The organism is Rhodococcus sp. IEGM 1379 (genome assembly GCF_030056815.1).
Lineage (GTDB): Bacteria > Actinomycetota > Actinomycetes > Mycobacteriales > Mycobacteriaceae > Rhodococcus_F.
In genome coordinates this window covers 1-115,343 of the sequence record NZ_JASHKR010000011.1, presented here as the reverse complement: position 1 = coordinate 115,343, position 115,343 = coordinate 1, and the positions used below count along the sequence as shown (strand labels likewise).

At 61.4% G+C, this 115,343-nt stretch carries 110 protein-coding genes, 7 pseudogenes and 1 riboswitch (1 of these 118 running past the window's edge); of the genes and pseudogenes, 59 read left to right on the top strand and 58 right to left on the bottom strand.

The window, feature by feature from the left end; genetic code table 11:
* Positions 1-8: the beginning of a hypothetical protein gene (locus QM600_RS09430; RefSeq protein ID WP_283261194.1), read on the bottom strand. The gene continues 175 nt to the left of window position 1, outside the view; only the first 8 of its 183 coding nucleotides appear in the window; the start codon lies at positions 6-8; its stop codon lies off the left edge, out of view.
* 229 nt (positions 9-237) lie between these two features.
* On the opposite strand from QM600_RS09430, the gene QM600_RS09425 reads away from it, so the two are divergent.
* Entirely contained in the window at positions 238-555 is a 318-nt protein-coding gene (locus QM600_RS09425) for an antibiotic biosynthesis monooxygenase (RefSeq protein ID WP_283261193.1), read from the top strand.
* Between the two features lie 316 nt (positions 556-871).
* Here QM600_RS09425 and QM600_RS29805 read toward each other — a convergent pair whose 3' ends face one another.
* Entirely contained in the window at positions 872-1,234 is a 363-nt protein-coding gene (locus QM600_RS29805; protein WP_502942922.1) for an ATP-binding protein, read from the bottom strand.
* 36 nt (positions 1,235-1,270) lie between these two features.
* Here QM600_RS29805 and QM600_RS09415 point away from each other — a divergent pair, with 36 nt between their 5' ends.
* Entirely contained in the window at positions 1,271-1,435 is a 165-nt protein-coding gene (locus tag QM600_RS09415) for a hypothetical protein (RefSeq protein WP_283261191.1), read from the top strand.
* Positions 1,432-1,743 (top strand): hypothetical protein, encoded by a 312-nt coding sequence (locus QM600_RS09410; RefSeq protein ID WP_283261190.1) that lies wholly within the window; start codon positions 1,432-1,434, stop codon positions 1,741-1,743. The genes QM600_RS09415 and QM600_RS09410 overlap by 4 nt, the downstream gene beginning before the upstream one ends.
* Here QM600_RS09410 and QM600_RS09405 read toward each other — a convergent pair.
* Entirely contained in the window at positions 1,740-2,006 is a 267-nt protein-coding gene (locus QM600_RS09405) for a hypothetical protein (protein WP_283261189.1), read from the bottom strand. The two genes, QM600_RS09410 and QM600_RS09405, sit on opposite strands and share 4 nt — an antisense overlap.
* 270 nt (positions 2,007-2,276) lie before the next feature.
* A riboswitch (ZMP/ZTP riboswitch) is annotated at positions 2,277-2,355 on the top strand.
* On the opposite strand from QM600_RS09405, the gene QM600_RS09400 reads away from it, so the two are divergent.
* On the top strand, positions 2,347-3,528 hold the full coding sequence (locus tag QM600_RS09400; protein ID WP_283261188.1) for a phosphoribosylaminoimidazolecarboxamide formyltransferase: 1,182 nt from the start codon (positions 2,347-2,349) through the stop codon (positions 3,526-3,528). It overlaps the preceding riboswitch by 9 nt.
* Positions 3,529-3,606: 78 nt before the next feature.
* On the opposite strand, the gene QM600_RS09395 is transcribed toward QM600_RS09400, so the two are convergent.
* Positions 3,607-4,275: a MerR family transcriptional regulator gene (locus tag QM600_RS09395; RefSeq protein ID WP_283261187.1), complete on the bottom strand. Its 669-nt coding sequence runs from the start codon at positions 4,273-4,275 to the stop codon at positions 3,607-3,609.
* Between the two features lie 108 nt (positions 4,276-4,383).
* Between QM600_RS09395 and QM600_RS09390 the strand changes: the two genes are divergently transcribed.
* A complete protein-coding gene (locus QM600_RS09390) occupies positions 4,384-4,863 on the top strand; it encodes a DUF4188 domain-containing protein (protein ID WP_283261186.1) in 480 nt (159 codons plus the stop codon).
* Between the two features lie 46 nt (positions 4,864-4,909).
* Here the strand turns inward: QM600_RS09390 and QM600_RS09385 are convergent, their stop codons facing one another.
* The 3 genes from QM600_RS09385 to QM600_RS09375 all read right to left on the bottom strand — a co-directional run bounded on the left by QM600_RS09385 (position 4,910) and on the right by QM600_RS09375 (position 8,307).
* The gene (locus QM600_RS09385) at positions 4,910-5,302 is read right to left on the bottom strand and encodes a helix-turn-helix domain-containing protein (protein ID WP_283261185.1); all 393 of its coding nucleotides are present in this window, start codon (positions 5,300-5,302) and stop codon (positions 4,910-4,912) included.
* 330 nt (positions 5,303-5,632) lie between these two features.
* Positions 5,633-6,817: a UDP-galactopyranose mutase gene (glf, locus tag QM600_RS09380; protein ID WP_283261184.1), complete on the bottom strand. Its 1,185-nt coding sequence runs from the start codon at positions 6,815-6,817 to the stop codon at positions 5,633-5,635.
* Positions 6,818-7,143: 326 nt separating this feature from the next.
* Positions 7,144-8,307 carry a steroid 3-ketoacyl-CoA thiolase gene (locus QM600_RS09375; RefSeq protein ID WP_283261183.1) on the bottom strand — a complete coding sequence of 388 codons (1,164 nt, stop codon included), beginning with the start codon at positions 8,305-8,307 and terminating at the stop codon, positions 7,144-7,146.
* A 126-nt stretch (positions 8,308-8,433) separates the two neighbouring features.
* Between QM600_RS09375 and QM600_RS09370 the strand changes: the two genes are divergently transcribed.
* Complete coding sequence (locus QM600_RS09370) at positions 8,434-8,946, top strand: winged helix-turn-helix transcriptional regulator (protein ID WP_283261182.1); 513 nt, start codon at positions 8,434-8,436, stop codon at positions 8,944-8,946.
* Between the two features lie 126 nt (positions 8,947-9,072).
* Here the strand turns inward: QM600_RS09370 and QM600_RS09365 are convergent, their stop codons facing one another.
* Positions 9,073-9,228: a hypothetical protein gene (locus QM600_RS09365; protein WP_283261181.1), complete on the bottom strand. Its 156-nt coding sequence runs from the start codon at positions 9,226-9,228 to the stop codon at positions 9,073-9,075.
* Between the two features lie 6 nt (positions 9,229-9,234).
* Between QM600_RS09365 and QM600_RS09360 the strand changes: the two genes are divergently transcribed.
* Positions 9,235-9,582, top strand: a complete 348-nt coding sequence (locus QM600_RS09360; protein ID WP_283261180.1) for a hypothetical protein — start codon at positions 9,235-9,237, stop codon at positions 9,580-9,582.
* Positions 9,583-9,693: 111 nt separating this feature from the next.
* On the opposite strand, the gene QM600_RS09355 is transcribed toward QM600_RS09360, so the two are convergent.
* The gene (locus tag QM600_RS09355) at positions 9,694-10,200 is read right to left on the bottom strand and encodes a DUF3237 domain-containing protein (RefSeq protein WP_283261179.1); all 507 of its coding nucleotides are present in this window, start codon (positions 10,198-10,200) and stop codon (positions 9,694-9,696) included.
* Positions 10,197-10,598, bottom strand: a complete 402-nt coding sequence (locus tag QM600_RS09350; protein WP_283261178.1) for a nuclear transport factor 2 family protein — start codon at positions 10,596-10,598, stop codon at positions 10,197-10,199. The genes QM600_RS09355 and QM600_RS09350 overlap by 4 nt, the downstream gene beginning before the upstream one ends.
* 108 nt (positions 10,599-10,706) lie before the next feature.
* On the opposite strand from QM600_RS09350, the gene QM600_RS09345 reads away from it, so the two are divergent.
* On the top strand, positions 10,707-11,300 hold the full coding sequence (locus QM600_RS09345; RefSeq protein ID WP_283261177.1) for a TetR/AcrR family transcriptional regulator: 594 nt from the start codon (positions 10,707-10,709) through the stop codon (positions 11,298-11,300).
* Positions 11,301-11,534: 234 nt separating this feature from the next.
* Here QM600_RS09345 and QM600_RS09340 read toward each other — a convergent pair whose 3' ends face one another.
* Both QM600_RS09340 and QM600_RS09335 read right to left on the bottom strand, forming a co-directional pair.
* Positions 11,535-11,906 carry a hypothetical protein gene (locus QM600_RS09340; RefSeq protein ID WP_283261176.1) on the bottom strand — a complete coding sequence of 124 codons (372 nt, stop codon included), beginning with the start codon at positions 11,904-11,906 and terminating at the stop codon, positions 11,535-11,537.
* A 467-nt stretch (positions 11,907-12,373) separates the two neighbouring features.
* Positions 12,374-12,823, bottom strand: coding sequence for a MarR family winged helix-turn-helix transcriptional regulator (locus tag QM600_RS09335; protein WP_283261175.1), 450 nt, complete (start codon positions 12,821-12,823; stop codon positions 12,374-12,376).
* 54 nt (positions 12,824-12,877) lie between these two features.
* Between QM600_RS09335 and QM600_RS09330 the strand changes: the two genes are divergently transcribed.
* The gene (locus tag QM600_RS09330) at positions 12,878-13,252 is read left to right on the top strand and encodes a cupin domain-containing protein (protein WP_283261174.1); all 375 of its coding nucleotides are present in this window, start codon (positions 12,878-12,880) and stop codon (positions 13,250-13,252) included.
* A gap of 203 nt (positions 13,253-13,455) precedes the next feature.
* Here QM600_RS09330 and QM600_RS09325 read toward each other — a convergent pair whose 3' ends face one another.
* Complete coding sequence (locus QM600_RS09325) at positions 13,456-13,911, bottom strand: MarR family winged helix-turn-helix transcriptional regulator (RefSeq protein ID WP_283261173.1); 456 nt, start codon at positions 13,909-13,911, stop codon at positions 13,456-13,458.
* A gap of 385 nt (positions 13,912-14,296) precedes the next feature.
* On the opposite strand from QM600_RS09325, the gene QM600_RS09320 reads away from it, so the two are divergent.
* Positions 14,297-15,148 carry an alpha/beta fold hydrolase gene (locus QM600_RS09320; protein WP_283261207.1) on the top strand — a complete coding sequence of 284 codons (852 nt, stop codon included), beginning with the start codon at positions 14,297-14,299 and terminating at the stop codon, positions 15,146-15,148.
* 122 nt (positions 15,149-15,270) lie between these two features.
* Here QM600_RS09320 and QM600_RS09315 read toward each other — a convergent pair.
* A pseudogene (locus tag QM600_RS09315) lies at positions 15,271-16,488 on the bottom strand (IS110 family RNA-guided transposase); the annotation flags it as partial.
* A 357-nt stretch (positions 16,489-16,845) separates the two neighbouring features.
* On the opposite strand from QM600_RS09315, the gene QM600_RS09310 reads away from it, so the two are divergent.
* On the top strand, positions 16,846-17,892 hold the full coding sequence (locus tag QM600_RS09310; protein WP_283261172.1) for an IS110 family RNA-guided transposase: 1,047 nt from the start codon (positions 16,846-16,848) through the stop codon (positions 17,890-17,892).
* A 358-nt stretch (positions 17,893-18,250) separates the two neighbouring features.
* Here QM600_RS09310 and QM600_RS09305 read toward each other — a convergent pair whose 3' ends face one another.
* Both QM600_RS09305 and QM600_RS09300 read right to left on the bottom strand, forming a co-directional pair.
* Positions 18,251-18,748: a TetR/AcrR family transcriptional regulator gene (locus QM600_RS09305; RefSeq protein ID WP_283261171.1), complete on the bottom strand. Its 498-nt coding sequence runs from the start codon at positions 18,746-18,748 to the stop codon at positions 18,251-18,253.
* A gap of 622 nt (positions 18,749-19,370) precedes the next feature.
* Positions 19,371-20,012 carry a TetR/AcrR family transcriptional regulator gene (locus QM600_RS09300; RefSeq protein WP_283261170.1) on the bottom strand — a complete coding sequence of 214 codons (642 nt, stop codon included), beginning with the start codon at positions 20,010-20,012 and terminating at the stop codon, positions 19,371-19,373.
* A 183-nt stretch (positions 20,013-20,195) separates the two neighbouring features.
* Between QM600_RS09300 and sdhA the strand changes: the two genes are divergently transcribed.
* Positions 20,196-21,947: a succinate dehydrogenase flavoprotein subunit gene (gene sdhA / locus QM600_RS09295; RefSeq protein ID WP_283261169.1), complete on the top strand. Its 1,752-nt coding sequence runs from the start codon at positions 20,196-20,198 to the stop codon at positions 21,945-21,947.
* Between the two features lie 234 nt (positions 21,948-22,181).
* Here sdhA and QM600_RS09290 read toward each other — a convergent pair whose 3' ends face one another.
* Entirely contained in the window at positions 22,182-25,409 is a 3,228-nt protein-coding gene (locus QM600_RS09290; RefSeq protein WP_502942921.1) for an arabinosyltransferase domain-containing protein, read from the bottom strand.
* Positions 25,410-25,881: 472 nt separating this feature from the next.
* Entirely contained in the window at positions 25,882-27,789 is a 1,908-nt protein-coding gene (locus QM600_RS09285) for a glycosyltransferase (RefSeq protein WP_283261168.1), read from the bottom strand.
* Between the two features lie 433 nt (positions 27,790-28,222).
* Here QM600_RS09285 and QM600_RS09280 point away from each other — a divergent pair, with 433 nt between their 5' ends.
* Positions 28,223-28,777 (top strand): P-loop nucleotide/nucleoside kinase family protein, encoded by a 555-nt coding sequence (locus QM600_RS09280; protein ID WP_283261167.1) that lies wholly within the window; start codon positions 28,223-28,225, stop codon positions 28,775-28,777.
* A gap of 38 nt (positions 28,778-28,815) precedes the next feature.
* On the opposite strand, the gene QM600_RS09275 is transcribed toward QM600_RS09280, so the two are convergent.
* Positions 28,816-29,358, bottom strand: a complete 543-nt coding sequence (locus QM600_RS09275; RefSeq protein WP_283261166.1) for a PadR family transcriptional regulator — start codon at positions 29,356-29,358, stop codon at positions 28,816-28,818.
* Positions 29,359-29,404: 46 nt separating this feature from the next.
* Here QM600_RS09275 and QM600_RS09270 point away from each other — a divergent pair, with 46 nt between their 5' ends.
* Together QM600_RS09270 and QM600_RS09265 are read left to right on the top strand one after the other, a co-directional pair.
* Positions 29,405-29,971 (top strand): peptide deformylase, encoded by a 567-nt coding sequence (locus QM600_RS09270; RefSeq protein ID WP_283261165.1) that lies wholly within the window; start codon positions 29,405-29,407, stop codon positions 29,969-29,971.
* Positions 29,972-30,155: 184 nt separating this feature from the next.
* Positions 30,156-30,830: pseudogene (locus QM600_RS09265) on the top strand (ABC transporter permease); the annotation flags it as partial.
* Between the two features lie 233 nt (positions 30,831-31,063).
* Here the strand turns inward: QM600_RS09265 and QM600_RS09260 are convergent.
* The 3 genes and pseudogenes from QM600_RS09260 to QM600_RS09250 form a co-directional block, all read right to left on the bottom strand.
* Positions 31,064-31,231, bottom strand: a complete 168-nt coding sequence (locus tag QM600_RS09260; protein ID WP_283261164.1) for an inorganic diphosphatase — start codon at positions 31,229-31,231, stop codon at positions 31,064-31,066.
* A gap of 71 nt (positions 31,232-31,302) precedes the next feature.
* On the bottom strand, positions 31,303-31,731 hold the full coding sequence (locus QM600_RS09255; protein WP_283261163.1) for a hypothetical protein: 429 nt from the start codon (positions 31,729-31,731) through the stop codon (positions 31,303-31,305).
* Positions 31,732-31,864: 133 nt separating this feature from the next.
* Positions 31,865-32,083 (bottom strand): annotated as a pseudogene (locus tag QM600_RS09250) (DEAD/DEAH box helicase); the annotation flags it as partial.
* 4 nt (positions 32,084-32,087) lie between these two features.
* On the opposite strand from QM600_RS09250, the gene QM600_RS09245 reads away from it, so the two are divergent.
* Positions 32,088-32,252: a transposase gene (locus tag QM600_RS09245; protein ID WP_349307247.1), complete on the top strand. Its 165-nt coding sequence runs from the start codon at positions 32,088-32,090 to the stop codon at positions 32,250-32,252.
* A 117-nt stretch (positions 32,253-32,369) separates the two neighbouring features.
* Positions 32,370-32,810 (top strand): hypothetical protein, encoded by a 441-nt coding sequence (locus QM600_RS09240; protein WP_283261161.1) that lies wholly within the window; start codon positions 32,370-32,372, stop codon positions 32,808-32,810.
* A 540-nt stretch (positions 32,811-33,350) separates the two neighbouring features.
* On the opposite strand, the gene QM600_RS09230 is transcribed toward QM600_RS09240, so the two are convergent.
* Positions 33,351-34,385, bottom strand: coding sequence for an IS110 family RNA-guided transposase (locus QM600_RS09230; RefSeq protein WP_283261160.1), 1,035 nt, complete (start codon positions 34,383-34,385; stop codon positions 33,351-33,353).
* A 332-nt stretch (positions 34,386-34,717) separates the two neighbouring features.
* On the opposite strand from QM600_RS09230, the gene QM600_RS09225 reads away from it, so the two are divergent.
* Both QM600_RS09225 and QM600_RS09220 read left to right on the top strand, forming a co-directional pair.
* Positions 34,718-35,938 (top strand): IS110 family RNA-guided transposase, encoded by a 1,221-nt coding sequence (locus QM600_RS09225; protein WP_283261159.1) that lies wholly within the window; start codon positions 34,718-34,720, stop codon positions 35,936-35,938.
* A 421-nt stretch (positions 35,939-36,359) separates the two neighbouring features.
* Positions 36,360-36,596 (top strand): hypothetical protein, encoded by a 237-nt coding sequence (locus QM600_RS09220; protein WP_283261158.1) that lies wholly within the window; start codon positions 36,360-36,362, stop codon positions 36,594-36,596.
* Positions 36,597-36,665: 69 nt separating this feature from the next.
* Here QM600_RS09220 and QM600_RS09215 read toward each other — a convergent pair whose 3' ends face one another.
* From QM600_RS09215 to QM600_RS09200, 4 genes are all read right to left on the bottom strand, one after another.
* Positions 36,666-37,292: a hypothetical protein gene (locus QM600_RS09215; RefSeq protein WP_283261157.1), complete on the bottom strand. Its 627-nt coding sequence runs from the start codon at positions 37,290-37,292 to the stop codon at positions 36,666-36,668.
* 170 nt (positions 37,293-37,462) lie between these two features.
* Positions 37,463-39,250: a TIR domain-containing protein gene (locus QM600_RS09210; protein ID WP_283261156.1), complete on the bottom strand. Its 1,788-nt coding sequence runs from the start codon at positions 39,248-39,250 to the stop codon at positions 37,463-37,465.
* 325 nt (positions 39,251-39,575) lie between these two features.
* The gene (locus tag QM600_RS09205) at positions 39,576-40,430 is read right to left on the bottom strand and encodes a hypothetical protein (RefSeq protein WP_283261155.1); all 855 of its coding nucleotides are present in this window, start codon (positions 40,428-40,430) and stop codon (positions 39,576-39,578) included.
* A 6-nt stretch (positions 40,431-40,436) separates the two neighbouring features.
* Positions 40,437-41,147: a hypothetical protein gene (locus QM600_RS09200; RefSeq protein WP_283261154.1), complete on the bottom strand. Its 711-nt coding sequence runs from the start codon at positions 41,145-41,147 to the stop codon at positions 40,437-40,439.
* Positions 41,148-41,374: 227 nt separating this feature from the next.
* On the opposite strand from QM600_RS09200, the gene QM600_RS09195 reads away from it, so the two are divergent.
* Positions 41,375-41,929, top strand: coding sequence for a transposase (locus QM600_RS09195; RefSeq protein WP_283261153.1), 555 nt, complete (start codon positions 41,375-41,377; stop codon positions 41,927-41,929).
* Between the two features lie 154 nt (positions 41,930-42,083).
* On the opposite strand, the gene QM600_RS09190 is transcribed toward QM600_RS09195, so the two are convergent.
* Positions 42,084-43,328, bottom strand: a complete 1,245-nt coding sequence (locus QM600_RS09190; RefSeq protein WP_283261152.1) for an McrC family protein — start codon at positions 43,326-43,328, stop codon at positions 42,084-42,086.
* Positions 43,321-45,087, bottom strand: coding sequence for an McrB family protein (locus QM600_RS09185; protein ID WP_283261151.1), 1,767 nt, complete (start codon positions 45,085-45,087; stop codon positions 43,321-43,323). Before QM600_RS09185 ends, QM600_RS09190 begins: the two co-directional genes overlap by 8 nt.
* Positions 45,088-45,355: 268 nt before the next feature.
* On the opposite strand from QM600_RS09185, the gene QM600_RS09180 reads away from it, so the two are divergent.
* Together QM600_RS09180 and QM600_RS09175 are read left to right on the top strand one after the other, a co-directional pair.
* The gene (locus tag QM600_RS09180; RefSeq protein ID WP_243622772.1) at positions 45,356-46,048 is read left to right on the top strand and encodes a DUF732 domain-containing protein; all 693 of its coding nucleotides are present in this window, start codon (positions 45,356-45,358) and stop codon (positions 46,046-46,048) included.
* Between the two features lie 25 nt (positions 46,049-46,073).
* A complete protein-coding gene (locus QM600_RS09175) occupies positions 46,074-46,676 on the top strand; it encodes a DUF2510 domain-containing protein (RefSeq protein WP_283261150.1) in 603 nt (200 codons plus the stop codon).
* Positions 46,677-47,095: 419 nt separating this feature from the next.
* On the opposite strand, the gene QM600_RS09170 is transcribed toward QM600_RS09175, so the two are convergent.
* The 8 genes from QM600_RS09170 to QM600_RS09135 all read right to left on the bottom strand — a co-directional run bounded on the left by QM600_RS09170 (position 47,096) and on the right by QM600_RS09135 (position 55,841).
* Positions 47,096-48,250 (bottom strand): hypothetical protein, encoded by a 1,155-nt coding sequence (locus QM600_RS09170; protein ID WP_283261149.1) that lies wholly within the window; start codon positions 48,248-48,250, stop codon positions 47,096-47,098.
* Entirely contained in the window at positions 48,243-49,154 is a 912-nt protein-coding gene (locus QM600_RS09165; RefSeq protein ID WP_283261148.1) for an N-formylglutamate amidohydrolase, read from the bottom strand. The genes QM600_RS09170 and QM600_RS09165 overlap by 8 nt, the downstream gene beginning before the upstream one ends.
* 20 nt (positions 49,155-49,174) lie before the next feature.
* Positions 49,175-49,708: a hypothetical protein gene (locus tag QM600_RS09160; protein ID WP_283261147.1), complete on the bottom strand. Its 534-nt coding sequence runs from the start codon at positions 49,706-49,708 to the stop codon at positions 49,175-49,177.
* Positions 49,709-49,753: 45 nt separating this feature from the next.
* Entirely contained in the window at positions 49,754-50,443 is a 690-nt protein-coding gene (locus QM600_RS09155; RefSeq protein ID WP_283261146.1) for a DUF8176 domain-containing protein, read from the bottom strand.
* 101 nt (positions 50,444-50,544) lie between these two features.
* On the bottom strand, positions 50,545-51,771 hold the full coding sequence (locus QM600_RS09150) for an insoluble domain protein (protein WP_283261145.1): 1,227 nt from the start codon (positions 51,769-51,771) through the stop codon (positions 50,545-50,547).
* Between the two features lie 83 nt (positions 51,772-51,854).
* Complete coding sequence (locus QM600_RS09145; protein WP_283261144.1) at positions 51,855-53,228, bottom strand: CpaE/TadZ family protein; 1,374 nt, start codon at positions 53,226-53,228, stop codon at positions 51,855-51,857.
* A gap of 44 nt (positions 53,229-53,272) precedes the next feature.
* Entirely contained in the window at positions 53,273-53,629 is a 357-nt protein-coding gene (locus QM600_RS09140; RefSeq protein ID WP_283261143.1) for a hypothetical protein, read from the bottom strand.
* A gap of 106 nt (positions 53,630-53,735) precedes the next feature.
* Complete coding sequence (locus QM600_RS09135; RefSeq protein ID WP_283261142.1) at positions 53,736-55,841, bottom strand: FtsK/SpoIIIE domain-containing protein; 2,106 nt, start codon at positions 55,839-55,841, stop codon at positions 53,736-53,738.
* A 1,248-nt stretch (positions 55,842-57,089) separates the two neighbouring features.
* Here QM600_RS09135 and QM600_RS09130 point away from each other — a divergent pair.
* The 8 genes from QM600_RS09130 to QM600_RS09095 all read left to right on the top strand — a co-directional run bounded on the left by QM600_RS09130 (position 57,090) and on the right by QM600_RS09095 (position 66,791).
* On the top strand, positions 57,090-57,416 hold the full coding sequence (locus QM600_RS09130; RefSeq protein WP_283261141.1) for a hypothetical protein: 327 nt from the start codon (positions 57,090-57,092) through the stop codon (positions 57,414-57,416).
* A 42-nt stretch (positions 57,417-57,458) separates the two neighbouring features.
* The gene (locus tag QM600_RS09125; protein ID WP_283261140.1) at positions 57,459-57,863 is read left to right on the top strand and encodes a hypothetical protein; all 405 of its coding nucleotides are present in this window, start codon (positions 57,459-57,461) and stop codon (positions 57,861-57,863) included.
* Positions 57,860-60,910, top strand: a complete 3,051-nt coding sequence (locus QM600_RS09120) for an ATP-binding protein (protein WP_283261139.1) — start codon at positions 57,860-57,862, stop codon at positions 60,908-60,910. Before QM600_RS09125 ends, QM600_RS09120 begins: the two co-directional genes overlap by 4 nt.
* Positions 60,907-63,006, top strand: a complete 2,100-nt coding sequence (locus QM600_RS09115; protein ID WP_283261138.1) for a hypothetical protein — start codon at positions 60,907-60,909, stop codon at positions 63,004-63,006. Before QM600_RS09120 ends, QM600_RS09115 begins: the two co-directional genes overlap by 4 nt.
* A gap of 3 nt (positions 63,007-63,009) precedes the next feature.
* Positions 63,010-63,840, top strand: a complete 831-nt coding sequence (locus QM600_RS09110; RefSeq protein WP_283261137.1) for a hypothetical protein — start codon at positions 63,010-63,012, stop codon at positions 63,838-63,840.
* An 11-nt stretch (positions 63,841-63,851) separates the two neighbouring features.
* Positions 63,852-65,432 carry an NlpC/P60 family protein gene (locus tag QM600_RS09105; RefSeq protein WP_283261136.1) on the top strand — a complete coding sequence of 527 codons (1,581 nt, stop codon included), beginning with the start codon at positions 63,852-63,854 and terminating at the stop codon, positions 65,430-65,432.
* Positions 65,433-65,487: 55 nt separating this feature from the next.
* Positions 65,488-66,006 carry a hypothetical protein gene (locus tag QM600_RS09100; RefSeq protein WP_283261135.1) on the top strand — a complete coding sequence of 173 codons (519 nt, stop codon included), beginning with the start codon at positions 65,488-65,490 and terminating at the stop codon, positions 66,004-66,006.
* Between the two features lie 155 nt (positions 66,007-66,161).
* Positions 66,162-66,791, top strand: coding sequence for a hypothetical protein (locus QM600_RS09095; protein ID WP_283261134.1), 630 nt, complete (start codon positions 66,162-66,164; stop codon positions 66,789-66,791).
* A 222-nt stretch (positions 66,792-67,013) separates the two neighbouring features.
* On the opposite strand, the gene fabG is transcribed toward QM600_RS09095, so the two are convergent.
* From fabG to QM600_RS09080, 3 genes are all read right to left on the bottom strand, one after another.
* Entirely contained in the window at positions 67,014-67,712 is a 699-nt protein-coding gene (gene fabG, locus QM600_RS09090; protein WP_283261133.1) for a 3-oxoacyl-ACP reductase FabG, read from the bottom strand.
* A 57-nt stretch (positions 67,713-67,769) separates the two neighbouring features.
* Positions 67,770-68,723, bottom strand: a complete 954-nt coding sequence (locus QM600_RS09085; protein WP_283261132.1) for a hypothetical protein — start codon at positions 68,721-68,723, stop codon at positions 67,770-67,772.
* 385 nt (positions 68,724-69,108) lie between these two features.
* Positions 69,109-69,540 (bottom strand): helix-turn-helix transcriptional regulator, encoded by a 432-nt coding sequence (locus QM600_RS09080; protein WP_283261205.1) that lies wholly within the window; start codon positions 69,538-69,540, stop codon positions 69,109-69,111.
* Positions 69,541-69,829: 289 nt separating this feature from the next.
* On the opposite strand from QM600_RS09080, the gene QM600_RS09075 reads away from it, so the two are divergent.
* Together QM600_RS09075 and QM600_RS09070 are read left to right on the top strand one after the other, a co-directional pair.
* The gene (locus tag QM600_RS09075) at positions 69,830-70,522 is read left to right on the top strand and encodes a hypothetical protein (RefSeq protein ID WP_283261131.1); all 693 of its coding nucleotides are present in this window, start codon (positions 69,830-69,832) and stop codon (positions 70,520-70,522) included.
* Entirely contained in the window at positions 70,519-70,827 is a 309-nt protein-coding gene (locus tag QM600_RS09070; RefSeq protein ID WP_283261130.1) for a hypothetical protein, read from the top strand. The genes QM600_RS09075 and QM600_RS09070 overlap by 4 nt, the downstream gene beginning before the upstream one ends.
* Positions 70,828-70,922: 95 nt before the next feature.
* On the opposite strand, the gene QM600_RS09065 is transcribed toward QM600_RS09070, so the two are convergent.
* On the bottom strand, positions 70,923-71,147 hold the full coding sequence (locus tag QM600_RS09065) for a hypothetical protein (protein WP_283261129.1): 225 nt from the start codon (positions 71,145-71,147) through the stop codon (positions 70,923-70,925).
* 131 nt (positions 71,148-71,278) lie between these two features.
* Here QM600_RS09065 and QM600_RS09060 point away from each other — a divergent pair, with 131 nt between their 5' ends.
* The 4 genes from QM600_RS09060 to QM600_RS09045 all read left to right on the top strand — a co-directional run bounded on the left by QM600_RS09060 (position 71,279) and on the right by QM600_RS09045 (position 74,149).
* Positions 71,279-71,839, top strand: coding sequence for a hypothetical protein (locus QM600_RS09060; RefSeq protein ID WP_283261128.1), 561 nt, complete (start codon positions 71,279-71,281; stop codon positions 71,837-71,839).
* Entirely contained in the window at positions 71,836-72,165 is a 330-nt protein-coding gene (locus tag QM600_RS09055; protein WP_283261127.1) for a hypothetical protein, read from the top strand. Before QM600_RS09060 ends, QM600_RS09055 begins: the two co-directional genes overlap by 4 nt.
* Before the next feature lie 423 nt (positions 72,166-72,588).
* Complete coding sequence (locus QM600_RS09050; protein ID WP_283261126.1) at positions 72,589-73,869, top strand: hypothetical protein; 1,281 nt, start codon at positions 72,589-72,591, stop codon at positions 73,867-73,869.
* Between the two features lie 145 nt (positions 73,870-74,014).
* The gene (locus QM600_RS09045; protein ID WP_283261125.1) at positions 74,015-74,149 is read left to right on the top strand and encodes a hypothetical protein; all 135 of its coding nucleotides are present in this window, start codon (positions 74,015-74,017) and stop codon (positions 74,147-74,149) included.
* 520 nt (positions 74,150-74,669) lie between these two features.
* Here QM600_RS09045 and QM600_RS09040 read toward each other — a convergent pair.
* Positions 74,670-75,323 carry a hypothetical protein gene (locus QM600_RS09040; protein ID WP_283261124.1) on the bottom strand — a complete coding sequence of 218 codons (654 nt, stop codon included), beginning with the start codon at positions 75,321-75,323 and terminating at the stop codon, positions 74,670-74,672.
* Positions 75,324-75,475: 152 nt separating this feature from the next.
* A complete protein-coding gene (locus QM600_RS09035; RefSeq protein WP_283261123.1) occupies positions 75,476-75,823 on the bottom strand; it encodes a YidH family protein in 348 nt (115 codons plus the stop codon).
* Between QM600_RS09035 and QM600_RS09030 the strand changes: the two genes are divergently transcribed.
* The 5 genes from QM600_RS09030 (at position 75,822) to QM600_RS09010 (ending at position 81,156) form a co-directional block, all read left to right on the top strand.
* The gene (locus QM600_RS09030) at positions 75,822-76,052 is read left to right on the top strand and encodes a hypothetical protein (protein WP_283261122.1); all 231 of its coding nucleotides are present in this window, start codon (positions 75,822-75,824) and stop codon (positions 76,050-76,052) included. The genes QM600_RS09035 and QM600_RS09030 overlap by 2 nt on opposite strands.
* Positions 76,053-76,169: 117 nt before the next feature.
* A complete protein-coding gene (locus QM600_RS09025; protein WP_283261121.1) occupies positions 76,170-78,527 on the top strand; it encodes an arylsulfatase in 2,358 nt (785 codons plus the stop codon).
* A gap of 146 nt (positions 78,528-78,673) precedes the next feature.
* A complete protein-coding gene (locus tag QM600_RS09020) occupies positions 78,674-79,624 on the top strand; it encodes an HAD family hydrolase (RefSeq protein WP_283261204.1) in 951 nt (316 codons plus the stop codon).
* A gap of 49 nt (positions 79,625-79,673) precedes the next feature.
* Complete coding sequence (locus QM600_RS09015; protein ID WP_283261120.1) at positions 79,674-80,306, top strand: 2'-5' RNA ligase family protein; 633 nt, start codon at positions 79,674-79,676, stop codon at positions 80,304-80,306.
* Positions 80,245-81,156 (top strand): MsnO8 family LLM class oxidoreductase, encoded by a 912-nt coding sequence (locus QM600_RS09010; protein ID WP_349307248.1) that lies wholly within the window; start codon positions 80,245-80,247, stop codon positions 81,154-81,156. The genes QM600_RS09015 and QM600_RS09010 overlap by 62 nt, the downstream gene beginning before the upstream one ends.
* Before the next feature lie 1,234 nt (positions 81,157-82,390).
* On the opposite strand, the pseudogene QM600_RS09005 reads toward QM600_RS09010, so the two are convergent.
* The 5 genes and pseudogenes from QM600_RS09005 to QM600_RS08985 form a co-directional block, all read right to left on the bottom strand.
* A pseudogene (locus QM600_RS09005) lies at positions 82,391-82,537 on the bottom strand (IS6 family transposase); the annotation flags it as partial.
* Between the two features lie 61 nt (positions 82,538-82,598).
* Positions 82,599-83,170 (bottom strand): annotated as a pseudogene (locus QM600_RS09000) (MFS transporter); the annotation flags it as partial.
* Between the two features lie 96 nt (positions 83,171-83,266).
* Complete coding sequence (locus QM600_RS08995; protein WP_502942919.1) at positions 83,267-83,527, bottom strand: putative quinol monooxygenase; 261 nt, start codon at positions 83,525-83,527, stop codon at positions 83,267-83,269.
* A gap of 21 nt (positions 83,528-83,548) precedes the next feature.
* Positions 83,549-85,873, bottom strand: coding sequence for an arylsulfatase (locus QM600_RS08990; protein WP_283261119.1), 2,325 nt, complete (start codon positions 85,871-85,873; stop codon positions 83,549-83,551).
* 49 nt (positions 85,874-85,922) lie between these two features.
* Positions 85,923-87,434, bottom strand: coding sequence for an aldehyde dehydrogenase family protein (locus QM600_RS08985; protein ID WP_283261118.1), 1,512 nt, complete (start codon positions 87,432-87,434; stop codon positions 85,923-85,925).
* 218 nt (positions 87,435-87,652) lie between these two features.
* Here QM600_RS08985 and QM600_RS08980 point away from each other — a divergent pair, with 218 nt between their 5' ends.
* From QM600_RS08980 to QM600_RS08960, 5 genes are all read left to right on the top strand, one after another.
* Positions 87,653-88,855, top strand: coding sequence for a PucR family transcriptional regulator (locus tag QM600_RS08980; RefSeq protein WP_283261117.1), 1,203 nt, complete (start codon positions 87,653-87,655; stop codon positions 88,853-88,855).
* Between the two features lie 126 nt (positions 88,856-88,981).
* On the top strand, positions 88,982-89,932 hold the full coding sequence (locus QM600_RS08975; protein ID WP_283261116.1) for a TauD/TfdA dioxygenase family protein: 951 nt from the start codon (positions 88,982-88,984) through the stop codon (positions 89,930-89,932).
* Between the two features lie 394 nt (positions 89,933-90,326).
* Positions 90,327-91,130 carry an ABC transporter ATP-binding protein gene (locus QM600_RS08970; RefSeq protein ID WP_283261115.1) on the top strand — a complete coding sequence of 268 codons (804 nt, stop codon included), beginning with the start codon at positions 90,327-90,329 and terminating at the stop codon, positions 91,128-91,130.
* A 27-nt stretch (positions 91,131-91,157) separates the two neighbouring features.
* Positions 91,158-92,036, top strand: coding sequence for an ABC transporter permease (locus QM600_RS08965; RefSeq protein ID WP_283261114.1), 879 nt, complete (start codon positions 91,158-91,160; stop codon positions 92,034-92,036).
* A 97-nt stretch (positions 92,037-92,133) separates the two neighbouring features.
* Entirely contained in the window at positions 92,134-93,186 is a 1,053-nt protein-coding gene (locus QM600_RS08960; protein WP_283261113.1) for an ABC transporter substrate-binding protein, read from the top strand.
* 427 nt (positions 93,187-93,613) lie between these two features.
* Here the strand turns inward: QM600_RS08960 and QM600_RS08955 are convergent, their stop codons facing one another.
* The 3 genes from QM600_RS08955 to QM600_RS08945 are packed head-to-tail and all read right to left on the bottom strand — an operon-like array spanning position 93,614 to position 97,937.
* Positions 93,614-94,654, bottom strand: coding sequence for a CaiB/BaiF CoA transferase family protein (locus tag QM600_RS08955; RefSeq protein ID WP_283261112.1), 1,041 nt, complete (start codon positions 94,652-94,654; stop codon positions 93,614-93,616).
* A complete protein-coding gene (locus QM600_RS08950) occupies positions 94,651-96,792 on the bottom strand; it encodes an acetate--CoA ligase family protein (protein WP_283261111.1) in 2,142 nt (713 codons plus the stop codon). The genes QM600_RS08955 and QM600_RS08950 overlap by 4 nt, the downstream gene beginning before the upstream one ends.
* Positions 96,789-97,937 carry an acyl-CoA dehydrogenase family protein gene (locus QM600_RS08945; RefSeq protein WP_283261110.1) on the bottom strand — a complete coding sequence of 383 codons (1,149 nt, stop codon included), beginning with the start codon at positions 97,935-97,937 and terminating at the stop codon, positions 96,789-96,791. The genes QM600_RS08950 and QM600_RS08945 overlap by 4 nt, the downstream gene beginning before the upstream one ends.
* Before the next feature lie 112 nt (positions 97,938-98,049).
* Between QM600_RS08945 and QM600_RS08940 the strand changes: the two genes are divergently transcribed.
* The 3 genes from QM600_RS08940 to QM600_RS08930 all read left to right on the top strand — a co-directional run bounded on the left by QM600_RS08940 (position 98,050) and on the right by QM600_RS08930 (position 100,442).
* Positions 98,050-98,838 carry an SDR family NAD(P)-dependent oxidoreductase gene (locus QM600_RS08940; protein WP_283261109.1) on the top strand — a complete coding sequence of 263 codons (789 nt, stop codon included), beginning with the start codon at positions 98,050-98,052 and terminating at the stop codon, positions 98,836-98,838.
* Between the two features lie 29 nt (positions 98,839-98,867).
* Complete coding sequence (locus tag QM600_RS08935; RefSeq protein ID WP_283261108.1) at positions 98,868-99,653, top strand: crotonase/enoyl-CoA hydratase family protein; 786 nt, start codon at positions 98,868-98,870, stop codon at positions 99,651-99,653.
* Positions 99,654-99,803: 150 nt separating this feature from the next.
* Entirely contained in the window at positions 99,804-100,442 is a 639-nt protein-coding gene (locus tag QM600_RS08930; RefSeq protein ID WP_283261107.1) for a TetR/AcrR family transcriptional regulator, read from the top strand.
* Here the strand turns inward: QM600_RS08930 and QM600_RS08925 are convergent.
* The 4 genes from QM600_RS08925 to QM600_RS08910 form a co-directional block, all read right to left on the bottom strand.
* Positions 100,417-101,481 (bottom strand): TIGR03617 family F420-dependent LLM class oxidoreductase, encoded by a 1,065-nt coding sequence (locus tag QM600_RS08925; protein ID WP_283261106.1) that lies wholly within the window; start codon positions 101,479-101,481, stop codon positions 100,417-100,419. The genes QM600_RS08930 and QM600_RS08925 overlap by 26 nt on opposite strands.
* Positions 101,478-102,623, bottom strand: coding sequence for a thiolase family protein (locus QM600_RS08920; protein WP_283261105.1), 1,146 nt, complete (start codon positions 102,621-102,623; stop codon positions 101,478-101,480). The genes QM600_RS08925 and QM600_RS08920 overlap by 4 nt, the downstream gene beginning before the upstream one ends.
* A gap of 5 nt (positions 102,624-102,628) precedes the next feature.
* Positions 102,629-103,000: an OB-fold domain-containing protein gene (locus QM600_RS08915; protein ID WP_283261104.1), complete on the bottom strand. Its 372-nt coding sequence runs from the start codon at positions 102,998-103,000 to the stop codon at positions 102,629-102,631.
* A 163-nt stretch (positions 103,001-103,163) separates the two neighbouring features.
* Positions 103,164-104,630 carry an ABC transporter substrate-binding protein gene (locus tag QM600_RS08910; protein ID WP_283261103.1) on the bottom strand — a complete coding sequence of 489 codons (1,467 nt, stop codon included), beginning with the start codon at positions 104,628-104,630 and terminating at the stop codon, positions 103,164-103,166.
* Between the two features lie 228 nt (positions 104,631-104,858).
* Between QM600_RS08910 and QM600_RS08905 the strand changes: the two genes are divergently transcribed.
* On the top strand, positions 104,859-105,014 hold the full coding sequence (locus tag QM600_RS08905) for a hypothetical protein (RefSeq protein ID WP_283261102.1): 156 nt from the start codon (positions 104,859-104,861) through the stop codon (positions 105,012-105,014).
* Positions 105,015-105,038: 24 nt separating this feature from the next.
* Here QM600_RS08905 and QM600_RS08900 read toward each other — a convergent pair whose 3' ends face one another.
* Both QM600_RS08900 and QM600_RS08895 read right to left on the bottom strand, forming a co-directional pair.
* Positions 105,039-105,389, bottom strand: coding sequence for an integrase core domain-containing protein (locus QM600_RS08900; RefSeq protein WP_283261202.1), 351 nt, complete (start codon positions 105,387-105,389; stop codon positions 105,039-105,041).
* A gap of 523 nt (positions 105,390-105,912) precedes the next feature.
* Positions 105,913-106,809 carry a helix-turn-helix transcriptional regulator gene (locus tag QM600_RS08895; protein WP_283261101.1) on the bottom strand — a complete coding sequence of 299 codons (897 nt, stop codon included), beginning with the start codon at positions 106,807-106,809 and terminating at the stop codon, positions 105,913-105,915.
* Between the two features lie 135 nt (positions 106,810-106,944).
* Between QM600_RS08895 and QM600_RS08890 the strand changes: the two genes are divergently transcribed.
* From QM600_RS08890 to QM600_RS08865, 6 genes and pseudogenes are all read left to right on the top strand, one after another.
* Positions 106,945-107,964, top strand: a complete 1,020-nt coding sequence (locus QM600_RS08890) for a zinc-dependent alcohol dehydrogenase family protein (protein ID WP_283261100.1) — start codon at positions 106,945-106,947, stop codon at positions 107,962-107,964.
* A gap of 52 nt (positions 107,965-108,016) precedes the next feature.
* Positions 108,017-108,802, top strand: coding sequence for a glucose 1-dehydrogenase (locus tag QM600_RS08885; protein WP_283261099.1), 786 nt, complete (start codon positions 108,017-108,019; stop codon positions 108,800-108,802).
* A gap of 32 nt (positions 108,803-108,834) precedes the next feature.
* Complete coding sequence (locus QM600_RS08880; protein ID WP_283261098.1) at positions 108,835-109,599, top strand: SDR family NAD(P)-dependent oxidoreductase; 765 nt, start codon at positions 108,835-108,837, stop codon at positions 109,597-109,599.
* A gap of 195 nt (positions 109,600-109,794) precedes the next feature.
* Positions 109,795-109,941, top strand: a pseudogene (locus QM600_RS08875) (alcohol dehydrogenase); the annotation flags it as partial.
* 157 nt (positions 109,942-110,098) lie between these two features.
* A complete protein-coding gene (locus tag QM600_RS08870) occupies positions 110,099-110,542 on the top strand; it encodes a cyclophilin-like fold protein (protein WP_283261097.1) in 444 nt (147 codons plus the stop codon).
* A gap of 29 nt (positions 110,543-110,571) precedes the next feature.
* Positions 110,572-111,305, top strand: a pseudogene (locus QM600_RS08865) (IS6 family transposase).
* Between the two features lie 411 nt (positions 111,306-111,716).
* Here the strand turns inward: QM600_RS08865 and QM600_RS08860 are convergent.
* The gene (locus tag QM600_RS08860) at positions 111,717-112,283 is read right to left on the bottom strand and encodes a hypothetical protein (RefSeq protein ID WP_283261096.1); all 567 of its coding nucleotides are present in this window, start codon (positions 112,281-112,283) and stop codon (positions 111,717-111,719) included.
* 290 nt (positions 112,284-112,573) lie between these two features.
* On the opposite strand from QM600_RS08860, the gene QM600_RS08855 reads away from it, so the two are divergent.
* The 3 genes from QM600_RS08855 to QM600_RS08845 all read left to right on the top strand — a co-directional run.
* Entirely contained in the window at positions 112,574-113,170 is a 597-nt protein-coding gene (locus tag QM600_RS08855; RefSeq protein WP_283261095.1) for a recombinase family protein, read from the top strand.
* Positions 113,171-113,520: 350 nt separating this feature from the next.
* Positions 113,521-113,946 (top strand): hypothetical protein, encoded by a 426-nt coding sequence (locus QM600_RS08850; RefSeq protein WP_283261094.1) that lies wholly within the window; start codon positions 113,521-113,523, stop codon positions 113,944-113,946.
* Between the two features lie 572 nt (positions 113,947-114,518).
* A partial coding sequence (locus QM600_RS08845; protein ID WP_283261093.1) for an IS30 family transposase occupies positions 114,519-115,343 on the top strand: 825 nt, incomplete at its 3' end.

Sequence of the window (115,343 nt, the reverse complement as noted above, 5' to 3'; positions counted from 1 at the left end):
TGAAGCACCCCCACACCCCCACCGCAACCTTCCCACCCGAAGATGCCGGCACCCATCCACCACAGAAAAAAGGGGACGTGTCATCACCGCAGTTCAACGCACATAAACAGCTATGCAAGCAACCATGCACTCACCACTGCACGCAGAAAAAACACGCAACCACCAAGACTGCCGTCGACCAGTCGGGCCGACAAACCTCACTTGAACCCGAAGGCAATCGCCGCGCACACTCCAACAATGACTGCCACAAATACCACCATCGGCTACATCGTGTTCCACTACCCCACGCAGGGACGGACCAGCGACCTCACCCACCGCGTTGAGACCGCAGTCGCAGCACTCCGGTCAACCAGCGGATGCATAACAGCCGACTCCTGGGTCACCCCCGACGACGATGCAGTAGTTGCCACCGGCAGGTGGCAATCCGAGGAAGCTTTGGAAGCATCCTTCGCCACCTGTAGGGAACAAGGCGTGGACTTCCACTTCGATGAACGCGAGCGCCAACCACGAAGAACATTCAAACTTCGACCAACAACCCACAGCGACTGTCCCTGACATGGCCGGGACTCTCACGGCGGCCTCACCTAACGCCGCCGGCACCATGCCCAACAGTGATGCTGGAAGCCGGCCAAATATCGTCGGCAGTCACAGAAAGTTCCATTGAGAGGGGCATACGGTTGGCGTCGTTGCTGTATTTTTCTCCATTCCTAAGCGCCGCCAACAAGTTGATATATGGGTCTTGGCTGGGGCCTCACTCACATGTGAACGTGGGTTACCGACTGGTGGGAAGCCGAAGCCGCAGTCGAGTACCCCCCGAGCGGACTCTCGGACAAGTCGGCGGTGCCGCCGTGCAACGCGGCCTGCTGAGCGATCAGCGCCTGGCCGAGTCCGGAGCCCTCGACCTGCGCGGTCGACCCTCGGCGAACCTGACGAACAGCAACGCCCGTTCGTGCTCGGGGATGCCGATACCGTCGTCGTTCACCATGAAGTCGATGCCGTGAGCATCGTTCTCGGCGAAGGTGATCCGTACAAGCTCGGCGTGCCCGTGACGGAGCGCGTTGGTGATCGCGTTGTCGAGCACCAGTCGCAGCCGGACGGAATCCCCCGGACGATCAGAGCGTCCGGGGCCCGCAATTCGATCTCCAGGGGTCGCGGGTTCTCGATGCCGGCGACGGCATGCGACTGGTTGAGATGCCGGAAAGCCTCCCGGGCAATCGCACGCCGGGTATCGCACGCCGGGTGCGGCACGAGGCTGAGGCACACTCGACTCATGACGGGCCGCTCTACCGAAGTAGAGATCGATGCCGCCCGGATTTCCGCCGGCGGATGGACCCGCGAGACCCTGGCGGCGTGGGGCGTCCCGTGGCGCACGCCGAAGGGGTGGCGACGCCGTCTCCGTCTCAGTGCAGGCATCACCGACGTGGCTGCCACATGAGCAGCCGGATCGTGATTACGGTACGCGGGCACTGGGTCAATGCCTGCTATCTGCGGGTCGCGGCCCGTCCTGTCCTAGTCTTCGACGGGGTCGAGCATCCGACTCGCTGGGGACAGGCGACGACTCTGTCCGCCTCGGCAGGAACGCACACCCTCGCCGCTGGAATCCGCTACAGGGGCACACCCTGGCTTCTCGCCCTTCTCCCGCGCGAGTTCCACGTTGCCGACGATCAAACAATTCACGTCACGGCACGCAACGGTGCCATGAACTCTGACCCGTTCTACCTGACGGTCTCCGACCCGCCTTAACTGAGGGAAATCTGCTGACCGCGCACTTCACCCGCGTGAGAGCAACAGCGCAACAGGCATCGAGAGCGATCCCATTCCCGACCATCACCGGAGGTGGAGAAGCCGGGACGTTCTATTTCGGCAGCCACCGGAACCCCGGCCGCTACCGTTCCTGCCAACGCCAGGGAGAAGCCCATGACCACCACACCACCATCGTTGCAACGCTGATCGCGCTGTCCGGCACACGACACCAGCTTCTGTGCCTCACCGAGCTCGAGGACCACGCGGCCGACGATCAGACTTCCCGACTGAGTTCGCCATGAAGGAATGGTTCCGCAGCAACGCGTTCGTCGGAACGATCCTCATCGTCTTCGTCGCCGCTGCGACACGCTCAACCCCCTCCGCAACATCTCAAGCTGAACGGACGCGGGACCGAGAGCCTCAACAGAGCGAATCCCAATGCAGGCGACAATTCACTTCCAACGAGGGCGCCAAGCTCTACACAACAGGTAAAGCCGACATCCTCACCAGTACGTACCTCATTTTGATAGTCTCGGCGCATATGCGACTGGCGTCGGGTGGAGCTCCACCAGGAAGCGTGCGGTCGGAGCATCGTCCGCCTGGGTGCTCCTCAGTACACAACTGAGGAGCGTCGTGGAACTTCGTTACGGAATCAACCCCCACCAAAGTGGCCGCATTCTGAATTCTATTGAACAGCAACCATTTCGAATCATCAACGGCAACATGTCCTATGTCAACATATTGGACGCCGCACATAGTTGGCAGTTGGTTCGCGAGGTCCGCTCTGCGATTGACCGGCCAACCGCCGCGTCGTTCAAACACGTCTCACCCGCAGGTGTCGCAATAGCAGGCGACCTCGACTCCACCACCGTCGCCACATGGGGTCACGACTGCGCCGAATTCACCGGCGTCGCATCGGCGTATGTTCGTGCCCGCGACTGCGACCCCAGATCATCCTTCGGTGACATGGTCGCTGTATCGGATCCTGTCGATGCCGACCTGGCCCACTTCCTCACCGGAGTGGTGTCCGACGGCATCATCGCACCGGGCTTCGAAGCCGGCACCGTCGCCACGCTCACACGCAAGAAACGCGGAGCGTTCCTTGTTCTTGAAGCTGACACGACGTTCGACCCACCGGCGCGAGAGCGTCGCGACATTCTGGGACTCACAGTCGAGCAAGACCGTGACCAGACGCCGATCACAACCGAGCTCCTGACGGTTGTCGAAGGCAAGGCACTGACCGAACAGTCCATCCGAGATGCACTACTCGGCCTTGTGACGATGCGATACACGCAGTCGAACTCGGTAGCGTTCATTCACGACGGAGCTACCGTCGGCATCGGGGCAGGACAGCAGAGCCGTGTCGACTGCACTCGCCTCGCAGCGGCAAAGACCTCGACATGGTGGACACGCAGGTCCGATTCCGTGCGATCACTCGCCAGGCCCGACGGCATGACACGACAGGACCATGTGAACTGGCAGATGCGTCTGATCGAAGGCGACCCGACCCCGCTGGAAGTTTCTGCATTCATGCACAGGTTCGGCTTCGAGCCGACCCCACTGCCAACCGAAGAACGAGCGAACTGGATAGGCGAACTGGACAATGTCACGATGGTGTCCGACGGTTTCTTACCCTTCCGCGACAATGTCGATCACGCCAGTCGAGTTGGTACACGGCACATCGTCGAACCCGGCGGGTCTGTCCGCACCATCGACGTTGCCACTGCCTGCTCAGAACTGGGTATCGACCTGATCCATACCGGTCTTCGTTTGTTTCATCATTGACAGCGATACTCCTACAGCATTGCGGCGCCAATGTTGCCCCGGATGGAGAAAGCCCGCCAGTTAGATTCGACGCGGAGGTCAATTCCGTCGCGGCACGTGCACATCAAGTTCGGACGAGCGCGGGGCCCGATCAGCCCGGAAACTGGCAGCTTCGAGCGCGAGCCGGCGCACCTCGACGAAAGCCCTCTCGTAGACCACTGTCCCGATGAGCATCGTCTCGACGGCAGCAGTGCGGTCGGGCATGGCTCGGGCGTACTGCACTTCCACGTCGACCGTGCGCTGCACAAAGTTTGCGGTGCCATCGAAGTCCGTGAGCGAAACCGGGAAGTCGAACCGCCGCAACGTTGCAACAAGTTCGGCCAATCGATGTGGCGCCGGGGCATCCGGCTCGATATGCCAGCCCCTGGCCGAGAGCCAGTTCTGAACCTCCGCGTATGCCGTTGCGACATCGGCAGATTCGGCCTCGGAAGGAAGATCGTCAAGTCCGTGCATCACTGCTCCGAAGGCGTCGTGCAACGCGGTCGATCCATCATCGACCGCAGCCAATGTGGCGCGCACTTTCGAGATCGACAGGCCGCCGATGTCGATCAGCGAGCGAATAAGCCGCAGTCGACTGACATGTCGTTCGCCGTATATAGCCTGGTTGGAGGCAGTCTGAGTGCCGGAGGCAAGCAGTCCCTCGCGCAGGTAGTACTTGATGGATGCGACCGACACGCCACTGCGCTGACTGAGTTCGGAGACCCTCACCGGGTAGGCCTTGACTTCACAAGTAGATAATAGCACTATCCATTATGGATAGAATAACTATCCGCACCGTGATCTCAATCGCGGAACCGTCAGCGAAGGGACGAGCCCATGGTCCGTCATCGAGTCCAGACCGGCCGCTACACCGCGAAGATGGACGATGAATTCGTCGTCTTTCTCATCGGCATGCGCGTCAACAAACTCTGGAAGATCCATAGATGGATCGGCCCGTTCCTCGCTATGCCACGGATGCTGCGACAACTGCAACGCCACCCCGACAAAGGACTACTGGGCGCGAGGATGTCGCTGGGTGGACGCACCATCACAGTGATCCAGTACTGGCGCAGTTTCGACCAACTCGAAGCCTTCGCGAAGAACCCGAACGATCCACACCTGCCAGCGTGGAAGGCATTCAACAAAAACGTCGGAAGCAGCGGCGACGTGGGGGTTTACCACGAAACTTACCGTATCGACGCCGGGCAATACGAGTCGATCTACTCGAATATGCCCATCATGGGACTCGCCGCTGCCGGAAGTTCGGTCGCGGTAGGAAAGCGAAGCGAAACGGCTCGGGCCCGCATCACGAAATGACGTAAACTCTCAGCGGTTCACCGAACCACACACCCCCCAAGGAATTTCACGAAGCCGCATACTTTCGACATTGCAAGTCCGGATCGCATGGACCAATACCGACGCTCCATGTGCAATGCAGGCCTTCAGTCGAATCCGGGGAGGGGCCGAGATCGCTGTCAGGAAGAGACAGTGTAGGAATCGTCCCCGAATCGAGCGACCAATTCGACCGCTCCCCGAGCGCCTCGATGTAGCGGCGCACGGTCGCGACCTCTGTATGGTCGATATCTCCGCGCTCGATACGCGAGACCCGCTTCTGCGAGAAATCGAGCTGTTCGGCGAGCTGTTCCTGAGTCAGGTCGTACGCTTTACGGATTTCTGCCAGGCGGGCACCGCGAACCTTCGCACGGTACTTGTCCTTGAGCGCGGCGATCCGCTCCGGGTTTCCCTCGCGGCGCACGAACAGGTCCTCGATGTCACGAGCCTTCCCTGCGGCGCGTGCTGCTGCCTGCGGCAGTGCGGGCCAGTCCCCGCTCACCTACCGATCCGCGTTCACGCGAACCAAACTTTGATGATTGTTCACGTGCGACTCGAGGTATTTCTCGCCATTCGGCTGGCGACGTAGCGGGCACCGCCGCACAGTTCGCCGTTGAGGCGGCGCAAGGTGGCAGCGAAGGAGAGTCCGCGCCGGACGACACCCCACGGCGCGTGGCGATGATCTGCGGCATCGGCACATCACTTACGGCATACGCCCCGGAGTCGTTGCGGCTGTTCGTCGCCGGGGAACCGATCAGTCCAGTGCGCCGTCGAGGGGACGGCCTTCGGTGAAGAACGGTGCGATCTTGTTGTCGAATACAGTCAGTGCCGATCCGATGGCCATATGCATGTCGAGATATTTGTAGGTGCCCAGTCGGCCACCGAAGAGCACGTTGGACTCGGATGCTTCCCGCTTGGCCAGTTCGCGGTAGCGTTCGAGCTTTTCCCGATCCTGCGGGGTGTTGATCGGGTAGTACGGCTCGTCCTCCTTCTCCGCGGAACGGGAGTATTCGCGCACGATCACTGTCTTGTCCGCGGGATAGTTCCTCTCGGGATGAAAGTGGCGGAACTCGTGGATGCGCGTGTATTCGACGTCTTCGTCGGCGTAGTTCATCACCGACGTGCCCTGAAAGTCGCCCACCGGCAAAACTTCCCGTTCGAAATCCAGGGTGCGCCAACCGAGCCAGCCCTCCGAATAGTCGAAATAGCGGTCCAGTGGACCGGTGTACATCACCGGGGTGCCGGCGACGATGTCGTCACGTACTTCGAAAAAATCGGTGTTCAGCTGGACGTCGATATTCGGGTGATCAGCCATCTTCGTCAGCCAGGCTGTATACCCGTCGACGGGTAGACCTTCGTAGGTGTCGTTGAAGTAGCGGTTGTCGAAGTTGTAGCGAACCGGAAGTCTGGTCAGGTTCGCGCTGGGGAGTTCCTTCGGGTCGGTCTGCCACTGCTTCGCTGTGTAGTTCTTGAAGAACGCCTCGTAAAGTGGACGCCCGATCAGCGAAATGCCTTTTTCCTCGAAGTTCTTCGCATCCTGCGATTCGATCTCGGACGCGTTCTCAGCCACCCATGCCCGAGCTTGTTCGGGAGTCAGGTACCGGCCGACGTACTCGCAGATAGTGGCGAGATTGACCGGCATCGAATACGCCTGGCCTCGATGGATGGAGAAGACGCGGTGCTGATAGTTGGTGAAGTCGGTGAACTGGTTGACGTACTCCCACACACGCGTATTCGAGGTGTGGAACAGGTGAGCGCCATACCTGTGGATTTCGATACCAGTCTCGGGGTCATCTTCCGAGTAGGCGTTGCCGCCCAGATGATTTCGGCGCTCGAGGATAAGCACACGCTTGCCGAGTTGGGTGGCTACGCGCTCGGCAACGGTGAGGCCGAACAGGCCGGATCCGACAACGACAAGGTCATATCCCGAGAAGCTCACGGAAACCCACTCTAGTGCGCGCGCGTCTCGGCAACACTGGACTCACAGAAGCCGCTTAGACCAATTCTGCATCCTTGCAGGCCAACATCGGTCAGAGGGACTCGCAATCCGCCCAGACGCTCGGTGGGAGTGTCCCAATCGACCGTCTTGCGGGGACGGTTATTGAGCTCAAAAGCGGCCAAATCTCGAATCGGTCAGGCATGCTGGGTGGCGCGACGAGATTCTCCGGACTCGCACCGGTGATATTCGTAGAAGTCGGAACCTCAAGGGTCAGAAACGCTTCGACACGTGCCCGGTTACAGTGGCCGGACGGACTGCCACACGACTTAGAGGCGTTCGATGATCGTCCCCGTCGCCAAAGCGCCCCCGCAGCACATCGCGATCAGAGCCGTTGTCGCGTCGCGACGTTCGAGCTCGTGCAGCGCCGTGGTGATCAGGCGCGCGCCTGTACTGCCGACGGGATGCCCGAGAGCAATCGCGCCGCCGTTCACGTTGACCTTGTCCCAGTCCGCCCCAGCGACGCTCTGCCATGACATCACCACCGACGCAAAAGCCTCGTTCACTTCGAACAGGTCGATGTCGCCAATCGACATCGATGCCCGCTGCAGCACCCGTTCGGTGGCGGCGCTCGGCCCGTCGAGGTGGTAGTACGGTTCCGCCCCCACCAAAGCCTGGGAGACGATCCGTGCGCGGGGCCGCAGCCCCAGCTCGACCGCGCGATCGGAGTCCATCACGAGGATCGCGGACGCTCCGTCGGAGATCTGCGACGAGCTACCCGCGGTATGCATCCCTCCCTCGAGCACAGGCGTCAGGCGCGCCAAGCCTTCGATCGTGCTCTCACGCGGTCCCTGATCTCTGTGCACCAGGTCGGTTTCGCCCGTCGGTGTACCGTTCGCCATCACCGGCGCCTTGAGCGGAACTACTTCACGATCGAACCGGCCCTCCGACCAGGCACGCACGGCTTTGTCCTGAGAATGAAGAGCGAAGGCGTCGGTGTCGGCGCGGGTGAACCCCCGGCGGTGAGCGATGCGTTCGGCTGCCTCGAACTGGGTCGGCATGTCGATCGTCCACGACGTCGGACGCGGGGTGCCGAACTCTCCGGTGCCGCGATTTGCGCCGAGTGGGACTCGGCTCATCGACTCGACACCGCACGCAATACCTGCCGAGATCACTCCGGTCTCGATCAGTGCGGAGATGAGACCTGTTGCCTGCTGCGCGGATCCGCACTGTGAATCGATCGTCGTCGCGCCCGTGCCCTGCGGGAGCCCGGCGTGCAGCCACGCGGTCCGGGTGATGTTTCCGGCCTGCTCGCCGGCCTGAGTGACGTTGCCGCCGATGACCTGTTCGACGAGGTTCGGGTCGAGCGCCGACCGCTCGAGTAGTGCGGAAATCGTGTTGCCCAGGATCTCGGCGGGGTGCAGGCCGGACAGCCAGCCGCCGCGCTTGCCGATGGGGCTGCGGACGGCTTCGACGATGACAGGAGTGCCCATGGTGTGCTCCTCGGATGTGAGACTCGGAAGACGAATGAACCGGAACGGCAAAGACTAGTGAGTTGGAAATTCCAACTTACTAGTCGGACTGTAGCGAGAGTCGGTTGGATATGGCAACCTACTGGGATGAGTGCAGATAACGAGACCCCTCCGTTGCAGCCGCGTCGCCGCCCTGCCAACGAGGTGCCCGGACGTCCCTGCTCGATTGCCACCACGCTCTCCATGGTCGGTGAGCGCTGGACCCTGCTTGTCGTCCGCGAGCTCAGCCTCGGCAATCATCGATTCAGTCAAATCGCTGCCGGCACAGGAGCTCCCAAGGACATCCTCACTGCAAGGCTGCGCGCCATGGAATCAAGCGGGCTGGTATATCGTCAGCGTTACCAGGACCATCCACCCCGCTCCGAGTACCATCTCACCGCCGCCGGCAAGGATCTCTACCCATTTCTGGCGGCCATGCGGGAATGGGGCGACCGCTGGCTGGTGGACGAGCCCCCGGTCTCGTTCGCCCATACCTGTGGCCATCAGGTCACCATCGTGCCCCGCTGCGCACACTGCCGCGTTGATGTCGATCTCGCCGAGAACGGCGCCGTGACGGCAACATCGCATACACCGGAATGGACCAGACACAACCCCGACTAGCTAGTGCGGCGTGGGTGCCGCTTCGAGCGGCCACTTGCCGAGAGGCGCAAGATGGGCACCGACCCTTTTGAAGCCGCTGGAAACCTTTTCGGTGCCGGCGGCTTCGTCTTGCGCGGCAAGGGTCGGTCAGTGCCGGCCGGGGAGGTTGACCTCGTCGATCGTCTTGTCGGCACGAAGCCCTTTGTACGCGGGATGTCGTAGAGCGCCCCCGACATAAACCGGTGGACGGTAGGTATTCGATCCTTGCACTATTCCCGCCAATCCGGATGCTTGTTCATGCATCCCCGAATGCGTACACGCAGAACCTCCGCCGCGTACGACCTGGGCAAGGACAAGCTGTACGGGCACATCAAGACCGCGAAGAATCCCACGAAGTTCCTCAAGTTCTGCCGGTACCTGCGCACCCGGTATCCGGCCGAGGTCCGTGTTGCGATCGTGTGTGACAACTTCTCGCCGCATTTGACCACGACGAAGTGCCAACGGGTCGCTCGGTGGGCGGAGTCGAACGAGTTCGAGTTCGGGTACACCCTGACGAACAGTTCGTGGTTGAACCGGATTGAGGCGCAGTTCACGGCGGAGTGGCACTTCGCTCTCGACGGCACTTATCACGGTCGTCACCGGGGAAGTCGTCGATAATCGTCGTTACATCATCCCGCGCAACAAGCACGCCGAACTCGATGCTGCCATCGGCAGAAACTCGATAACACTGTTGTGAATCGCGGAAAACGGCGCACCCCGACACAGCAATCAGAGAAGCCGGAATATGCGGTACACGATGTTGCCCGCAGAGAGCTCGTTGACTGCGACGTGGACGCCGGCACTGAGCCACGAGTACCGATCATCGGACGTCTCGAATCGCGGGGTGGTGCGAATGTAACTCTCGCCAAACGGTATTCGCCCTCCGTCGGCGAGTGTCGCCCGGCCGCCATGCGGAAGACGTGAGACACCGCCCGCCGTGTAGTGGATGAGCACGCCGTCGTCGGTGCGGATCGTGCCCCGAACATCAAGGTGACTGACGCCGTTGCTGTCGATGAATACCCAATCGCCGCCGCCTGGCAGCAATTCGCCACGCAAGCGGGGACCGAGCAACTGACCGCCCTTCGTCACGTATGTCATCCGAGTGCCAATAGCAGTCCGAAAAACCTGCGGCGCTTCGAGTTCGACCGACATATCCACGACGTGCTCTACCGGCAAGCTGGCGAGCACAGCAGACTCCAACAGTGACGGCGGGTTGGTGATGCTGCCATTGCTCATTGTGCCGACCACATCGCCGCCCGCGCCTCAGCGGTATCAACGTAGGTGTCTTTGCGGGCGACGAGGCCATCGGATACTTCCACGACGTCAACGCATCTGAATCCCCGACGAGCCTGACCGGGTGGCTCAAAGCTCAGTGTCCAGTCCAGGACCCAGTGAGTGTCACCGAAGAGTAATCGGTGAGTATCGACGCCGAATTGCGGATAGATCTCGAAGACGTCGGAGAATGCAGTGCGCAGCGCTTCGCGTCCGCGAGCCGTCTGCGTTCGACCGTGGGACACGAACAGTGATTCCGGCGTATGCAGGGCAACGATCCCGTCTACGTCCCGCGCAATCCATGCAGCGCTGTAGCGCTCGGCAAGTTCTGCGAGATCTGTCCATTCCAGTTTCTGTGTCATGTGAAGCTCCTCGCTCGACGGATGGAAGTAGCGGCATCGCGCCGCAAGTATCACATACGATCGTACGTAAATCTACGTTCGAGCGTATAGGATGATAGAGTCGATCGTATGCTGATGCGGGATAAAGACGTTCGACGTCAAACCTTGATCCGCACCGCCATGCAATTGGCATCAGTCAATGGCCTCGATGGCGTCACGATCGGCCGTTTGGCAGCGGCATCGCACCTGAGTAAAAGCGCCGTTCAATCGATGGTTGGCAACAAAGAAGACCTGCAATTGCTGATCATCACCGCCGCCAGTGCCGTGTATACCGACTGCGTCTTCTCGGCTGCACAGGAGCATCCCGACGGGCTTCCCAGGTTGCGCGCAGGGATGCGGGCGTGGATTGATGACTACTTGCCGCACTTCGACGGTGGATGCATCTTCCTGGCAGCTGCCAGTGAACAGGACGGGCATCCCGGTCCGGTTCGGGACTCAATCGCGGAGGCCGTCGAACGTGGAGAGCAATGGCTGAGGCGCGAAGCGCGGCTAGCCGTTCGGCTCCACGAGTTACCGGCCGAGACCGATGTCGACCAACTCGTCTTCGAACTCCACGCAATCGTGATGCAGACCAATCATGATCTCCAACTCTTCCAGCGCGGCGACACACGCACACGGGCCCACACCGCGATCAGCCGCCTACTCGGCCCCGAGACTTCCTAGGCCGCGCACCCCGAACGAAAGCGGGTCAGTGACAAGGACCGTCCCACCACCCTTCTCCGACTGCTCCGCGCCGTTCAACTATTCGGTGTTACGCCTTTTTCGCTCCGCCTCAATCGGCAAAATCATCGGCCAGAGAACAAGCTTTCAGTGACACTTCAACTGCACGACTGCACACCCAGATTAAATGCAGACGCGATGATTCGGTTCCAGCACAAGCCAATCGGGATACCCAGGCTAGATCTTCTCAAAGGCGCTTCCGCGCCGAACTTGACCCCTGATGTTGTCCTGCGCTGCGAGGTAGGCGGCCCAACTGGTACTCGCGAACTGAGCCCACTTATGCGCCGTTTTAGCGGCGACACCGAAGAGATCGCTGACCACGACAGCGTCGAGATCGTTGACGTTCGCGATCATCGCCGTGTTCCGGGCAGCGAGGGTAGGTAGCCCGTGCTGTTTCAACTGACGCCATAAGGCTTGGGTACTGCGAGGTCGACTCGACGGCCTCCCCGGAAACAGGTAGGCAGGATGTCGACTGGTGCTGTTCCGAACATTGCTGGTTAATTTTCGGGGCAGTTTGTCGATGAGTACCGCCAGCGACGGCGGGACCATGACAGCATTCTCACCAATCGTCAGATAGACATCGGAATCCTCGCGGTGAAATTGGTCGGTGGTGAGTTCGACGATGCGAACGACGGGTAGTGCATAGAGCCTGATCAGCGCGCCGACAATGCGAACCTCGAGCGGCAGCGAGGCATCGGCGAGGCAGCGTCGAAGCTGCTCGGCATGAGCGCCGTCTTCACGATTCGGTGATGTTATTTCCGTTGCGGGACCACAACTTCGGCGGTTCGGTGCCAGTCGTGGCGATCGCTCGTTGCCCGCCCCATTTGCTCTCGAATGCCCCTAAATGCACTAGGCAGAGAGCATCTGCCGCTGGCCATGGCCTTCAAACCACCAGGCATAGTCGGAATCGACAACACTGCCGGAGATCAACACCACTTCCGATCACTAACGCATCGATGCGCCGCCCTCGCGCCTCCGGTAAAGGCGCGAGGGCATCCTGGGAAACCCTATTCAGGTCACCAGACAGAGCGTGGTGTGCCGTCTCTCCCGATCTCCTGGAGTGCGAGTACCAACGATGCCATCGCATCCGCGCCCAGTGTCATGCTCGCTGCGTTCCATCGGGAGAGGGCTGCATCGGTAGCCGCTTCGGTCACGTCGACACCCACGGAGGTAAGTCGTACGAGCTGCGAACGGCGGTCGTGCGGGTGCGGCTCCTTGTTCACGTACCCGGAGGTCACCAACTCGTCGACGATCACCGCCGCGGATTGTTTCGTGATGCCCAGGTAAGCGGCGATTTCGCTGACCGTGGCCCCATTACCGGCGACTCGCTGAAAGACCAGACCATGCGCCGGACGTAGCGTCGGATGCCCCTTCGCGACGACGGCAGCGTTGATCTGCTCGGCCAGAGCAGATGCGCTGCGCATCAGCAACATCAGCAGATCGGCGCGTGGTTCGTCCCTTGACATGTCGTCAGTCTACCTGTCCAATGAAGACAGTTAAACTGACGAAAGGAAGTCGACATGCCGATCCGAAAAAGCGGGGACCACTACACCCACCAAATGCACGGCGCACAATTTCACTCCTATGTAGCGCCCTCTCGCGGTAGTCGACAGCTGTGCGCCTGGCGCACGGAACTGGAGTCCGGTACTGAGGGAGCGCCGCACACGGTCTCGCATGAGGAGGTCTTTCTCGTGCTCCAGGGTTCGCCCGCGATCACTTTGGATGGCCAGCGAACCGAACTCTCTGTCGGAGATGTTGTGTTGGTTCCGGAGTCGGCGACGGTCCAGCTCGACAATCCGGGTGACAGCGCTGCCTCGCTGTGGGTGACGACATCGGTGGGCTTGACCGCAGTCACTGCCGACGGCGGAACCGTAACGCCTCCGTGGACGTGTTAAACACATTCGTGTCCAACAACTTCCGGAATATTTGCGTCAGCGGGACCGATCTGGCATTTCGAAAGGTGTACGACCGCCTGCGAGCTCGATACTCGAAACCCTGGGTCGGCCGTAACCCAAGCGGCATCGACGTCCACCCTCCCCCGCACTGCAACGTGACGCTGCCGGAGTGCGAAAAAGGAGGTTCGACCGCTAGCTTCTCATTACTTCTGGAAGAGCTCCTTGGCGACCTGCTCGATCGTGATGATGCTACCGAAAAGTTCCTCGCCGATAGCTTTTCGCAGATCGTCCTCGATGCCCGCAGCCAACTCGTCCGCCTCGTCGACGGTCCTGACTCCAAGAAGAGTCAGCCGTACCTCAACGAGTTTTTGGTGTATGGGAGAAGCTTGGCGATTGATGAGACCTTTACCCTCGAGGGTGGACAGCATGGTCGCAATCGATTGTGGTGTGCCCAAACCGGTTCGCGAAAGCTGCGCCGCCGAGCTTGGCTCGAGGTGTTTGACCGACAGGAGCGTGGAGTACTGCGGCACGGTGATGCCGAGCGGTTGGAGCGCCGCAGCCTTGGCGTCAATGAGCAGCCGCGCTATTTGCCTTACATGTGTGCCGATTCGGTCCTCAAGGACCTCGGACAGGTGACTGATGCCGTCGTTCTCCGCCACTGCCCCTCCTTCTTGTATGGGTTCTCTGTCTTCGCAGCATACTGCCTTAGGGCTCCCTTATGCCGCGGGGGCCAGTTCCGGCGTGACTTCCTCGGACAATCCGACGCGAACCTTTCGATGAAGCTCAGATCGGCATCACGCGTGTCTCCTGCCAATAGATCTATTGTTGCTATATCAACGGTATCGACTAGATGACAGAATACTGTTATCTTTCAGGCGTTGACGATGCTGAGGCATGGAGAAAGCAGGCTCGACGGAGCCGCTCGGTGACGAATCAGTGTTCCGCGGTATCGAGCAATCTCGGGTGCATACGGCATCCGATGATCTGAAACTGTTGTGGGATAGGAGTTTCGAGATGGGTGAATCGACTTCCGGTGATCTCTCGGTGAATACGGTGTATGAGAGCACCAAGAGAGAAGTTATTACGGACAAGGGTGTGCTGCGTTACCACGAGGCCGGCGAAGGACCGCCCCTCCTCCTGCTGCACGGCTCCGGCATCGGGGTCAGCGGGTGGCGTAACTACCGAGGAAACTTGGAAGCGTTTGCGGAACACTTCCACTGCTACATCCTCGAGTTCCCCGGATTCGGCATCAGTGACCCTGTCGACGGGCAGCCCATGATGACAGCAGCCGCATCGGTAGTCCGTTTCATGAAGGCCCTGAATATCGAATCGGCCGCAATTATCGGAAATTCCATGGGCGGCATCGTCGGCGCAAATGTGGCCATGACGCATCCGCATCTTGTTACCAAGCTCGTTACCATCGGCGGGGTCGGGTCAAACATCTTCAGCCAGAACCCAAGTGAGGGCACTCGACTGTTGCAAGAGTTTGCGGACGGCCCTAGCCGTGAAAAACTGGTTCGCTGGCTCAACTGCATGGTCTACGATCCCGCAGAAATCACTGAAGAGCGGATACACGAACGCTGGGAATCCGCCAGCGATCCGGAATCACACGAATCACTGTCTGCGATGTACGGCTCCAAAGCCATCGAGGAGCGGCAACATTCCATGACAAACTCAGATCTGCCACCGCACTGGTCGATGCTGCACAAGGTGAAATGCCCGACGCTGCTGACCTGGGGTCGGGACGACCGACAATGTCCACCCGATATGGCGATGATCCCGATGAGATACATCCCCAATGCCGAGTTGCACATATTCCCGAACTGCGGACACTGGGTGATGATCGAAGCCCAGGAGGCATTCGAGCGCATCGCATCCGAGTTCCTTCTCCGCTGATCGGCCGAATTATTGAGTCGCAGCCCTGTAGGCAACGGGTCTCGGCCGACCGTGTCGACAAACCATCGGTTGATGGACACGGTGGTTTCGATAGGACTCTCAATGATGGTGTCAAGCTGCGGTGAGGGTGCGTGGAGGGTGAATTCGCGGCCGTCTCGCAGCAGTGCCCACAGGACATCGACGAGGCGTCGGGCGAGTGCGAGGAGAGCTTGGGTGTGAACGAGCCGTTCACCGCGTTTGCGGTCGTAGAACCTTCGCGAGGGCCCTTCTTTGACACGCAGACTGCACATCGCGCTCATGAAGAAGACTCTGCGCAGGCGGCGATTGTAGCGTTTGGGCCGGTGCAGGTTGCCGCTGATTTCTCCGGAATCGTGAGGTACCGGCACCAGACCGGCGTAGGACGCCAATCGGCCGGCAGAAGCGAAGGATGTCAGATCGCTGCCGGTCGCGACTACGAATTCGGCGCCGAGCGATGGCCCCATGCCGGGCAGCGATTCGATGATCTTCGACCAGGGGTGGTTCCGGAACCGGGCGGTGATGACCTTGTCGGTGTCCTTGATCTCCCGGTCGAGGACGAGGAGATCTCCCGGTCGAGGACGAGGAGTTTGCGGGCGATCCGTTTGACCAGGTCAGCGGTGTCGGTTTCCCCGGGGACGGCGATGTGTTGTTGGTCGGCGGCCGCGAGGGCGGTGCGTGCGGTGCGCTCGATTCCCGCCGCCCACGCTTGATGAGCGGTCAGATGTGCTGTGATGCCCTTGATTCCGGCGTCGCGGATCTCGCTGGGGGGTGCACATTCCGGTCAGCAGGATCAGCGAGGTCCGGTTGGTGTAGTCGAACGCGGCTTCGAGGGTGGGGAAGATCGAGCCCAGCAGAGCGCGAAGCCGATTGATACCGCGGACCCATTCTTGGCCCAGGTCGGCGCGGTAAGCGGTCAGCTGCGTGAGGCCGACCACCAGCTCGTTCGGCATGGTGACCTGGTTCAGGTCTTGTCTGAGCCGGGCGGTTTCGGCGATCACGCGGGCGTCTTTGGCGTCGGTCTTTCCTTCCCCTCGGAAGCTGCGGGTCATGGTGTTGACGGTGCGCCCGGGTACGTAGGTCACCGGTTGTCCGGTACTGAGCAGCAGGGTGATCAGCAGCGAGGCGAGTGGGCTGGTCAGATCGATCGCCCACCGGATCGGCGCGCGGGTGTGGGCGGCTCGGTCGATCAGTGCTTCGATCGTGTGTTGGTCGTTGCGCACTTTCTGGCTCCAGAGGGCCTTTCCGGTGTCGTCGATCGCGCATGCGTGGTGCGAGGCCTTCCCGACATCGATCCCGATCCACACGGTGAGGTGATCATTCATCAACTCACTCCTGTCGTTGCAGGTGGGGCCCGTGGACGTCTCCGTCACCAGATCCCTAAACAGCGACCGTTCGCATCAGCTCTCTCTAATGGTTGTGGCTGGTCTGTGATTGGCTGGCAGGCTGGTGACGGCCCTGCTGGGTGTGACTCCGCAACTCTCTGCCCCGCGATAACGGTGGCTTGTGATTGATATGTCCATTCGGCAGGGCGGCATCGGGCCTGCCCGTTCCGATGGTTTGATAGAAGGTCGTCCGAGCATCACTATCGTGGATCTCGTGACTCGTTAGAGAGCTGCCTCGAAACGTTCCTTCCCAGGCCGATGCCGACACGGCATTCCCTGGTGAAAGGAGAAGTCACGGTGAGCATCGTGGCAGACGAATACGACCATGTCATCGGCGTGGATACCCACGCCAGAACACACACCTACGCAATCTTGGAGGCCGCGACCGGGCGTCTCATGGTGAGCGGAACCTTCCCCACCACGCCAGGTGGGATGAGTCGGGCGATCAGCTGGGTCCAGTGCCACGCGGGAGGCTCTGTCTTGGCCGCCGTCGAAGGCACTGGTTCCTACGGGGCGACGCTCACACGACGCCTTGCCCACGAGGGCATCGACGTCCGTGAGGTCAAACCGCCCCGGCGAAACGAACGACGCACTCGAGGAAAATCCGACGAACTCGATGCCATCGCTGCCGCTCGAACCGCGATCGCGTCACCACTGACGGAACTGGCGCAGCCACGTGCTGATGGTGCGCGGTCCGCGCTGCGTGTCCTGTTGGTCGCCAGGCAAGCACTCGATAGCCGGCGCACCGCCGACAAAAACACCCTGTTGGCGTTACTGCGCAGCTTTGACCTCGGCATCGATAGCCGCAAGGCGCTCACGATCACCACGACACGCCAGATCAACCAATGGCGCCCGCGACCGACAGATGACGACGCAACCGCGACAATTCGTGGCGAGGCCCGAAGGCTCGCCGACAGCGCCCTGTCCGCCATGGAACAGCTGAAAGCGAACGAAGCAGCTCTCACCCATCACGTTGAACTGCTCGCGCCCGGGCTGCAGAACACTCTCGGCGTCGGCCCCGTCACCGGGGCGATCATCCTGACCGCGTACTCACACCCCGGCAGGATTCGTTCCGAGGCAGCTTTCGCCAACATGGCCGGTGTTGCACCGTTGGAAGCCTCCAGCGGCAACACGATCCGGCATCGTCTCAGCCGTCGCGGCGACCGCCAACTCAACCGCGCCATCGACGTCATCGCCAGAACCCGTATGACCTGCGACCTCTCCACCCGCGCCTACATCGAACGGAGAACCAAGGAAGGCCGCACTCCACGCGAGATCCGCAGAAGCCTCAAGCGATACATCGCCCGCCAACTCTTCCGTCAACTCGGAGCCATCATGACTTGACACCAGCCCATAGAAGGATCAATCAGCGACCGGAGCGTCCAGAACGGTGAGGCAGCCAGTCCTATCGAGCTACGACAGCAACAAAACCCGATCAGCTACACCCCACCGCGCTGGGCATCCAGAGCGTCCACTCTGGACACCACCAACCTTAGGGAACATCCGATCAATCTCAGGACTCGATTGGTTCAGCCGTCAGATCGGGAATCACTGAAGGATGACGCCGGGGCGCTAAGTGTTGTGGGTATGGACGTTGCCACCTGTCGTCGACAGTTCGACGCTGGGTTCGGCCTGAAAGGCCTCCCACACAGTCGCGTCGAGTCGGTTCTCACGCCATGCGGGCCCCACTGGAGCCGGACGCTCAGCGCATTGGTGGCCGGAACCGATCAATGATCCGTTCTGGATCCACCGTCTCCGGCACCCGGCGCCGCAGCAGAGCGTCCAGTGCGAGTCCGTCCAGCGCCGCAACCAATTCGGTGGCGTCGACGGACGGCATGCCAAGTTCGATTAGCACGGCAACGAATCGATCCCGGCCGAGCACCAGTTCCGCTGCGAGGGCGGCGTCATGGAAGGACGCGATGATCAGTTCGTAGCGGGCCTGGGTTCGTGTCGATTCCGGACCTAGCCATCTCGCGATCTGCTGACGCGGCGTTTCACCTGGGCGAGGCAGGTCGCCGTCGAGCAAATGACGCACCATCTCCAGAACCAGTCCTTGTTGGTTCGCGAAATAGTGCCGTGCGCTGCCGTGGGGCACACCGGCTTCGTCCTCCACACCCCGCATCGACCAGCCCCGGAACCCCACCCGCCCGAGCAGTTCGAGTCCGGCGTCCAGAAGCGCTTCCCGCGTCGATTTCTCCACACAGAGAAGGTACCGTGCTAGTTTCTTCTCCGAGTGGAGAAATTCTCCGTTCGGAGAAACAGATCAATTCACGTTGATCCCGAGAGAGGAAAGCAATGGTCATCTTCTTCGACGCCCTATTCGCGCTCAGCATCGCCATGATCACCTGGTTCAGCGGGTACGTCGTCTATCGCTTGGTGTCCGACGAATCGGATCGACGATAAGCTTCCAAGTCACGAGCGCTTGATCACGCAAGTGCCGCAAAGGATCTCGACAGCCTGATCGTGACCGATGGCGCCGCCCCCGCGGCCGACGCGATCAGTGCCCGTCCCGGAAAGGCCTTAGCCGAAAGTCGACGGTGTGCACGCATCTGAATACTCGCGGGGCCTTCTCAAGCCTGTTGCGCAAGCAATGCTTCGAGGTTCGAGGTTCGTCAGTAGACGTGTGGATAACCTAGGAGTGGAACGGGCGACTGCGTCGAATGCTGTTGCGGGGAGCAGAATCTGGAGTGATGGCACATCCGGGTGGCGCCTGAATGCTCGACTCCTCTCTACACCATTTGCCCGGCAGCGCCTTTTCCCGTTTCGATTCGGTCGAGAGATACACCGATTACCCTTGCGTGAGAGAGTCATTCGACGGGCAATCAAATCCCCCGTTGGAGCGCGGTCAACCAAAGCCGGATCGGCTGCCGGAGGTCCGAGATACTGGCTTCGGACCCGGCGACGATTCCCGACATGGAGCGAGATCCGTGGAGACGATCGAACAGCAACCCTTCGAGCAGGCTGATGAAATTGCCAGCTGCACACGATGGGTCGGGCGCGCCGAGAGCCGTCATGAGCGCTTGCGCACCGGGTGCCGAGAACAAGCAACTCGCGAGCGCCTCGCGTAGCTCATCGTCATCAATTGTGCCCGTAGCGAGTGCGTAGCGGGCCAGTGCGTCACGCCGACGTGGCCCGAGCAGCAATTCGAGTTGTGTGGCGGTCAGATCGGTAGCCCAATCAATGTCGGGCGCCGTGTCACCCGTGTCGAATGCGTCGTGAAATGCCTGCCTGGACAAGCTCGTCAGGTGGATAATGGCGGCCGTGAGAAGCGCCTGCCTGGTTCGGTAGTAGTACGACGTCGAGCCGCGGGCGATGCCCAGGTGGTCGTCGATTCCGTAATGGGTGACTGCGTGGTTACCTCCGGCAGCGGCCAGGTCGAGTGCGGCCTCACAGATCGCGCCCCGGCGCGAAGGGCGCGATCGTGTTCGTGAGGTCTTGTCGCCGTCGCTCGTCGTCTTACTCATTCCTGCATCCTCTCGCGGTGTTTCTGTGTGTCCAGGCTGGGGCCTCGGTCTCATCGTTGACGGCCCCCTTCCGCGGCGGCACGTAAATCGCGAGGCCGGTATTCGACCACCATATCCTTGCCTCTATGTTTATAGAGTTATTGCGGTTGGGTTGGACATCGCCGAACGGGGAGTGGAGATTTCATGGAGGAACATCGTTATGACGTGGTCATCGTCGGTGCCGGCGGCGCCGGCATGCGTGCGGCCATCGAAGCAGGCCCCCGCGCCCGCACGGCCGTACTGACCAAGCTCTACCCCACCCGCAGCCACACCGGCGCGGCCCAGGGCGGCATGTGCGCCGCACTGGCGAACGTGGAGGAAGACAACTGGGAGTGGCACACCTTCGACACCGTCAAGGGCGGCGACTACCTCGCCGACCAGGACGCCGTCGAGATCATGTGCAAGGAAGCCATCGACGCGGTGCTCGACCTCGAGAAGATGGGTCTGCCGTTCAACCGCACACCCGAAGGCAAGATCGACCAGCGTCGATTCGGTGGCCACACCCGCGATCACGGCCAGGCGCTGGTCAAGAGAGCGTGTTACGCCGCCGACCGCACCGGCCACATGATTCTGCAGACTCTCTACCAGAACTGCGTCAAGCACGACGTCGAGTTCTTCAACGAGTTCTATGCACTCGACATCGCCATCACCGAGACCGAGGACGGCCCGGTAGCTACCGGCGTCATCGCCTACGAGCTCTCGACCGGCGAGCTGCACATCTTCCACGCCAAGTCGATCATCTTCGCAACCGGCGGCTCGGGACGCATGTACAAGACGACGTCCAACGCGCACACCCTCACCGGTGACGGCATGGGCATCATATTCCGCAAGGGCCTCCCCCTCGAGGACATGGAATTCCACCAGTTCCACCCGACAGGGTTGGCTGGTCTGGGCATCCTGATCTCGGAAGCCGTTCGTGGTGAAGGCGGCATTCTCCGTAATGCCGACGGTGAGCGCTTCATGGAGCGCTACGCCCCCACCATCAAGGACCTCGCTCCGCGTGACATCGTCGCGCGTTCGATGGTTCTCGAAGTCCTCGAAGGCCGCGGCGCCGGTCCCAACAAGGACTACGTCTACATCGACGTGACGCACATCCCCGAGGAAGTTCTCGACGAGAAGCTCCCCGACATCATGGAGTTCTCGCGCACCTACCTCGGCGTGGACCCCGTCAAGGAGCCGGTGCCCGTCTACCCGACGTGCCACTACGTCATGGGCGGTATCCCCACCAAGATCAACGGTGAGGTTCTGCGCAACAACACCGAGGTCGTCAAGGGCCTGTACGCCGCCGGCGAATGCGCCTGCGTCTCCGTCCACGGTGCAAACCGTCTCGGCACCAACTCGCTCCTCGACATCAACGTGTTCGGCCGTCGCGCCGGCATCGCTGCCGCCGAGTACGCGAACTCCACCGAGTTCGTCGACATGCCCGAAGCTCCGGCCACCATGGTCGAAGACTGGGTCGGCGTCATCCTGTCCGATCACGGCCACGAGCGCGTTGCGGACATCCGCACCGAACTCCAACAGTCGATGGACAACAACGCATCCGTGTTCCGTACCGAAGAGCGCCTCACCCAGGCCCTCGCGGACGTGCGTGCTCTCAAGGAGCGTTACAACCACATCACGGTTCAGGACAAGGGCAAGCGCTACAACAGCGACCTGCTCGAGGCCATCGAACTGGGCTTCCTGCTCGAAATGGCAGAGGTCACCGTCGTCGGTGCGCTCAACCGTAAGGAATCACGCGGCGGACACGCTCGTGAGGACTTCCCGGATCGCAACGATGCCGAGTACATGAAGCACACGATGGCATACAAGGAGGGCGACGGCCTGCTCTCCGACATCCGTCTGGACTACAAGCCGGTGGTACAGACCCGCTACGAGCCGATGGAGCGGAAGTACTAATCGCCGAATGCTGGTAAGCCGACATATCAGAACATGCCGAATGCCTGCGTCGCAGTTTGACGCGTGTTCGCTAAGTATTGCTGCGCGTCTTCGCGTTCTGAACTGGGTGCTTGCGTCGTGGACGGCGTCGGCGACGGGCTGATGTGTTCGCTGCCGAGTTGTGCGGACGCGAGCGCGAGTTCGTGGCCTATCAGCCTGTTCTCGGCAGTGAGTTCGGTGATCCGACCAGACCGATCACCACGCGATGTTGATCGGTCCGGGGGTCCACATGCCCGAACGCCGCACCGTCGCGGTATGCAGCTGTGCAGGCTCGGCGTTCGGGTCAATGCGCGAGTACTTCTCGAGGCTCCCCCAGTCGCGGTCCCAGTCGCCATCGAGGTAGGTCGGGAGGGTGCGCCCGGTGACCGTCAATTCGATCCACCCGAGAGGGCCGCCGCCAAAATGGTCCTGCCACAGACTCGTCATCACCGCGCCGGGACGGTCCGGAAGAATGCGGTACCCCGGAATCTGCGCCACACCGAGGCGATGGTTGAACGGCTGCTGGCACGGGAACTGCAGTGCCACTTCCCAATCGATCATGGTGGGTGTGCTCGAGCCGAGCAGGTCGTTGAGAGTGCGGGTCTGCGGAACACGCGGGGGTGTCACGGCGACCCACTGATCAGCCTGGGTGTCGCTGTCATCGACCGCGATCCGGACGGCGTTCGCCTCCGCCGGAAGCTGGTCGAGCGGCACCCGGAGGTTTCGCCAGGAGGTGGCGGGGCCGATGTCGATGGGCAGGGCATTGCCCAGGTTGTGGACGGTCCCATCACTGCCACGGACACCGTAGTCCAGTTGGATGCGGGCACCCGGGGTAGCGATGCCGTCGGTATTCACCGAATACACCTGACCCGCGACGGACATCGCGACAAGGTCACCACTGGTGGGCAGCGCGTACCAGTCCGAGGTCAGCGACGCCGGCCCGCTCGTTCCGTAGGTGCCGAGGACCGGCGTCGTTGCCGGGTTGAGCCCGAAAGGCAGGGCGACGGAGCTGCCGTTGATACCGGAGGCGCCCTGCCCACCGGCGGTACCGGCCGCGTTGCTGGACTTGGAGTCCGCGTTGTCGATCGAGTTCGCCATGCCCTCGGACGCGGACTCCTCGTCGGACGTCAGATCGGCGGCCACCCCGTTCGGGGTGAATCCGACGTTCTGTGCGCCGAGCGCGTCCGCCGGCCCGGTGGTGAAGGGTTGCAGCATGGAGGCGTTGGGGTCGGTCTCGACCAGTACGTCCTCAGCCAGTCCGCACGAGTGCCCGGCGAGGGCGCCGACGTTGGATTTCGCGAGCGAGAACGACGGGTACTGCGCGATGGCGCCCTTGGTCATCGAGAGCACGAAAAATAGGACCATGAGCGCGGCAGCGACCGTCAGCGGCGGAATAGACCACACTCGGCCCGCAGGCGCAGATCTGTCTTCGTGCGGTTCCCGGAAGAAGCACCACGCGGCCACGAGCAGCATCACCACAGTCAGGCCGAGCAGGAACGTGCCGGCACCGCGCCCGGCGATCATCACCGGCTTGTCCCACCACGGAATACCCCAGCTCGACACGTACCACCAGTTGTTGCTGCTGGTGAACGCCAAAGCGACGACGAAAAGCACGGCGGCAGCGAAGAATGCCCGATTGCGCCTCGACCGCAACACCAGCGGACCCACCGCGACCGCGGTCAGGACAGCGAGCGAACCGGCCAGGCCGGCAAACACCCCGAAGTGATGCGTCCACTTGGTGGGCGTGAACATCATCAGCGCCATCGCGGCGACGGTGATACCGACGATCCGGCGGGACGGACCCGACGCCGTTCCGGGGATCCGCCCGCCGCGGCGCAGCATCACCAGCAAGCTGGCGACGATCGAGAGCACCATCACGAACACCCCGAACCGTCGGGCGAGGGATCCGTCGGCGTTGATGACGAACAGCCACTCGTAGCGCTTGTACTCCTCGAACCACGCGTTCGTCGGCGGGATCACGTGCACGCGTTGCATCTCGAGGACCCCGGTGAGGGTCTGGTCTGCGAACGCCGCAACCAGGACAACCAGACCCGCGGCGACGATCGGCCCGAGAACCGCGAGATAGCCGACAGTCTTGGCGCGCGCCGAAACAATCTGCAGCACCGGGCGGGCGCCCGCGATGAGCGCACCGAAGCAGATGATCCCCGACGGCCCGACCGTCACCGTGAGCGCGGCGACCAGCACCGCCACGGCAGCAGGAAGAAGGCGCCGAGTCGCGATCGCGCGTTCCACCGAGCACCACGTCAGCAGCACACCGGCAGCGACCATCGGCTCCGGACGCAGACCGTTGTTGTACGGGAGCCAGAAAGCGAGGAACACCAGCCCGCCGGTCCACAGGGCAATGCGGTTCTTGCGGACCGCGACGCCGAGGCGCGGGGCCACCTCGCGGCTGATGACCAGCCAGCAGACGATGCCCGCGATCAGCGCTGGCAGCCGGATCCACGGACTGGCGGTCGATATTTTCGTCATCAGTGCAAGTAGGTCGTAGTACGGGGTACCGAACGGCGCTTCCGGGACGCCGAACCAGCGGAAGTAGTTGGACATGTAGCCGGACTCGAGCGATGACCGTGCCATCGTGAATTGGTAGCCGTCGTCGGAGGTGGTGGCGCCGATGAAGTGCCACAACACCAGCGTCCCGATCACTACCGTGTCGATCGGTGTGAACTTCCACCAGCGTGCCGGTAGGAACCGCCGTGCTCGCCGGCCGTCGAGCGCGTCGATCCGGTGCAATGCGAGGAGTGCGATCGCGGTCGCCAGGACGGCGACGATCATTGCGACGGTCTTCAGCAGTGAGGGTGTCGAGGAGAACCGGGTGTCGAGATCGGCGTGCACTGACAGGCCAGCTGGAACAGTGCCCTGGAGATCGGTGAAGACTCCCACCATCTGCGGACGGAAGTCCCCTGTGAGATTGGAGCCGTCGCTGCCGGCCACTGTCGTGGTGGTTTTTTCTGCGGTCGACGTCACGGTGACCGAGCCGGCGAGGTCGTCGACGGGGATCGAGAGGAGGTGTTGGTCGCGTTGAACGATCTCGAACTGTGCGGGCCCTCCGTCGGCGCCGGGGTTGACCCGGGCGACGAGGCCGTAGCGTGCCGCGTCCGCCGCACCGACCGGGGCGGTCGAGACCACGACACCGCCAACTGACGACAGTTGCTGCACCGCGGAAGCGGGGATCGACAGGTCGAGTTCGAGCGGCGCGTACGACACCAGCGGCGCATCGACACTGGTAAGCGAATCCGCCTGCGGCCAGGACAAACTCGCAGTCTCCTGCTGCACAGGCATGAACGGGATCGACACCGCCGCCAGGATCGCGAGCACCGATGCGACGACGGCAACAACCCGGACTCTGGTCACGTCCCGACGGGACACCGGGGTCACGGTCGGTCGGTCGGATTGTTTTCGGTCGTCCACGATGCTGTCGGTCACGACGTTCGATGCTAGACGAACCGACTGCAGAAAGGTTCCATATGGTCTCTTTTGTCGAGGCGGTGTGCGATGGTTTCTGCGGCGCGAACTCCCAGAGGAATCGCGGCTTGACCACTCATCCGGAACGAAAGATTGCTGATGGCGACCTACCTGCCCATACTTCTCCATTTCGCTGTTGACGTTGATAGGGAGCGGATCTCGTTTGCGCGACGGTAGAGACCACCAGCTTGCTGAACGCGGAATCCGCCTCTCGGACAGTCAAAACAGACAACTCAATCAGGCAGTGTCGACGAAGATTGAATCAGCGGTTACCCAGAGCCAGAGTCCGATACCTGTTCTACCGTAACCAGTTTCGGCACAAATCCGAACGCGCCCGAGCTTCTGTATCGCCGGTCAGGGACCGGACGACGTTCGCTGACGGCGACAAGGCACCCCACCAACGCCCGAGATCCGTCGAAATTGCTACCTCACTTCAACTCTTGTAGCTGAAGACCTGCTCCCAGGTTTCCTTGCTGGTGAGATGCGGTACCGCAGCGCGATACTCGTCCTTGAGCGCGGAGAACCGAGCCGTGAGCTCACGGCGCAGAGCGACGGATTCCTTGAGCAACGCGCGGGCCTGGATGTTGTCGCGCTTGCGATAGACCACCCCACCCCCATCGGCCGTCGTGACGGTGACCCCGTCGACCTGAGACAGCAGGAACCACCGTGCGTCGGCGGTGGGGACGTTGAGCCGCGGGCGATGGTGATGGCGTGCATTGGCCGGCCGTGTGTTGTGGACCAGGCCTCGCACCAATCGTGTGGCGATGCCAATCTTGCCGAGGGGCATCGTCACGGCACCAATGTCCTCGTACGAAGGTGCCGGTAGCGCCGTCGACGACCCCACGACAACCGCGTCGGGGTACTGCTTGCGCAATGCGTTGACGGTCGGCAGCGCCGTGGGCAGGATGTCGAGGACATGTTCCGGACCTGCCAGAAAGTCGCGGATGGCCAGATTTTGAATCGCGACTGTCGAGTACTCGAGGCACAGCAGGTGCTTTATCGTCGCCTTCATCGAATCGATCACCAAGCTGCGGCCGTTGCCAGGCATGTACAGCGCAGCGACCACCAACCGGTTGCGCAGATGGAAGTACGCCTGCCAGTCGATAGCGTCGTCCTTGCCGCTCCACGCCATGTGCCAGATCGCGGCGCCGGGCAGTGTGACGGTGGGATATCCCGCCCGCCGCGCACGCAGTCCGTATTCGACGTCGTCCCACTTGATGAACAACGGCAGTGGTTGCCCGAGTTCCTCGGCGACCTGCCGGGGGATCATGCACATCCACCAGCCGTTGAAGTCGACGTCGACGCGGCGGTGCAAGTGCTTACTCGTGCGCAGCGGTTTGACGGAGAAGTCGTGGTCGTACTCGACGGTCGGCGACGCCGCGGTCCACATGAAGACATCGCGGTTGACCCGCTCACCCATCACGTGCAGATGGCTGCGTTCCTGGAGATTGAGCATTTGACCGCCGACGAGCGTGGGTACCCGCGCAAATCGGGACATTGCCAATGCCCGCAGAATTGAGTCGGGCTCGATCTCGATGTCGTCGTCCATGAACAGGATCTGTTGGCAGTCGGTGTTCGTCAGCGCTTCGTACATGATGCGGCTGTATCCGCCGGAGCCACCGAGATTGGCCTGATCGTGCACGACGAGTCGGTCACCGATGGCCGCGGCCACCTCATCGAAGCCCGGTTCGTCGCGGACCTTGCGGGTGCCTTGATCGGGAATGATGACGTTCTTGACGACATCCATGACCAGCGGATCCGAGCTCAGCGCGACAAGGGCTTTCACGCAGTCGGTGGGGCGGTTGAACGTCGGAATCCCTACGGCCACGCTCGCTTCGCCGGGCGCTTCGACGGGCGCGTACCAACCGGCGTTCTCGATGACGACGTCCGTGTCGGAGGTGACGTCGAACCAGAGCCACCCGCCGTCCTCGAACGGGGTGAGTTCCATCGAGAACTCCTCCGTCGCGGCGTGAATCTCGCGTCCCTCGATGTGGATGCGTGAGCCGTCGGCTTTGGAGCGGTAGATGTCGATACGGCAGTGACCCGAGACGGCAATACGGAGAACGACCGCAGTCAGGATGCTGTAGCGGCGCCAGTAACTCGCCGGGAACGCGTTGAAGTACGAGCAGAACGATACTTCTGACTCGGCGCCGATTGCGAGTGAGGTGCGGGAAAGCGGATGGGCCCGATGAGTATTGGACGTCGATTCCTCGAGATACAACGTCCGCACGTCGAGGGGCTCGCCGGCGCGGGGAAGCAGAATGCGCTGCAGGAGTGAAATTCCCAACCGGCGGGGTGTCACCTTCTCGGTGGGGGTGTCCAGAAGATGCCTGGCACTCATGGGTCATCCTTCTACTCAGGCGGCGCGCCGATCGGAGCGCCGGTCTCGAAGTGCGGGCGGAGCGTGTTGTCGAACAGATTGCAGGTGCGCTCGTCGTTTCACGTGTAGGGAGAAACGTAAGTCACGCGTGTCGCCGCGGTTCAGGACTGGAGCAAGCGCCGACCCCCACCATGGCCAGAAAACTGACGGCGAGGATCTTCGATCTCGATACTCGAAACCGCACGCCATTTCCCGCCCAGTGCCATCATCCGACCGTCGCTCCCCCGCCGTTGGAACCAGGAAACCGGTCCTCTACCGCGAGTGTGCCAGGTACGAAGGACGATCACGTCCGAAGACGTGGTGTGTGAGGACGGACACTCCCACCGAACTATTCGCACGGCACCGCAGATCCATGACGATCACGAACGAGGACAGCGACATCTAAGGTTTCCCCATGCCACGACTGATTCACCTCAACGGACCATCCGGCATCGGAAAATCGACGATCGCCCAGATGTACGCCGAGCGCCATCCCGGAGTACTCAACCTCGACACCGACCATGTCGTCAGCCTCATCGGCGGTTGGCAAGAAAACTTCTGGACCGCGTTGGTCGCTGCACGACAACTCGCCATCAGCATGGCGCAAACACATCTCCAGACCGGTCACGACGTCGTCATGCCGCAATTGGTGACCTCGTACGAAGAAATCGAAGGCTTCGAAACAGCTTCGAGCAACAGCGACTCCCACTATCTGGAGTTCGCGTTGACGGCCGGCAAACACCAGGCTCTTGCTCGATTCGCCGAACGAAGCACTCACGCGAATTCGCCCCGCCAACGCCAACTCGACCAGGTGATCGCACAAAACGGCGGACCGATTCTCGTGGCACGAATCCACGACCATCTCACCGAATACCTACAGACCCGACCCCACTGCCGCGTTCTGGATGCCGGTGGGCACGACCCCGAGCGACCCTACGACTCACTCGACGCACTACTGGCAGCCCCATAGCTGCTACCGGGCATGAGAGTGTTGACCTCGATCCCGAGCTAACGCACTTCAAGCTTGTCGACATTGGCGAGTACGTCTCTGTGCCAGGCAATTTCGGTTCGGATGCGCATCTTGGCGTGAGAGACGATGAGATCGTCGGCGACGCTCTGATCGGGCCAACGGCGATCGAGTTGATGATCGAACTGCAGCTCGCGAGCAGCGAGGATCGCGATACGGTCCTCGATGTAGCCGCGCAGCACATCGCGATCGAGATCCGCACTCACTGCCAGAGCGAGGTCGACAGGGTCCGGTTTGAGTTCGAACTCGGTGAATGCCTCATCGCGCAGCGCCCGAAGTTCCCTCGCCCCTTCTTCCGTGATCTCGTACACAGTTCTCGCAGGCAGCGCCCCGTCCTGCTCGGTCCGCAGCGGTCTGATCAACCCCTCGCCTTCGAGTCGATGCAAAGCGCCGTAGAGCGATCCGGGTTTAACCTGCGACCACAGTTCCGCCCGATCCACACGGGCATCGCGGCGAAGCTGGTGACCGTGCATGGGTCCGCGTTTCGAGAGGGCGCCGAGGACGAACAACCGCGTGGGATTCATACCCACAGTTCTACCCGAGTACTCGCATTTGAGTACTCTCTTTCGTATGTCTATTCGACCGATACTCATAGCCGGCGACCCCCGACTGACCACACCAGCGGTCACGGTCACCGTGTTCGACAGCGAACTCGCGGCGTTCGTCGATGATCTGTACGAGACGAACACTGCCGCTAACGGGGCCGGACTGGCGGCTAATCAAGTCGGAGACCCGCGATCGGTTTTCGTCTACGACCTGATCGACGACGGCCAACAACATCGGGGCCACGTCGTCAATCCGATACTGGAGACATCAGAGCTACCGGAGACGATGCCCGATCTCGACGATCTGGAAGGGTGCCTTTCCGTTCCCGGCGAGCATTACCCGACGGGGCGAGCTGAGTGGGCGCGGGTCACGGGTGTGGATATCGACAATCGCCCCATCTCGGTCGAAGGGACCGGTTATCTGGCTCGCTGTCTGCAACACGAAACCGATCACCTGGCAGGTCATCTCTATCTCGACCGGCTGATCGGGCGTAATCGGCGTGCGGCCCGCAAGATGCTCAAACAGCGTCAATGGACTGAACCCGAAAATATCTGGGTTCCGGGGTCGGATCGTGATCCCTTCGGTTGGTGAGGAACGGTCCACACCAACACTCCACTATCGATAAAGGAGCACAGACAACTCGTCAAGCAGTGCAAAGACTGTCAGGCTTCACCTCTTCATTCTGTCCATTATTCGGGCGAAAGCGCAGCAGCGACAGCGTCCCTCGCCTGCTCGACCCCGGCTTGAGCAACAAGTAATTCAGCAACGACGGCAAGGCGTCCAAGCCTCCGCGATGGGACTCCTGTACTCCGCGCTGCTGAACATTCCCATCAATGAATTCCTGCCGTACGTCACAGTCGGGCTGATCGTCTGGCACCTGATCAGCGCGAGCATTCTCGAAGGCTCAGAGGTCTTCATCGCCAATGAAGGACTAATCAAACAGCTTCCCTCAGCTCTGAGCGTGCATATCTATCGCATGGTGTGGCGGCAGATCCTGTTCTTCGCGCACAACCTCGTGATCTACGTGATCATGGTCTTCGCCTTCGGTATCTGGCACAACCTGAGCTGGACCGCTGTAGCTGCGATCCCAGCATTCGTCCTGATCGTTCTCAACGCCTTGTGGGTGTCGATCGTGTTCGGCATCTTCTCCACCCGGTACCGCGACATCGCCCCGATCCTCGGCAGCATGACGCTGCTGCTGTTCGTACTGACACCCATCACATGGACGATGGAGGCACTCACGGACAAGAGCGGGCAATCTACGGAGCGCGTGAAGCTCGCCGAACTCAACCCGCTCTACCACTACCTCGAGATCATCCGAGCACCTCTTCTCGGAACGGACCAACAGGCATATCACTGGTACATCGTCATCACCATCACCGTCGTCGGCTGGGCTGTCGCGGTCCTGGCGCTGCGTAAGTACCGATCTCGTGTGCCCTACTGGGTCTAGAGAAAAGACGGACTTCTAGTTCACTGAACGAAGCCGTCACGTGGTCCTGAATCCGATTGCCCCTAAATCAGATTGGCATCGCTAACTGCCATCAGAGCCGCGTCGCCAGGTGCCCGACGATGTGAAATACGTCGGTTCAGGGATGTTCGGATCGGCGATATCTCGTCAATGGTGCAGTCGAGCAGCAGTTTGATTTCAGCGTCATGCTTGCGGTACCTGCGGTCAGCAGTAGCCTACAACTCCCGCGTCGGCGCGGTGCCTACGAACACGTCGATGCCGTCGCCGTCGCCGCTGATGGTGGCCGCTAGGTATCCGTAGTCGACTGGATACATGAAGTGCGGGATTCGCGGGTGGGCTATACCTTTCAGGCGGTCGATGACGATGTTGGAGGTTCGCGCCATTCCGGGCGCTTCAGTCGCGACTGGCAGCCGAGCCGAACAACAGCCCGTCGATATATGTCGTGTGGGTACGACTACTTCGATACCGTGAAGTAGTCGGCCGGAGCAAGGGCGTTGAGCGCAATCCACCGCTGCGGCAATGCCGCGGTGGATACGCGATTGCTACCCGATGAGACGTGGAAGAAGTCCTGGATATCGAGCGCAATTCGAGGATCGTCATCGACATGTCGTGCCATTTCGTAATAGACGGCCAGCACGTGGATACAACGCCCAGTGCCATCCGAGCAGGAGCAGCCGACGCCTGCGAGTATCGGTGCGGGCGGGTGGCCCGCCTCGGTGATGGCGCGGTGCACCTCATCGGTGAGGATGGTCTGAGCACCGTACAACTGGCCGGTGATCCCCCCGATCGTCTCCCGGGGCATCGGCGCCACCTCGATGCAGGCCACCGATGTGTTGCGGCCACGCTGGACAACGCCGCGCACGATACGGCCATCGATCGTCACCTGCACTCCTCCAACGCGCGCCAGCTTGCGGGCGCGCGGCAACCGCGGATCGGGTCTGGTCTGGCGTAACGGCTGGGCGAGCCGAACCCAGTCCCACCCCCACGCTGTGTAACCAAAGTCGTCGTCCGCCATATCAACTGGCTCGCTTCCGGCGCAGGGTCGCAATGAGGCTGTCGTCATCTAATCGGGCCAATTCGGCGACACCGGACATATCAGCGATATCGGATAGCGCGGATTTGCGCGAATGCATGGCCGCGATGTGCTCCTCAACGGTGGTATTGCTGGTCAAGGTGGTGACGGTCACGGTGCGAGTTTGACCGATCCGATGGACTCGATCGGAGGCCTGCGCTTCGCCGATGTCGATGTTCTCGCCGACCCGGAAAGCCGAAACAGTCACCAAATGGCTCACCGAACATCCGGGGACGCAGGTAATCTGCCGCGACCGCGCCGGCGCGTATGCCGAAGCCGCCCGTGTCGGAGCACCGGAAGCGATCGAAGTCGCAGACCGCTGGCACCTATGACACAACCTCGCCGAAGCAGTGGAGAAAACCGTTGCAGCCCATCACCATTGCCTGAAAAAGGAGCCTGATACAGAGCCTGAACCTTCGATCGAACGCACCGCGTCGGAGCAACTGAGGATGGTCGTCGAACAGGTACACGCCACCCGTCCGGAGAGTTCGATAGTCGCCGCTCGCACGAAGAATCGCTTCGAGGCGGTCACAAATCTCAAGAACGAAGGCATAGGAATCGATGCGATCGCCCGCCAGCTCGGGCTGGCACGGGAGACTGTCCGCCGTTTCTACTGCGCAAGCAGTGTCGACGAGTTGCTGGGAGCACCACGAGCGGGCCGGCCCACCTTATTGGACGAGTTCGCCGAGTACTTACAAGAACGGTTCAACAACGGACACACCTCCACTGCTGCGCTTTACGAAGAACTTCGAACACGGGGATATCGAGGCAGCTACGGAACGGTCCGCGAATACTTGAGGCCTCTGTGCACCATCGGCGCCGCGCCGGCCAGGAGACAGTTTCCGAAGGTCCGGCGAATCACCTCGTGGATGTTGCGTCACCGAAGGTAACCTCACCGACGACGAGCAGATCGGACTCAAGCAGGTCCTCGCCAGCTGTCGACATCTCGAGGCAACTGCAGGACATGTCACATCGTTCGCGGAGATTCTCACAGAACGCCTTGGTGCACAATAAAACTGGTGGATGTCAGCCGTCGCAGCAGATGACCTTCCGCACGTACATCGCTTCGTCCGAGGCCTCGACACCGACCACACAGCCATCCGAAACGGGCTGACGCTGCCCTACAGTTCCGGTGCCGTGGAAGGACACGTGAACCGAATCGAGATGCTCACACGGCAGATGTACGGACGTGCTGGATTTGACCTGCTCCGAAACGAATACTTCTCGGCGATTGAAGCATTCAGAATTGATCACGGAAAGTGGGCCAGAACCAGGTTTCGACCGTCGTTCACGTTGAAGAATAAAGTCACCCTGTTCCCGGGTGTGACCCTGTCGTTAACTGGCCTCGTTGCCTTGGATCTGATCTGTCCACCCGGGCATGGTTCCGCGAACCGGCCAGGGCTGGCATGACCGTATAGCGCCTCTGTGTGTCAAGTAGCAGTCACCGGTGCATGTAGGTTGTCCCGGATGATGTGGCGGTAAATGACGTTCGCCAGCCGCCGTTTGAGCGCTCGACGTGCCTCAGCAGGAGTTTTTCCCTGCGCAATCTTCTTCTCGTAGTAAATTTTTCCGAGGCCAGGATCTCGGCTCTGACAGACGGCGACGGTGTGCAGTACCGAGTTCAGTTGACGATTCCCGCCGGTGTTGAGTCGATGCCGAACAGCCTCCCCGCTCGACGCCGCCAACGGCGAAGTCCCTGTGTAACTGGCGAAGTGATCCGCTGACGGAAACCGACTGATATCACCGACATGGCCGAGCAGTTTCGCCGTCAGAACGGTACTGATCCCGTGTACCTGCGGCAGAGTGGTAGTGGTCGCGGCGACCGCATCACGCATCTGCGCTTCGTTGCCCTTGATGTTGGAATCCATCCGGCGCAGATCGGCCAGAAGCTCCTTCGCCAGGTCCCGCCGGCATGCATCGGTTGCCGTGACCGGTCTGACTCGTCGCAGAGCGGCAGCTGCTTGTGCAGCGTTCAGCCCGGTCGGCACACCACCGGCAATGAGTTCCCGAAGGAGCTGGTGTAGACGGTTCAGTACACGCGTCCGTTCCCGGACAAGGTCGTCTCGGCGTTCACTGAGCAGCCGTAGAATAGTCGACTGATCCTCGTACCGAACTTCATGCAATCCCTTGTGGCGCAATGCGGTCAATGCGACAGTGCGTGCATCGTCCGTATCTGTCTTGCGTCCTCCTCCGGTATCGAGCACGCGCACGCGCATGGCGAGGGTGGACGGTACGTCGACGACATGTTCAGCGTCGGCGAGCAGTATTTGCGCGATACCGCGCCCCAATCCTTTGGCGCCTTCGACGGCGAAGCGCCGCTCGGCCCATCTGTGTGACCATTTCCGTAGTTGCGTGGCAGTGCCGGAATTGACGGCGAACCTGCGGCGGGCCACGCTCTCGCCGCTGTTGTCGACGGCGACGGCTGTTAGTGATGCTTTGTGTGGGTCGATTCCGATGATGATCAATTCGGATGCTCCTGTTGTCCGGGTGCGGTTTCGGTGTGCACCTGCGGTGGGCATCCTGACTTGAAGTTGGTCGTTTCACGCCTCTGTCGAACCACACCGTAGGCCGGTGTCGGTCGGCAGGGCACGCTATGAGTGAGCCAACCATCTGATTGTGGCGGCAAGGAGCTTGCGAGCCTGCGCCGACCGACACCGTGGACTTTACGAGACTGCAGATCCCGGTTGTCCTGGTTCCATTGAACAAGTCAGGAGCTTGGGTAGAAGCCCCATCAACGTTTTGTCTGCCCTTCCTGACCGGCGAGCCCTCGTTTGGTAACAGGAAGGCACTTTCCATCATGACAACGATCGAGTTGGAAGTCATCGCCGGGATCGACACCCACGCCGACACCCATCATGTCGCCGTGATCGATACCACCGGTCGCAGGCTCGGCGACGCGGGATTCCCGACAACCTTGAAAGGCTGCAAGGCGATCGCCGCGTACATCGCCGCGTTCGGCCTTGTCCGACGGGTCGGAGTTGAAGGCACCCACTCGTACGGCGCTGGGATCACCCAACATCTGAAGGATTCCGGAGTCCGTGTCGTCGAGGTGATCCGTCCGAATCGGCAAGTGCGGCGTATGCAAGGAAAAACAGATCAGGTCGACGCGTACGCAGCCGCATCAGCGGCTTTGGCCAGCGACGATCATCCGGAACCGAAACAACTCGACGGTCTCGTCGAGGCCGCCCGCTACATCCACGCAGCGCGTCGCAGTGCGGTCAAAGCACGAACTGCCACTCGCGTTCAGATCAAGAGTCTGCTGGTCACTGCACCCGAGCAGATTCGGGCCCGGTACCGGAGTGCCGCCGACACGGCATTGTTTCCCGCCTTGGCTCGCACGAGGCCGGCATCGGAAGAGAACATCCTCACCCGCACAATCATGTCGTCGTTGAAATCTCTGGCGCGCCGGTACCAGCACCTCACCGCGGAAATCGACGTACTGGAGGCCGATCTCGAGCAGCTGGTGTTTCAGATCAACCCGGGGCTGGCGCAGACGAAGGGCATTGGAACCGTCACCGCCGCACAACTATTGATCACCGCCGGTGGAAATACCGATCGACTGAAGTCGGAAGCGTTGTTCGCAGCACTCTGCGGGACAAGCCCTATTCCGGCTTCCAGTGGCAAGACCACTCGTCACCGGCGGGGTCGCGGCGGCGACCGGCATGCAAACTCCGCCCTCCATCAAATCGCCCTCACTCGAATGACCTACGACCAACGAACCCGTGACTACATTCAACGTAAGCAGCAGGAAGGCAAGGGAACCAAGGAAATCCTCCGCTGCCTCAAACGCGCGATCGCTCGAGAAGTCTTCGCACTCATCACCAACCCCATCCCCGTTGTCGATCACCGAAAGCTTCGACCGCTCCGCCAAGAACGCGGACTCATCCAAGTCCAGGCGGCCGCAGCCCTGGGCGTCAGCATCGCCAAAATTTCACTCGCGGAAAACGGACGAGTCCACGACGCTACCTTCCTCACCACCTACGAAACATGGCTCCGAAACACCGATTTGACACCATAGGAGCATCAGATTCCTCACTCTCAGGCATTGCGCCACTTGTCGACTCGGATTCGGTGTCGACATCGATACCCATCTGCTCCAACGCCTTGTCGCACAAGAGCGCGAAATGCTCGGTGGTCTCCCAGACGAACTCCGGGTCGCGGCCGAATGACTGCGACGGAATGCGGTGGAGTGAAACCGAAATCTACCTCCCCGTCGAATAGCCCCGTCAAAGCCGAAGTATCAACCGCCCCAAATTTTTCGGACGGTCTCGCACACCCTTCGACAGTGCGAGTTCGGGGTGATTGATGCTTCTCGTCTCCGCCGCTGCCGCGGCGATTCGCAGGTTGTCCCCGCCTGGGGCCTGCGCGTCGCGCTGTGGCGGGCACACCATTTCCATAAGATACTTTGCAACACAACTCGATTGGATTGGTGGACTGCCATGCAAGAGCATGACCCGCTCGGACAGATGAACTTCCCTTTGATTCGATCGCTCTCGCGCATGAGTGGGATGTTCCTGCGGTCAGGCCTGATCGTTCTTGCCCTGTTCATTGTCGCGTCTCTAGCCTTCGGGGAGACCCCCGCCCAAGGTGCAATAGTTGCGTTCATCGTGCTCCTGCTCGGATCCGGCATGGCGCTCTGGGCGCTCGCAAGATCGAAATTCACCGACCTTCGATAGCTTCCTTCTACATAGAGATGTGGCCCCCAACCTCGGCGGGGGCCACACTTTTTGGTTAATCCAAGACATCTAGGTCGTCGCTTGGGCTTCATCCTCGTGAGTGTCCGGTTTCGGCTCGATGGCATCAATGCCTAGTAGCACTGAGGCCCTGACCAGAATTTTGTGTCCGTCCGCCGTTGCCTTGGCCCGCGACAAGGCCGGGAGGGGATGCTCGGGCTCCTTTGGCGCCGGGGGCGCTACCTGCCCCGGCGCCAGCCTTTTAATCAGTTTCTTGTGCAATGCCAGATCAGACCTGTACCTCGGCACTGCACTATTTTCATGCCGTATCTTTTTGTAGTTTGCTCTCGGGTCAAGGAGGAGGCTGGCGCATACTGCCTCACCCTCTGGGGTTGCGACGCCGCTTCGACAAAGGACGACAGAAGGTTGCAGCTCCGCCAACTCCCTCTGCGCGTAGGCGATGATGTCTGGAGCAAACTTGTGTCCTCTGGAGTAGACAATCTGAACTGTCGCCCATTCGTCGGGCACGTCTTTATCTAGGTTGCCTTCGCCATGATTTTTGGAGTGGGTGGTAGTCAGGACGGCTACTGCGCGGCCGTTTTCGATGCCGACCCAGCCAAATTCCCAGTCGTCTTCCCGCATAGCGTCAGGAAAATCGGCTAAATGCACGGATAGGATCTGGCGATTTTTGTCAGTCACGACATGAGGGTGCCACAACAGATCACGGCGGCGAAGCATGGTGGCTGATTTCGGTCAGGTTTGGTGACGTTCTTCGATGCCGCTTTTAACGATGTGGGCTTGAATCGGCGATGTGCAGGCTAATCAGGACCACGACTGCCTTCGGTTAGATACGTCAATCTGTGACGTACCTAACCCCACTTTTGCCATTGGTTCAGTTCAGTTTGCAACGCAGCGAGGACATCGGGCAACTGCAACTTCGTGACGTTTGGCGTCCACGGCCAGGATTCGGGAGCCGCCTCGGCAGTTTCGGCGAAATCCACCAATGTTTCCAGCCCCTCTCGGCTCCAGCGGTCCTCGACCAAGAATTCCCCGCCCACTGCGCGAGCCGGTGCGGGCATCATGTATCCGAGAAGCGCGCGCCGGAACTCGTACTGGTCGTTGATCCATCGCCAGTCGTAATCATCGGGCTGAGTGACCTCGAAGAACGGTCGAAGCAACAGGCGCTCGTAGCGACTCACCGGATAGAGAAACCCCGTACCCTTCCATACCGAGAACTTCTTGACGAGGTTGTCATCGAGGACTCGATAAGGGTCGAGGACCTCCACCGCTGGGGCTTTTGACGTCTCGCGCCATTTCTTCCACTTCGCGGCCGTCGCGATGTGAAGCCAAGTGCCATCATTTTCGGTTGCGATGCCAGCTATTCCGACAGCGCGGAGTGCAAGTAGGGCTGGCAGATGCCTTGCCTCCTCGAGGGCCTGTTGGAATCGAGTGCCTCCGATTTCGTTCGTCCTCAGAGGATCTGCGCGACCCTTCATCAGTTCCTCGATCACCGACCGCCACAGTTGTGCGTGCGTGTTATCGCGATCATGGCGAACTCCCTCGATGAGAAGCTTCAGGACAGGCGAGGCGACCTCGCACAGCTCGCCATACGTTGTCTCAAGTTTGGTCGCGTCAAGCCCCTCGACGTACAGCGGGAATTCACGAATCTGCTTGGCCGCCGAGCGTGCCGCACCTAAGACAAGATCATCAAGTTCTGGGCGTCGCGCGGGATCCGCAACGGACGCAATCAGAATCGCGATCGGATCTGCAACTGACGAAACACTCTCATCGCTCAAGGACACCTGAGTTGGCGCGAATCCAGACATTGCGTCAACGAAAGCCGATGGTTGAGTGGCGTCCTTGAGATCGAATGACCCTGTATCTCGCCAGTCCTCACCCGAATCGTCCACCTCAAGGCCCACGGTCTTGAGCCGAGACACCAAGTCTTTCCGAGACCCGAGCTGGTCTCGAAGACGGATTACGTGGACCCCGGCTGTGTCCGACATCGCGCGCACTCGTCCGACCTCGACGAGAACGACGCGGTCACGGTCACGCTCCATCGCCATTCCTGCCTCAAAAATGACATTGAGGCGCGCCTGGCCAGTTGGTACGAGTTCGTGTTTTTCGTCGTGCGCATACTGAAATTCCGGCTGCGCACATCCGACATCGTCAGGGGTGAATAGAACGATTACGGCCCCAGCCATGTCCATTCCGGCCTTCAGGACTTCCCCGATATACGGCGCGCCTTGGCCGGTGGCTGAGACAGCCTCTTCCCACTCGATTACCTTCAAGTCGAGAGCCTTGAGAAACCCCACGAAGTCGTTCCTCACTGCCGAGTTCCGACCGTGGACAAGGAAAACTTTGCGCGGATCACGAGTCGCGGGGGCGGCCATTACTGTTGTCCCCTCAGGAGTGACGGTCGGTCTGGCGAATACAGGGGGGGACACCGGCGTGTTTGGCTCCTGTTCGCCCGGAGATTGCCACGACAGATAGCCATCTGTATCCAATTCCGCGCCGAGTTTGGTGAGTACTGCACGGAGCCCAGCCAGATTCTGTTGGACTTCAACATCGGTCGACACGAATGTCCGATCGGCTCGCAACTCTTCGACCAACAAGTCGAGCAGATCAGCTGCCTCGTCATCGGTTGCGCTACTCATCGCATTCCGTACTAGCGCCTGCTTATTGGTTCCTTCCGGTGTCACCCCGACTGTCTGGAAAGCGGTGCTGATCGCTTCGTTTGTCGGGCCGCCGCCGTTCTTCCAGAGTCTCGATAGCGGGCCAGCAATCTGTTGACCGATGGTTCGGGGGCTGGGACCTGGTAGGCGCGTAGACATTCGATCGAAGTTCCTATCTGTCCGATTCTGCAAGTCGACCAAGACCACCTTGTTCGAACCAATGGATGAGTTTAGTGTGCGGGAATACCCAGGCTGTCCTGCACTGGCACGCGCGAGCACGCCTTGCGGCCGAGTGGCACGATCCTTTTCAGCTGAGGCGCAACTGTTCGATTAGTTGCTGCGCTCCGGGTCCGATGCGAGAAACCGTTGCCTTCGTTCTGATAGGTGTGAGGACCCCTCGCAGACTTGCAAGTTCTCGCTTGATCACCGAGCGGTTCGGCTCATCATTAGCCACTTCCGCGAGAATTACCCTGCTCGACTCGTCGGCGATCTCGCGGTCGTCCGTGTCGATATCGCGCGTATTCAGGAACTCCAATGCTTCCGTGACAGCACGGGCAACATTCGCGTAACCGTCCGTGACGGTTGCAGGCGTATCGATCTGGTCGACTGATCCGTTGTTCTCCCAGGCCAGCTGCGAATGTCCACCGCTGATGTGGATTACCGGGCCGTGATAATTCGTTGTCTGGGACATCGTCATCGGGTAGGTGCCTTGCGTTGCGGGGCCATGGTGCGCGGGGATATGAGTGGTAACCGGTTCCGGCGCGCGAACTGGCTGAGGCGATGCGGTGGACAATTCAGCCCATGATGGCCAACGCAGGTTGCCGTCGGTATCCAATTCCACACCGAACTTGGTGAGCACGACGCGCAGAACGCCGAGGTTCTGTACGACCTCTTGGTCAGTTGATACGAAGGTCCGCTGTGCTTGCAGTTCCTCGACCAACAACTCGAACAACTTGACCGCCTGGGTATCGGTCGCCGAGTTCATCACCTGCCGCACCATCGTCTGCTTGGAGGCGTCCTCCCATCCAACGCCGACGGTTTGGAAGGCAGTAAGGACCGCTTCTTTCGGCGGTCCTCCACCTGCCTTCCAGAACCGGCACAACGGGCCGGCAATCTGTTGCCCGAACGTGCGGGATGGCGGACCCTGTAGCCGAGTAGACATTCGACGTCAGCCCAGAACCAGCTGCTCGACGAGTTGTCCCACCCCCGTCTCGACACCTGCGGTCGCAGCCGTCATTGCAAGAGGAGAAAGGACACCGCGGATCGCCGCGAGAGCCCTCTTGATCTTTGACCGGTCCGGTTCCTCGTTGACTACCTCAGCGAGGATCTCACGGCCAGACTCGTCAGCGATCTCTCGGTCATCCTCGTTGACGCCATCGGCCGTGTTCACAACTTCCAGCGCCTTGGTGACCGCTCGGGCAAGGTCCTCGTAGCCCTCGGTAACGGTTCCGGAGCTCAGAGTCTGCTTGACCGGCCCCGTGTTGTCCCACGCCAGCTGTGCATGCCCACCACTGACCTGGATCACCGGCCCGTTGTAGGTCGTATTGTTCGACGCTGGAACTGGTGGAACCTGACGCTCGCGCCCCCACACCGCTTCGGTATGACTCATTCCGCTGAATGAAGGGTTGCTGCGGTTGTCGTTGATATTGACCTCCCGGACCAATAGTTGGCGTCGCCCACCCCGTGGGTCGTCGAGTTCTACGACGTCGCCCTCGTAAATAGGTGTGTCGAGATTGAAGAAGCCCGATTTGGGCTGAATCATTCCCCGCGCGGGCGTGCGGATCTCTTGTGCCGTCCCTCCATTGCGGACGATCTGCACGTCATGCTGAGGGAAGGTGCTTCCGAATCCATCCAAGAACGAGCTATCTTGCCTGCGCATTGCTGCGATCTCCCTGCCATGGGTCCATAGAGTCAAAAACATTCTGGCAGATATCAACGACGGTTGAAAACTGATTCTTGAATCCCGCCGAAGTCTCCGAAAACTCCTGGTGAGATTTGACATGACCAATCACATCAAGTTATGGATGTTCTTTCGAGTAGGGACTGTCCGATAATCGGTGTTTGGCCCGACAAACTGAGTGAATGCTCAGCGAGGGAGGTGCCAAGATGACGACACTGGAAGATGTGACGAAGAAGAAGACCGAGTCGCCGTCCGCTGAAGCCGCCGCGGCGGCCGAGTTGGTCCGGTTGGCGAAGGAGCAGGGCCATTCGCTGACCGGGCCGGACGGCCTGCTCAAACAGTTCACCAAAACCGTCCTGGAAACCGCACTGAACGAAGAGATGACCGAGCACCTCGGGCACGACAAGAACCAAGCCCAGCCGGACCGGGACTCGACGAACATCCGCAACGGAACTCGATCGAAAACGGTGCTCACCGAGGCGACCGGTCATGTCCCGATCGAGGTCCCCGCGATCGGGAAGGGACGTTCGAGCCGCAGATCGAGGAAACGCCAACGACGCCTCAACGGTGTCGACGAGATCGTGTTGTATGCAGTGCGGAGCGGTGAGCGCGAAGGGGTTAGCTCAATCCGAGACGCACACATGGCCCGCCCACCGGCTGTGCACTCGCCGGGGGGTGGGCCCTCTGCCGCACGAGGCAGAGAATGTCGGGCGATCACCCGTCATCACTTACACGGCGAAGTCAGCGCTCTTCATCAGTGAAACGAAAAGTAGTCGGCTGCGGGGTTTCGCATTATCGAGACGCGAGTACGAAATTCGCCGACACGGGCGGGACCTTCGGTGAAACGCTCGACTTACGTTGCACACCAGCGGGATACGATTCAACGGTCGCCTAGTCGAAGTGCAGATGCACTCATTAGTTGGCGGCGATGTCGAGCCGCCCGGCGATCCCTCCGATGAGCGCATCGATCGAGGTCAGTAAATCGGCTGGCGACAACGCCAGGTCGAGAGCATGGCAGTAGATGGTGACATCTGCCCCGATGATGCCGATGGCACGTGGCTCGACATCACCTTTCGCATAGATCAGATGCCCTTCCCGCAGGCCGAGGGCAGTGCAGTACGCGGTCAGTTGGTACATGTCGGCGTTCGGTCCGAGCCAGCCGGCGGAGAGCGTCTTGTACTTCGCGTCGATCACCGACACCGGCTTGTCGGCGGCGTCGTACCAGGTCAAGTCCGGCTCGATCGTGACGACGGCGCCGTGGTCGAGATAGCGCGTCGGGCAGGATCCGGGGCGCACTCCCCTGCCACCGCGGCGGGCGATCGCGGCAGCTGTCGTGGTCATCAGGAAGTCCTCGAACACTTTCCACATGTCGAGGACGAAACCTCGCACGACGACGTTCCCGATGCGATGCTCGATGGACCGGTGCGAGGTGATCAGCTCCGCCAGCTGCATCGCCCAGTGGTAGCGATCGTTCAATCTGGTTCGGCCCGGGGACGGTTCGGCGCCGGGAGTCGGCGGTGTGACGTCGACAAGGGTCCGGCGAAGCCTGGCCAATCTCGCCTGCAGTCGCGCCGGCACCACCGCGGAATTGAGCAAGGTGAGGGTGGCCGCGAGCAGAAGCTGGTTCTCTCCGATGTCCTCGTCGTATTCGTCGTAACGGATCTCCACGGGCAGTGCGAGTCCGAATCGTCGGGTGATCTGATCACCCGCGCGGAGTCGCCCGCGTAGGACCGGGCCGGAGTCTTCGACTTCCCGGTATCCGGAGATCAGTCCGCGGGCGGTGGCGTACTCGGCGGCGACGGCGAACGCTTCCGCCAACGCAGACACCAGGTCGGTGTCAGCGTCGGCGAGCGCTGTGTGTTGTGACCACCAGGCGGGGTCGCGGACGAAACCCATCATCCAGATCAGGCGGCTGATCGGCGTTTTCGGCTCCACCCGCACCGTGAACGCATCGACGGTGACCGCACCGATTTTCCGGGTCGTGGCCAGCGCGAACACACCGGGCACAGCCGTAGGTGTGACCGTGACGAGTCCGGTGGCCGCGAGCGCGGCAGCGGTCTCCGGCGACAACCGCGCCTGCGGTCGGCACAACGAGCATCCAGGGCAGCCGTACCCACACGGTGACCGCTCGAAGAGGGTCAGTGTGGTCGGATCATTCACCGGCGGCCAGGGTCTTCTCCAAGGCTGCGAGGCCGTATCTGGCGTTGATGTCGACGGTGCGATCGCCGAAGTGGAATTCCTCGAGCAACGGGACGATCTCGGTGTCCCACACCTGCGCCAGTCCCCCCTCGTTGTGTACGCGCGCATTCATGAAGTAGGACGGGCCGATCTGGAAGTCCGGATCTCCGATGGCCGCATTCAATGCGATGTGCAGGTTCGCGACACGCTCCGGGTAGGTTCGTGCCGCGAGCCAGCGCCGCAGTACCGATTTCGTCGGTTCCTGCGCCGGGTCGAGCGCGACGAACGCAAACCTGCGGCGCATCGCGGTATCCACCAACGCGATCGAGCGGTCAGCGGTGTTCATCGTGCCGACGATCAAGATATTTCGCGGCATCGTGAACGGTTCGGCGTCGTCCGAGGAATACATCAGATCGATTGCCTCGTCACGGTATTCGAGCAGGAAGTACAGCTCCCCGAAGATCTTGGCGAGGTTGCCGCGGTTGATTTCGTCAATGACCAGCACGAACAATTGGTCCGGATGTTTGTGGGCACTGTCGGCGATGCGGCGGAACGGGCCGTGCTTGAGCTTGAAACCGACCTGACCGTCGTCTTGCGCGACGGGGCGGAATCCCTCGAAGAAATCCTCATAGCTGTAGGCCGGGTGGAACTGCACTATCGTGACATTGTCTGCACCGGCGAGATGGCGAGCGAGTCTCTTGGCGATGTAGGTCTTCCCGGTACCGGGAGGACCGTAGAAGATCAACTGTTTCCGGATCCTCAACAACTCGGTGCAATGAACCAGCCAATCAAGATCCACATGCAGGGCGTCCGCCAACTCCTGATCTGGATATGCGATCGAGAATTCCGTTGCCACAGAATCTAATTCGTCCTCATCATCGAACTCGCTGTCAATACCAGTCGGGTCGTCGATGTCTGAGATGATGGATTTCGGTTTGAGCTTCACAGGCGTTGCTGGTCTCCACATCGACTCCCAGGTTTCGCTGTAGTAGTCGACCGGACCACGCTGCTCTGCCTCGAATGCTCTGTTGATCTCCTCCAGATCAACATCCACGTCACCGGATACCGGACGCGGCAAGTAGGTGGCGAATGTGTCTCGGATCAACCTGCGATGCACCGGACTTACGATCGGCAGGAAGAACTTCGGGAATGCCAGGTAGAGCACTGCACCACGTTGCATAGGCTGGTTCGGCGACTTGACGTGCGCCAACGCTGCCCGGAAAGCGAGAGGATCCCTTCCGAGAACGTTCCGCTCTTCAGGTGCAAGCGAATGCAGATGCAGCCCGAAATAAATCAACAACCACAATTGTGAATAGCGATAGGACCCGAAAGCTCGGCCACCATCGAAGGTGCCCACCGAGGTCGCTCGTACGACATCGTCGGGGACGGAGACCGGATCCTGCATCATGCCCAGAACCTGCTGAAGATGCGCAACCTTGGTTGCACTGCGATAGGTCAAGGGCAAGATGTTCAGGAGCAGCAACTCGGCGAACAGCTGGATCGCGCCGTCACTGGCATCCGCAAGCTGAATTACCAATTTTTTGAAGAACTTCTCACCTGACCTCGGATCCGGGCGGTCGATGTAGATTTCTTTCAGCTCGACGAAGTTCGCGAGCGACCACACCGGCTGGCCGGGAGTCAGAACCGAATCACCTCGCAGGTATCCGTCGACGATCAGTCGACGTCCCACCGCTTCGAGTTCATCCAGCCCCGCGCGACCTTTGGTCGTGTACTCGCTCATGACCGCTATCTATACCCGACCGCTCTCCCTCCCTGCGCCACCACATACGAGAAAACTGCTCCGCTACCAGCGATTCCCGAAAACTGGCCCGAACCGTGCATGGAGGTAGTTGCTACTCCTTGTCCGCCAGGCCGCGTCTCGGCCGGTACTACATCACCGGACTAACAAACATCCTCCGTAACCCGGTCACGACGACAGCGCACGCCACTGTCATCTGATCGATGGACGCGAGGTAACAAGCCGTTACCGGTTAGCGATGCTTCCAAACATGTGCGCAAACAATTCCGTTCCGGGACAACTGCTTCGAAAACCCGACCATAAGCGCATTGCCATCCTGGTCGCCGGACTCTGCGGGATCGGACTCATCGCAGGATGCAGTTCTTCGTCAACCGCCATTCCCGAATCACCAGACCAGAGTTATCTCCGCGAAGTCAATAACGCTGAAGTTCCTTTCGACAGCGACGAAGTGGCCGTCAAAGTGGGGACAGGCATGTGCGAACTGATCGAACGAGCAGTCACCAGTGGCCAGAGTATTGCCGATGCGAAGACCATCTTGAAGCAACAATCCGACCGTGCCGGCGTGTACAGCGCCGCCCACAACCTGACGATCATCACCGCTGCTGTGAACTCGTACTGCCCGGAATACGCCCCCACCAAAGTCCAGTCGACCGTACCAACTCCCCGGGCCACCACCGCCACCATGACACCCGAGGACACCCTGAACCGGATGATCAAGCAGTTCGACCAGGAAGGACTCCCCTACGAAAGTCCCCAGTGGCTGCAAGACCGCGCAACCGAAGTGTGTGCCGACTGGGAAAAGATGGGCAGCGCACGCGGATTCGAGTATTCGGTCCTCGGGCAGTCGTTGAACTTTCGCCCGGTCGACTTCGAACGATCCGGTTTGGCGGTCACCTATCTGACCCAATACGGCTGCCCTCAGTGGTTCAAGTACATCCGCTAGACCGACCTGCCGAAGGAAGAACCACATGAACAAGACACTGCCCTGGACCGCGTTCAAGGTGGCTGCCGTCGCTGCTGCAATCGCAATCCTCTTTGGCGTGCTCGCACTACTTATCCCGGTGAGCGTCTCCCACGCAGGGTCCAAAGTCGGCTGCGGGAATGCACTGATCCGCGACCGCGGACCGACTGAGAGTTACTTGATCAATCACAGTTCCAGCAGTTGGGGGAAGATACTCGGCTACGAATCCCGTTCTGTGTCATCGGATTCCTGGCATCCGTCCAGCGCGTGCACCGACGCACTGACCTTGCGTCGTTGGATCGCATGGGTCCCGATCATCGGTGGTGTCGCGGCAGCAACCTTCGCTTTCACACGAAGACCCGCCTCGGGAACCGGACCGCGGTCGCAGGACCCGCATAGCAACACCGACCATCCCACATCGACTCTTGTTGCCGAGCGTTCCGAGGGAACACCACAGACCATCGCGACGCGAGCAATGGGCGCGCCGTCAGCAGGGTGGTACCCGGACCAGGTCGACCGCACACGTCTGAGGTGGTTCGACGGAACGCGTTGGACCGAAGCCACACTTCCCATTCCGAATACCAACGCCGGACCGCCCTCGATACCGTAAACGCGGCGTACCCCCAAAAATTCACGGCGGCAATATTTTTGGTGCAAGTCAGCACGAAAGACAAATACCTACGCCACACCAGACTCGACCACATTGATCGGTCCACTTTCAACTCGGTCGACTCTGTTGTCTGGACGATTCCCCCTCGATTCGCGGCGCCCGAACCATCCCATCTACCTGGCACACGCCAGACCGATCGGATCCCTAACTGCTCCAGAAACTCGACATAGGCATCACCAATCGGCTCCGAAAACACACACCAACCGAAATCGGATTCCCTTCCGGTAGGTACAGAAATGCCGATACTGGAACAACCCTCCGACGACAGCCCTGACCGCGTCCGTCGCATTGCCAGGTGGCGGGTCAGGAGCACCACCCGCCACAGAAGGGACGCAAACACGCCACCTAAACCGGGGCACTCAGTCGGATGTGTACGCCTGAGCGCGAGCGATCCCCACGTCGTAGTCGTCGACGTACTCCCCCGCCCCTGGGGTGTACATGCCGCCGACACGATCGGGGTCGTAAGCCATGAACACCACGTCGGGCCGACCGCCGTTGAACTTGCCGAACTGCTGGTAGTCCCAGCCGTCAGGTGCGTAGTCGTCGTTCCAGGCCAGCCGCGCAACCGGAACGAATCCAGCGTCTGCGTACAGCGTCGGCAGGACCGTGTCGAAGCAGTCCAGACGACGCCCTCCGAGCATCGTGCTTTGTCGGAGCATCGATTGCGCGACATCCGAGTGTGCGCTGTCCTTGTGCGCGAATGCCGAAACGATTTCGTCGTCTTTGAGTGCGACACCGGCCTTGCCGTCGTCGGTGACCAGAAGCCTCATCTGCCGGTATTCGTCCTCGCCGTAGACGTGAACCGAAGCGGCATAGGGATTTTTGCGGGTCAGTTCGAGCATCTGTTCGCGGTAGACGCCGGCGTCGGCGGGCGCCAGCTCGTAGAGCGTGGGAGCAGACAGACCGCGCGCGGTGAAGCCTGCACGTTCGTCAGCAGCGAGTGTGTGGTCGGTGACCGGTTGGATCTGTTGGCCGTTGATCAGAAGCCGAAGGCTTCGGCTTCCTCGATCCCCCAGTCCGGAAAGCGCGCCTCGATCGCCTTGCGCTGGTCCTCCGGCAGTTCCGGACTCCAGCCGTACTTCCTCCAGAACCTCTCGCGGCGTTCCTGCGTCATCGGTGTCTCCTCCATCGCGTATTCCTCTCTCGTAATCATTGTCCATGCCGCTTCGGGTGCGATCATTGTCCATGCCGCTTCGGGTGCGGCGAAGGGCGGCGGCTTGTTCGGCCCGCAGCTTCTGCCCGGCGGCCAGTCTGCGGGTCAGATCGGCGCGACCGTCGTGTTCGGGTTCGGCGTCCATCACTGCGCGGAGGTCGTCTTGTCCGCCGGGTGTGGAGTCGTAGAGCTCGAGGGTGTCGACGTAGGCAGCTTCGGCGGCGACAACACGTCGTTGCAGGCGCGTGTGGCTGGGGTGCTCGTCGAGCTTTGCGCAGGCAACGTCGATGCGGGCGGCAGCCTTGTCGAGGCGCGCGCGAATATGCGGGGTGCAGCGTGGGCCGGGTTTGGGTTTACACATCGGCGGCTCGATCGCCCACCGCGTCAATCAAGGCAGCGAGATTGCGGCCGAGCCGCGCGATGCGTTCAGGGTGCGGTGTGCACGGATCGGTCAGGTAGATGTCGCGGCGTAGCTCGATCATCACCGACGACACACGATCGTCGGTCCCGTAATACCGGATCGGCACGTAAGTACCACCGTAGGGCGCGTTTTCGGAGATCTCACCGAGGGACGTGAAAGCGCCACGGGCGGCGTCGATCAACCACGACGGTGTGTGCCGGGGGTCGGTGCCGATGCACAGCGGCGGCCGCGAGGCTGTTGAGTCCTCGAACGCGGACGGCTTCTCCGGGTACGAGTGCAGGTCGATGACGATCGCTCGCCCGCAAGCGTTCAGTCGGTCGGCGACAGCGTCGGTGACCGTATCGGCGTAGGGACGAAAATAGGCGTCGATCAGTTCCGCCCGAGACGGGTACGGTTGTGCGCGCAGCGGCGCTCCGGAGCAGGTCTGGGTGTAGACCGCGCCGCGACCGAACACCTCAGCCGGGTCGCCGTCGGGGAACCGTTCGGGGTCGACAACCAGGCGGGAGAGACTGTTGATCACGATCGTGGGCCGCAGGCGCACGTGGGCGAGAGCGGCGAGGGCGATCTCGTCGGTGGCGGTGTCGGTGGCCTCGTCCAGCTCGGCGGCAAGTTCCTCGTCGGTGAGCATCAGGTCGGCGCGGATACCCTGCGGGATCAGGCGTGAGGAATGAGGGACGTGGATGATGACCGGCGATCCCTCGTCGCCCGGTATCACGGTGAAGGCGTCCGGCACTGAATTCCCCCTGTTGCTCTCGGAGCGCTCATCCTGCCAGCGGGCACCGACATGTTTTCCGGGACGTGAATTGACCACGCGGGCAGGTGGTTCGGTATCTGCGGAGTACATTCCGTAGTTTCCTTTTCTGGTCAGGCGCAGTCGACGTGCAAGGACAGGTAGATGTGGCCGGTTCCGTGGGGCGGATTCCATTCGGCGGGCGCATCGGCAACGACGTTGATGTCGACCTGATCGGGACTCGACCAGTCGACGGAGTGCAAGGCTTCGAGGAACCGATGACTGGTGTCGATGTCGCCTGCGATCTTCTGCTCGGCGTTCTCGACGGTGAGGACTTGAGAAGAGTTGGATGCCTTGATCTTCCAGCCATGGGGCGCCGAGATGTTCACGGCAAGATTGTCTCCGTTGCCGGTGCAGCGGGCGGTGACGTCCTCGGGTTTCGGGGTCGTGATCTCGGTATCGGAGTGCTTTTCGCCCCAGCCGATGATGATGCTGCCGAGATCGTCGGTCGAGTCGGTGACGACCGTTCCGCTGGTTGACGCGGACACACTGGCGGCCGCGCGACTGTCATCGCTCCCGCATGCGGTCAACGCGACCAAGACCCCGACGGCGACGACGGCCATGGCAACTGTGGTGGTGCGTCGGGTTCGCTTGGCAGAGTGACTCATTGGGTGTCTTCGTTTCTCTCGAAAGAATGTGGTTGCGGTCGTGAGTCAGCTGATGCTGTCGACGAACCAGCGGCCGTCGATGTCCTTGGTGGTGATCGTCTGCGAGAACTGCGCCGGCGTTTGGCCGGGGCGCATTTCGGCGATCACGACGGAGTAGACGCGGTCGGTGATCGGCGTGATGCGCACGCAATGCGTGGTTCCGATGGGGACGGAGTCGATTCCGGCTTTGATCTTGTCCGCGAGCGGCAGAGGTGAATCGGGGGTGGCCAGTGCGCGGACGGCGTCTGCGGAGCGGGTGACGTAGTAGGCGTACTCGAAGGCAGCGATGACGCCTGCTCCGCTCTTCTGATCGCCGTGGTCGGTGCGGCATGCGCTGGGGTCGGCGGCCGGTGCGGCGGCGGTAGCCGGCGGGGTGATGTCCAGGGCCGGCATCGAAGTGGGCGCTGCCCCGTCGTCGACGGCGAGCGTCGGTGCGAAGGTGTCAGATCCGGAGAACACGCGCACCAGGAACCCGCAGAGTAGTGCCACGACCAGCAGTAATGCTGCTGCATATCGCAGTCTGTGGGAGATTCCGTCTCGCTCGTCCTTCGGTCGGCGCGGCGACTTCGGTGTCCTCGGGGTCTTGGGTGAGCTGACGTTTTTCGGCGTGCCGACACGGGTGGGTAGCGGTGCGCCGCCGAGCGTGTCGATCACTGCCGGATGTCGGGTCGTCTTGGTGTTCAGGATCGGCTTCATGTGCGCGCACCCACCTTTCGTCGGTGTCATTGCCATTCGCCAATCGGGGCGGGCAGCGAGTGTGCCGCCCGCCCCGATCGAGCTGTACATGCCCTACGTGCCTATGCCAGTACGCCCGCACCGACCGCTTGGCTGATCAGCGTCGATGCCAGACCCGGCGAAGCGTTCAGCAGGGAGTCCGTGAGGGCGGCGTCGACCTGCTCGATGACCGCCTCGCCACCGGGCTGTACGGCAACGAAACCGCGGACCTGCGCATCGATCGCGGGTGCGGCGGCGACAGTGTCGCGAACGGTGGTGGCTGCGGCCTGCCCGATGGGGCCAGAGTTCTCCCACTCGGTGAGGACGTTCTGCGCCTGTGTCGTCACTGCGGGCTGGTCGACGTCTGGGACCTCGACGTCGACGGGCACCCCGAGTTCGCCTGCGCCGTACGCGGTTGCCGCGACGAAGCCTGCGGCACCGCCGCCGACTGCACCGAAGAGGGCAGCTGGAGCACCGGCCATTGCCGCACCGATACCCGCACCGGCTGCGGTGCCGGCGATGCCGCCGGGCACCCAACCGGCCCCGGGGACCAGCACGTTGCCCAAGCCCATGCCGATGTTTCCGCCGATGGTGCCGCCGATCAGCGCGCCGCCCGCCGCGAACGGCGCGGCGACAGTGACTGCCCCCGCCAGTGCTCCACTGGCAGTACCGGCGATCTGAGCTGCGGATTCACGGCTTGCCTTGCCGAGGGGAACACCGGTCGAATGCCAGAACGTCGCGACCATCGACTCGACAATCGACGTCGTGTTGTTGGTCCTCTCGAGGTCGGCGTCGGAGACCCAATTCGGCTGCGCGATATGGAAAGTGCCGAAGCGGAGCGTGTCGCGCGGGGCGATGATCGGCGCGATGATCTCGACCGGGCCCGGGAGGTGCAGCTGGCTGTAGTCGATCGATGTCGCGTCGTAGTTGGTGGGCGGGGTATAGGTGTTGGTGTTGTAGTCGAAGTTCGCCAGCGGCTGGTACGCAATGTTCTGGTACTCGACGGGCGGTTCGACCCAGTAGGTCGGCTCGGGCTGCCCGGGGACGACAGGGGCCGGCGCGGGAGCTTCAGTGGTAACACCGGACTGGCCGCCGCCCTGTGCGATACCTGCCTGTCCGCCTCCGTCGGTGATCCCGGCCTGCCCTGGTACGGCCATCGCCGACGGCGCGAGGGCGATCCCGGCCGCGACCGCTGCGCAGGCGACAACGGCGACAGTGCCCTGACGTGCAGCGCTGCGGCGGCGGCGCTGACCACTGTGCTGTGCGCGGCGAGCGGCTCGGTTCCCTGAGGTGATGTCGAGTGTGGCCATGGTGGTGGAGCCTTTCAATGAGGACGTTGGAAGTGGAGTCACATATAGAGAGGTCGACCGATTCGGCCCGGTCGACAAGGGAATCAGCGGGAAGTACCTGCAATCAGGGAGATCACTGCTGCGGCAACGACAGTGAGAGATTGCGTGGTCGCGCCGCGGAGTTGGGACGCGGCGATGCGCTCGCCGGAGGCGAACAGTGGCTCGAACGGCATCCGCAGGACCGAAGTCACGCCGAGTTCGAGGAATGCCTCGACTGCTTCGGTTTCGACCATCGGCGCATCTCCCGGCCCGTCGGTGATGACCACGATCGTGCGGGCCAGGACAGCGGATCGTGTTGTGGCGGCGAGGTCGAGGAGCATGCGGTGTGCGGCAGCGGCGGCGTCGCGGCGTAGTGGCACCGGAACGACGAGGACATGTGCGTTCGAGGTTGCCCACTGCCAGCTTCCGGCGAGCCGGTTGTTGCCGGTGTCTGCGATGAGGATCTCGCGGTGCTGGGCGAGGATGGTGGCCAATGATTCGGCGTCGTCGTATCGCAGACCGGCCTCGCCTGACCCGTCGAAGGTGCCGGCCACGATGTCGTCTCCGCCGGGTTGCCGCGCCAGATACCGCGACAACTCCGAGGGACGGATATTTCCCTGTTCTGCGGCCGTGGCGGCGGTAACGAGTTCGAGTACGTTCTGCCCCGCGCGCGGTGGGACGGCGACGCGGTCGGCGAGGCTGCCTCCGACTTCGGCGACATCAGCGCAGACCGTACTTCCGGCTCCGCGATGGTGCGCGATGACGGCGTTCAGTCCGACTGCGAGTGGGGTTTTGCCTACTCCGCCTTTGGGGTTGGCCACGGCCACGATCGAGAAGCCTGGGAGGGGGCCGGTGATCGCGGCGATGGCTGCGCGTTGACGCATTTCGACGGAGTCCGGTTTCGGTGCCAGTCGCAGGTTCAGGACACCGTTGAGTCGGCCCCGTATGCCTGCTCGTGCAGGTTCGCCTGTTCCGGGTGTGATTTCCGGTGCCGCCAGCACCGACGCCGCGGAGCCCGAAGAGGTGGGATGTGGTCGTGCGCCGGGTATGACCGGGCGATCGTTTCGGGGACGAGAATTCGCCACCGAGTGTGCGTGGTTGTCAGCCCGCGCGGGTTGTTCGTCGTCGATCGGCAGGACGCCGATCGGGGCTACCGACATCGTTACCGGTTCCTCGACATCGCCAACCGATATGGCTTCCGCCGCTGTCGGTTCCGGCGCATTCGGCGCCGCCGAGATCGGCCCGGTCGGCAGTGACTGCGACACCTTCCCGTCCGGTGCGACGGTGAGCTGGCGGGAGCGGCCCGCTTCCTGCACAACGACCTCGACAGGTGCACCCGCATCGGCGGAATGCTGGCGGCTGTACTGGGCGATCACCGCGTGAATCGACTGTCCGGCCGTAGCGGACAGTTCTACCGCCTCGTCCCCTGCCCTGCTCACGAGTGCGGTCCGCTCGGAGGTGATCTCGATGGCAAGGGCGGACATCAGGCGCTGGCCGGGCTGAACGCTGTGATGGCGGACAGTTCGGTGTTCATTTCCGCGACGATGTCGCCGGCCTTCTCGAGTGCGGCGAGCGCGTCGTTGCGCGCTTTACCGTCGGGGAGGACTTCGATGATCTGGCGGCGGGTGGCGACGGCGTTGTTGATTTCGTCGAGTCGCGGCCCGGTGAGTTCCTGGTCTTCGCTGAGCTTGGCGAGCCATGGGGGTACGGCGTCTTTGAGGACTTTGCGTAGTTCGGTGATGAGCGGATCGCCGCCGCCTTTGGGTGCGGCGAAGGGTCCGCGCAGGAGGGCGATGTCTTCGGCGGTGGGGGTGATCGACTGGGAGATACGTCGGCTCATGGGGGTGGACCTTTCATGCAGGGGTTCGAGGGTTCGAGGGTTCGAGGGTTCGAGGGTTCGAGGGTTCTGGGAATGAGGGGTGCAGATGTACTCGTCGCTGGGTGTGTCACACCGGTGTGAGGATTTTGTCGGGTTCGGGGAGGATCACCACTTCGTGCGGCCCGTAGGTGATGTGGTTCTTCACCCGTCCGGTGCCGTGGAAGGTGAGTGTGGTTTCGGTGACGTTCCCGGTGTCTTTGTCGCGGATGATGGTGACGGCGAAAACGGTTGCTGCGTATTCGTTGCCGTGGCCGTCGTCGATCAGTACGGTCATGCCTTCGGTGACCGCCGAGGCGGGTATCGCATCGGCGATATCGTCATCTGCGGTGCTGGCGGGGGTGTCGATGTACTGATCGAGCACGGTCGGCTCCGGAGCGTGGCCGCGCTCGCGTGCAGCGGTAGCCATGGAGCGTTCGGATTCGATGAACTGGCGCAGTTCTTTCGAGTAGAACGCGATCTGCGGTTCCTGCTGTGGCCGGAGCCCGTTGATGATCTTCTTCTCCGAGTCCGAGAGCTGGTTCCATTTGTTCGGGTGCGGGTCGACGTTCGGTGTCCACCACATCTGCGCATCGACCGGTATGCCGTCGTTGCCCAATGCCACGCCGCGACCGGGAACGGAGGTGTCGATTTCGCGTCCGACTTGGGAGTCGCCCCACATCATCATCGCGCCGTCCTGCGAGAGGTTGCCGAGCGAAATGCGGGTGCCGAAGTTGTCGCGCGCGTTGCCCGATGCGCCGCCGAACAGGGAGGCGTCGGGACGCTGCACACCGAGCAGCAAGCGGATGCCGGCCGAGCGTGCGAGCACCGCGAGATCGGCCCACGCGCCGAGCGGGTCGAGTTCCTTGAGCAGCTCGCGGGTTTCGTCGTCGCCGGTCTTCGCCAGGCGTTGCCATTTGCCGGAGAGGATGAAGAATTCGTCGAGCACGGTGATCAGGAGTGGGAGCTGTGAGGGCTCGATTTTCTTCACGTGGACGTAGTGGTTGCGGGCCATCATTTCGCTGTGCAGGGCGCGTACGAGCATTGCCGAGCGGACGGCGTCGTAGACGATCGCGGCGCAGCCGGGGTATCCCTCGAGTCCGTCGAGTTCGATCATTTTCGGATCGACGCCCAGGAACGGGATTCCGCGCCGGGAGGCTTCGGTGAGCAGGGTGCGGATGACCGAGGTTTTTCCGCCGCCGGTGGGGCCGACGATCAAGGAATGTGGTTTGTTCGACTTCGTGGAGATGTCCCAGAACATGACCTGATCCGATGCCGCGGTCGCATACGGCAGGTGGCGTAGATTCTCGCCGACGAGTTCGAGTGGATGATCGACGCGGGTGGGTAGCGGTGCGCGCAGGCTCATGACGAGGTAGCCCTGCGACGGGGACCAGTCCGTCGCCCAGGTACGCCCTGATTCGTGCTCGCCGGCAAGGGCGGCGAGTGCTTCGTCGACTTTCTTCTGGAACGCTCGTGCGCCGCTGTTGAGCGAGGGGGTGAACGTGATCTTGAATGCGGTCTCGATGCCGTTGTCGTCGTGCGAATCGACGGTGACGACCGGGTCTTTGAGCGGCCCGTCTTTGAGGGCCTTGTCGAGGGCCTTGTGCCGAGCCGATCGGGTGTCGGGTGCCACTTCCTTGCGGGTGATGACGATCTGATCGCGATGCGCTTCGCGCCTGAGCGTGTAGGTCCATTTCCCTCCGGGTCGGCTCGCGGAAGCACGTACTGCACTGGTCAATTCGTCCATCTCTTTCGGACGGATGATCGCACCGCGGGCAAGTGTGATCCGGGCGCTGCGCAACGTGGTGATGCCGGGCGGGAATCCCACGGCGACTTTGACGGGGAGATGGCGGGTGGCCTGGCGCACCTGCGCATCGAGTCGGACGCGGCGGCGGTGGGAGAGGAACCGCACGATGTCGAGCGAGATCAGGCTGAGAGTGATGATCAGGATCAGCCAGCGGTATCGGTGGATCGATGCTGCGACGGAGGCGATCTGATTCTCGGATGCGTGTCCGGTCAGTTCGACCAACTGCGGGGTGTAGAACGCGAAAGCTGTTGCGATGACAGCGAACGGCGCGAACGCGGTGTACTTGCCGACCGCAGTCTCCTCCGCCTTGCCTGCCTGCCCTTTCGGCGTATCCGAACTGAAGAGGTCGACGAGGAAGTCTTTGAGTGGGTCGTGCTGACTTCTGCCCACCGACTGCTCCTTTCGCTCGAATCAAGTCCCGGGACAGGTTGTGCCGGGGTGCGTTGTGGGAGCACTTTCGCAGGCACGGGGAGAGATTCTCAATCCGCCTGTGGATAACTCTGATAGCTGCTTACTGCGCTGCCCACACGAACACTTCGTACATGCGCTCTCACGCCCGCCGAGTCATGTGTCCGTGGACGTTCGAGCCGACAGCGATTGCAACACTGGAAGACCCGTCGCGGGAAGCGCAATCCGGAGGGCTGCGGGGCACCTGGCAGAAGGTCTGCGAACCACCTTGTTCAACCTCCGAACAGCACCTCGGTTCACTGCCTCGTGGACGACTGGATTCGATCGTGCCGAAGCGTTTTCAGGCTGCCGATTCCAGCTCCTTGTCAGCCCTCTCGGACTACTTGATATGCGCGCTGCGGAGCCTTCATCCGCCGATGTCGAGAACCCTGAGATGACGCACCGGCAGCACGTCAGATGACGGGCGCCGCATACCGCCGCACACGCTTTGACCTGCACTGCGTGAAATAGGTTGGCGTGGAGCAATTTTCATGAATACACTCCCCCCTAGGCCCGAAGGGCCGGGGGGAGTGACCCCGGAGGGGACGGTGGATCCGCCCGTTTTTTCAAACCCCTTTCGGAAGCCGTGAACTTCACCCCGATTCACACCCGCCCCGCAGAGCGTGTGCACGTACCGCGTGCGGTGCATGCTCTGCTCGCATTGCGTGCATATCGTGCAGCGGCGTGCATTCGGTACCTGCACCCTGTGCGGGGAGACGGGAAACTGGTGCACCGGAACCGCTTTGCCGGTAGCCATACGGGCAGGTGGTGCGACCGTCCGAAAGAGGTACCAGTTCAACCCATTCCCCGATCCCCCGGCAAGGGCACCCGAGACGAGTTTTCAGTGTCCATCGATACCTGTTCCGAGGCTGCCTCCGAGCACCCATCGACACGAACGCAGAGACCCTCGGTTCGACCTACTCGAATCACCTCCCACAGACCTGCGTCGAAACACCCTCGACACCGCGCACGAACAACGTCGATGGTCCACTCCCCCGGAACCCGTCACACGAGAGCCGAAAGATGTTCGTACCAGCGATGATCACGAAGATGTCCGAACCCACCTGCCGACCCGTCCACTGAACTGACGACAGTTATCCACAGGCGGATTGAATCCGCGACCCCACTCTTCTACTTTCCCGCACAACCACATTCGTGGGATCTGGTTGTTCAACCTGTTGGAGAGTGCTCATGTTTTCTATCGCCACCACCGTGATCGACGTGTCGATCGCGACGACGCACCCACCTGCTGCCACCGATGTCGTCACCCTCGCGCAGTCGACGGACGTCAACACCGGTGGCCTGCGCGCGTGGATCAAGGACAACGTCGTGTTCACGATCCTGATCGCACTCGCGTGTGTGGTGCTGGTCGGCGGTCTCAAAGGCAATCTCTCGCGGGTCTTCACGGTCGGCGGGTTGGGTCTGTTCGGGCTCGCGTACCTCGGGATCGCGACGTCGGAATCTGCTGCGACCGGGATCGGCAATTGGCTCCTCGGTCTCTTCGGAATCAGCACCTAGACCGTTGATGCGAACCCTGAGACCACGTGAACGGAGTAATCGGTGATCGACAACGACGACCTGATGTACCGCGTGGACCGGCACTACCTCGGTCCGACCGGCTATCCCCTGCCGGTCCGGATCCGCTACACCGCAGGCATCGTCGGCGCGACCGCGTTCATCGTGGTGTTCGTGATCGCTCGCGGGATCTTGCACGTTCCGCTCGGATTCAAGTCTCTGTTGGTGATGGCTTTGGTGACGGTGTGGGCGACGACGCGGATCGCGAAGTACGTCACTGCGGATCGTCCGCTGCGCTCGGTGGTGAAAGCTGCTCTCAACGATCTGGTGGCTCCGCGTCCACCGAAGGTCGGCAAAACCGTGTTCGTGTCCCTGCCCGACCGGTTGACCGCGGGAGCATCGACAACCCGCGACGCTTCTGCCCCGTTCGATGGTGAGGATCCCCGATGACCTTTCACGACAACGATATTGCCGCTCTGTTCGATCCGAAGGTCGAGGATCCGGTTCCGGTCATTCCGCCTGGTGCTCTTCCTCCATCGTGGGCAGCGGGACAACTCTCCGCCCCGCGGACTGCGCGGGCATGGTCGGAAGCCGCACCCACCCCGGTACCGGACTACGACACCTACGACGACGAAGACCAAGAGAACGACACCACCGCAGAGCCTGTCGATGTCGATCAGGCCGCCGAGAATGCTCTCCGGGGTGGTGGTCGCCGCGGCCGATCAGCGAAGAAATCACGTAAGCCTGCCACCAATCGCGACAAAGCTGCAGCGAAGAAACGCGCAGACCGCGAACGCAAAGCCGTCCGCCTGAAACTGACCGGCACCTCCGCCAACATCACCCGCACCCAGACCACCTCGACAGCGTGGTTCGTCCAACGCCAAGGCCCCTGGAATTTCCGCACCACCGGCAAACAACGCCGCTTCATCCAAGACGAAGCAATGATCTTGACCAACCTGCAGAAAGCTGGTGTGCGCACCCTGCATCGCCGACTCGTGCGCACCCCGTTCCCGGTGGCGCAGTGGGCGATCGATCACAACACCTGGGCCACACCGATCCCCGATGTGCCTGGTGCATTGTCGTGGGCGGATTACCTGCGCGGTCAGCAGCACGCGATGCTGTGGTCGAACGCGACGATCAAGGGCCGCTACTGGGGCATCGAACTCCCGCCGCGTTCCGGCCTCGGCCAATGTTTGGATTGGGTGTCGCGTTCCCTCCTGCATGTCGCGGATTGGCCTCTCCTCGGCCGGGTCTGCCGCTGGGTAAACCGTTGGGCCGACGACGCATTCGATCGCGAGCAGAAAGCCCTCGCCGAGCACCTCGCCGCATTGGAACGGATCCTCTCCGGGCGCGGGGTCAAAGCAACCCCGGCGACACCGGCTGCGATCGACTACCTCCTGCGCCGATCCGCGACGATCGGGCTGCCCCTCGAAGCCGGCGGGGCGATCGCCGGCGGCGGGGACTGGGAGGACACCGACGTCGCGGCCCTCGAAGACCTCACCGACCTGTCCCTGACTCCAGGTGACGGCTACACGACCGTCTCCGGTGTCGTCGACGGTCGCACCTATTTCGGTGTGGTGATCGTGCTGACCGTCGGTCGCATGGCTCCCCTGCCGATCCCCGAACGGATGCTCCCCTGGCAGATCATCGGCGACCCGTCTGGTGAGCCGCTGGAATGGTCGGATCGCATCGAACTGCACGACAAGGCCTCGACCATCCGCAAGATGCGCTCCCTGACCGGAAAGATCGAGAGCCAATTCGACCACTACACCGTCGAACACGATCAAGTGCCGCCGAAAGAGTTGGCGCAGCAGCATGCCCGCGCGCAGAACGTGATCTCCGACGTCGAGGAAGACCATTCAGGACTCTCCACGCGCACCACCGGCTGGTATCGCGTCGCCGTCGTCGGAACCAGTCCCGATGATGCTCGGCAGAAGGTCGCGGACCTACGCGAGATGTACTCCCCGCACATCGCGCTCGAACACGAGCACGGCCAATACCAACTCCTTCGTGAGTTCATCCCCGGCGAGCCGCAAGCGAACATCGCCCACGCCCGCCGTATGGACGTCGAAGCAGTTGCTGCCGGCATGGCCACGGTCAGTGACCGCATCGGTGACCGCCGCGGTGTCGTCCTCGGCGAGACCGCATCGATTTCTCCGCGACCGGTAATCTGGGATCTGTTCGCAGCCCACGAGATCAAGCACAAATCCGGTCTGACGCCGATCGTCGCGGTCCCCGGATCGGGCAAGACGTTCCTCGCCGGCATGATCGTCTACCAAGCGGTGCGCGCCGGCGCCTACGGTGTCGTTCTCGACCCGTCCGGACCGCTTGCCGCACTGGCTTCCCTGCCGGAGTTCGGTGACATCGCCCGCGTCTACGCACTCACAGGCCGGGATTCACGTGCGGGAGCGTTGAACCCGTACCGGGTGATCACCGACCCCGCGCGCGAGGACCCCGAATACGACGCCGCCAACATCGAGTTCGCACGCGAGCACAATCCACACGCAGCGGCGCAGTCGAAATTCGACGCCGACCTGCGCGCCGCCTCCGCCGAACGCGTCGAGGTCGCCGTCTCCGTCCTCAAGATGATGCTCACCGAACGCCACCTCCACCAAGAGCACACCGAACCGGTCCTGCATCTGGCCGCGAACATGGTCGGCGGCGACAGCAACCACAACCTCACCGAAGTCCTCGACAAAATCGGGGACATCGGCAACACCGACCCCGATCAAGCCGTGAAAACCTGCGCCCGCGGCCTCTACCAGCAGCTCGAATTGATGTCGAAACTCACCGAAGCCCGCGTGCTCTTCCCCGAATCCGGAACCGTCGGCAGCGGCACCGACGCCTTCGACAACGACATCCGCCTCACCATCTTGACGATGCCCGGCCTCCAACTCCCACCCGAAGGAACCCCGTCCTCGCAGTGGACACCGCAGCAACGCATGACCGCACCGCTCATGCACATGGCCGCCTGGCTGGCGAACAGGCTCGTCTACGAAAAGCCGCGCCACGTCCGCAAAGTACTCTTCCTGGACGAGAACAAGTACCTCGAATCCACCGGCGCCGGCCGAACCCTGAACCTGCGCATCGCACGCGATTCACGCAAGTTCAAAGTCCGCGCGCTGGTCTGCTCGCAGCTCCCGGACGACTTCCTCGGATTGGACGGCAGCGACGACAAGACCGCACTGACCTACGAAGTGTTCGTCGGCGACGTCGGCGGCGATCCGCATGCGATCGAAGGCGCCCTCAAACTCCTCAAACTCCCCGCCGGGCAAGGGTTCGAGCAGTTCCTCGCCGAATTGGGCAGCGGCGGCGAGGACACGCTCGACGAAGACACCGACACCTCGTACCAGGATCAAGCGCGCCGCTGGATGATCCGAATGGCCGACGATGTCGAGTTGGTGCGGTCGAGCTGGATTCACTACGTGCACCTCGCGCACGTCTTCGCCGCGTTGAATTCCTCGTCGTCGAAGAACGCACTCGGCGGGGCAGCATGATCACACCCGAACGCCGCCCCACGCTCGCAACTGCGATCGTGGAGGCTCGCACCAGCCGTGGACGCGGAAACGGGCTGGGTGTGCGTCTCGGGCGCATTCTGGCTGTTCTGGCGTTGGTGCTGCTGCCACTGATCGGCGGCGGCGCGATCGCATCGGCCGGCGGGTTCGACTGCAAGGACGTCCCCTCGCCCGAGTACCCGAACTCGGTGATGGCCTCGGAGTTCGATTCCTCGAGCAAGGACCGTGAACCGAAGGACGGCGGCACCGGCTACGAAACGTACGGCTGGGCCGGCTTGTCCTGGTCCACTTACGATCTCGGCTGCGGTAACGACCTGGTCAACGCACCTCGCGCCGTCGCGGACACGACCACGGGCAACCTCTTCCTCGGGATCGGCAAAGGATTCGCCGCCGCTGCATTCTGGCTCGACGACCAGACCAAGACCGGACAAGCCGCCGAAGATGCCGGCATCGCCCCGGCGATGGCGACGTTCGACCAGATCGTCTCCTCCATCTCGAGTGGCATGTTCGGTGTCTACGGAATGTGGCTGGGCATCGCATTGACCGCGGTCGCGGCGATGATCCTGTGGCACGCACTCAATTCCAATGCCGCCGCCGTGGCCCGCACCGTGGCCATTGCCGGAGCCGCGCTGGCCATCGGAGCGCTGTTCGTCGGCGCACCACAGAAAGCGATTCAGATCGCCGACGACACCTTCGGGTCGATCATCACCGACACGCAAGGGCAGATGCTCTCCGTATCCGGCAGCGACACAGATCCGCGCAACGTGCTGATCGACAAGATCTTCCTCGACGATTGGCGTAAGGGGTGGTTTGGCGCGAACTTCAATGACGAGGAACTCAAACTCGGCCCGCAACTGCGCGGCGCGTTGGCGTTCTCGTATGGGGAGCAGCGAGAGATCGCTGACGACAACGAAGCAGCAAGCGAGTTGGCCGACACGAAGGCGAAGGCTTTCGAAGACGACATCATCAAGAAGCTCGAAGGGTTGAACCTCTCGTACAACCAATTCCAAGGCAAAGATTCCGGACGTACCGGGATCGGTTTCATGGCGATGATCAAACTGATGATGCCGTCCGTTCTGTGGATCGGCGCCTCGATCCTCAAACTCACTGCACTACTGGCCATTCGGCTTGCCATCCTGTTCGCGCCGATCTGGGTTCCGCTTGCTGCAATACACGGCGGCACTCTCTCTCGGGTGTGTCGCGCGATCGCGACGGCCTACATGTGGGGCGTGGCGGGTGCGGTGGTCATCGCCTTGTATCTGATGGCGCTGGTCAAGCTCTACGACACCGACAACGGGATCGTCGACGGCACGTGGCGGTTGTGGTTCATGATCATCTTGACCGCGGTGTGCTGGATGATCATGAAGCCGTTCAAGCGGATGTCGCAGACCTTCACGCAGAATCAGGCCAGTCCGCTCCAACGTAAGGCGCGCGGCATCCAGTCGATGGCGAAAAAAGCCTTCCTCAGTGCAGCAACGGGCGGTGTGGGAACAGCCGCAGTCGTGGGTGGCGCCGCGGCCGACCGAGTCTCACCGAAGGCAAAAGACCGCTACAGCACCAATATTCACGATGGCGGGGTACTGGCACGCCCGGAAGGCCGCGAACTCAACCAGCGCCGCCGCCAGGAGGTCGACCAGTCCCGAGTCGATATGCGCAAGACGATGGATCGTCAACAGCGACTGTCGGATTCACGCAAAGAATCGGATCACGACGCCACCAAGCGTGATCTCCAGACGAGCGCGGATACCGATACAGGCAAGGAAACCGCGCCAATGATGCCTCGGATCCAGACGCCGGCGGCCAACAGGGGCAGCGTGATCGCTCGTCAGCTCGTCGGGTCCGACAGCGGCTCGGCGCGCAGTTCCTCGTCGGTGAGCGAGACCTGGGATGGTGGGCCGCGCTCGAACATCGCGCCGACCAAGGTGTTCACTCCGTCCTCTGCGGATTCCTCCACCGAGAATTCGACACCGGGGCGACGTGCAGCACAATTCAGCTCCTCGACGCCACCACTGTCGACGGAGCGGCTGGGGACGCCGTCGTTGACCTCCGCAGGCTCTTCCAATCACGGCCAGGGGTAACGGATGTCCACCAACACAGCAAATCCCGTTCTCGCTCCGATCCGGCGATGGGTGCTCTACTCACGCACCAATCTGACGATCACGATCATCTCCGCGTTCGCCGTCTTGTTCGTCGCCGGATCACTATTCGGCCAGTGCCCCACCACGGCACACACCGCATCCGCATCGAACACCACGACGACAGCAGCCACCGATGCGGCGGTCGCCGGGGATCTCACCTACGAGTTGACCGAGGTCACCGAATCTACGATCGCCGGGAAGTCTGTCGCTGCCGTCTCCGAGAGCGCCCCGGCAACGGCGATGGCGTACGCGCACATCTATGTCGACCGTTCGCTCTCCAACAGTGAATGGAAGACCAAACTCGGCAAGCACACCGCTGAGGCTCCTGGCGTCATTGTCGTCAACGCTCGTCCGCTGTTAGCCGTGGCGATCACCGGACCTACCCGCAGTGAAAGCGTGGCCGGCACCGGCGGTGAGAGTGCGGTGCAGGTGATCGTGCCGACGCAGACCGGCAACCTGCGCATCACCCTCAAACCAACCGATTCCGACAAGGGTTCGGTCTGGCAGGTGCAGTCGCCGTTGCCGACGCTCGATCTCAGTGAGGTCGACAAACTCGACGTTCCGCCACTGGCCAGCGCACCGACGTCCAAGGCCCAGACCACCACCTCCGCACCGAAATCGACAACCAGTTCCGCCGCCGCGTCGGCGACCACCACGCAGGCACCATCAACGACAACGACCAACCCGTCCACAAGTATCGAGCCCGCACCGGTCCCGGTTCCTGGACCTATTCCTATTCCTGATCTCGACACCCCGTTGCCGGGAACGCTGTGAGGCGCCGCGCGGTGGCGCTGATCCTCATCGCCGGCACCGCCGCTGTCCTGGGGTTGTCCGGATGCGCGCAGGATCCGGTCTTCCCCAAGAACCGTTGTGGCAGCACCTCATCGAGCGAAAGCGACAAGGGCGGCAGAGACAAGGGTGAATCACCTAGTGGCAAAACTGATTTGAAGGCATCGGGGCCGATCACCCAGCCCACGAAGGTCGGCACGACGACGCAAACCTCCGGCTTCGGGCCTCGTTGGGGATACGAGCACAAGGGCACCGACTTCGCCGGACCCATCGGCACCCCGATCTACGCCGCCCTCGACGGCATCGCAGTCAAAGCCGGCTCCTCCGGCGAAGGACCCGGCGTCGGCTTCGAAAACTGGATCGTCATCGACTCCCTCGTCAACAACAAGCCCGTGAGCACGGTCTACGGGCACATGTTCACCGACGGAATCCTCATCACACCCGGCCAACACGTCAAGGCCGGCGACCATATCGCCGACATCGGCAACGCCGGCGGATCCACCGGCCCTCACCTGCATTTCGAGTACTGGGAAGGTGGACGGTTGCAGGGCGGATTCGCGATCGATCCACTGACCAAGCTCGGCGGCGCACAATCTCCGGCCGGCGGCGACGGCGGCAGCCCGAACATCCAGCTGGCCGCGTCGACGTCCTCGATCGATTGCGGCGGCGGCTTCGGTGTCGCGGGCGGCGGCGATCTCAAGGCCGGATCCGTTCCGCCCGAGATGGAGCCGTGGTTTCGCCAAGCGGGGTCGCTGTGCCCGCAGATCAAACCGTCACTTCTGGCGGCAGATACCAAAGCAGAATCCGGGTTGGTCCGAGGACTGGAATCCAAAGACGGCGCTAAGGGCATCACGCAATTCATGGACCCCACGTTCGCCGCATACGGCCAAGACGACGACGGAAACGGCAAGATCTCGATCCTCGACGACGGAGACGCGATCATGGCCCAAGGTCGATACTTCTGCGAAATCGCAAAGAAGGTCGACGGCTGGATCGCCGACGGATCCGTCACGGGCGATCCGAAATCGCTCTACATCGCCGGATACAACGGCGGCGAATACTCCGTCAAGAACGCCGGCGGCATGCCCAGCGGCGGCGACTACACCACCCAAACGCAGCCATACGTCGCGAAAGTTCTTGCCTACGAAGCTGAATTCACAGCACCCGGCGGGCGCGGCGAATTGGTGGTCTCTCCCGGATCGGCATCCGGTTCGCAGGTCGTCGACGCAGCACGTCAATACCTCGGCACCCCGTACGTGTGGGGCGGCGGCAATATCAACGGCACGACCGGCGGCGGCTTCGATTGCTCCGGACTGACCAGCTACGCCATCTACCAAGGCAGCGGAAACAAGATCACCTTGCCGCGCACCTCGGAGCAGCAATGGACCGTCGGCGTGGAAATCCCGATCGATCAGGCACAGGCCGGCGATCTAGTGTTCGGTGGATGGTCAGGATCAGGTCCCGGCCACGTCGGAGTCGCCATCGGCGGCGGTCAGATGATCCACGCACCCACCACCGGCGACGTCGTCAAACAATCACCGTTGCAGAGCGATATGAAAGCCAGGAGGGTCATGTGAGCAATGCACGCAAGCTCGTTCTGCTCGCGCTCGTCGTCGCGATCGCGGCCGGGTAGTGCTCTACTTTTCCGACTTCGGCAACGAGGACGCCGGCACCGCGACACTCGTCCAAGCAACGGCGATGCCGGCCGCCAAACCGACATCGTCGACAGCTGTTGACGTCCCGTCGAACCCGGATACTGATGCAGCGGAAGACACTGTGCGTCAGGCACTCTCCATCGCGTTCACGTGGTATCTGGCTACCGATCGCAGCCCCACCGATGCCTATGCACGCGCACGCAATTGGTTCACCGACTCACTTGCCACATCGCTGCTCGTCGACGTCCACACCGAACGCGGCCCCGGTGCGCAATGGGGGCAGTGGGCGTCGGACAACGCGAAAGTCGTTGCCGACGTAAGCGTCGGATGCTCAGGCTGCCCACCCGACGCGGGCACACTCATTCACCGCGTGGCCAGCATCCATCAGACGGCAATAGCCGGCGACGAGACCACAACGGTCACACCGGACACCACCGTGTGGGTCACGCTCACCAAACGCGGCGGCCAGTGGCTCATCGACAGCATCCGGTACTGATCGACACACCCGCGACCAACGCACCAAGAGCCGGTTCTCGTCGATCGAGTAAGTTCATATCCAAGACCGAAGCGCCGAACATCGCACAGGCACACATGGTTTCAGAGTTACCGGACGCACAGACACCGGCAACTCACCATCGGAGGGGAACACAGATGAAGCGCACCGCAAGGGCTACCGCAGGCGCCCGCATGATCGGCATCGTCGTGGCGTCGGCCGCGCTCGTAGCCGGCTTGACCGCGTGTGGAACCGACACTGCTGGTGGCGATGCCAGTCCGCGGCCTGAAACTACCTCTATCGCGCAACAGGTTCCTGCCATCGACGTCAACGACGCCGTCGACGTGCGCCGCTACTACACCGTCGAATCGATCGTCAGAATTGTCACGGAGAGAGGCGGCGACGAGACAATGGTGCTTGGCACGCTCGCTGCCGCAGAAGCCGAGAGCGGCTGGTACGCCGGCAACAGCGGCGGCGCGTCAGGGAAGCGAAGGACGGTCGACGTGTTCGGTTGGCAATCCAGCTATCCCGGTGGCGCAGAAAGCAACCAAGCGACAGAGGCTGCCGCGGAGCACTTCATGGATGTCGCGGCGACGGTGCCGCCCGAAACCCGCGATGATCCGGTCGAGTTCGCAGTCGCCGTCCAGTTCGCAGATCCACGCGGCTACGACCCCGGCAACAGAGTGTTCTCGCGCACAAGTACGAACAGAGACACCGTGGTCACCAAGTACACCGCGAGCCTGCCGGAAGCCAAAGCCGCGCTGGAGCAGGTGCAGCAGGCGAGGTAAAGGACCGCTTCGCCGCGCGGCCTATGGCCCCCTTCTGAAAGTCCCCGTGCGGGGACGGTCGGCGGGAAACAGGTCAGATGCGTTTTACCGCGCTGGGGGGACGTGTCGTCTACGCAGGTCACGGGCAATCTTCTTTCGCCAGTGACTGATCGATACGCTCAGATGCCAAATGCCCGCCCCCAGATCGATGGGGCGGGCATTTTGGTGATGGGTGGAGGTTGGTTAGTGACCCATTCCGATTCCGCCGTCGACATTGATGACGGTGCCCGTGATGTAGCCGGCGCCTGGGCTGAGCAGGAACGCGGCAGTGGCCGCAATCTCTTCCGGCTTACCGAAGCGTCCGAGAGGGATGTGGGAGAGAGCCGTTTCGACGACTTTGTCGCTGACTGCTGCTGCCATGTCCGTTTCTGTGAATCCGGGTGCGATGACATTGGAAGTAATGCCGCGCGAGCCAAGTTCGCGGGCCACCGATCGTGCGAGGCCGATAACGCCGGCTTTTGCTGCGGTGTAGTTGACCTGACCGGGCATTCCCGACATTCCGCTGGCCGAGCCGATGATCACGATGCGGCCGGCGCGATGCTTGAGCATGTTGCGGGTTGCGCGTTTGACGACACGGAACACCCCGGTGAGGTTAGTGTCGACGACACCGGTGAACTGTTCGGTGGTCATGCGCATGATCAGCGTGTCGTTGGTGATGCCGGCGTTGGCGATTAATGCTTCGACAGGGCCATCTTCGGTCTCGACGTGGGTGAATGCCCGATCGACCGATTCGTCGTCTGTGACGTCGCATTCGACGCCGTGAACGCCATCGGGTACCGACGCCCCGCGGTGTGTGCCCCAGACAGTGTGGCCTTCGGCGACAAGGTAACTGGCGATGGCTGCACCGATTCCTCGGTTGGCTCCGGTAACTAGAACGCGCACGGGTATAACCTCCAAAAGTCTTGCATGAATACAGATTTCAACAGTGGTGGCGACAGGTCAGACGGCCACGTTCTCTTCTACGAGAAGGATGATCGCGACGGGATCGCCGTGCTTTTCCTTTTCTCTGGCGGAATGCAGCTTGAAGGTCGATGCGATGAATGGCTCGCCATCGATCAGTAGCCTCTGCCCACCATTCTCGGGATCGTCGGGATTCGCCAGCTGTTCGAGGTCGATTTGATCGAGCACCTGGGCGACCTTGGATTCACCGAGTGGTGCGTGCTTGCCGACAGTGGTCAGTGGAATCCTGTGTCGAGCTTCCACGAGCATCAGTGTCGCGTTACCGAATCGGATCAGCGACGCGATGTTGGATTCGAGTTCGCGTTCGGCCAGTCGAAGGGTGAGTCCGTAGAGGGTGCGCTGATTGCCGTCGCCGGTGACACGCAGTCGGCAGGATGACCACATGTGGACCCACTCGGTACCAGCGGGACGCAGGCTCCAATAACTCTGGATGAGCAGTCCGTCTTCGCCCGTCAGTGCGTCGTAGTAGCCGCCAACCATGCCCCAGGCGTCTTCCGGGTTGAGCCAGGTGAAGAGATGCTGGACGTGACGTTCCTCGTTTGCTTCTCGCCCGTCTCCAATCATGGACGGGTCGTCACCACTTGTGCGCGTGGTCATTGCGGTCATGTCGAGAACCCACACGTTGTACGTCGGGCGAGGATCCGGTTCACGGTCGCCGATCCACACGATCAAGGCGACTGGAGTTCCGTCGGATGCGTCGATCTGGTGGCTTTCTACGATAAGCCCGTCAACCTTCGGGACCTGTTTGCCATCCAGGAGTGCCCCGACCACCGCATCGACGACTGCCTCACCGGACCGATCGAATCCAAGCGTTGTTGCACAGCGATCCCAAGGCCGCGCCACGCGTTCCCCTGCAGCTGAATGAATGAATACTTTCCCGTTGAGCTGTGTGCCGATTATGTCGACAGCTAGCCACATCCCCCGAATAGCCATAGATCACAGCATAGTGACCGAGTCGCAGTTCACCTTCCTCGGGGCAACTGTACGAACTACGCTTCGAGAAGCGAATCATAGTTATTTTCAGGACATTTCGCCGATATTCGACTTGCATCTTGGAAACATTTGATTGCTAGACTGCGACTTAGAACGGGGCTGCATCCCCGTTGCGCCGGCCGGTGAGCGATTCCTGCCCGGAAGCAGAAGGCCCACAAACGTGGGTCTGCTTTCGGATACCCAAAGGAGCCAGCTGATGACCGTGTCACACAACCACGATCATGCTTTTGAGCAAAATGTGGCCCGCCAAACGAGGTATCGCCTCGACCCGCCCGCGACGTTACAACAAAGCCCGATTTGCATTCCAAAGCTCGAAGAGCATGGGTCATGCACGCTCCCCAGGAGGACGAGATCGAGCACGCTCGTAACTAGCTCGCAGCTCAGCTTCGGAGATACCCAACGCGCCGGACAGCTTTTTCGCCATCGCATCGGAAAGCGGAATTTCTCCCCGCTCGACGCTGCCAACCATTTGAGTGGAGGTGCCGGCTGCGGCACCCAACTGCGGCTGAGTGAGCCCCCGCAATACGCGCCAGTCTCCTGGAAACCTGTCGGCAACAGGCACTTGGACGACGTCGGAAATCTCTATACCGAGAACCTTCACGACACGCGCCAAAAGGTCGACCTGTGGAGATGCGTCGTCCCGCTCCCATCGAGTAATCGTCGTCCCGCCGATATCAGCTTGGCGAGCGAGTTCGGCCCGAGAAATGCCTGTCGATCGCCGCGCAGCAGCAAGGTTGTCGGGGCGAAATCCCCGCATAACTCGTCGGCTCACAGACAGAGCCCTACCCATCTTGTCCTCATCTCTAGACACTTTGCCGCCTCCTTACTAGGGTATGCACACAAGACATGTTTTATATGGTTTGTTTTAGAAGGTACGTTTTGGCGGAAGGAGACGACAGTGTCCGAACTTTCGAGACGCTGATCACGGAGGCGTAAGCCTCTACGACATAAATGAAGTCCCCCGGCCGCGACGAACGGCCGAGGGACTGAGACCGAACGGGTTGCCACCCGTCCAGCATTTCTTCCGATGCAGAAAGGATTCTGCGATGTCTATCTTAGTTGACCCTCCAGGTGTCAGCGAGAGATCCGGTGCAACGCTGGCACCGCCACTTTCGACGCTTGCGTTTCGTCGGATCGCAGCTCAGCATGTTTCAGTCGACGGGCGTTGCGATGCATGCGGTTTCAGGGTTTCGGAGCGCGCTCCGTTGTGCCCGGATGCAGCGATCGCGTTGCACGAGTTGTCACGTCGTGACGGCAAGTGGGCCCGCCGGGTTCAGCTGTTTGATCGCGACACGATCGATTTACTTCGGATTGCCGGTGCGCATCATCAGGATCGGGTGGGTCGATGCGCTCGGTGTGGATTCGTGTTCACCACGGACTGCGAATTATGCCCGACGTTGCGGGCTGTCCGACGGGAGCTGGAGGTTCGAGGTGTGGTGCCGATCGTCGGCGCCGAGCGGGGTAAGGGTTTGTGCGCGGGTAAGGCGCGATCGTGGGAGATGGACGGCCGCACCGCCGCGCAGTGGCGGCGGGCGATCACCTCGTGTGAAGCTTGCCCGCTGCTGGCGCAGTGCAGGTCAGATGCCGATTCTGCGATCAAGCACGGAGATGGTCCGCGGCGAATGGTATTGGCAGGCAACGCGTACGACAATCACGGCAATGTCATCGATCGGGATCGGTTGGAGCTGTACGCGTCGTTGACGACCGTCTCCCACCCACGTTCGCGGGCGGCGGCGTGAAGGGCGCGATTCCGCCGGCAACGGTGTTGGCGTGTGCGGTCGATCCGCAGTCATGGGATCTGGATGAGGGTTCGTATCGCGCCGGGCTGGATGCGCGAGCGGAATGCTTCCGGTGTTCACGTTTGGCGGACTGCCGGGAAGAACTGTCCGAGATGGTTGATGCGGGGACTCCGCCGCGGTCGATGATGTGGGCGGGTGTTGCGTTCAGTCATCGTGGCCGGCCGATTGCCTCTGATGAGGCGTTGCGGTCGTATTATCGGCGCGTCGATGGGCACCGTGGTTCGCGCCGTGGGACGGCGGCATGACCCCGCCGCCGGGGTTGCTCGATCACTTGATGACGGAACGCGACAACACTCAGGGATTGGACGAGCCAACTCCCCTGGTTCTGCACACGTTCGATTCAGCGTGGACCGTCTACGGAGTACTTGTGGATTCGAAAGGGCATCTGCCGGTTCGGGATTGCTACCGCCGATTGTGGCTGCTCGTCGAAGTTGCCGGGCGACTCCGCAGCCGGCGGTCCTTCGTCCGCACCAGCGCTCATGTAGATGATTCCCCCGACGTCCATGGCTTGATTGACGTCGACTCGCGGGCGGTTCTGCATGCTCGCGACCTGATCGAGGCTCATGGCCCTCTGACAGTCACCCCGTCCCAAACCGCGGTCCCCGCACCCATTCATCTTCCTTGCGTTGAATTCGGCTGGCATCGAACGACTACGCCACCTTCCCCGCTCGGTGTCATCCGATTGGACTCCCCGACATGAGTACAGACCGACTGCTCTTCGAGCTGAAAGACGGAAACCGACCTCTCCCCGAGACCATCTTCGGGTTGAGCGCAGGGGCACTCCCCTCCCCAGCATCGACTGGCCTGTCTTCCGAGCGGTGGATGTGGCTGGCTGATCTCCTCACCCACCCGCAGTGGGGAATGACCGCGGTCGTCGACGGACTCCATCACGTCTGTGCGCCGGTGGCCCGGTTGTGCCGACTCACTGCCAACGCGATCCATCCGCTCAACCTGCGTGAGCTGTGGGCGGCAGAGCAACAACCCACCATCGATCTGCTTGCCATGCACTCACCTCACGACAGCGGCCACTGGGAAGCGCTGACTGCGGTACGCGAGCTGATCAGCGACGGACTCGACCACTGCCACGGACTCGATATCTCCGGCGTCGAAGCCGTCACCGCCGCGTTCACCGCCATCATCACCGCCCAAGTCGCGGATACAGCCCGGGCGACCATCACCGCCGCCACCTCGCACGCGCCACACCCCACTCCCGTCGAGGCACCGAAACTACCTGCACGACTTGGAGTTGCATCATGACCACACCGACACACCCATCACCACTAGTCGAATCCATGATCACTACCGCAGCCCACTCCATCCTGAAAGAAATTGGGCTCGACACACCCACCGTCGCCGAGGCCGCAGAAGTACGACAACTCGCCGAAACAATCGTCCGCGAGACCGTCGACGCACTCGCCAGACCCCGACATCTGTCAGTGGGGCTGCGAGAGAGCCTCGTCGACGTCGCCGATCTCGTGGCCAGCGACCCGGAGACTGCGTCGGTCGATCAGATTCACGAGGTTGCGATTGCGCTGCGTGGTCTTCTCGATCTCGACATCCCGGACCGGCTCGGTCGGCAGTGATTGCGCTCGTTCTAGCGTGCATGCTCGGGGTGGCTGGTGTTGCAGGAACGGCGTTTTCGCTGCGCACCGCTCATTCCTGACGCCTACGCAACCGTGTTCTGCGTTCGGGATCCGGCATTCGATGGCGCCTAGCTCCCGCCACCAGGTGCGGTGTTCCTACGCGCCTCAACGCAGAGCTCCGGGCCTGACACCTGACGAAAGGCATAGTCCGCTACCAAGCACCTATTACTGAAAGACCTTGACACCCAACTTAATACACGCAGCAGTGCAGAAACGACGAAACCCCCTTGCGGGGGTCCGTAAACACGATTCGCCGAATCAACAAAGAGCCTTGCCGGGCTCTCCTCGTCACTGCCCGAAGACGAAGTAACCGCTCCGACTTCGGTACTGCATCTTCTTCACTCACATGAAGGGACTTACCTGATGACAGGTACGTCTCAGGGTATCGCACGCCCTGAACCAGCAGCAACACTTCCACAACACCACACCACCGACACATCCCGAATCGACGGCAACTCCGCATCACCCGCCCATTCAACGGCGGCTGACGACGAATGGAATCGAGCTGTCCGTGAGGCCACCGAAAACGTCGCCCGCATAGAAACACTCAATTCAACAAGCAACCAACGCGGCAACTCCTGGGCCCTCCCCGTCGAAACAGGCACATATGCCCGAACACCCATCTGGTCCGGTCGCGCCCAATGGCAACACCAGGTCCGCACACTCCTCAACTCCCCCACCGGCACCCAACTCTGCAAAACCAACGCCGTCAGCACCGAAACCGCTTTCGCCGTTGCCGTCACCCACGCCAGCTTCGCCGAAGGAAAAACCGGCCGCGGCATCACCGCATCCCGCGAAACCATCGCCGCCAGTGCAGGAGTGAGCATCACCGCAGTCAAACGCGCCCGCCGTGTCCTCGCCGTCCTCGGAGTCGCCACAGAACTTGTGCGTGGCCGCTACCTCCGCAAGATCGAATCGATGGCTGCAGAAGCACACCACGGCCACCGCCAATTCCGCGCAGCGTCCGTCTGGGCCCTGACTTCACCCCGCTCCGTCGTCACCGCCACCACCGCGCCCGCCAAGAAGCGCGAAAGATCTTCCCGCGCGACGCTGCGCACCGCTGCACACCGCGCCCGAACCGCTACACAACTTTCTCCACAGTCAGACGCCCGTGGCCCCCTATCCCCCTCTGGGGGATTTGTACTTCAATCTCTTGTTAGAAAGTTCTCACCAACGCGCGCACAAGCGCACGCGGGCAAGATAATCCACCCAACAACAACCACACCTCGGCCGATCGAACTGCAACGCGCAGCCGGGCAGTTGGTCGCTCACGCACCTGCTTTGAAAACAGCCGGCCACATCGGCGCGATCTGCGACATCCTCGAACAGGCCGGAATCGACACCACCCAATGGACAGGCCGAGACATCGCCCGTGAACTGACCAAAGACACCCAAACCCGCGGTTGGGTATGGCCTGCGCATCTCACACGCCCCGCCGCGTTCCTGCGGTGGAAGTTGTTGCAGATCGACTTCTCGAAGCCCTCCCCAGCCGAATACGCCTGTGAGAACGATCGAGCTCGCCTGGCGGAACAGGCCGCACGTCGACGACAAGCCTGCGAACGAGACGCTCAAATCGCAGACGCCGCTACCCGCACTTCGATCGTGCAGCGATCACGTGACCAGTTCTCACGAACATGTGCGTGAGCATTCAGGCAACCTGATCGGCGATCGCCGATCGCCGACGATCAGATCACCTGTAACCGAACCGCACTCTGAGGGACGGGACTGTCTCTAGATCGGTGTTTCGGCCCGACAAGCTGAGTGAATGCTCAGCGAGGGAGGTGCCGTGATGACGACACTGGAAGATGTGACGAAGAAGAAGACCGAGCCGCCGTCGGCGGAAGCCGCCGCTGCAGCGGAGTTGGTCCGGTTGGCGAAGGAACAGGTGTTGACGACGGTTGCAGGCGCCGGAAACCGATCATGAACCGTCGAAAACCTCGCGGCTCTCAGCAATCCGACAGAGATTCTCGACAGATCAGAACAGATCTGACCTGCACTGTGGAGTTTGCGGCGGGGCTCTGTCATCGTTTGGTGGCGTTAGCCGCCGAAGACGAGGATGCTCGCGACGGCTTCGTCGACATCGTCATCCGGAAGAGGTGTCAGTCTCGCCGAGCACGTGCGCGAGCCGCTGGCCTCGGTCAACACCGTCTTCGTCCTGGTTCCGTTGCGAATATACCTACAGAATCCTCCCGTTCCGATAACCGATGTTCCACGGTTCGACGTCGTCGATCACGAAACCACCGTCTCCGTGGAGATCAAGGCGAACGACCTCTCACCCCAGGGATTTCAGATCTGGCTACAACCGCGGCAGCCGATCGAAGGTCCTCGAAGTCCCGGGAAGAATCGGACCGTATCCCACACGCAATGGTTGTTTCAGGCGTATTAGCAGGCGGACACCTCTTCTGCGATCCAGATCTGCCACACGTCGGGCTGCCGCCACGATCTCAGCTCTGGTCCTTCGAGTGGTGTAGATCCGTGGTGAGGATGTACACGCTGATCACCACCACCCAGCCTGGGAAGACCAGCGCCACCCAGATACTGAAACTGACGATCACCAACAGGATCAGCGCGAGCAGGTAGGTGCCGATGACCAACCATCGCGGCATCAGCCCGGTGCGTAACCAGATCGTGCCCAGCGAGATCATGAACACTGCGGCCATGCGTATCGCGTAGACGTTGTTGACGTGCAGCATCACTTCCCGCCCGAAGTAGATGATCTCGTCCTGGGAACCGGTCGAGTGCCGGGATACGGCGTAGAGCGCGCCCGCGATCGCCATCGAGACGAAGGTCATGGCCAGGAACAGCAGCCCACTGCCCAGGAAGACGGTCGCGAAGAATCGGTCCTCGAGGTTCCCGAACCGGTCGCGCAGGACACCGATGAACCACAAGAACGCGATGCCCGCGATAGGGGTCAGCAGCAGGGCGGTGGTGATTTTCGATCCACTGCGTACCCAGGGCTCCGAGGCTGTGGCGGGGAGCGAGGTTCCCAGCAGCACAATGCTGGTAGCGAAGAGCGTACCGAAGATGATACCGGCGACCGCCGCCGCCCGCGGGGTCCGCAGCCGGCGGAACTGGGGCTCACCATGTGTGTCTGCCATGGGTCAATCACCGCCGATGTCGAGCTGGCGCACTACCGCGACCTCTCGATGCCGACGCACGCACGGCGAGCGGAGGAACCGTGGGAGCGGGCCGCTGCGGGTACGTACCGTCGGTCTGATCCGAAGCGTCGTCATCTGATCCGAATGGGTTTTCACAGGAGTAGGGCCACGGCGAGAAGTGCGAAGAGAGTCACGACGGTAGCGGTGGCGATGGCGGCGAAGGTCGCGGGGGCGAAGACTCCGGTGTCGAGTTGGCGGCTGATGGCGCGGTACCGGAAGGTTCCGTACGTGGAGACCATCAGTCCGGCGCCGATCAGGATCAGCCCGGCGGCCACGGCGTGGGCTCCGCGGTTCGGGGCGAATTTCGCGACCGCGACGCCGAGAGCGGCCACGCTGATGCCGGTCCGGTGCCACGCAAGGTAGGTGCGCTCGTTCGCGAGGTGGTCGCGGGCGGTGCTTCCTGTGTTGGCTCGGGTGTCGCCGAAGATATTGCGGTTCATGGGTGTGTTCGATTCCGGGGCCTGGGATGTCAGTCGAGCTGCGGACCTGGGCCTCTTGGTCGAGGGAGTGTTGATTGGTGACGCCGCCGTAGAACAGAGTCTGGTCGGGCATGGCGGTTTGGTCGGGTTCGGGGAAGGCTTCGGCGAGTGCCTCCGACACGAAGCGGGCGATGCGGAATTCGTCGCGCATGTGCACTCTTTTCTCGGAGCGGAGATGGGGGTTCTGTAATCACGCGTGACTTCCATTCAACGCCGGTGATCACCGGTTGGTCACCCGTTTCGGGGGATGCGACTACACCAACCTCCACCCAGGCTGGAAGCGAGACCACCTCTAAGGAGCCCTGTGATGGCCGAAGCATTCAACGGCGTCGTCAATCTCGACATTCGTGACTCGGTCCCCGACTGGGGCCCGTACGAGCAACCGAAGGCGCAGCCAGGGGCGCCGAACATCGTCTACATCGTGCTCGACGACGTGGGTTTCGGCGCACTCGGCTGTTACGGCGGACCGATCGAAACCCCGAACATCGATCGGATCGCCGCCAACGGGCTGCGATACGGACAATGGCACACCACTGCGCTGTGTTCCCCGACCCGTTCGTGTCTGCTGACCGGCCGCAACCACACCACCAACGGCATGGCCTGCATCAGTGAAGCGGCAGTCGGCTTCCCCGGAGCGAACGGTCACATCCCGCCGGAATGCGCCACACTCGCCGAGGTTCTGGTCGAGCAGGGCTTCAGCACCGCGATGGTCGGCAAATGGCACCTGTGCGCCGAGGACGAAATGAATCTGGCGTCCACCAAACGGAATTGGCCGGTCGGCCGGGGTTTCGAGCGCTTCTACGGCTTCCTCGGCGCAGAGACCAACCAGTGGTATCCCGATCTGGTCCACGACAACCATCCCGTCGAGCAACCGGCGACACCCGAAGAGGGCTATCACTTCGGCGTCGACATCACCGACCATGCACTCGACTATCTCGGCGACGTGAAGGCCATCGCTCCGGACCGGCCCGTATTCCTGTACTACGCACCGGGTTGCGCTCACGCACCGCATCAGGTGCCCCGCGAATGGGCCGACCGGTACGCCGGCCGGTTCGACGCCGGCTACGAAGCGATGCGAGACGAGATCTTGGCCAGACAAAAGGAAATGGGCCTCGTCCCACCCGACACGGAACTTCCACCGATCAACCCGATCGGCACCTCGACGACCCGTACCGGACCCGACGGCAACCCGTTCCCACCCCTCGACGACACACGCCCCTGGGACACGCTGTCCGCGGACGAACAGAAGCTTTTCGCTCGGATGGCCGAGGTATACGCAGGATTCCTCTCTCACTGCGACGATCAGATCGGACGCATCCTCGCCTACCTCGAAGAGATCGACCAACTCGACAACACCATCATCGTCGTGGTCTCCGACAACGGCGCCAGCGGTGAGGGCGGGCCTAACGGATCAGTCAACGAAAACAAATTCGCCAACGGTGTCCCCGACGATCTTGCCGACAACCTGGCGATGATCGACGAACTTGGCGGCACCGACACCTACAACCACTATCCCAACGGGTGGGCGATGGCCTTCAACACCCCGTTCAAGATGTGGAAGAGGTACTCCTTCAACGGCGGAACCTGCGACCCCTGCGTCATTTCGTGGCCCGCCGGCATCGATGCGCGGGGCGAGATCCGCGATCAGTACCACCATGCCATCGACGTGGTCCCGACACTGCTCGACTGCCTCGGCGTCGAGCTTCCGGAGACGGTCAAGGGCTACACCCAGCACCCGATCCAGGGTGTGAGTATGCGCTACAGCTTCGACGCCGGAAACATTCCGAGCGCCAAGCGCACCCAGTTCTACTCGATGCTCGGCACCCGAGGGATCTGGCACGACGGCTGGAAAGCCGTCACCACCCACCCCGCCATCAGCGGATGGGGCCACTTTCCCGAGGACACCTGGGAGCTCTACAACACCGATGTGGATCGCTCCGAACTCCACGACCGCGCCGCTGACGAACCGGTCCGGCTCGCGGAGTTGGTCGGGATGTGGTTCCACGAAGCAGGAGCGAACCAAGCATTGCCGCTCGACGACCGCACTGCCGTCGAAATCCTCACCACTCCCCGCCCGCAGCTTGCGCCCCCACGCAATCGCTACATCTACCGCCCTGGCGGTGCCGAAGTGCCCGAGTCGGTGGCGGTGAACATCCGAAACCGCTCGTATTCCATTGCAGCAGTCGCCGACATCCCCGAACCAGGCGCAACAGGAGTGCTCTTCTCGCACGGCGGGCGTTTCGGAGGACATTCGCTGTACGTCAAGAACAATAGACTGCAGTACGTCTACAACTTTCTGGGTATGGAGCAGCAGAAGATCAGCGCGGACGAGGACCTACCGATCGGCGAAAACCTCATACTCGCCGCATCTTTCGACAAAGAGAGTGAGGACCCGCCAGGAATCGCCCACGGAGTCCTCAGTCTTTATCACGGCGACCGCAAAGTCGGAGAGGGCAGAATCCGCACCCAGCCCGGCAAATTCAGCCTGACCGGTGAAGGCCTCAACGCCGGCCGAGACAGCGGCGAACCCGTCACCGACGACTACTCGGGTACGTCGCCGTGGGCATTCACCGGCGGCACACTGAACCGAGTAGCCATCGACGTCAGCGGCGAACCCTACGTCGACCTCGAACGCGAAGCCGTCGCCATGCTCTCACGCGAATAGCAACGGCGGCCCAATCGAGATATCGGGGCTCTGCCGATCCGACGCGCGGCAGAGCCCCGCCCCTATCGCAGCGCGCACATATGCACCACCGAACATAGGGAGTCGACGTGACCGAAACGCACAAGACCGGTACACATACCGCCGACATCAACGAGAAGAGCACAGGACCAGCCGACACTCCACTCCCCAGCTGGCGGGACGGCGCCACCAAGGCAGCCGTTCTGAGCTTCGTCGAGCAGGTGACTGCCGAAGGAGGTCCCGACGAAGTCCCACCGGACGATCGGATCGCGGTCTTCGACAACGACGGAACCCTGTGGTGCGAGAAGCCGATGCCGATCCAGCTCGACTTCATCCTGCGACGCCTCGTCGAGATGGCCGAACACGACCCGGAGCTCCGCACACGCCAACCCTGGCAGGCCGCCTACACCAAAGACTATGCGTGGTTGAACAACGTGATCACCGCGCACTACCGCGGCGACGACACCACCTTGAAAGTGCTCGCCGCCGGCGTACTGGCCGGGTTCGCCGAAGTCACCGTCGAAGAATTCGAAGCCCAGGCCGACACGTTTCTGCGTACCGCCCGGCATCCCACCCTCGACCGCAGTTACTTGACGTGCAGTTACGCACCGATGATCGAACTACTGCAATATCTGGACGCCAACGGGTTCCGCAACTACATCGTCTCCGGCGGCGGACGCGACTTCATGCGCCCGATCAGCCAGGACGTGTACGGCATCCCGCGGCAACGCGTCATAGGAAGCGGCGTATCCCTTGCCTGGAAGGACAACGGCAGCAACGGAAGTATCATCCGCACACCCGAGGCAGACGTGGTCGACGACGGTCCCGAAAAGCCGATACGGATCTGGAACCGAACCGGCCGACGGCCCCTCTTGTCGGCAGGAAACAGCAACGGGGACATTCCGATGCTGCAGTTCTCCGAACAACCGAACCGCACCGCCCTACGCCTCCTACTGCTTCACGACGATTCCGACCGCGAATTCGACTACCTCGCGGGCGCCGAGCAAGCTCTCGAGTTGGCTAGAAACAACGGCTGGACGGTGGTCAGTGTCAAGGACGACTGGACCACCGTGTTCTAGCCGACCAAAACCCCGGCATCCCATGTCGGCCCAGAGAAGGCGAACCCGCATGAGCGATCTCACTGCCATCGACATCCTCATGGGCCCCGACGACGCAACCCTTGCCCGGGCCCGCGAGGTCAACACCCGACTGCGCCAGAGCATCCCTGACGGGTTCGCCCTCGACGACACCCACGTTCCCCACATCACCGTGCTCCAGCGCTACGTGCGCACCGCCGATCTGGACGAGGTCCTCGGCTCCGTCGAGGACACGGTCGGCGTCGCCGATACCGCCGGGTTGACGTTGCGCGTCGTCGCAATCCGGCACGTCGAATGGGGCGGGCAAGGAGGTGCCGTGTTCCAGTTGAAGCCAAGCCCACCGGTGCTGGTCTTCCAGGCCCGACTCCTCACCGCCGTATCCCCGTACGTGGAGTCCGGTGGCACGCCCGCGGCCTTCGTCACCGATGGGGACGGCGCCGGCATCAACCAGACGACGCTCGACTGGGTGGAACACTATGTCCCCAACCAGATCGGCACCCAGTACATCGCCCACCTCACGCTCGGCTTCGCTACCCTCGACGACCTCAAGATGATCGAGGCGGCCCCCTTCGAGCCCTTCGCGGTCCGCCCTACCAGCGTGGCTGTCTACCACCTCGGTAACAACGGGACCGCCCGCACCCAACTCCGCGCATGGACGCTCTGACGGGCTAGCGCCTAAGCGCATCAGGCTCGGATCGGGCGGGATTATGCTGCCCAACCACGTGCCCCTGGTGGTCGCCGAGCAAATCGGCATGCTCAACGCACTGGCCCCGGGACGGATCGATCTCCGTCTGGGGCGGGCTCCGGGCACCGACGGAGCAACCGCCGCGGACCTACGCCGTCACCACACGGCGAACAATGAATTTCCCGAGCAAGTCGCAGAACTACTCGGGTTCCTGGAAAACGACTTCCCGCACGATCACCCCTACAGGAACGTCCCCGCAGTACCGGGTCCCTGGCAAGCCGAGCAGAACCGGGTCCCACGATCGGAGACCAGCGCCGATACCTGGATTCTGGGTTCCTCGATCTATTCAGCGCAGCTTGCCGCACGGCTGGGTCGGCCGTACGCCTTCGCTCTGCAATTTGGCAGTGCCGACGTCCTGAATGCCATGCGGATCTACCGCGAGAACTTTCAACCCTCGCAACCCCTGAACGAACCGTACAGCCTGGTCAGCATTGGTGCGGTTGCTAACGAGGACCGGGTTGAGGCGCGGCGTCAATCTACTTCCACTGCCATGGCCATGCTGAGAATGTTCCAACGCAAGTCCTTCGCACTGCTCCCTCCCGAAGAAGTGGAAGCCTTCCAAGCCACCGTGCACGAGCGAGCTGTCATCGAGGAATACACCGATCGGGTACTTCACGGAACCGCCGCCGAGGTGGCGGAGGGCTTGGAGGAACTCCACGAACAGACCGGTGTCGACGAGGTGATGTTGGTTGTTCAGGGATATTCGCGCCGTGCCCAGGCGCGCACAGTGGAACTGATCGCAGACCACTACGGCATGCCCACCAACTAAGGGGGCGGGGATTCGCCGGATTTGACGTTGAAGGAAAACGGGCTTGGACGAACTTTGGAAATAGCAATCAAACCCCCGCTCACGGACGGCGAAGCTCAGCGCACGCGTCTCAAAAAGCTACAGTTTCCGAGACACCGGTCCGACCGGGTTCGTGCCTCAATTCCCGCAGGATGTCCACCACGACATTGTCTCGGAAAATCATCTCATCGCCGCTGGTATCTCACCGTTCCGAAAAGGGCTTTTCGAGGCTTTTCGTTGTCCGCAGCAGAATCGACACGACAACTGTGGTCCTGTAACTGTTCGGACGGGTTCTGTACTCCGTTGGAACGAACTTGCGCAGAAATCTGTATCGATCTGATGCGCTGCTTTACCGTGGTTGGGCAGAGATTCGACATGAGGGGTCAGCTCGGCACGGATAGTGCGTCGCCGTGTTGTGTGCTCAATACGGACGACGTTCGGAATCCCCGACTTCCCTATCGCAATATCTATTTCAGGATTTCTCGCGGTCCTTCTGTTTTTACTCCCTAGAATCACAGATTTCGTCGAAATATTCTCGAAACAGGGAGAATGGCCTTTTCGGGCTGTCGCCAAGATCGATAATTTAATAGGGGGACGAGGAGCTGTTGTTCTTTGGATCTACCTACTTGCCATTGTAGCCTTTGTTTCCACCTTTATAGTAGTGTCCCTTCGCCCACGATTCAGCCCGCTTCGCGGCCGTAAGTTTGGATACTCAACCAAACAGCCCATCGAAATCATCCTCGTCGATTCCGAAGGACGGGACGGCCTTTAGGTTGAATCTATTCTTATTCCTGGCGTGGCCTTCGCGCACCGTTATCGAGATCCCAGCGCCCTCGCGACTGCACAGATGACTTCGATCGCGGCCACAGCGGTCTCCGCAGTCGATCAGTCATGATTTCCGGCCACACTGAATGATGTTTCATAAACGGACTTGGTCTCAACAGGTCAACGCATGTGTCGGGTACTGGCACATCTTGGATTCGGGTTGATCATCTGCACTAACGGGCTTTGCCGACCAACGGATCGACCCCGAACCGACGGACACCCACAACAACTTCTATACATTGCCCCTGCGATGCGGTGAAACGTAATTTGGTGGCAAACCGATCCAGTGCCTATGACAGCAAATGAGTACACCGAGCTTGCCGACTCACGCATCCACTCTGGGCATCGCGCGCACCCTCGGACTTGTCTGTGACACCCACGGTCACCGACGCCGCCGGATCGTCTCGTAACTCACCACGACACCGCGTTCGAGCATCATCTCCTCGACGCCGCGGAAGCTGAGCGGGAACCGGAAGTACAAACACACGCAGTGGTTGATGATCTCGACCGGGTAGCGGTGGCCTTTATACGACGGCATTGCGGTGCTCACCCCACCGATTCTCCCAGTTACTGCAAGCTCAACAACGTGACAGTGCCGTTGTGACGTCCGTACCGGGTGGCGCGTCGCGGATGATCGCGAGCGCGAGCACAAAAGCCATCACCCCATGGCTGCAGCACTGCCGTAGGCGAGTTTCTAACCAAACCCGTTGAGCAACAACATGAAAGGCAACGCAGAAAGGACCTAGCCGATCTGACCGAGAATGCCGGTGAACTGCGAAACCACCGGCACTTGACGGGCCGGGAACCACTGCGGCACCAGGCGCAGAACCGAGATGAAGGTGAGCGCATCACCCGCGCCGACCGCGATACGCGCACCGATCGCAATCGGCAGCGATTCAGTCAGCGCGAGGGTGAGCTGAGCCGACATCATGATTGCCGCACCGACGGCAATCATGATGCGCGAACCGAAACGGTCCAAGAGCACTCCGGCCGGGATCTGCATCCCGGCATAGACCACGATCTGCAAAACGACAAAGCTGGAGAGAACACTCGGGCTGAACGAGAACCGTTCTGCCGCAGCGAGGCCCGAGACTCCGAACGACGTGCGATGAAGCACGGCGATCATGTAGGCGAAAACACCGATACCCCAGACCAACCATACTTTTCTCATCGGGACGGAGTTCACTCCCAGGAGCATCGCTGACGCCGGGTCCAGTCGGCGTCAGCAATGATCGGACGCAGGAGTCGAGATCAAACCAGGTGAGTTTCAACTCCTGCGCGAGCAGCGGACGCAGTTCTGTGAGTGCACCCGCCCTGCCCGGAACTTGCGGTAGGCGGCATCGTGCTCCATCGATTCCCAACGCTCGTAGGCGATCCAGTGACCCACGTCCGCCTTGCCCACCAGAGAATCGACGCTCAGGCACCCGTCGAAAGCTCGGGTCTCCTTCAACGCACGGTCGCACACATCGCGCGCTTCGCTCAAGCACTCAGACTTGATGTGCATTTCGAGAATTGCGATGACTGCCATGATTCATCTCCTGACGGTTGGTCATTGGATTGACTGAGCAAGCTCGTGGAGGGTTTTCGGGTCTGCGACTGCGCTGCCGCTGATATCGACCACGACATTGCGGATACTGCCGGTGAACGGGAACGGTGACTGATACTTCGGAGATACCGCGGTGACGGGATCACGTCCGACATCAAGAGTTCCGCCGACGCAGTACCGGTATGGGACTGTGCGATTGACTCGGCCTGACCCGACTTCGACCCCATCGACGTACAACCGTCCGATTCCACCCGATCCCGGATCTGCGCTGTCCGAGTGGAAACGGAGTTCGATGCACGACGCCGACTCACAGATCGGAGCCTCGGACGTGATCACAGTGTGCTCACGGAAGAAGTTGTAGTCGTAACTCACGCAGCCGGCCTGAATGAACAGTGAGTAGCCGCCGGCCACCCCACCCATAGCCAGAAGTACACCTTCGGAGTTGCCCAGTGGCTCCGACAGATTCACCTGGATACTGTGCGAACGGTTCTTGACGTTGGGCGCCGCGCTCTCCGGCAGTCGCGCCGTACCCGCCGGACAGACAAATCGGGTTCGATTACCGCGCTCAGTCGGAGCGAACCTGGCGCCAGATCTGTCGTCGAGCGGGAAGACACCGTTACGAGCCGCTTCGAGCGTGAACAGCTCCTGCATCCGGCGTAGTCGATCCGGTTCCGATGCAACGAGGTCCTTGGCCTGGCTGAAGTCGTTCTCGATGTCGTACAGCTCCCAGGTGTCCTTGTCGAACTCAACATTGCTGCCGGTTCGCACCCAGGGCATGCGACTGTGGCGTGCACCGGCAACCCAGCCGTCGTGGTAGATCGCCCGGTGTCCGAACATCTCAAAATACTGTGTGCGCCTTCGCCCGGGAGCCTGCGGATCATCGAAGGAATACGCCATCGACGCGCCGTCCATGGGCTGCTGCGCAACACCGTTGACGGTATGAGGCGCAGCGATGCCGGCGACCTCGAGAATTGTCGGAAGGATGTCGATGACGTGGTGGAACTGGGTACGCATCGCACCGATGTCGCGGATACGATCCGGCCACGAAAGTGCCATTCCGTTGCGCGTGGCCCCGAAATGGGACGCGATCTGCTTCATCCACTGCAGGGGTGAGCTACCCGCCCAGCACCAACCCACCGGGTAGTGGTTCTCATGATCCGGACCGCCGATCTCGTCGATACTCTCGAGCATCGTGGCGACGTCATCGGGAAAACCCTGCAGGGTTTTCATACTGTTCAACGTGCCGGTAAACGAGCCTTCGGCACTGGGCCCGTTGTCCCCGGCAATGTAGATCACCAGCGTGTTGTCGAGTTGTTCGAGTACTTCGATTGCATCCAACACCCGGTCGAACTGCGTATCGGCATGCTCGAGGAAACCCGCGTACACCTCCTGCATACGCGTGTAGAGACGCTTCTCGTCCGCACTGCAGTCGTCCCAAGCCGGGATTTCCTCCGGCCGGGGTGTGAGTTCAGTATCGGCCGGGATCACGCCCATGGCCTTCTGCCGCTCGAAAACGATCTCGCGTTCGCGGTCCCACCCGTGATCGAACTTTCCCTTGTACTTGTCAGCCCACTCCGGCGCCACATGGTGCGGGGCATGCGCGGCACCCGGCGCGTAGTAGAGGAAGAACGGCTTGTCCGGTGCCGCGGCTTTCTGGTTGTGCATCCACTCGATCGACTGATCCGCGATCGCCGAGGAAAAATGCCAGTCCGGTTGACCTGCAGGCTTTTCCGTCGCAGATGTATTCTCGTACAGCGGCGGATTCCATTGACTGGCCTCGCCGCCGAGGAAGCCGTAGAAGTAGTCGAAACCTTGCCCGGTCGGCCACCGGTCGAACGGACCAGCGACGCTGGTCTCGTACTCGGGAATGTTGTGCCATTTGCCGACTGCCGCAGTGCTGTAGCCGTTCTGTCTCAGAACCTCCGCCACCGTCGCTGCACTGTCCGGCAGCACTCCGTCGTAGCCGGGGAAACCGGTGGCGTACTCCATGATGTTTCCCGTGTGCACCGCATGGTGATTGCGGCCGGTCAGGAGCGCCGCTCGAGTTGGAGAACACATCGATGTCGTATGAAAACGGTTGTACCGCAGCCCGTTACCCGAAACACGATCGAGCGCCGGCATGTGAATCGAACCGCCGAACGCGGAAGGCTGACCGAAACCGACATCGTCGAGCAGAACGACCACAACGTTGGGCGCGGATACCGGCGGCGTCACGGATTCCGGGAAATCTGCTTCCGAGTTGGAGTAGTCGGTACCCACCAGGCCACGAAACGGCGGCAAGGGAAGCGGCAGAGTCTCACCTGACCGTCGATCGGAGTGTTCCATCATGGATGATCTTCTTTCTTGATTCAGTCGGAAAGAGTTTACGATCGCTCCGTCACAGCGCGATATTGACGGCCTTGGTCTGCAGGTACATGTCGATACCGTCGCTGCCCTTTTCGCGCCCCCAACCCGACTGCTTGTAGCCGCCGAACGGCAGTGCCATGTCCAGTGCGAGGTACTGGTTGACCCAGATCGTCCCTGCCTTGATCTGGCGCGCCATACGATGTGCTTTGGAAAGATCCTTTGTCCACACTCCCGCCGCCAAACCGTATTCCGAGTCGTTGGCCGCCTCCAGAATGCTGTCGAGACCGTCGGCGGTGGAGAATCGCTGAGCGCAGACAACCGGTCCGAAGATTTCCTCGCGCACCACACTGAAATCGGGTTCGACATCGACAAGAATGGTCGGCTCGACGAAGTATCCGACGTCGCCCCAACGCTTTCCACCGGTCAACGCCCGGGCGCCGGACTCCGCGCCCTGATCCAAGTAGCCGGTGACGCGGCTCAACTGCTGCTCCGATACCAGCGGCCCCACCTGGGTACCGGCATCGAAGCCCGGGCCGATCTGAAGCTTCGCAACAGCTGCAGCCATCGCCGCGGTGAAGTCGTCGAAGATCGAGTCCTCCACGAAGAGTCGTGTTCCGGCAACACAGGTTTGGCCGCTGTTGAACAGCCAGGCGTTCAAGGATCCAGGCAATGCCAAATCCAGATCGGCATCCGCAAACACGATATTGGGAGACTTGCCGCCGAGCTCGAGGGAGACCTTCTTCAAGTTCCCCTTGGCTGCGTCGATGATCCGCTTGCCGGTCAGAGTGGAGCCTGTGAAAGCCACCTTGTCGACGCCGTCGTGCGCAGCAATTGCCGCACCCGCGTCACCGAAACCGGTGACGACGTTGACGACGCCCGGCGGGAACCCGGCATCACACATCACCTCGGCGAGCAACAGCGCGGTCAGCGAGGTCTGCTCGGAAGGCTTGAGGACCACAGTATTTCCGGCCGCCAACGCAGGCGCCAACTTGCCGGCTGCACCCATCAAGGGATAGTTCCACGGAACGATCAGTCCGCAGACACCAATGGCCTCGCGCAGCGTGTAGGCATGAAAGTCGCGTCCCGGGGACGACGTCATCGATACGTCGACCGTGCGGCCCTCGATTTTGGTCACCCAACCGGCGTAGTAACGGAACGTCTCTGCAGCCGAAGGCACGTCCACGGCCCGCGACACTGCAATGGACTTTCCGTTGTCGATCGTCTCGAGCTGGGCGAATTCCTCCACGCGCGACTCGATCAGATCAGCTACCCGCCACAACAACTTCGCGCGCTCGTTCGGTCGCATCCGGGTCCACGGTCCGGTATCGAATGCGCGACGCGCAGCAACCACTGCTCGATCGACGTCCGCAGCGCCGCCGTAGGCAACCTCGGAGATCACGTCGCCCGTCGCCGGATCGTGGGCCGGAAAGGTACTTCCCGAGGCTGCCTCGACCCAAGCACCGTCGATCAGCATCCGCTTGGGTCGATTCAGAAAATCTTGAACCGCCGGCAGAACCTGTTGCGTGGCAACGCTAGTCGTCATCATGATCTCCTAGTGGTTTGTACTGGCAGCGAGTTGTGTACTGGCAGTGGCGAATGCGCGGCACCACCGAGACTTTCTGGTGGGAGCATGCGAAGCGGCGGTCCGCCTGGCGCTTTCCCGCTGGCCACAGTCTGCCGATCACCTGATCGATGTACCATGGGTTCCTGTCACACACTGCTGATCGCGCACCTGTGATCGATCACAACCAGGAGTCGTTCATGCCCCACATGTCCCACGACGATCTGGTCCGCACAATCGAAGGTCTCCGACGCTCGGTCCCCCAGTTGGCGACTCGCGCGATCGACCGTTACGTCAGCGCGACACCGATCTACTCGGCAAACGCCTTTCCAGCGCACCTCAATCGCGAAGGCGCGCATACGACTCGTGCCATTCTTGATCTTTGTCTACAGTCCGTCATCGAAGAGATCGGGTTCGACAACTCGATTCACACTCTGTTCGATCGTGCGGTCACACGCGTTTCCGACGGAGTCCCGTTGGGCGAATACATCCGCGCTGCACAGACAATTTTCAATGTGCTCGCCGACGAACTCCATCTTGCCCTCGAGAACGACCCGGAAACCCTGTGGTTTGCACTCTGCCGAGCACGCATCAGTCACGATCGCCTGCTACGAGACCTTGCTTCGGCTTACGAAGTCGACGTACGGAACATGGCCAGCGAACAGCTGCGCAGCCAGGCATTGGGCATCGACGCTCTACTACGCGGAGAAACCTGGACGTTCGACGACGGCGAGAGGGTGCCCGCCAGTCCGGTGGTCGCATTTCTGCATATCGCGGACACCGTAGCCGAAGGCGCAGTCGACAAGGCATCCCGAATCGTGGCCCGCAAAGGCAAGGTCAGATACCTGAGCACACACCTGCGCCGAACGTTGCCGGAGCTGTGGCTCATGGAGATACGCCCCTCCGCCGGCAGGCTGTTACTCAAACAAGAACCAGCCAACCTGGATTCCGTCATTCACGAGGCCGGCGAGGTTATCGGTGCCGAGGTGACGATGGGATTGGAAAAAGCACTGACCATTGCCGATATCCCACGGGCCGGGAAGACCGCGGCCGACGTGCTCGCCGTCGGAATCCGCTGCGGTTTCGCAGGCAAGGTCATTCATCTTTCCGACGTCGCCCTCCAGCTCCATTTCGCGAATTCCAGTTCGGCGCTACCTGCACTGCTCAATCCTTGCGCCCCCTTGCGGAACCGTCCCGAACTTGTCGAAACACTACGGACGTACCTGGCACTCGATCAGGATCGCCGGAAAACCGCCGATGCTCTCATCGTTCATCCCAACACTGTCGACAACAGGCTCATTCGCGTTCGAGAACTGACCGGTCTTGATGTTCGCGTCACCAAAGACCTACTAACCCTGGCCATCGCAGTCAGCCCCGCCGTCATTCCACCGACTGCATCCTGAAGGCGTCCCACCCTGTGATGCATCACAGGGTGGGCATCATTTGAGTGTGTCGAGGATCCATTGTCGTCGATATTTCACACAGGCAGACTTGCGTGACACACGTCACCGACCACAAGGAGAGCCTCGATGCCGGTAAGAAACTTGGCACCCATCATGACATCGACCCCCACTGATCCGCTCAAGGTCGTCGGTCCCATCGTCGGGATGCGCACCAGCGAGACATTCGACAGTCGCCCCTACGAACTGTTCTCGCTCTCCCCGTCTACACCGACGATCGGCGCAGAAATCTCAGGCATCCGCCTGAGCGGCGACCTTTCCGAGGAAACCATGGACGAACTTCGGCGAGCACTGCTCGAATGGAAGGTCCTGTTCTTCCGCGACCAGGACATCGAACGTTCCGAGCATCGCGGGTTCGCAGAGCGTTGGGGAGAGCTCGAGCAACACCCCTTCTTCAAATACAGCGCGCAGGACCAAACCGACGTAGACGTCACCACTCTGGCGAAGGATGCGATGTTCGGCGCCACCGAGAATGGTTGGCACAACGACGTCAGCTGGTACGATTTTCCGTCGTTCGGCGCAGTCCTCCGGGCGCGGGAAATCCCACCGGTCGGCGGGGATACCCTGTGGGCAGATACCGCGGCAGCCTACGACGTTCTCCCCCAGGAGATTCGAGACCGTATCGATCCTCTTGTCGCCAAACATGACTGGGAACATGTTTTCGGTAAGTACATGGATCAGGACGACGTCGACCAACTGCGCCCGCAGTTCCCGGGCGCAGAACACCCCGTAGTTCGGCTGATCCCCGAGACCGGCCGGCGAGTACTCTTCGTGAATCCTGGTTTCACCACGCGAATCCTGGGCGTCACCGAGGACGAATCCAATGAACTTCTCGCTCTGCTCTACCGCCACATTCAGCGGCCCGAATTTCAGGTCCGACTGCGCTGGCAACCAAACACAATTGCTTTCTGGGACAACCGAACCTGCCAGCACTACGCCTCCAGCGATTACTTCCCGGCACGACGCGTGATGGATCGAATTTCAATCGTAGGCGACCGGCCCGTCGGCATCACTTTCTGACGCTCACCCACTCGAGCTCCACAAGTCACCGACCACACCACATCCCTGACACCTGAAATCTGCCAAAATTGCAGCAGCACAACATGTTTGACCGGCAGTACCATATGTAGATCAATCCATACGATGCAACACCTGCCAACCCTGTTCGATCTGCATCTACGATCCATATCGACTAGGGCGCAATGAGATTCACCAATCTCAACAGTCAATCAATCAACCCTGTGATACAACCGGCATGTCGATTGGACATAACGATATGTGGTACGACACACTGTTGGCTGACATGTGACTTCCGCCATCCAGACGGCGACTGCCCCCGAAAGATGCCCAAGCGGCACAACACAGGCGGAGCAGCTGGTTACCGCATGTACCCACTTCGAGGAGAAATACAACTATGCCGATGATTAAGGTGTCAGGGGTATCGCACGCGTTTGCGACGCCCGATGATGGAGTGGTTCATGCACTTCAAGATATCGATCTCGAAATCGCAGACGGTGAATTCGTCGCGATTGTGGGTCCGTCTGGTTGCGGAAAAACCACACTGATTAATGCTATGGCCGGGCTCGATACCCCCCTGGTCGGCACGGTGACAGTAGCCGGGCAGACGCCGAGCGCAGGCAATCCAGACGTGAGCTACGTGCTTGCAAAGGATTCACTGTTGCCCTGGCGAACCACACTCAGCAATGCCGCGCTTGCACTCGAATTACAAGGTGTATCAAAACAAGAACGCGAAAAGCGCGCTCTCGAAGCGCTCGGGATCATGGGACTGGGTGACTTCGGCGGCTCGTACGCGTCGCAACTCTCACACGGTATGCGCCAGCGAGTCGCACTTGCCCGATCGTTTGCAGCCAAACCGCGAATCCTGCTTATGGACGAACCCTTTTCGGCGCTTGACGCCCAAACTCGGATCAACGTGCACGACGCATTTCTCTCGGCTTGGGAGCGCAACAAGATGACGGTCGTCCTGATCACACACGATCTCACCGAAGCTGTGGGTCTGGCCGATCGGGTCATCATCATGTCTCGGCGCCCCGGACGGATTAAATCCATCCATGACATCGATCTACCGCGGCCACGGTCGATGGTCAATCTCCAGGGAGATGACCGCTTCCACCAGATCTACGAAACGATCTGGCAGGACCTACGCGAAGAAGTCATCGAGGACACCTCGTTCCAGGGGAAAGAAAGGGTCGCGTAAATGTCAACATCACTGAGGAGTCCATCCGTGGATGGTCCGACAACACAACATACTTCCGCATCTTCGAAGACGAACGAACCGCTCACATCCGAGGGCCTCGCCAGCTTGCTCACCCGCGCCCGCCGAAATCTCCATGAACGCCGGGCCGTTGTCTGGCCGTTGCAAGTGGTGCTGCTAGCCCTTGCGATCGCTGCTTGGGAGGGCGCGGTCAATGCGGGCATCATGGAGCAGTTGTACGTGTCCAAACCGTCGAAGATCGCCTCCGCATTTGTCGACGGCATCAGCTCTGGCGCCCTCCTGAACGACTTGAACGTAACGCTGTACGAGACGCTTGTCGGTTTCGTCATCGCTGCCGTCGCCGGAGTCCTCGCGGGCCTGGTCCTCTATCAGGTTCCGTTGCTCAACGCAGTCCTTCGGCCGTTCCTCACCGCGTTCAACAACCTCCCGCGTCTCGCATTGTCACCCCTGTTCGTGTTGTGGTTCGGCCTGGGATCCGCGTCGAAGATCGTCCTGGTGGTCTCGCTCTGCTTCTTCATCGTCCTGTTCAACACGTATGCAGGACTACAGAATGCGAGCCGAGACCATCTCCTCCTGGCGAAGACTCTCGGTGCAAGGCGCATGACGCTGTTTCGAAAGTTCGTTCTTCCTTCGGCTACTTCTACGATTTTCGCGGGCCTGCAATTGGCCTTGACGTACGCGTTCCTCTCCGCCGTGGTAGGCGAGATGCTCTCCGGATCGACCGGCCTGGGCGCCACCATGCAGCTCTCGCTGGCAACCTACAAGACCGCATACTTCTTCGCTGCCCTCATTCTGCTCGTGATTGTCGCAACTATCTTCTCCGGGATCATGCGACTCATCGAGTCCAAGCTCCTTCATTGGAAGAGCTACGAGATGCAGGGCCTCTGAAGTTTCGCACACCCGCTCACTTTCCGGATCCGATAATTTCCGAATAGGAATCATCATGGCTACCAAAATGTTTAGCAGAACAAGATCCACGAAACGAATGATCGCTACACTGTCGATAGCCGGTCTGGCAGTGACCACGGCTGTGGCATGTAGCTCCACCACCGGCAGTTCAGCTGACGACGGAACCGTTCGGTTGCAAAACTATGCGGCCGGCTCGTTCTATCTGAACTACCTGACAGAGCATTTGGGAAATTTTGATAAAGAGGGCCTGAAAGTCGAAAATGTCGATGTATCAACAGGAGTGCAAGCCACTAATGCATTGCAGTCCGGTTCGATCGATGTCGCACTGCTGAGCCCCTTCAACGTACAACCATTGATCGAAGACGGGCAGAAGCTCCAGGCGACCAGCGGCTACAAGGGACCGTACACGGCTATCGTCGGCGCTAAGTCCATGACCGAGACCCAGTGGCCCAATTCCATCGCACAGCTCAAGGGCAGCACCATCGCAGTGTTGGCAATCGGTGGCGCCGAGCAGGCTATGTGTGAAATCGTCCTGAACGGTGCAGGTTTGAAGCCTGGAGACTATACCTTTGTCGCAACTGGTTCGGGTCAGGCAGCCGGCGCGGCTATGAGTTCGGGGAACGCGAATGCCGGATGCCTCAGCGACGTACCGACGGCAACCCTCACCGATTCCGGATATCCACTTCTGTTCTCCTTCATGAACAAAACGTCTCCGTTGTCGAACTATCCCGCTGAAGTTCTCGCGATCAATTCCGACTTCTCGGGCTCCCAGATGTGGTCGAAGACGGACTGGGTGGAGAAGAATCCGAAAACTATCGACGGGCTTCGCCGCGCATTCGCCAAGACGATCATATGGATGAATGATCCTGCGAACTTCGAAGAACTGGTATCAGTCCTGACGACGTCGCCTTACCATGTCGATTCGTTGTCGGACGCGGCGTTCGCGAAGTTCGTGAAGGACTCGATCCCGATGTACAAGATTCCCTTCACCGAGGAGAGTCGTTCGACGTGGATGAACATCATCGACCGATTCGGCAACGGACCGATGCCTCCGGTCGATCAGTGGGTCGATCCCACAACGCCTGCCACTGCGGCTGACCTCGACAAGTTGCTCAGCTCTTCGAACTAGGCAACTTCCTCAACGGTACCGGTTGGACACCAATCTATTTGGTGTCCAACCGGTACTTTTCTGTCTGGCGGCCTAGGTCGTACGACATGGCGTTGTCACCGAAAAGCCGGGTGCTCGGGTGCCGACACTTTCATCCAAACGCACAACCACTACATCTTCCGCGGCCGGTCAGCTGATTGTCAGGCCTACACCTACCCCGGTACTGCGTGTTCACACGTAATTGCCTTGCCGTCCCAGCAAACATGACGAGGTCGAACATCTATACCAGCGAATAGCACTGTGGAACACGTTCATTCGCGCACTGCGTGACGGATCGTATGAATCTTCAGCTACATGAGAACACAAGACTGCCCTGCGCCGCATTCTGGCGCAGGGCAGTCTTGTTCGAATCCCACCGGACTCGATTCATACGTATGTGCTTGACGGACTAGACAACCACGCCAAATTTGACGGGGTACGCGAAGAACGTCGAATCGGAACTCTCCGACGCGGCTCCGGACTGGTTGGGGGACGCTGCCAGCGCCTCAAAAGGTGAGAGCACCGAGGCAACTGGAACCTCAGCGGCGACAAGCAATTCCGTAACTGCAGCAGAGCTCTGAGTAGCCACCACAGCGGCTATCGCAGCATTGATCCGTTCGGACTCTTCTTCCCGTTCGCGATACGTAGACCATTCCGGTCCGCTCCACTCGGCCAAGTCGAGAACCTTCACGAGGCGGGACCAGAAATGTTCCTCCAGTGCCGCAATGGTGATCATAATTCCGTCAGAGCACTCGAACGTTCCGTAAGCCGGACGCAACTGCACGTGAGCGCGCTGCTCGTCGACGGTGTTGATACCGGCGTCGTAGAAGCTCCCCAGTCTGGGATTGAGCCAATGAGCGAGGCAGTCCCGGATCGATACGTCCAAGTAGCAACCTTGCCCGGAACGCTCACGCGCGTGCACCGCCGCCAGCAATGAAGACAACGCGTACATCGACGCCGACAGATCAGCCATCGGAATGCCCGGCAGCCAGTCCGGAATACGCGGGTCCTTCCCGGCAAGCGCCAAGACGCCGGCCCTGGCCGCGTAGTTGTTGTCGTGGCCGGGAAGCTTCGCTTCGGGGCCGTCCTGACCGTATCCGGACATCGACACGTAGATGATCCGCGGATACCGAGCAAGAACCTCCCTCGGTCCGAATCCGAGCTTGGCCATCACTCCCGGCCGAAAGCCCTCGATGACGATATCCGCACTGTCGAGCAACGCCTCGATCTCTGGCCGCCGTGAAGTGTCCTTGAGGTCGACGGTCAAGTGCTCCTTGTCGCGGTTCACCGCCGCGAATATTCCGGGGGACATCGTGCGTGCCGGGTCACCACCCGGACGTTCGATCTTGATTACCCGGGCACCGAGTTCTGCAAGATTCTGTGTCAGGAACGGGCCTGGCAGCAGCTCACTGAAGTCGACAACAACTAGATCCGAAAGTGGCTCTGTCACTGCGACACTCGTGGCACGATCAGTGCGTCGAGGATAGCGACGGTGTGTCCGGCACTACCGATCGGACGTACCCGTACCGGGTTGAGTTCGATCTCGTCGATGTGATCTCCGTATGCCGTGATCAGATCGGAAACGCCGAGAAGCAGTTTCACCAGCCCGTCAATATCGCAGGCTGGACGACCGCGGACACCGGTCAACAGCGGGAGCGACTTGAGCTTGGCCAGCATCTCGCGGACCCTATGCTCGTCGAGCGGCAAGAGCCCTCGCTGAACGTCCTGGAAGATCTCCACGTAGATCCCACCCAAACCGACGGTAAGCATGTGACCGTAGACAGGGTCGCGATGTACGCCGACAATCATTTCCACACCGTCGTCGGGAACCATCTCCTCGATGAGTACTCCGCCGATGTGTGCGTCCGGGCAGTTTGTGGCAACTGCGGCAAGGATCTGCTCGCGCGCCGCCGCTACCGCGTCGGATCCGTGGACACCCACGATGACGCCACCCACATCGGACTTGTGTGCGATGTCGGCACTTTCGATCTTCATGACCAGCGGGCCGTCGAATTGCCCGGACACCGAACGCGCCTCGGCTTCGGTTGTGACGATCGCGCTCTGCGGCACCGTAATTCCCTGTTCGGCGAGCCAGTTCTTGGCCTTCCGCTCAGTGGAGACATCAGGAAGCACTGCAGAAGCTGCCGGTGCGGACAGCGCCAGCGCTGACGGAGCCGGGAACTCGTCTTCCATTGCGCGCCATTGACCGTAGTCAGCCCAACGCCGCAGCGCGAGCAATGTCTTGCTCAAGGAACTGGTGACCCCGAAACCTGCTTCCGCCAGAACCTGGTATCCCTCGCCACGACTGTCACTCATCCACACCGGGATGATGGGAATCGATGTCAGCTTCTGAGCCTCAACGATCATCTCGGAGCTCTTGAGGGAGTGATCGCCGTAGTCCAGCGGCATGGGAGCGAGGATGACGTCGACGTTCGGGTCGTTAGCCACCGCGAGGAGGCTCTGCTGGAACAGATCGATATCGCTGATCACGGAGGCGGTCGTGTCGACCGGGTTTACGATCGACGCGAATCCGGGGAGCACGCGCTCGAGGGTAGCGAGAGTCTCGTCGGTGAACTCGGACAACTCCAGGCCGGCGGTCCCGACCATATCTGCAGCCAGCGCCAGTGCCCCGCCCGAGCTGCCGAACACGGCGATCTTCGGATTGACCGGCGGCGCCGCGCGGGTGAGCAGCCAGGCGACATCGATGAGCTCGTCCATGTCGTGGGCCTCGATCACCCCGTACTGCTCGAACACCACGCTGTTGATCTCACCGGACACCGCCATCGACGAGGTATGCGACTGCACGGCCTTCTCGCCGTATTCGGACTGGCCGATCTTCATCGCCACGACGGGCTTTCGCACGGCGGCGGCCGCATTCAACGCGGCGATCAGCCGGGGCCCGTCGTCGACGCCCTCCAGTAGGGCGATGATGACCTTCACCTCGTCCTCGGTGGACAGGTGGTGGATGAAATCCGCCACCGAGAGGTCTGCCGAGTTGCCGAGCGACGCCCACATCGCCGACCGAGCTCCGCGGCTGGACGCTTGAATCAGGTTGCGCCCCAGTCCACCTCCCTGGGTGGCGATGCCGAGCGGCCCGGACGTCTGATCGGCGGCAAAGGCCGGAGACAAGGTCATGCCGATGTTGTCTGCGAGGTTCACGAACCCCGGGCAGTTCGGCCCGTAGATCCGCATGCCGGACTGCTCTGCGATCTCTCGCATCCGCTGCTGCTGCTTGAGGCCCTCCTCCCCCGATTCACCGAATCCGGAGGTGAAGACGATTGCGAAGAGGATCCCTCTGCTCGCGCACTGTTCGAGGGCATCGAGCACGCCGGCTGCGGGAATCACGATCAGGGCGACGTCGGCGGCCACCGGCAACTGCTCGACACCTGGGTAGCAGGTGATTCCACCGATCAGTTCGCGCTTGGGATTGACCGGGTAGATGTCGCCACTGAAGTCCGAAGCCTCGACCAGGTTGTGCAAAACCCAGTACCCGATACTGCCGGGCTTGTCCGATGCACCGACGACAGCGATCGACCGGGGCCGGACGAGGTAGGACAGGTCGGGGAAGACAATCGAGGATGTGGTCACTTGAACGCTCCGATTCCGGTGAGCTCGCGCCCGATGATCAGGGTCTGGACTTCGGCGGTCCCCTCGGGGATGCTGCCGCCGCGGGTGTCGCGGAAGAATCGCGCGATCGGGTACTCGTTGGAGTAGCCCATCGCGCCGTGCACCTGGATTGCCATGTCGGCGACCTCGAATGCTGACTGGCTGGCGTAGAGCTTCGCGATCGAGCCCTCCATCTTTCCGCTCTCGCCACGGTCCAGTGCCGAGGCTGCCGCGTAGCAGAGCGCTCGGGACGCGTCGACGCGAATCTTCATGTCTACGAGGTACTTCTGGATCAGCTGGAAGGAGGCGATGGGTCGCCCGAACTGCTTGCGTGTCTTCGCGTACTCGATGGACAGGTCGAGGCACCGTTGCGCCGCACCGACGGCGCCGGCGGCGATGTTGACGCGCGCCACGCCCAGTCCGCTCAGCGTGGCCTTGAGTCCGCCGCCGGGCGTGCCCAGCAGGTTCTCCTTGGGGATGCGCACGTTGTTGAAGGTGAGCAGGGCAGTGCCGGTGCAGCGCAACGTCATTGCGTCGATCGCCTCCGCGACGAACGGGGTCTCCCGCTTGTCGATCAGGAAGCTGGAGAGCTCGCCGTCGCAGTCGGGGCTGAACGTGCGGGCGATGACGATGCCGAAGTCGCCCCAGATGCCGCCGGTGATCCACATCTTCGCGCCGTTGAGGACCCACTCGTCGCCGTCGAGCTCGGCTCGCATCTTGATCGACGAGACGTCGGATCCGACGTCGGGCTCGGTGATGCCGTTGAAGACCTTGGCCTGCCCCGCGAGCAGTGGCTCCAGGTACTTGGCCCGCTGCTCCGCGTTGGCGTCCACGGCGAGGCGCTCGATCGGTCCGTTCGAGATGTTGACCATCGTTCGGAGGGAGGACCAGCAGGAACCGAGCTCCTCCATCATCATCGCCCAGGTCACCCGGCTGATACCGAGCCCGCCCAAGTCCTCGGCGAGCCAGCCGCCGAGGTAGCCGAACTCCGCCAGCTTCGGCAGGACCTCGTAGGGGAAGGTCTTGTCGCGCTCGTGCTGGTCGATGATCGGCTCGATCTCCGCGGCGAGAAACCCACGGATGGCGCTCCTCAGCTCCAACTGCTCCTGGTCGAATACGTGGGCCATTGGGCACTCCTCAAAAGTCGTTTTCCTTGTGAGCTACAACATACATGATTTTTCCTGTACGGTCAGCAAGTATCTGGCGGCGAGTGTCGCCGAGAACATGGAGAGGCAGTTCATGACGAACATTCTGGACATCAAGGGCCGCGTTGCGATGGTCACCGGAGCCGGACAAGGCGTAGGCCGACGCGTCGCGCTGCACCTGGCCGAGAACGGCGCGGGCGCCGTGGTCATCAACGACTTCCGACTCGAGCGCGCCCAGGCCGTGGCCGCCGAGGTCGAGGCTGCCGGCGCCAAGGCACTGGCCGTTTCCGGTGACGTCTCCGACCTCGAAGTGGTCCGCGCCGGCGTCGAGCAAGCCATCGGCGAGTTCGGCCAGATCGACATCCTCGTCAACAACGCGGGCAACGCAGGACCGGCGCCCACCAGCGAAATGACACGCCCCTTCTGGGAGCAGACCCCCGAAGAATGGCAGGGATACCTGGGCACCAACCTGTACGGCGTACTGAACAACACGCACTCGGTCCTGCCCAGCATGATCAAGAACAAGTACGGCCGCATCGTCACCGTCATCTCTGACGCGGGACGCTTCGGAGAGGTCGGCCGCGAGTGCTACAGCGCCGCCAAGGCCGGCGCCGCCGGATTCACCCGCTCCGTTGCGATGAGCAGCGGGCGATACAACATCACGGCGAACTGCATCTCGCTGGCCGCCACCCACACCCCGCGCACCGCCCACCAGCTCGACGACGAGGCCACCCTCGCCAAGGTCATGAAGCGCTACGCGATCCGCCGCCCAGGCCAGCCCGAAGATGCCGCGAACATGATCCTGTTCCTCGCGTCCGATGCAGCTTCCTGGGTTACCGGCCAGACCATCCCGGTCAACGGCGGCTACTCCTTCGCTCTCTGACAACTCTCACATCGGAAAGGACTGAACCCATGTCAGAATCAACAACCGACGCCGTCGTCACCACCGAGGTGCGGGATTCAGTCGGCATCATCACGCTCAATCGGCCGAAGGTACGCAACGCACTCAATCTCGAACTGCGCGAAGCGATGCAAGATGCGATGGAGCGTTTCGATGACGATCCGGCAATGCTGGCGATCGTCCTGACCGGAGCCGGCGGAAACTTCTGCTCGGGCCGAGACCTCAAGGCCGCCAAAGAAGGTGAGCCGATGTACCGCTCTCGCCGAACCCAGCAGGCGTCATTCAACCGTAAGTCGATCCAGAAACCTGTCATCGCCGCCATCGAAGGTTACGCTCTTGCCGGCGGATTCGAACTCGCCATCTCCTGCGACATCATCGTTGCCGCACAGGATTCCGTCTTCGGCCTGCCCGAGGTCAAGCGAAATCTCGTCGCGATCGGTGGAGGCTTGATTCGCCTTCCCTCCCGAATCCCCTATCACGTTGCGATGCAGCTGGCATTGACCGGCGAGCACGTCGGTGCCGAGCAACTCGAGCGATGGGGACTGGTGACGACGATCGTCGACCCGGGAAAGGCTGTGGACGCTGCCTACGCGCTGGGCATGCAGATCGCCGGAAACGGTCCGTCGGCAATACGCGCTACCAAGGAAATAGTTCGGCGGGCATTCGAATGGGGTAGCGAAGCAGATGCTTTCGATGCCCAACTAGCCATCGCCGAGCCGGCGTTGACGTCCAGCGATCGCGATGAGGGCATCGCTGCGTTCTTCGAACGTCGGGCACCGGTATGGACGGATCGCTGAGCGATCCACACAAGACCCGGTTGCGGTGTGATGGTTTTCTCACACCGCAACCGGGTCTTTAGTCTGGGAACATTCATCCGAAGCTGCACTTGCATGTTTAGATACTTGCGAGCCGTTCAGCAAACACCAAGGGAGGTCGCAATCAAAAAGTTGCCACCGCGGACCAAGAACTCCGACAGTCCGCTCACCCAGACCGAACGCACCAACGCATCCCGCAGCGCACTCATCGACGCCACAGTCACCGTGCTTGCTGCGGAAGGCTACAAAGCCGCGTCCATGAGCCGAATTCAGGAAATCGCAGGGGTCAGCCGCGGCTTGATCGGCTACCATTTCGGCTCCAAATTGCAGTTGATGGAGGCGGTCGTCGAGCATGTCCGTGACGTCTACTTCGACGAAACCGGCGTCGGCCGAACCGAATCCGCAGATACCGGTCTGGACCGGGTCCGCGACCACGTCTCCCAATACCTGACGCGACTTTCCACTTCGCCAGAGCCGTCCAAGGCCATGCTGGTACTCGCGACCGAATCCGTGAACGGCCCCACCGAATTGGCAGCGGCCCTGCGCAGTGCGTTCGCCGCGCAGAAGCAGATGATCGCCGAATTCGTTCGCGAGGGAATCATCGACGGATCAATCCGTCCCGATGTGTCACCGGATGGAACTGCAGCAGTGGTCCAGGGCATTCTCCGAGGAGTTGTGCTCATCAACATTGTCGACCCCGAGGACATAGACCTGGCCGAAGCCAGGTCTACGGCCATCGAGATGGTCAACCGGCAGCTCGCTGTTTCCTGACCAGATCTGCCACGACGTCGTCGATGATCTCGGTTGAACTACTGACGACGTTGTTGATGCAGATTCGCTCCAGCACCCCTTCGTAGCGAGTGCGCACTTCGTCGGCAAGATGCTCGGGCTTCGCGACGATTCCGATAGCCCGAAGCATCTCGTCCGGAATTGCCTCTGCCATCGCGTCCCATTTCCCGGGATCGGCGGACACGGACAACGCATGCAAACGATCGCCCAGTTCCTCCCAACCATGAAATTCGAGCACCTTCCGATACGCCGGAGTGCTCCCGTAGAACGCGATCCGTGCCCGCAATGCCGTTATCGCCGTATCCATTTCGGCATCGGTGCGGCCGGTAGCGACAAGTACCGAACCGGAAATTCGGAAATTCTCGCGGGACCGACCTCGGTTGCTCAACGTCGCTTCCACCTGCGGAACGGTGATCTGCCGCTGATACTCACTACTCGCGAACGGATGTGAGATCAGTCCGTCGGCAAGTGTCGCAGCCACATTCGTCATTGCCGGCCCCACCGCAGCGAGATGAACGAGCGGATCACCGTGTCCGTGATCCTGCGGCGTGAACGCCGGCGTCATCAACGTGTGCTGGTAATACGGTCCGACATGATGGAGTCGTGTGCCGTCCCGCCACGAAGCCCAGATCTCCCTCAACGCGGTGATGTAATCGCCCATTCGGACTGTCGGCTTGTCCCAGCCCATCGAAAAGCGTCTGGTGATGTGCGGGCGAATCTGCGTGCCGAGGCCGAGCACGAAGCGGCCACCGGTGAGCGCCTGCAGATCGTGAGCGACGTATGCCGTGTCCATGGGAGATCGAGCAAAGGCAATCGATACCGAAGTGCCCAGCTCGATTCTCTCCGTCGACGTGGCCGCGAGCGCCACCGGCAGGAATGCGTTTCCGCTGTGCTCGCGACTGAGACTTGCTGCATAGCCAGCTTTTTCGTGAATCGCCGCAGCGGCCGGAATGCCGCGGCGAGATCCGCCGTCGACAATAGGCTGCAGTACGGCGTCAATCCCCAACGGCATCGTCGTCATCGACCGGCAGCCGCCAACACGTGCACCACGCAGACCGCACCCAGCCCGACCAGATGCGCCAGTCCGTACGTGGAATTCGGCTGCTGGCGAGGCCCCGCTTCACCGCGCAACTGGCGGGTGATCTCCGCTATCTGCCCGACTCCGGTCGGACCGATCGGATGCCCCATCGCCAGCAGACCCCCGGACGGACTGATTGCCACCCGGCCGCCAATCGCGAACTCTCCGTTGGCAAGTTCGCGTGATGCCTGTCCCTGACCACACAGTCCCATCGCTTCGGTGTACTGCAACTCCTCGATAGCGAATGCATCGTGCAGTTCCACCACGTCGAGCTGTTCTGCCCGAATCCCGGCCTCCGCCAATGACTGTTCCGTGGTCGTTTTTGTCAGCTCGACATCAAAGCTCTTGGCGCCGTACAGTTCCTCACTCCGCTGGGTCGACGACAGCACCTGGACCGCTCGCGAGCGGTCCAGACCGAGTCGGTCGATCGCATCATCGGAGACAACCAGAACCGCCGATGCCCCTTCACCGATCGGGCAGCATTCGAGCCGCTTCAGGGAGCCCGCGATGGGACGGTCACCGAGAACCTCGTCAAGCGATCGCTCTCTCTGCCGGTGCGCATAAGGGTTCTTCGAACCGTTGAGGTGGTTCTTCACTGCAACGCGGGCGATGGCTTCTTCCCCGACATTCGACGCCCGCATGTACTCCTCGGCAAGGAGTGCGTAGTGCACCGACGGAACTACCAAACCGCCGTCGTGCGGCGCGATTCCGGTCAGCTGCTCACCACGATTGACCTTGCCCGCCTTGTCCACCCCGGCGGCCAGCACCACGTCCGAGAATCCTGCAGCCACGTCTCGACATGCGAGCCGGAAGGCCGAGGAACTCGATGCGGATGCATTCTCCACCTGCGTCATCGGAATTCCTGTAGCACCGAGGTGACGCAGCATCGGACGCGAAACCGCCATACCGAGTCGCGTCGTTCCGGTGTACGCCGCCTCGACCGAGGACCATTCCATTCCCGCATCTGCGAGAGCTTCGCGCACTGCGGTCACACCGAGCTGAACGTAGCTGGTCTCCGTGGCCGCCTGGTAGCGATGCAATCCGATGCCAATGACATACACCGGCCGGTAGTCGTTCAACAGCATCTCGTTCAACTCACTTTCTGATGTGCCGGGGCAAACGTCAATCCCAGTGCAGCGTCTGGTGCTTCGTCGACTGCGACGACCCTAGAGCCTGGCTCCAGATCAGGGCTGTTCAAGCGCGCTCGGATCACGGGCCCCTCAATCAGTTCGATACTTCCGATCGCTGCGGGAATGGTCAACGAACTATCCGGGTGCTGGTACACGTTCACGATCTCCAAAACTGTTCCCTCGCCGGAAAGGACAGCTTCCTCGAGGTCGTCACCGTGGGCACCACACTGCTCACAACCGAAATATTGGACCGGGCTAGCAATGTACGTGCATCGCAGGCAGCGAACTGCCCGAATCGGCAGGGTTGCGCCTGCAGGTGTACTGGATTCCATCTGACTGGAGCCTCCTAGGGTCTATGAGCGGGGGGTCTATGAGCGCGGGGTCGAAGAAATGAGTTACGCGAACCCCTGACGTGTGGTCGCCTAACTGGGAAGATGCAGCAAACATGCGACCCGACGGCCGCCCCCGATATCAACCGCCGCGGGATCTTCCTTCTCACATTTGGGCATGGCATTCGGACACCGGTTTCGAAATCGGCATCCGCCGGCAGCCGCAATCTGTGCCGGTGGAGTCCTCCACTCCACGGAATTCGTAGGCACCAACCGGCGGAACCACCAAACCTTGCACTCCCTTTCGGACACCAATGACGTTGTCCGGAGCGCAGATCGAAATTACCGGCGGGGCCGCGTCGAATGCATCCTTGAGCAAATGCCGAAACGGTACTTCACGATCCTGGACATCGACCGAACGCCGCGACTGTTCGAGCAGCACATCGGCTCCGGGCACATGAAATCCTCCAGGATTCATAGCACCACCCTGCAACAGGTAATCGGCTGCATATGACGTGGGATCCGGTCGACCGACGTCAATCACCGTCACCATCAGATCGAATTTTCCCTCCCGCATCGCCGGAGTTGTCTGTGTTGTCTCCATGACGTTGAGATCTGCTTGAATCCCGATCGCACGCAGGTTGGCCAGGACCAGCTCTGCGAGGAGCTGATACTGAGAGATGTTGGGAGAGGCCACCGTCAAGCTCAGAGGGCGATCGCGGTTGTATCCGGCTTCTTCGAGCAGCGCCCGTGCGCGATCCGGGTCGAACGCGGCGTCTTTTTGATCGTCGAGGCCGTCGATGTGCGGCCACAATCCATCGATAAATGGCTGAACCGTGGGAGTGCAACCACCATTCTGCAAGTACGTGTCGATTCCCTGACGATCGATGGCCAAGGAGAGCGCACGCCGCACACGCGGATCGTCGAGACCAACCACACCCGTATTGACAACGATCGACTGAACTAGTGTACGGAGGTCGCTTTGCACGTAGAGGTCAGTAGCCGATTCAATCCGCGCGCGCTGCGACGGCCGCAAGTACGCAGCGTCGAGCTGACCTGATTGGAGGGCACGCATGCGAGCACTGTCGTCAGCCATCGTGATCATCTTGATACGAGGCGCCTCCACTGATTCGGAATCCCAATAGCCTTCCCACGTTTCATATGTAACTTGGCCGGTTGAGTAAGAGACCACCTTGTATGGTCCCGCCCCGACTGGATTTCGGCCCAAATCTGGGGAGTCGACGGCGTTGGGGCTGATGATCATTCCAGACTCGGTGGCCAGCAGGCTCGGTAATTGCCCCCCAAGTTCGGTGAGGTGCAGGCGAACGTGGAGCGGATCGACGGCCTCCACAGTGTGGACGAGTCCAAGGTTCCGCGACAGCGTTGACTCCGGCAGTTTCGCCCGGTCAATTGTCTTTTTCACGGCACTGGCATCGAATTCCGCGCCATCTTGGAAGGTGACTCCTTGCCGCAAGGTCATGTCGAAGGTACGGCCGTCGGCCGAAAGCTCCCATTGCGTAGCCAGTCCGGGTACGAAGTTTCCGGACTCGTCGATATTGATTAGGGCATCGTAGACGGGGTGTAGATACATGATGTCGAATGAGCTCGATCGCTGCGGGTTCAACGAACTCAATGCACTTGAGTATCCCCACCGGAAGGTGTCATTCGACGAAGAATCGCTGGTGCACCCCGTCACGCAGACTGCGATCACACCTGCCACCAATGACGTGACCGCCGCCCGTCGCCTACGGCGACCGCACTCTCCGCCATGTCGCAACAGTGATTGAGCTCTCACTTCGTTTGGCATGCGGTCACCGTAACTACTTTACTGAACGGATAGCAAGTAAATCCGGAAACTAATGTGCGAATAGCCAAAAGTGACGGCGCTTGTCAGGTACTCAAGGAGAACGCGATCGCATTGCGCGTGGACAAGAAGTCGCAGATCCAGGCCCTCGACCGCGTCGCGTCGACGTTTCCTTCGTGGCTTACCTCAACGACAATCACTCCTCATGCATGAACCGTGCCGGGTTTCTTGCCGCTCCTATGCTGGCGACATCTCCGGCTGGAGAATCGATAATTGAGAGTAATAGATGGCCTCGAACTCGTCGGGAGTGACGTAGTCCAAGGTGCTGTGCAGGCGGCGGGTATTGAACCAATCCACCCATTCCATCGTCGCGAATTCGATGTCGTCGATCGTCTTGATCGCCCTTTGCAGAAACGGACTGCTCTTGGAAACTGCTTCTGTCTTGAAAAGTCCGATTGTCGACTTCGCAAGGGCGTTGTCGTAGGCGTCGCCGACGCTTCCAATTGAAGCCGCAATCCCTTCCAGCGCAAGCGTTTCCGCGAAGGAAATTGATGTGTACTGGGCGAATTCAACCGGTCGTCGCAACACCGTACTACCGGTGTGAGTGTATTTGTTCGGCAAGGACTTCCGCTGGCGTTCGCCATTTGAGCTCTTTACGAGGGCGATTGTTGAGTGCATCAGCAACTGCATCGACTTCACGTCGATGGCGAATTCAACCGGTCGACGCAACACTACGTTGTTGGACCGAGTCCACGTGTCCAGCAAGGACTTCGGCGGCGTACGGCGGGTGCCAGACCTACGCCGCGAAGAAGTTCACTGCAAGCTGGAGTGAGCGTCGAGTACTACACCCGGGTCGAGCGAGGCAGCATCTCGGTGTCTCCGACACGGCCCTGGAGGCAATCGCACGGGCACTGAAAACGCCGCGGAACACGAGCACCTGTTCAACCTCGCCCGAGCAGCACCTGGTGTCGTCGAAGAACCGCACATAGTGACACACCCCCGAAAGCGACGCCCAGCCCCCGCAAGAGATCTACACCAGCGTGCAACGCATCCTCGACGGCATGATCGGTACCCCGACGTTCGTGCAAAAGGGCCGCCTCGCGTCCTGGGGTCAGTGGTCGGTGGATTCCTTTGCCGGCGAAGCGGGAACCGGAGCACCATATTCGCTGGCAGCCCACGAGGCGAGCAGCCGCAGCGCTTGTTCGGATTGCGAGCCCGGCTCTGCGGTGTAGATGGTTAGTGTCAGGCCGGGTTCGGCCGCCATCTCGAGCCCCTCGTACGCAAGGGTGAGTTCACCGACGACGGGGTGGTGGAATGTCTTGGAACCGGTGCCGTGGTGTCTGACATTGTGTGCGCTCCACCGACGACGAAAGTCTTCGCAACGAGTGCTGAGCTCGCCGATGAGATCGTGAAGTTCCTTGTTGTGTGGGTCGCGAGCGGCTTCGGTACGCAAAATAGCGACCGTCACCTCGGCAAAGAGATCCCAGTCGGGGTAGAAGTCACGTGCCCGCTCGTCGAGGAAGGTGAATCGGGCGATGTTCGGCGGCTGGCCCGGCATGTCGTAGACGTCCCCGTAGAACGCGCGGGCCAGCATGTTGACAGCAAGGATGTCCATGCGCCCGTTGCGGACGAATGCCGGGCCGGCGGTGATCGCGTCGAGGGCCCACTGCAGACTCTGGTGCGGCAGCCACGTCTTCGAATTGCGGCGCCGCGGGGGCCTGGCCACGGGACTTGCTGCATGGGCGAGATCGAACAGATGCGCACGCTCGGCATCATCAAGGCACAGCGCCTTGGAAAGACTGTCGAGCACCTCGGGTGAGGCACCGCTGATTGCGCCGCGTTCTATCCGTGTGTAGTACTCGATGCTCACCCCGGCCAGGGTCGCGACCTCACTACGGCGAAGCCCCTCGACCCGCCGATTGGTTCCCGCTGGGAGTCCGACCTGTTCCGGAGTGACCAGGGCGCCACGGGAGGTCAGGAATTGCCGGACTTCCGCTCGATTGTCCATACGTCGACGGTAGTCGAGGCCCCGGTGTCGAGGGAGTCCCTTGCAGTACCTCTACCAACCGGGACTCCCGTCCGCACGCGATAAGTGGTGTGCTGGGGATTGAGCAAGTAATCGATTGTGAGGAGAGTGCACATCATGCGTGGAGTCATCATGCACGCACCTGGCGATATCCGTGTCGAGGACCGCACGCACCCCAGAATCATCGCGCCTACCGACGCGATCATCCGAGTCACCGCATCCTGCGTGTGCGGCTCGGACCTGTGGCCCTACCGCGGAGCCGATAACGTGGCTGACGCTCCGATGGGCCACGAGTACGTCGGGGTGGTCGAAGAGATCGGCGCCGACGTGAGGACCATAAAAGGGGGCGATTTCGTCGTCGGGTCCTTCATGGCCTCGGACAACACCTGCGAGATCTGCCAGGCCGGCTACCAGTCCCGCTGCGTGCATGTCGAGCCCATGGGAATGATCGGCACCCAAGCCGAGCGTGCCCGTATCCCCCACGCCGACGGCACTCTCGTCGCGACACCCGGCATGCCTGATCCCGATCTGATCCCGTCGCTGCTGGCGGCCTCGGATGTGCTGGGCACCGGCTGGTTCGCCGCGGTCGCCGCCGAGGTGAGACCGGGGAAGACGGTGGCCGTCGTTGGTGATGGAGCTGTTGGCCTGCTGGGTGTTCTCGCCGCCAAGCAGCTCGGTGCCGAGAGGATCATCGCCATGTCACGTCATGCCGACCGGCAGGCGCTGGCCCGCGAATTCGGCGCCACCGACATTGTCGAAGGGCGCGGCGACGACGGTGTGGCCCGGATCAAGGAGCTCACGGGCGGGCTCGGCGCGCACTCGGTGATCGAGGCCGTCGGTACGCAGGAGTCGATGATGCAGGCGATTCGTTCCACTCGTCCCGGCGGTCATGTCGGCTACGTGGGTGTCTCCCATGATGTGCAGTTGCCGGGCGAGGAGCTGTTCTTCTCCGGTGTGCATCTGCACGGGGGCCCTGCACCGGTCCGCCGGTTCCTGCCCGAGCTGATCGATCTTATCTGGGACCGAAAGATCAACCCGGGCAAGGTCTTCGACCTCACCCTTCCGTTCGAGGACGCCGCGCAGGCGTATCGGGCGATGGATGAGCGCCGGGCCATCAAGGTCCTGCTCCAGATGTAGAGAAGGCCGCGGCCGGTCACAAACTCGAAGACCTCGATCGGAAGGTTGCCCCATGTCAGGAAATGCCGCTGGATCGTTCATCAACAAGATCGTCTTCGTCACCGGAGCGGGTAGCGGCATCGGCCGCGCTACGGCGCTGGCCTTTGCAACGCAAGGCGCGGACCTGGTCGTCGCTGACATCAACAAGCAGCCGGCGCAGGAGACGGCGATGATGGCGCAACGTCTCGGCCGTCGAGCTGAGGCGGTGGCCTGCGACGTCAACAGCACTGAGGACGTCGCAGCCGCGGTTGCCACAGCAGTCGAAACTTTCGGCAGGCTCGACATCGCTGTCAACAACGCTGGTGTCGAACAGCCGCCTAGACCACTTACCGAGACCAGCGAAGCCGACTGGGATCGGATCCACGGAGTGAACTTGCGTGGGGTGTTCTTGTCTATGAAGCATGAGATCCTCGCGATGGAGGCGGGCCTCGGTGAGGGACACCGCTCAATCGTCAACATCGCCTCAGGCGCCGGCGTTATCGGCATCCGGGGGCAAGCCGCCTACGCCGCGGCCAAGCACGGGGTCATCGGGCTCACCAAATCCGCGGCGCTCGAGTACGCAGCCCTAGGTATCCAGATCAACGCGATCTGCCCGGGCATCATCGAGACCGCGATGATGGACCGCTTCTCCGGAGGCACCCCCGAAGGTCGGTCCCGAGTCATAGCGCAAGAGCCCATCGGCCGGATGAGCACAGCGGAGGAGATCGCCTCCGCAGGCCTGTGGCTGTGTTCCGGACTGGGCGGCTTCGCCATCGGCCACGCCCTCGTGGTCGACGGCGGCCAAACCATCGGCATTTGAGCAGGCCACAATCAACAGATCGGATGAGACACATGCTCACCTACGACTTCACCGGACAGACCGCGCTCGTCACCGGCGCCAGCGCCGGCATGGGAGCAGCCACGGCGTGCGCGTTCGCCGAGGCCGGCGCTGCCGTCGCACTCGTCGACATCAACCCTGAAGCCCTCGAGAAGCTGGCGGCGGAGCTCACCGAGCAGGGGCACCGAGCTCTCGCCATTCGGGCTGATGTGGCCGATGAGGGACAGGTCGCCGCGGCGGTTCGCCAGTGCGTCGACACCTTCGGGAGCCTAGACATGGCCTTCAACAACGCCGGCATCATGCTCCCCCCGACCAACACAGCCGACGAGACGGCCGCCGCATTCGACCAGGTGACGGCGGTGAACCTGCGCGGGGTGTGGGCTTCGATGAAACATGAGCTGGTTCAGATGCGCGCCCAGGGCTCAGGTTCGATCGTGAACTGCTCATCGCTCGGGGGCCTCGTCGGCGGCGCCGGGCGGGCGAGTTATCACGCCTCCAAGCACGGTGTCCTCGGGCTGACCAAGAGTGCTGCTCTCGAGTACGCACCTCTGGGCATCCGAGTCAACGCCATCTGCCCGGGAACCATCGACACCCCCATGGTCGAACGCATGATCAGCGGCGGCGAACTCGATCGCACCCAAGCCCTCGCCGCAATCCCGATGGCGCGTCTGGGCCGCGGTGAGGAGATCGCCGCTGCTGTCCTGTGGCTGTCGAGTTCGGCCGCCAGCTACGTCACCGCCGTCGCACTCCCGGTCGACGGGGCCTACACCGCTCAGTAACAGGCCTCCGCACGCCACTGCCAGCACGCGAGCCGTCGCACCCAGGATCACCACTGAATCAGGAGCATCCTTGAGCCTCTTCTCGCCCGCAACCCTCGGCGATCTCACCCTTCCCAACCGACTTGTCATGGCTCCCCTGACCCGTTCCAGATCGGCCGGGACGGGGTTCCCGGCGACAACGTCGTCGAGTACTACCGGACCCAGGAAATGCTCGACTTCTGCGCTGAGCACGGCATCGCTCCCGAAACCGAACTCATCGCCGCCGATCAGATCAACGACGCCTACGAACGGGTCCTTGCCTCCGATGTTCGGTCCCGGTTCGTCATTGACACCGCAACCCTCGTCGAGGCAAGAGGTTCCGGGTGTGGCCGCGAACAAAACTCCGTCCACACCCTCACTACTGCACCGCCCCTTGCACACTCGCACGCCTAACGACCGGCACCCGATGGGCCCGTTCACCACGCCGAACCTGTGAACTGCAATCGAAAAAGCAGGAACCATGCGACGAAAACTCCTCATCACAGGAACAGCGGCAGTCGTGTTCGCCGTCACCGGATGCGCGACACCCCCCGAATCCTCCACCCCGGATTCGATGACTCCCGCTGCCGACACATCGGTTCCTTCATCTGCGAACACCTCCGCCGACCATGCAAGCGAGCCGAGCATCGTCGAAGGGACCGTCGTCCGCTTCACCGCAGGCGATACCGAAATCGACGTCACGATCGAATCGGACGATCCCACAACCCGTGATTTCCTCTCGATGCTTCCACTCACCCTCTCAGTCGAAGAATTCGCGGGAAGGGAAAAGATCAGCCAACTGCCCCGAAAACTGGAGACAGACCGCTCGCCTGGATCCGACCCCGAGGACGGTGATCTCATCTATTTCGCACCCTGGGGCAACATCGGCTTCTACTACAACACCGACGGGGCTCTGTCAACTTAACTGGGCCGTGAGTCAGGGATGATGGTCGGATGAGTCGTAGAGACGAAACGCGGGTGGATGCGACGCGGTCGCTGTACAAACGGCACCGCTATCCCGCGGAGATCATCGCGCACTGCGTGTGGCTGTACTACCGGTTCACCTTGAGCTTGCGCGACGTCGCAGAACTGATGCTCGCCCGCGGCATCGTCGTCTCGCACGAGACGATCCGCACATGGTGCGCGAAGTTCGGGCTCGAATACGCGCGTGGCCTGCGCCGCCGTGCTCCCCGACCCGGCGATAAATGGTTTCTGGACGAGGTGTACGTCAAGATCGGAGGCATCCGGCACTACCTGTGGCGGGCGGTCGATCAGGACGGCAACGTCCTCGACGTCCTGGTCCAGTCCCGCCGCAACGCGGAGGCGGCGAAACGCTTCTTCGGCAAGCTGATGCGCAAGCAGGCTCGGGCGCCGAGGGTGCTGGTGACCGACAAGCTCGCCAGTTACGTTGTGGCGCAAAAAGACCTGATGCCATCGGTCGAACACCGCCGCTCGAGGTATCTCAATAACCGGGCCGAGAACTCGCACCAACCCACCAGACAGCGCGAACGCGCCATGAAGTTCTTCCGCTCACCAGGTGCGGCACAACGGTTCCTGGCGGTGTTCAGCGCGATCTCGCCGCACTTCCGGCCAGGCCGACACAGCTCACCGCGAGCGATTACCGCTTCGAAATGACCGACCGATTCGCCACCTGGAACGACGTCACCGGCGTACCCTGCGCCGCCTGAACCCGGTTTCCTACCAACAGAATCCGCCCCGGCATGACCGAATGCTGTTGATTCCCAATTATGTTCAGCTAAGTTGACAGAGCCCTCCTGACTGTCGCCGGAGGAATCGCTATTCTCAACCAATTCATTCGCGACTCTCGCGAGAAGAAATTACGCGAGCAACGTCCGAACGGGCACGAGTAGCCCGTCGACTCATGCGTCAAACGTCTCGACCCTTATGCCTCGAGTCTGTCATCCGGAACCCATCACCTGGCCCACTTCGGGAAGTGCGCCTGAGTGGCTTCCTGCGGGTTTCGGTGTGCGTTTTGACCATCGACAAAACGCACACTTTTGGCGAGAATCCGCGGCTACTTCAGGAACAATTCAATGAAGCCACGGCCTGAAAACCGTTCTCGCCCTGTGTTCTGAGCTTCAAACTTGGTGAGTCCGAGCCCTAACCGTCCCGGAGCTGGTCGGAGTAACGAGGTGACCGGTTGCGCGTGCTGCGAGTAGAAGGCCGACCAAGGTCAGTCCCGCTGCTCGACCACCTCGGTAGCTGAGTTGGTTCGAGCACATCCTCTGCAATGAGGTCTGCGGTACCTCCGGCCAGGACTGCATCATGGGTTCGCTCGCCCCTCCAGTTGTCACTGTCAGCTCGTCTGCCGGCACCGGATTTATCACGGAACCGCAGACCACCCTGCGCGGCCCGACGCTGTCTACCGCGGCCGATATGGGCATAAACACCGTTGCTCCGCTCGTGACCAGAGCCAGGGCTGCAAAGCACGCGCAGGTGAAACCGAAAAGAACCGACGCCTGACTGTGCAGACGCTTCTGCCACCAGAAGTAGGTGAGCGTGACTCCGGCAATTGCGAACACCAGCGCGGTCCACCAGTCGAGAATCCCAATCATCAGGTACACGAACGAGAACGTGAGAATCCAGAAAGCCACAGTGAGCCACGTTGTAGGCGATCGATTGTCTCGTTTTTCTTCAAGCGTCATCGTCTCAGTCTCACCGAGTCGGCGCCGTTCATTGGGCGATGCCATCAAATTGACAGACGCCTTCCTACCCCAGCAACCGAAACGAGCTGAGATCGTTTCTGCGGGTTTGGGTGTGCGTTTTGACCGCGTCATACCGGACGATCGCAAACGCGCTTCTGTGTGAAATTGACGTGGACAAATTCTCGCACTTTCGTCCATTTTGGACGTCCGTTGGATCAGTCCGGTATGGCATAGTTTCTAGCGGACGGTTTGGCTGCGGGACGTCGCGAACGGCGAAAATCGGGAGTGCAATGAAGATCGGCTACGCGCGTGTAAGTACGGCGGCTCAGGATTCGTCGATTCAGGTCGGACTACTCGCCGAGGAAGGTGTCGATCGTGACCGGGTCTATGTCGATCACGGAATCAGTGGCCGGCAGACTCAGCGACCCGGACTCGACAATGCGATCAACGCTGCCCGCGAAGGTGACGTCTTCTGTGTGACCAAACTCGATCGACTCTCCCGATCAGCGAAGGACCTTCACGAGACGGTGGGGCGACTCGCTGCTATAGGCGTGGCGTTGTCGATCGACGGGAAGATTTACGACCCGACCGATCCGATGGGAAAAATGTTCATCGGTGTCCTCGGATTGATGGCCGAATTCGAGTCAGACCTGATCCGGAGTCGGACCAGGGATGCTGTTGCGGCGGCCGCGGCAGCCGGCAAGATGAAAGGTCGTCAGCACAAGCTGACGCCGGAGGAGCGTGCGTACCTGTTGCAAACGTACGAGACCGGGCAGTTCAAGATCGAAACACTTTGCAGGAATACAGGTTTGAAGCGTTCGGCGTTGTACGCGAATATCGAGTTGGCGCGTACCGAACGGGAAGCCGGAATGCTCCCGGTACTCTGAAACTAGCCGGAAGTCAGTCCGTCACGTCAACGCTCGACAGACCTCGTCGCGTTCTCCGTGCCAAATAATTCCGAGAGTCACACACCCATGTCAGTTTCAGAAGACGACTGCATTCTGAAGACGACTGCACGCCCAGCGAAGGGCATTATTGTGACTTTCAGCAATAGGTGGCGCGGTTCTGATGGACGAAAGTGGCGGAGCTATTGCAGCTACGCATCGTCGATGCCGGGTTGCCCCGAACAGGTGATTCACGGTCGGCACCACCAGTCGTGGATGTAGGCTGACAGCATCCTTCGGCCAGCGCCAGTGTTCGTGACCAGGAGCGGGCCACCAGGCAGAGAGGTCCGCCGATGAGACAACGCCACCGTCTACGCCAAGCATCCGTCATCGCCGGAGCCGGCGCCGCACTGCTTCTCGCGGCACACCCTGCCGCCGCCGCACCAACCGGCACTGTCTTCCCCATTCCCGTCGCCGCTCTCGCTCTCAGCGTCGGTTCGAGCGAACTCCCGAGGTCGGGCTACACCTACGTGACCGCCACTACCGATACTGACACTCCGGGAGTGACCCGTTTGGGGCCGGCCACCGGTGTCCACGTCCACTGGCGAAACGTCTCCACCGGTGCAGCGGGTGTCGCATACCTCGGCAACCGCGACGGCACACTGGTCGAGACCGGTTCCGGGACGGTGGTCGCCGTGGCCACGGTGCCCCAGCCCGATGGGATCTTCTTCCTGATAGTCGTCAGCACGCCCGGCGCCGGTATCTGGACAGTCCCCTGATCGGATCGGCAGCCGCACCCGGACCGACCGGAGGTGCTCGCATCGTTCGGCGGAGACCTAACTGGCACGGCGACCGGGCGGCGAGTGCAATGAAGAACGGCTACGCACGCGTACGCAAACATCGAGTTGGCGCGCACCGGGAGGGAAGCCGGAGCGCTCCCGGCACTCTGAAACTAGCCGGAAGTCAGTCCGTCACGTCAACGCTCGACAGATCTCGTCACGTTCTCCGTGCCAAATAATTCGGAGAAAAACGTGCCAAATAATTCCGAGAGTCACAACGATATACAGCGCCCACGGAGAGGGAGAGACTGTCTCAGAAACGTCAGACACACTCAAGTAGGCGCTGGAGAAGGTGAGACGGGTTTCTGAGACACATTACGATTTGACAACTGTTGCAGTCGATTTCGCTCCCGAACCAATTTCTACCGGCGGATGATCCTCGGCTGGTGATCTGAACTCTCTTCTCCAGTCACACGGTGGTGTCTCAGCTTTCGGCGCCTCCGAAACGAACTTGGTCTCAACAGGTCAACGCATCACTACCGGTGAGATGATGCGTGATGGTGGAGGCATGGATGGGTAGCAAGGCGCTCGGATTCACAGTGGAGCAGGAGAACCTGATCTGGGATCTGCACCGCCGTGGAGAATCGATACGAGAAATCGAGCGGATCCTCGGAGAAACAATGCCCCGAATTCGACGCTTCCTACGTGAGTCCGGTGGCATCCGGCCGGTCCCACGAGAACGGAGGGCCGGCCACATCACCGCAGCTGAGCGTGAAGAAATCTCCCGTGGAATCGCCGCCGACGACAGCGCTCGGACGATCGCCGAAAGACTCGGACGATCCCCGTCCACGATCGCCCGCGAGATCGCCCGCAACGGCGGACGTGTCGCTTACCGAGCAATGGACGCCGATACAGCGGCCTATGTCCGCGCTCGCCGCCCCAAAACATCGGTCCTGTGTGCTCGGCCGATTCTTCGGGAAACCATCACGGAAAAGCTCCATGAGCAGTGGTCACCGCAACAGATCTCGGCCTGGCTTCGGCGCGAGCACCCGGACGATCCGTTGATGTGGGTCTCACACGAGACGATCTACCGCTGCCTCTACATTCCGTCACGAAAAGTATTTGACAGCACTGTATTTCACGAACTGCGTACCGATCGGCCGATCCGGCGACCACGAGGGAAGAGACGCTCCCACGGTCGTGGACGGATACGAAACATGGTCTCCATCGATCACCGCAGCTCCGCGGCGGACGATCGTAGCGAGCCCGGGCATCTTGAGGGTGATCTCGTGTTCGGTACCCGCCCGTCGGCGGTCGCGACTTTGGTGGATCGACAATCACACGTCACCCATGTGGTGGCGTTGCCGGACGGGTACCGGGCTGAGACGGTAGCGGAT

Bases quoted from the DNA above. Each gene is read 5' to 3' on its own strand.
- QM600_RS09035 (WP_283261123.1), bottom strand. From the start codon at position 75,823: ATGAACCGCAATATCTTCGGCGACACCCGAGCCAACACAGGAAGCACC.
- QM600_RS08935 (WP_283261108.1), top strand. From the start codon at position 98,868: ATGTCAGAATCAACAACCGACGCCGTCGTCACCACCGAGGTGCGGGAT.
- QM600_RS09150 (WP_283261145.1), bottom strand. From the start codon at position 51,771: ATGGCCACACTCGACATCACCTCAGGGAACCGAGCCGCTCGCCGCGCA.
- QM600_RS09085 (WP_283261132.1), bottom strand. From the start codon at position 68,723: ATGGCTATTCGGGGGATGTGGCTAGCTGTCGACATAATCGGCACACAG.
- QM600_RS09055 (WP_283261127.1), top strand. From the start codon at position 71,836: ATGACCACACCGACACACCCATCACCACTAGTCGAATCCATGATCACT.
- QM600_RS09350 (WP_283261178.1), bottom strand. From the start codon at position 10,598: ATGACACAGAAACTGGAATGGACAGATCTCGCAGAACTTGCCGAGCGC.
- QM600_RS09155 (WP_283261146.1), bottom strand. From the start codon at position 50,443: ATGAAGCCGATCCTGAACACCAAGACGACCCGACATCCGGCAGTGATC.
- QM600_RS09095 (WP_283261134.1), top strand. From the start codon at position 66,162: ATGAAGCGCACCGCAAGGGCTACCGCAGGCGCCCGCATGATCGGCATC.
- QM600_RS09030 (WP_283261122.1), top strand. From the start codon at position 75,822: ATGGGTGTGTTCGATTCCGGGGCCTGGGATGTCAGTCGAGCTGCGGAC.
- QM600_RS09340 (WP_283261176.1), bottom strand. From the start codon at position 11,906: ATGGTCCCGCCGTCGCTGGCGGTACTCATCGACAAACTGCCCCGAAAA.
- QM600_RS09220 (WP_283261158.1), top strand. From the start codon at position 36,360: ATGCAAGAGCATGACCCGCTCGGACAGATGAACTTCCCTTTGATTCGA.
- QM600_RS09165 (WP_283261148.1), bottom strand. From the start codon at position 49,154: ATGTACTCCGCAGATACCGAACCACCTGCCCGCGTGGTCAATTCACGT.
- QM600_RS08880 (WP_283261098.1), top strand. From the start codon at position 108,835: ATGCTCACCTACGACTTCACCGGACAGACCGCGCTCGTCACCGGCGCC.
- QM600_RS09375 (WP_283261183.1), bottom strand. From the start codon at position 8,307: ATGGGCACTCCTGTCATCGTCGAAGCCGTCCGCAGCCCCATCGGCAAG.
- QM600_RS09240 (WP_283261161.1), top strand. From the start codon at position 32,370: ATGGTCGTCGAACAGGTACACGCCACCCGTCCGGAGAGTTCGATAGTC.
- QM600_RS09205 (WP_283261155.1), bottom strand. From the start codon at position 40,430: ATGTCTACTCGGCTACAGGGTCCGCCATCCCGCACGTTCGGGCAACAG.
- QM600_RS09335 (WP_283261175.1), bottom strand. From the start codon at position 12,823: ATGTCAAGGGACGAACCACGCGCCGATCTGCTGATGTTGCTGATGCGC.
- QM600_RS09345 (WP_283261177.1), top strand. From the start codon at position 10,707: ATGCTGATGCGGGATAAAGACGTTCGACGTCAAACCTTGATCCGCACC.
- QM600_RS09075 (WP_283261131.1), top strand. From the start codon at position 69,830: ATGTCTATCTTAGTTGACCCTCCAGGTGTCAGCGAGAGATCCGGTGCA.
- QM600_RS09140 (WP_283261143.1), bottom strand. From the start codon at position 53,629: ATGAGCCGACGTATCTCCCAGTCGATCACCCCCACCGCCGAAGACATC.
- QM600_RS09425 (WP_283261193.1), top strand. From the start codon at position 238: ATGACTGCCACAAATACCACCATCGGCTACATCGTGTTCCACTACCCC.
- QM600_RS09120 (WP_283261139.1), top strand. From the start codon at position 57,860: ATGACCTTTCACGACAACGATATTGCCGCTCTGTTCGATCCGAAGGTC.
- QM600_RS08970 (WP_283261115.1), top strand. From the start codon at position 90,327: ATGCCGATGATTAAGGTGTCAGGGGTATCGCACGCGTTTGCGACGCCC.
- QM600_RS09260 (WP_283261164.1), bottom strand. From the start codon at position 31,231: ATGGCGCGAACCTCCAACATCGTCATCGACCGCCTGAAAGGTATAGCC.
- QM600_RS09300 (WP_283261170.1), bottom strand. From the start codon at position 20,012: ATGAGTAAGACGACGAGCGACGGCGACAAGACCTCACGAACACGATCG.
- QM600_RS08995 (WP_502942919.1), bottom strand. From the start codon at position 83,527: ATGGCAGTCATCGCAATTCTCGAAATGCACATCAAGTCTGAGTGCTTG.
- QM600_RS08980 (WP_283261117.1), top strand. From the start codon at position 87,653: ATGCCCCACATGTCCCACGACGATCTGGTCCGCACAATCGAAGGTCTC.
- QM600_RS09285 (WP_283261168.1), bottom strand. From the start codon at position 27,789: ATGAGTGCCAGGCATCTTCTGGACACCCCCACCGAGAAGGTGACACCC.
- QM600_RS09365 (WP_283261181.1), bottom strand. From the start codon at position 9,228: ATGCATGAACAAGCATCCGGATTGGCGGGAATAGTGCAAGGATCGAAT.
- QM600_RS08915 (WP_283261104.1), bottom strand. From the start codon at position 103,000: ATGGAATCCAGTACACCTGCAGGCGCAACCCTGCCGATTCGGGCAGTT.
- QM600_RS09180 (WP_243622772.1), top strand. From the start codon at position 45,356: ATGTGCGCAAACAATTCCGTTCCGGGACAACTGCTTCGAAAACCCGAC.
- QM600_RS09185 (WP_283261151.1), bottom strand. From the start codon at position 45,087: ATGAGCGAGTACACGACCAAAGGTCGCGCGGGGCTGGATGAACTCGAA.
- QM600_RS08960 (WP_283261113.1), top strand. From the start codon at position 92,134: ATGATCGCTACACTGTCGATAGCCGGTCTGGCAGTGACCACGGCTGTG.
- QM600_RS08990 (WP_283261119.1), bottom strand. From the start codon at position 85,873: ATGATGGAACACTCCGATCGACGGTCAGGTGAGACTCTGCCGCTTCCC.
- QM600_RS09410 (WP_283261190.1), top strand. From the start codon at position 1,432: ATGAGCAGCCGGATCGTGATTACGGTACGCGGGCACTGGGTCAATGCC.
- QM600_RS09115 (WP_283261138.1), top strand. From the start codon at position 60,907: ATGATCACACCCGAACGCCGCCCCACGCTCGCAACTGCGATCGTGGAG.
- QM600_RS09195 (WP_283261153.1), top strand. From the start codon at position 41,375: ATGACGACACTGGAAGATGTGACGAAGAAGAAGACCGAGTCGCCGTCC.
- sdhA (WP_283261169.1), top strand. From the start codon at position 20,196: ATGGAGGAACATCGTTATGACGTGGTCATCGTCGGTGCCGGCGGCGCC.
- QM600_RS08925 (WP_283261106.1), bottom strand. From the start codon at position 101,481: ATGACGACGATGCCGTTGGGGATTGACGCCGTACTGCAGCCTATTGTC.
- QM600_RS08945 (WP_283261110.1), bottom strand. From the start codon at position 97,937: ATGGCCCACGTATTCGACCAGGAGCAGTTGGAGCTGAGGAGCGCCATC.
- QM600_RS08975 (WP_283261116.1), top strand. From the start codon at position 88,982: ATGCCGGTAAGAAACTTGGCACCCATCATGACATCGACCCCCACTGAT.
- QM600_RS08940 (WP_283261109.1), top strand. From the start codon at position 98,050: ATGACGAACATTCTGGACATCAAGGGCCGCGTTGCGATGGTCACCGGA.
- QM600_RS09355 (WP_283261179.1), bottom strand. From the start codon at position 10,200: ATGAGCAATGGCAGCATCACCAACCCGCCGTCACTGTTGGAGTCTGCT.
- QM600_RS09025 (WP_283261121.1), top strand. From the start codon at position 76,170: ATGGCCGAAGCATTCAACGGCGTCGTCAATCTCGACATTCGTGACTCG.
- QM600_RS09360 (WP_283261180.1), top strand. From the start codon at position 9,235: ATGCGTACACGCAGAACCTCCGCCGCGTACGACCTGGGCAAGGACAAG.
- QM600_RS09210 (WP_283261156.1), bottom strand. From the start codon at position 39,250: ATGAGTAGCGCAACCGATGACGAGGCAGCTGATCTGCTCGACTTGTTG.
- QM600_RS09170 (WP_283261149.1), bottom strand. From the start codon at position 48,250: ATGTGTAAACCCAAACCCGGCCCACGCTGCACCCCGCATATTCGCGCG.
- QM600_RS08855 (WP_283261095.1), top strand. From the start codon at position 112,574: ATGAAGATCGGCTACGCGCGTGTAAGTACGGCGGCTCAGGATTCGTCG.
- QM600_RS08850 (WP_283261094.1), top strand. From the start codon at position 113,521: ATGAGACAACGCCACCGTCTACGCCAAGCATCCGTCATCGCCGGAGCC.
- QM600_RS08920 (WP_283261105.1), bottom strand. From the start codon at position 102,623: ATGCTGTTGAACGACTACCGGCCGGTGTATGTCATTGGCATCGGATTG.
- QM600_RS09245 (WP_349307247.1), top strand. From the start codon at position 32,088: ATGTCGATGTTCTCGCCGACCCGGAAAGCCGAAACAGTCACCAAATGG.
- QM600_RS09200 (WP_283261154.1), bottom strand. From the start codon at position 41,147: ATGCGCAGGCAAGATAGCTCGTTCTTGGATGGATTCGGAAGCACCTTC.
- QM600_RS09040 (WP_283261124.1), bottom strand. From the start codon at position 75,323: ATGGCAGACACACATGGTGAGCCCCAGTTCCGCCGGCTGCGGACCCCG.
- QM600_RS09130 (WP_283261141.1), top strand. From the start codon at position 57,090: ATGTTTTCTATCGCCACCACCGTGATCGACGTGTCGATCGCGACGACG.
- QM600_RS08885 (WP_283261099.1), top strand. From the start codon at position 108,017: ATGTCAGGAAATGCCGCTGGATCGTTCATCAACAAGATCGTCTTCGTC.
- QM600_RS09270 (WP_283261165.1), top strand. From the start codon at position 29,405: ATGTCTATTCGACCGATACTCATAGCCGGCGACCCCCGACTGACCACA.
- QM600_RS08860 (WP_283261096.1), bottom strand. From the start codon at position 112,283: ATGACGCTTGAAGAAAAACGAGACAATCGATCGCCTACAACGTGGCTC.
- QM600_RS09160 (WP_283261147.1), bottom strand. From the start codon at position 49,708: ATGAGTCACTCTGCCAAGCGAACCCGACGCACCACCACAGTTGCCATG.
- QM600_RS09275 (WP_283261166.1), bottom strand. From the start codon at position 29,358: ATGAATCCCACGCGGTTGTTCGTCCTCGGCGCCCTCTCGAAACGCGGA.
- QM600_RS09330 (WP_283261174.1), top strand. From the start codon at position 12,878: ATGCCGATCCGAAAAAGCGGGGACCACTACACCCACCAAATGCACGGC.
- QM600_RS09110 (WP_283261137.1), top strand. From the start codon at position 63,010: ATGTCCACCAACACAGCAAATCCCGTTCTCGCTCCGATCCGGCGATGG.
- QM600_RS09390 (WP_283261186.1), top strand. From the start codon at position 4,384: ATGGTCCGTCATCGAGTCCAGACCGGCCGCTACACCGCGAAGATGGAC.
- QM600_RS08985 (WP_283261118.1), bottom strand. From the start codon at position 87,434: ATGACGACTAGCGTTGCCACGCAACAGGTTCTGCCGGCGGTTCAAGAT.
- QM600_RS09280 (WP_283261167.1), top strand. From the start codon at position 28,223: ATGCCACGACTGATTCACCTCAACGGACCATCCGGCATCGGAAAATCG.
- QM600_RS09080 (WP_283261205.1), bottom strand. From the start codon at position 69,540: ATGCGGGGATTTCGCCCCGACAACCTTGCTGCTGCGCGGCGATCGACA.
- QM600_RS09050 (WP_283261126.1), top strand. From the start codon at position 72,589: ATGACAGGTACGTCTCAGGGTATCGCACGCCCTGAACCAGCAGCAACA.
- QM600_RS08895 (WP_283261101.1), bottom strand. From the start codon at position 106,809: ATGGACAATCGAGCGGAAGTCCGGCAATTCCTGACCTCCCGTGGCGCC.
- QM600_RS09060 (WP_283261128.1), top strand. From the start codon at position 71,279: ATGAGTACAGACCGACTGCTCTTCGAGCTGAAAGACGGAAACCGACCT.
- QM600_RS09065 (WP_283261129.1), bottom strand. From the start codon at position 71,147: ATGAGCCTCGATCAGGTCGCGAGCATGCAGAACCGCCCGCGAGTCGAC.
- QM600_RS09370 (WP_283261182.1), top strand. From the start codon at position 8,434: ATGAGTGCAGATAACGAGACCCCTCCGTTGCAGCCGCGTCGCCGCCCT.
- QM600_RS09015 (WP_283261120.1), top strand. From the start codon at position 79,674: ATGAGCGATCTCACTGCCATCGACATCCTCATGGGCCCCGACGACGCA.
- QM600_RS09175 (WP_283261150.1), top strand. From the start codon at position 46,074: ATGAACAAGACACTGCCCTGGACCGCGTTCAAGGTGGCTGCCGTCGCT.
- QM600_RS08870 (WP_283261097.1), top strand. From the start codon at position 110,099: ATGCGACGAAAACTCCTCATCACAGGAACAGCGGCAGTCGTGTTCGCC.
- QM600_RS09045 (WP_283261125.1), top strand. From the start codon at position 74,015: ATGACGACACTGGAAGATGTGACGAAGAAGAAGACCGAGCCGCCGTCG.
- QM600_RS09225 (WP_283261159.1), top strand. From the start codon at position 34,718: ATGACAACGATCGAGTTGGAAGTCATCGCCGGGATCGACACCCACGCC.
- QM600_RS09415 (WP_283261191.1), top strand. From the start codon at position 1,271: ATGACGGGCCGCTCTACCGAAGTAGAGATCGATGCCGCCCGGATTTCC.
- QM600_RS08890 (WP_283261100.1), top strand. From the start codon at position 106,945: ATGCGTGGAGTCATCATGCACGCACCTGGCGATATCCGTGTCGAGGAC.